Origin of the sequence: Blautia sp. TM10-2 (assembly GCF_003480845.1) — a bacterium.
Lineage (GTDB): Bacteria > Bacillota > Clostridia > Lachnospirales > Lachnospiraceae > Fusicatenibacter > Fusicatenibacter saccharivorans.
On record NZ_QUJZ01000014.1, the window covers coordinates 1 to 115343 of the forward strand.

94 protein-coding genes, 7 tRNA genes, 1 pseudogene and 1 riboswitch are annotated in these 115343 nt (G+C 46.3%); of the genes and pseudogenes, 77 read left to right on the forward strand and 25 right to left on the reverse strand.

What is annotated here, in order from left to right:
* Positions 1 to 109: 109 nt before the first annotated feature.
* From DXD92_RS14225 to trhA, 13 genes are all read left to right on the forward strand, one after another.
* A tRNA-Asp gene (locus tag DXD92_RS14225) sits at positions 110 to 183 on the forward strand.
* Between the two features lie 27 nt (positions 184 to 210).
* A tRNA-Val gene (locus tag DXD92_RS14230) sits at positions 211 to 283 on the forward strand.
* A 9-nt stretch (positions 284 to 292) separates the two neighbouring features.
* A tRNA-Tyr gene (locus DXD92_RS14235) sits at positions 293 to 374 on the forward strand.
* A 19-nt stretch (positions 375 to 393) separates the two neighbouring features.
* Positions 394 to 466: transfer RNA gene (locus DXD92_RS14240), tRNA-Thr, on the forward strand.
* Between the two features lie 33 nt (positions 467 to 499).
* Positions 500 to 573 (forward strand) — tRNA-Met (locus tag DXD92_RS14245).
* A gap of 6 nt (positions 574 to 579) precedes the next feature.
* Positions 580 to 652, forward strand: a tRNA-Phe gene (locus DXD92_RS14250).
* A gap of 8 nt (positions 653 to 660) precedes the next feature.
* Positions 661 to 733: transfer RNA gene (locus tag DXD92_RS14255), tRNA-Lys, on the forward strand.
* Positions 734 to 900: 167 nt separating this feature from the next.
* Entirely contained in the window at positions 901 to 1956 is a 1056-nt protein-coding gene (locus tag DXD92_RS14260; protein WP_117762164.1) for a D-alanyl-D-alanine carboxypeptidase family protein, read from the forward strand.
* A gap of 320 nt (positions 1957 to 2276) precedes the next feature.
* Complete coding sequence (locus DXD92_RS14265) at positions 2277 to 3230, forward strand: peptidoglycan DD-metalloendopeptidase family protein (protein WP_117762165.1); 954 nt, start codon at positions 2277 to 2279, stop codon at positions 3228 to 3230.
* Between the two features lie 342 nt (positions 3231 to 3572).
* Positions 3573 to 4508, forward strand: coding sequence for a mannose-6-phosphate isomerase, class I (manA, locus tag DXD92_RS14270; RefSeq protein ID WP_118595199.1), 936 nt, complete (start codon positions 3573 to 3575; stop codon positions 4506 to 4508).
* A 17-nt stretch (positions 4509 to 4525) separates the two neighbouring features.
* Positions 4526 to 5401, forward strand: a complete 876-nt coding sequence (locus DXD92_RS14275; protein WP_022461220.1) for an ROK family protein — start codon at positions 4526 to 4528, stop codon at positions 5399 to 5401.
* A complete protein-coding gene (locus DXD92_RS14280) occupies positions 5382 to 5660 on the forward strand; it encodes a GIY-YIG nuclease family protein (RefSeq protein WP_118640815.1) in 279 nt (92 codons plus the stop codon). The genes DXD92_RS14275 and DXD92_RS14280 overlap by 20 nt, the downstream gene beginning before the upstream one ends.
* A 224-nt stretch (positions 5661 to 5884) precedes the next feature.
* Positions 5885 to 6559, forward strand: a complete 675-nt coding sequence (gene trhA, locus DXD92_RS14285; RefSeq protein ID WP_118640817.1) for a PAQR family membrane homeostasis protein TrhA — start codon at positions 5885 to 5887, stop codon at positions 6557 to 6559.
* A gap of 134 nt (positions 6560 to 6693) precedes the next feature.
* Here the strand turns inward: trhA and DXD92_RS14290 are convergent, their stop codons facing one another.
* Positions 6694 to 7605 carry a 30S ribosomal protein S1 gene (locus tag DXD92_RS14290; protein WP_117813161.1) on the reverse strand — a complete coding sequence of 304 codons (912 nt, stop codon included), beginning with the start codon at positions 7603 to 7605 and terminating at the stop codon, positions 6694 to 6696.
* A 380-nt stretch (positions 7606 to 7985) separates the two neighbouring features.
* On the opposite strand from DXD92_RS14290, the gene DXD92_RS14295 reads away from it, so the two are divergent.
* From DXD92_RS14295 to DXD92_RS14410, 23 genes are all read left to right on the forward strand, one after another.
* Positions 7986 to 9641, forward strand: a complete 1656-nt coding sequence (locus DXD92_RS14295; RefSeq protein ID WP_117510673.1) for a putative manganese-dependent inorganic diphosphatase — start codon at positions 7986 to 7988, stop codon at positions 9639 to 9641.
* Between the two features lie 104 nt (positions 9642 to 9745).
* Positions 9746 to 10345 carry a flavin reductase family protein gene (locus tag DXD92_RS14300; RefSeq protein ID WP_117510675.1) on the forward strand — a complete coding sequence of 200 codons (600 nt, stop codon included), beginning with the start codon at positions 9746 to 9748 and terminating at the stop codon, positions 10343 to 10345.
* 349 nt (positions 10346 to 10694) lie between these two features.
* Entirely contained in the window at positions 10695 to 12029 is a 1335-nt protein-coding gene (gene gdhA, locus DXD92_RS14305) for an NADP-specific glutamate dehydrogenase (protein ID WP_055220308.1), read from the forward strand.
* A gap of 430 nt (positions 12030 to 12459) precedes the next feature.
* Positions 12460 to 12813: an Hpt domain-containing protein gene (locus DXD92_RS14310; protein ID WP_055220310.1), complete on the forward strand. Its 354-nt coding sequence runs from the start codon at positions 12460 to 12462 to the stop codon at positions 12811 to 12813.
* 288 nt (positions 12814 to 13101) lie between these two features.
* Positions 13102 to 14547: a uracil-xanthine permease family protein gene (locus tag DXD92_RS14315; RefSeq protein WP_117510677.1), complete on the forward strand. Its 1446-nt coding sequence runs from the start codon at positions 13102 to 13104 to the stop codon at positions 14545 to 14547.
* A gap of 537 nt (positions 14548 to 15084) precedes the next feature.
* Positions 15085 to 15546 carry a carbohydrate ABC transporter permease gene (locus tag DXD92_RS14325; protein ID WP_243104917.1) on the forward strand — a complete coding sequence of 154 codons (462 nt, stop codon included), beginning with the start codon at positions 15085 to 15087 and terminating at the stop codon, positions 15544 to 15546.
* Between the two features lie 142 nt (positions 15547 to 15688).
* The gene (locus tag DXD92_RS14330) at positions 15689 to 16708 is read left to right on the forward strand and encodes a sugar kinase (protein ID WP_118601687.1); all 1020 of its coding nucleotides are present in this window, start codon (positions 15689 to 15691) and stop codon (positions 16706 to 16708) included.
* A gap of 52 nt (positions 16709 to 16760) precedes the next feature.
* Positions 16761 to 17264: a shikimate kinase gene (locus DXD92_RS14335; RefSeq protein ID WP_117510688.1), complete on the forward strand. Its 504-nt coding sequence runs from the start codon at positions 16761 to 16763 to the stop codon at positions 17262 to 17264.
* Between the two features lie 337 nt (positions 17265 to 17601).
* Entirely contained in the window at positions 17602 to 18891 is a 1290-nt protein-coding gene (locus DXD92_RS14340) for a UDP-N-acetylglucosamine 1-carboxyvinyltransferase (protein WP_117510690.1), read from the forward strand.
* Positions 18892 to 19131: 240 nt separating this feature from the next.
* On the forward strand, positions 19132 to 21321 hold the full coding sequence (locus DXD92_RS14345; protein ID WP_118640821.1) for a glycoside hydrolase family 31 protein: 2190 nt from the start codon (positions 19132 to 19134) through the stop codon (positions 21319 to 21321).
* A 297-nt stretch (positions 21322 to 21618) separates the two neighbouring features.
* Complete coding sequence (locus DXD92_RS14350) at positions 21619 to 23781, forward strand: PTS transporter subunit IIABC (protein ID WP_055267260.1); 2163 nt, start codon at positions 21619 to 21621, stop codon at positions 23779 to 23781.
* Positions 23782 to 23808: 27 nt separating this feature from the next.
* Positions 23809 to 24645, forward strand: coding sequence for a PRD domain-containing protein (locus tag DXD92_RS14355; RefSeq protein WP_118640823.1), 837 nt, complete (start codon positions 23809 to 23811; stop codon positions 24643 to 24645).
* 4 nt (positions 24646 to 24649) lie between these two features.
* Positions 24650 to 24907: an HPr family phosphocarrier protein gene (locus DXD92_RS14360; RefSeq protein ID WP_055267256.1), complete on the forward strand. Its 258-nt coding sequence runs from the start codon at positions 24650 to 24652 to the stop codon at positions 24905 to 24907.
* A 23-nt stretch (positions 24908 to 24930) separates the two neighbouring features.
* Complete coding sequence (gene ptsP, locus DXD92_RS14365) at positions 24931 to 26559, forward strand: phosphoenolpyruvate--protein phosphotransferase (protein WP_117510698.1); 1629 nt, start codon at positions 24931 to 24933, stop codon at positions 26557 to 26559.
* Between the two features lie 222 nt (positions 26560 to 26781).
* Positions 26782 to 26893: riboswitch (SAM riboswitch) on the forward strand.
* A 127-nt stretch (positions 26894 to 27020) separates the two neighbouring features.
* Positions 27021 to 28208: a methionine adenosyltransferase gene (metK, locus tag DXD92_RS14370; RefSeq protein WP_055267252.1), complete on the forward strand. Its 1188-nt coding sequence runs from the start codon at positions 27021 to 27023 to the stop codon at positions 28206 to 28208.
* 198 nt (positions 28209 to 28406) lie between these two features.
* Entirely contained in the window at positions 28407 to 29900 is a 1494-nt protein-coding gene (locus tag DXD92_RS14375) for a sensor histidine kinase (RefSeq protein ID WP_118640891.1), read from the forward strand.
* Entirely contained in the window at positions 29897 to 30586 is a 690-nt protein-coding gene (locus DXD92_RS14380; RefSeq protein WP_117801792.1) for a response regulator transcription factor, read from the forward strand. The genes DXD92_RS14375 and DXD92_RS14380 overlap by 4 nt, the downstream gene beginning before the upstream one ends.
* A gap of 27 nt (positions 30587 to 30613) precedes the next feature.
* Positions 30614 to 31210: a guanylate kinase gene (locus DXD92_RS14385; protein WP_118640825.1), complete on the forward strand. Its 597-nt coding sequence runs from the start codon at positions 30614 to 30616 to the stop codon at positions 31208 to 31210.
* A gap of 54 nt (positions 31211 to 31264) precedes the next feature.
* Positions 31265 to 32254 (forward strand): DNA polymerase III subunit delta', encoded by a 990-nt coding sequence (gene holB / locus DXD92_RS14390; RefSeq protein ID WP_022461270.1) that lies wholly within the window; start codon positions 31265 to 31267, stop codon positions 32252 to 32254.
* A gap of 4 nt (positions 32255 to 32258) precedes the next feature.
* Positions 32259 to 33161 (forward strand): PSP1 domain-containing protein, encoded by a 903-nt coding sequence (locus DXD92_RS14395; protein ID WP_055226011.1) that lies wholly within the window; start codon positions 32259 to 32261, stop codon positions 33159 to 33161.
* Positions 33162 to 33330: 169 nt separating this feature from the next.
* Positions 33331 to 34014 carry a tRNA1(Val) (adenine(37)-N6)-methyltransferase gene (locus tag DXD92_RS14400; RefSeq protein ID WP_055226320.1) on the forward strand — a complete coding sequence of 228 codons (684 nt, stop codon included), beginning with the start codon at positions 33331 to 33333 and terminating at the stop codon, positions 34012 to 34014.
* Positions 34015 to 34018: 4 nt separating this feature from the next.
* Positions 34019 to 34864: a 16S rRNA (cytidine(1402)-2'-O)-methyltransferase gene (gene rsmI / locus DXD92_RS14405; RefSeq protein ID WP_118595208.1), complete on the forward strand. Its 846-nt coding sequence runs from the start codon at positions 34019 to 34021 to the stop codon at positions 34862 to 34864.
* A gap of 162 nt (positions 34865 to 35026) precedes the next feature.
* A complete protein-coding gene (locus tag DXD92_RS14410; protein WP_055220337.1) occupies positions 35027 to 36394 on the forward strand; it encodes an MATE family efflux transporter in 1368 nt (455 codons plus the stop codon).
* 114 nt (positions 36395 to 36508) lie between these two features.
* On the opposite strand, the gene DXD92_RS14415 is transcribed toward DXD92_RS14410, so the two are convergent.
* The 4 genes from DXD92_RS14415 to DXD92_RS14425 form a co-directional block, all read right to left on the reverse strand.
* Entirely contained in the window at positions 36509 to 37753 is a 1245-nt protein-coding gene (locus tag DXD92_RS14415; protein ID WP_117801896.1) for an aminopeptidase, read from the reverse strand.
* A gap of 25 nt (positions 37754 to 37778) precedes the next feature.
* Positions 37779 to 38495 carry a histidine phosphatase family protein gene (locus DXD92_RS14420; protein WP_055220339.1) on the reverse strand — a complete coding sequence of 239 codons (717 nt, stop codon included), beginning with the start codon at positions 38493 to 38495 and terminating at the stop codon, positions 37779 to 37781.
* A gap of 153 nt (positions 38496 to 38648) precedes the next feature.
* Complete coding sequence (locus tag DXD92_RS18375; RefSeq protein ID WP_055220341.1) at positions 38649 to 38843, reverse strand: hypothetical protein; 195 nt, start codon at positions 38841 to 38843, stop codon at positions 38649 to 38651.
* A 347-nt stretch (positions 38844 to 39190) separates the two neighbouring features.
* A complete protein-coding gene (locus DXD92_RS14425) occupies positions 39191 to 39643 on the reverse strand; it encodes a hypothetical protein (protein WP_147399306.1) in 453 nt (150 codons plus the stop codon).
* A 271-nt stretch (positions 39644 to 39914) separates the two neighbouring features.
* Here DXD92_RS14425 and DXD92_RS14430 point away from each other — a divergent pair, with 271 nt between their 5' ends.
* Positions 39915 to 41258: a hypothetical protein gene (locus DXD92_RS14430; RefSeq protein WP_147399307.1), complete on the forward strand. Its 1344-nt coding sequence runs from the start codon at positions 39915 to 39917 to the stop codon at positions 41256 to 41258.
* Between the two features lie 50 nt (positions 41259 to 41308).
* Here DXD92_RS14430 and DXD92_RS14435 read toward each other — a convergent pair whose 3' ends face one another.
* Together DXD92_RS14435 and DXD92_RS14440 are read right to left on the reverse strand one after the other, a co-directional pair.
* Positions 41309 to 43135: a hypothetical protein gene (locus tag DXD92_RS14435; RefSeq protein ID WP_118640831.1), complete on the reverse strand. Its 1827-nt coding sequence runs from the start codon at positions 43133 to 43135 to the stop codon at positions 41309 to 41311.
* A 104-nt stretch (positions 43136 to 43239) separates the two neighbouring features.
* Entirely contained in the window at positions 43240 to 43710 is a 471-nt protein-coding gene (locus DXD92_RS14440) for a hypothetical protein (protein ID WP_055220350.1), read from the reverse strand.
* A gap of 459 nt (positions 43711 to 44169) precedes the next feature.
* Here DXD92_RS14440 and DXD92_RS14445 point away from each other — a divergent pair, with 459 nt between their 5' ends.
* The 4 genes from DXD92_RS14445 (at position 44170) to DXD92_RS14460 (ending at position 51185) form a co-directional block, all read left to right on the forward strand.
* The gene (locus DXD92_RS14445; protein ID WP_118640893.1) at positions 44170 to 44778 is read left to right on the forward strand and encodes a nucleoside recognition domain-containing protein; all 609 of its coding nucleotides are present in this window, start codon (positions 44170 to 44172) and stop codon (positions 44776 to 44778) included.
* A gap of 133 nt (positions 44779 to 44911) precedes the next feature.
* Positions 44912 to 45616, forward strand: coding sequence for an ABC transporter ATP-binding protein (locus tag DXD92_RS14450; RefSeq protein ID WP_055220354.1), 705 nt, complete (start codon positions 44912 to 44914; stop codon positions 45614 to 45616).
* 7 nt (positions 45617 to 45623) lie between these two features.
* Complete coding sequence (locus DXD92_RS14455) at positions 45624 to 49889, forward strand: ABC transporter permease (protein WP_118640833.1); 4266 nt, start codon at positions 45624 to 45626, stop codon at positions 49887 to 49889.
* Between the two features lie 183 nt (positions 49890 to 50072).
* Entirely contained in the window at positions 50073 to 51185 is a 1113-nt protein-coding gene (locus tag DXD92_RS14460) for a Gfo/Idh/MocA family protein (protein ID WP_118640835.1), read from the forward strand.
* A 1-nt stretch (position 51186) separates the two neighbouring features.
* On the opposite strand, the gene DXD92_RS14465 is transcribed toward DXD92_RS14460, so the two are convergent.
* Positions 51187 to 52059, reverse strand: a complete 873-nt coding sequence (locus tag DXD92_RS14465; protein WP_055220360.1) for an AraC family transcriptional regulator — start codon at positions 52057 to 52059, stop codon at positions 51187 to 51189.
* A 245-nt stretch (positions 52060 to 52304) separates the two neighbouring features.
* Here DXD92_RS14465 and DXD92_RS14470 point away from each other — a divergent pair, with 245 nt between their 5' ends.
* Together DXD92_RS14470 and DXD92_RS14475 are read left to right on the forward strand one after the other, a co-directional pair.
* Positions 52305 to 54329, forward strand: a complete 2025-nt coding sequence (locus tag DXD92_RS14470) for a right-handed parallel beta-helix repeat-containing protein (protein WP_118640837.1) — start codon at positions 52305 to 52307, stop codon at positions 54327 to 54329.
* 125 nt (positions 54330 to 54454) lie between these two features.
* The gene (locus tag DXD92_RS14475; RefSeq protein ID WP_118640839.1) at positions 54455 to 56443 is read left to right on the forward strand and encodes a right-handed parallel beta-helix repeat-containing protein; all 1989 of its coding nucleotides are present in this window, start codon (positions 54455 to 54457) and stop codon (positions 56441 to 56443) included.
* 86 nt (positions 56444 to 56529) lie between these two features.
* On the opposite strand, the gene DXD92_RS14480 is transcribed toward DXD92_RS14475, so the two are convergent.
* Positions 56530 to 57726 (reverse strand): cation:proton antiporter, encoded by a 1197-nt coding sequence (locus DXD92_RS14480; protein WP_117510723.1) that lies wholly within the window; start codon positions 57724 to 57726, stop codon positions 56530 to 56532.
* 254 nt (positions 57727 to 57980) lie between these two features.
* Between DXD92_RS14480 and DXD92_RS14485 the strand changes: the two genes are divergently transcribed.
* The 6 genes from DXD92_RS14485 to DXD92_RS14515 all read left to right on the forward strand — a co-directional run bounded on the left by DXD92_RS14485 (position 57981) and on the right by DXD92_RS14515 (position 64991).
* Positions 57981 to 59819 carry a six-hairpin glycosidase gene (locus DXD92_RS14485; RefSeq protein ID WP_117510725.1) on the forward strand — a complete coding sequence of 613 codons (1839 nt, stop codon included), beginning with the start codon at positions 57981 to 57983 and terminating at the stop codon, positions 59817 to 59819.
* A gap of 435 nt (positions 59820 to 60254) precedes the next feature.
* Positions 60255 to 61184 carry a calcium/sodium antiporter gene (locus DXD92_RS14490; protein WP_022461243.1) on the forward strand — a complete coding sequence of 310 codons (930 nt, stop codon included), beginning with the start codon at positions 60255 to 60257 and terminating at the stop codon, positions 61182 to 61184.
* A gap of 372 nt (positions 61185 to 61556) precedes the next feature.
* The gene (locus DXD92_RS14500) at positions 61557 to 61922 is read left to right on the forward strand and encodes a BlaI/MecI/CopY family transcriptional regulator (RefSeq protein ID WP_022461242.1); all 366 of its coding nucleotides are present in this window, start codon (positions 61557 to 61559) and stop codon (positions 61920 to 61922) included.
* A gap of 29 nt (positions 61923 to 61951) precedes the next feature.
* Positions 61952 to 63166: a M56 family metallopeptidase gene (locus DXD92_RS14505; RefSeq protein ID WP_022461241.1), complete on the forward strand. Its 1215-nt coding sequence runs from the start codon at positions 61952 to 61954 to the stop codon at positions 63164 to 63166.
* Positions 63167 to 63275: 109 nt separating this feature from the next.
* Entirely contained in the window at positions 63276 to 63632 is a 357-nt protein-coding gene (locus DXD92_RS14510) for a hypothetical protein (RefSeq protein ID WP_118640841.1), read from the forward strand.
* Positions 63633 to 63722: 90 nt separating this feature from the next.
* On the forward strand, positions 63723 to 64991 hold the full coding sequence (locus tag DXD92_RS14515) for an extracellular solute-binding protein (protein WP_022461239.1): 1269 nt from the start codon (positions 63723 to 63725) through the stop codon (positions 64989 to 64991).
* A gap of 299 nt (positions 64992 to 65290) precedes the next feature.
* Here DXD92_RS14515 and DXD92_RS14520 read toward each other — a convergent pair whose 3' ends face one another.
* The 3 genes from DXD92_RS14520 to DXD92_RS14530 are packed head-to-tail and all read right to left on the reverse strand — an operon-like array spanning position 65291 to position 67836.
* Positions 65291 to 65989 (reverse strand): nucleotide exchange factor GrpE, encoded by a 699-nt coding sequence (locus DXD92_RS14520; RefSeq protein WP_022461003.1) that lies wholly within the window; start codon positions 65987 to 65989, stop codon positions 65291 to 65293.
* Between the two features lie 3 nt (positions 65990 to 65992).
* The gene (locus DXD92_RS14525) at positions 65993 to 66796 is read right to left on the reverse strand and encodes a hypothetical protein (protein WP_022461004.1); all 804 of its coding nucleotides are present in this window, start codon (positions 66794 to 66796) and stop codon (positions 65993 to 65995) included.
* Positions 66797 to 66849: 53 nt separating this feature from the next.
* Positions 66850 to 67836, reverse strand: a complete 987-nt coding sequence (locus tag DXD92_RS14530) for an aldo/keto reductase (RefSeq protein ID WP_117801808.1) — start codon at positions 67834 to 67836, stop codon at positions 66850 to 66852.
* A 336-nt stretch (positions 67837 to 68172) separates the two neighbouring features.
* Here DXD92_RS14530 and DXD92_RS14535 point away from each other — a divergent pair, with 336 nt between their 5' ends.
* From DXD92_RS14535 to DXD92_RS14545, 3 genes are all read left to right on the forward strand, one after another.
* Positions 68173 to 69966, forward strand: coding sequence for a family 43 glycosylhydrolase (locus DXD92_RS14535; RefSeq protein WP_118640895.1), 1794 nt, complete (start codon positions 68173 to 68175; stop codon positions 69964 to 69966).
* A gap of 91 nt (positions 69967 to 70057) precedes the next feature.
* Positions 70058 to 72211 (forward strand): glycoside hydrolase family 3 N-terminal domain-containing protein, encoded by a 2154-nt coding sequence (locus tag DXD92_RS14540; RefSeq protein WP_118595227.1) that lies wholly within the window; start codon positions 70058 to 70060, stop codon positions 72209 to 72211.
* A gap of 12 nt (positions 72212 to 72223) precedes the next feature.
* Positions 72224 to 73609 (forward strand): glycosyl hydrolase family 28 protein, encoded by a 1386-nt coding sequence (locus tag DXD92_RS14545; protein WP_118595228.1) that lies wholly within the window; start codon positions 72224 to 72226, stop codon positions 73607 to 73609.
* A 357-nt stretch (positions 73610 to 73966) separates the two neighbouring features.
* Here DXD92_RS14545 and DXD92_RS14550 read toward each other — a convergent pair whose 3' ends face one another.
* A complete protein-coding gene (locus tag DXD92_RS14550) occupies positions 73967 to 75424 on the reverse strand; it encodes an alpha-L-fucosidase (protein ID WP_118595229.1) in 1458 nt (485 codons plus the stop codon).
* Between the two features lie 435 nt (positions 75425 to 75859).
* Here DXD92_RS14550 and DXD92_RS14555 point away from each other — a divergent pair, with 435 nt between their 5' ends.
* The 3 genes from DXD92_RS14555 to DXD92_RS14565 all read left to right on the forward strand — a co-directional run bounded on the left by DXD92_RS14555 (position 75860) and on the right by DXD92_RS14565 (position 78496).
* A complete protein-coding gene (locus DXD92_RS14555) occupies positions 75860 to 76852 on the forward strand; it encodes an energy-coupling factor ABC transporter permease (RefSeq protein ID WP_118595230.1) in 993 nt (330 codons plus the stop codon).
* Between the two features lie 21 nt (positions 76853 to 76873).
* Positions 76874 to 77644, forward strand: a complete 771-nt coding sequence (gene cbiQ, locus DXD92_RS14560; RefSeq protein ID WP_117510011.1) for a cobalt ECF transporter T component CbiQ — start codon at positions 76874 to 76876, stop codon at positions 77642 to 77644.
* Positions 77645 to 77755: 111 nt separating this feature from the next.
* Positions 77756 to 78496, forward strand: a complete 741-nt coding sequence (locus tag DXD92_RS14565; RefSeq protein WP_117510012.1) for an energy-coupling factor ABC transporter ATP-binding protein — start codon at positions 77756 to 77758, stop codon at positions 78494 to 78496.
* Between the two features lie 210 nt (positions 78497 to 78706).
* On the opposite strand, the gene DXD92_RS14570 is transcribed toward DXD92_RS14565, so the two are convergent.
* Entirely contained in the window at positions 78707 to 80047 is a 1341-nt protein-coding gene (locus tag DXD92_RS14570) for an MATE family efflux transporter (RefSeq protein ID WP_118640843.1), read from the reverse strand.
* A 225-nt stretch (positions 80048 to 80272) separates the two neighbouring features.
* Here DXD92_RS14570 and DXD92_RS14575 point away from each other — a divergent pair, with 225 nt between their 5' ends.
* A complete protein-coding gene (locus DXD92_RS14575) occupies positions 80273 to 80695 on the forward strand; it encodes a MarR family winged helix-turn-helix transcriptional regulator (protein ID WP_055226165.1) in 423 nt (140 codons plus the stop codon).
* 140 nt (positions 80696 to 80835) lie between these two features.
* Complete coding sequence (locus tag DXD92_RS14580) at positions 80836 to 81597, forward strand: sulfite exporter TauE/SafE family protein (RefSeq protein ID WP_118595234.1); 762 nt, start codon at positions 80836 to 80838, stop codon at positions 81595 to 81597.
* Between the two features lie 287 nt (positions 81598 to 81884).
* On the opposite strand, the gene DXD92_RS14585 is transcribed toward DXD92_RS14580, so the two are convergent.
* Complete coding sequence (locus DXD92_RS14585; RefSeq protein ID WP_199696581.1) at positions 81885 to 82631, reverse strand: SDR family NAD(P)-dependent oxidoreductase; 747 nt, start codon at positions 82629 to 82631, stop codon at positions 81885 to 81887.
* Positions 82632 to 83106: 475 nt separating this feature from the next.
* Here DXD92_RS14585 and DXD92_RS14595 point away from each other — a divergent pair, with 475 nt between their 5' ends.
* Positions 83107 to 84144: a helix-turn-helix domain-containing protein gene (locus DXD92_RS14595; protein WP_158578805.1), complete on the forward strand. Its 1038-nt coding sequence runs from the start codon at positions 83107 to 83109 to the stop codon at positions 84142 to 84144.
* Between the two features lie 7 nt (positions 84145 to 84151).
* Here the strand turns inward: DXD92_RS14595 and DXD92_RS14600 are convergent, their stop codons facing one another.
* On the reverse strand, positions 84152 to 85297 hold the full coding sequence (locus DXD92_RS14600) for a substrate-binding domain-containing protein (RefSeq protein WP_118640847.1): 1146 nt from the start codon (positions 85295 to 85297) through the stop codon (positions 84152 to 84154).
* Positions 85298 to 85587: 290 nt separating this feature from the next.
* Here DXD92_RS14600 and DXD92_RS14605 point away from each other — a divergent pair, with 290 nt between their 5' ends.
* The 5 genes from DXD92_RS14605 (at position 85588) to DXD92_RS14625 (ending at position 93432) form a co-directional block, all read left to right on the forward strand.
* Positions 85588 to 88338: an alpha-mannosidase gene (locus DXD92_RS14605; RefSeq protein WP_118640849.1), complete on the forward strand. Its 2751-nt coding sequence runs from the start codon at positions 85588 to 85590 to the stop codon at positions 88336 to 88338.
* Positions 88339 to 88516: 178 nt separating this feature from the next.
* Complete coding sequence (locus tag DXD92_RS14610; protein WP_118640851.1) at positions 88517 to 90727, forward strand: glycoside hydrolase family 36 protein; 2211 nt, start codon at positions 88517 to 88519, stop codon at positions 90725 to 90727.
* Between the two features lie 76 nt (positions 90728 to 90803).
* Positions 90804 to 91328, forward strand: coding sequence for a spore maturation protein (locus DXD92_RS14615; RefSeq protein ID WP_117801829.1), 525 nt, complete (start codon positions 90804 to 90806; stop codon positions 91326 to 91328).
* A 140-nt stretch (positions 91329 to 91468) separates the two neighbouring features.
* Positions 91469 to 92401: a cysteine synthase A gene (gene cysK / locus DXD92_RS14620; RefSeq protein WP_117804466.1), complete on the forward strand. Its 933-nt coding sequence runs from the start codon at positions 91469 to 91471 to the stop codon at positions 92399 to 92401.
* 122 nt (positions 92402 to 92523) lie between these two features.
* Complete coding sequence (locus DXD92_RS14625) at positions 92524 to 93432, forward strand: LysR family transcriptional regulator (protein WP_117804465.1); 909 nt, start codon at positions 92524 to 92526, stop codon at positions 93430 to 93432.
* Between the two features lie 141 nt (positions 93433 to 93573).
* On the opposite strand, the gene DXD92_RS19720 is transcribed toward DXD92_RS14625, so the two are convergent.
* Complete coding sequence (locus DXD92_RS19720) at positions 93574 to 93675, reverse strand: DUF6783 domain-containing protein (protein ID WP_416388354.1); 102 nt, start codon at positions 93673 to 93675, stop codon at positions 93574 to 93576.
* A gap of 399 nt (positions 93676 to 94074) precedes the next feature.
* Here DXD92_RS19720 and DXD92_RS14630 point away from each other — a divergent pair, with 399 nt between their 5' ends.
* Entirely contained in the window at positions 94075 to 95382 is a 1308-nt protein-coding gene (locus tag DXD92_RS14630; RefSeq protein WP_118640853.1) for an O-acetylhomoserine aminocarboxypropyltransferase/cysteine synthase family protein, read from the forward strand.
* Between the two features lie 119 nt (positions 95383 to 95501).
* On the opposite strand, the pseudogene DXD92_RS19565 reads toward DXD92_RS14630, so the two are convergent.
* A pseudogene (locus DXD92_RS19565) lies at positions 95502 to 95756 on the reverse strand (beta-galactosidase); the annotation flags it as partial.
* 101 nt (positions 95757 to 95857) lie between these two features.
* Positions 95858 to 96757 (reverse strand): LysR family transcriptional regulator, encoded by a 900-nt coding sequence (locus DXD92_RS14640; RefSeq protein ID WP_158581791.1) that lies wholly within the window; start codon positions 96755 to 96757, stop codon positions 95858 to 95860.
* Between the two features lie 229 nt (positions 96758 to 96986).
* On the opposite strand from DXD92_RS14640, the gene DXD92_RS14645 reads away from it, so the two are divergent.
* From DXD92_RS14645 to DXD92_RS14670, 6 genes are all read left to right on the forward strand, one after another.
* A complete protein-coding gene (locus DXD92_RS14645) occupies positions 96987 to 98456 on the forward strand; it encodes a UbiD family decarboxylase (protein ID WP_118640857.1) in 1470 nt (489 codons plus the stop codon).
* Positions 98457 to 98530: 74 nt separating this feature from the next.
* On the forward strand, positions 98531 to 99931 hold the full coding sequence (locus DXD92_RS14650; protein WP_118640859.1) for a subtype B tannase: 1401 nt from the start codon (positions 98531 to 98533) through the stop codon (positions 99929 to 99931).
* 18 nt (positions 99932 to 99949) lie between these two features.
* Complete coding sequence (locus DXD92_RS14655; RefSeq protein ID WP_118640861.1) at positions 99950 to 100525, forward strand: UbiX family flavin prenyltransferase; 576 nt, start codon at positions 99950 to 99952, stop codon at positions 100523 to 100525.
* Positions 100519 to 100887 (forward strand): prenylated flavin chaperone LpdD, encoded by a 369-nt coding sequence (locus DXD92_RS14660; protein ID WP_243038225.1) that lies wholly within the window; start codon positions 100519 to 100521, stop codon positions 100885 to 100887. The genes DXD92_RS14655 and DXD92_RS14660 overlap by 7 nt, the downstream gene beginning before the upstream one ends.
* 147 nt (positions 100888 to 101034) lie before the next feature.
* Positions 101035 to 101466 carry an RrF2 family transcriptional regulator gene (locus DXD92_RS14665; RefSeq protein WP_055226207.1) on the forward strand — a complete coding sequence of 144 codons (432 nt, stop codon included), beginning with the start codon at positions 101035 to 101037 and terminating at the stop codon, positions 101464 to 101466.
* A 214-nt stretch (positions 101467 to 101680) separates the two neighbouring features.
* Positions 101681 to 102307 carry a GntR family transcriptional regulator gene (locus DXD92_RS14670; RefSeq protein WP_118640865.1) on the forward strand — a complete coding sequence of 209 codons (627 nt, stop codon included), beginning with the start codon at positions 101681 to 101683 and terminating at the stop codon, positions 102305 to 102307.
* 95 nt (positions 102308 to 102402) lie between these two features.
* On the opposite strand, the gene DXD92_RS14675 is transcribed toward DXD92_RS14670, so the two are convergent.
* On the reverse strand, positions 102403 to 103161 hold the full coding sequence (locus tag DXD92_RS14675; RefSeq protein ID WP_055226214.1) for a response regulator transcription factor: 759 nt from the start codon (positions 103159 to 103161) through the stop codon (positions 102403 to 102405).
* Positions 103162 to 103245: 84 nt separating this feature from the next.
* Positions 103246 to 104913 carry a sensor histidine kinase gene (locus DXD92_RS14680; RefSeq protein ID WP_158581792.1) on the reverse strand — a complete coding sequence of 556 codons (1668 nt, stop codon included), beginning with the start codon at positions 104911 to 104913 and terminating at the stop codon, positions 103246 to 103248.
* A 403-nt stretch (positions 104914 to 105316) separates the two neighbouring features.
* On the opposite strand from DXD92_RS14680, the gene DXD92_RS14685 reads away from it, so the two are divergent.
* From DXD92_RS14685 to DXD92_RS14700, 4 genes are all read left to right on the forward strand, one after another.
* Positions 105317 to 106273, forward strand: coding sequence for an ABC transporter permease (locus DXD92_RS14685; protein ID WP_055267163.1), 957 nt, complete (start codon positions 105317 to 105319; stop codon positions 106271 to 106273).
* Between the two features lie 11 nt (positions 106274 to 106284).
* A complete protein-coding gene (locus DXD92_RS14690) occupies positions 106285 to 107175 on the forward strand; it encodes a carbohydrate ABC transporter permease (protein WP_055226220.1) in 891 nt (296 codons plus the stop codon).
* 73 nt (positions 107176 to 107248) lie between these two features.
* Positions 107249 to 108949 carry an ABC transporter substrate-binding protein gene (locus DXD92_RS14695; protein WP_117801836.1) on the forward strand — a complete coding sequence of 567 codons (1701 nt, stop codon included), beginning with the start codon at positions 107249 to 107251 and terminating at the stop codon, positions 108947 to 108949.
* Positions 108950 to 109071: 122 nt separating this feature from the next.
* Positions 109072 to 110001 carry a nucleoside hydrolase gene (locus DXD92_RS14700; RefSeq protein ID WP_070103170.1) on the forward strand — a complete coding sequence of 310 codons (930 nt, stop codon included), beginning with the start codon at positions 109072 to 109074 and terminating at the stop codon, positions 109999 to 110001.
* Between the two features lie 9 nt (positions 110002 to 110010).
* Here the strand turns inward: DXD92_RS14700 and DXD92_RS19725 are convergent, their stop codons facing one another.
* Positions 110011 to 110130 carry a DUF6783 domain-containing protein gene (locus DXD92_RS19725; RefSeq protein ID WP_368250375.1) on the reverse strand — a complete coding sequence of 40 codons (120 nt, stop codon included), beginning with the start codon at positions 110128 to 110130 and terminating at the stop codon, positions 110011 to 110013.
* A 57-nt stretch (positions 110131 to 110187) separates the two neighbouring features.
* Positions 110188 to 111480, reverse strand: a complete 1293-nt coding sequence (locus tag DXD92_RS14705; RefSeq protein WP_055267159.1) for an L-cysteine desulfidase family protein — start codon at positions 111478 to 111480, stop codon at positions 110188 to 110190.
* Between the two features lie 199 nt (positions 111481 to 111679).
* Here DXD92_RS14705 and DXD92_RS14710 point away from each other — a divergent pair, with 199 nt between their 5' ends.
* From DXD92_RS14710 to DXD92_RS14720, 3 genes are all read left to right on the forward strand, one after another.
* Positions 111680 to 112075 (forward strand): BrnT family toxin, encoded by a 396-nt coding sequence (locus DXD92_RS14710; RefSeq protein WP_330427590.1) that lies wholly within the window; start codon positions 111680 to 111682, stop codon positions 112073 to 112075.
* Positions 112062 to 112256 (forward strand): hypothetical protein, encoded by a 195-nt coding sequence (locus DXD92_RS14715; RefSeq protein ID WP_055226225.1) that lies wholly within the window; start codon positions 112062 to 112064, stop codon positions 112254 to 112256. Before DXD92_RS14710 ends, DXD92_RS14715 begins: the two co-directional genes overlap by 14 nt.
* Positions 112257 to 112392: 136 nt before the next feature.
* Complete coding sequence (locus DXD92_RS14720) at positions 112393 to 113922, forward strand: alpha-N-arabinofuranosidase (RefSeq protein WP_118595249.1); 1530 nt, start codon at positions 112393 to 112395, stop codon at positions 113920 to 113922.
* A 60-nt stretch (positions 113923 to 113982) separates the two neighbouring features.
* On the opposite strand, the gene DXD92_RS14725 is transcribed toward DXD92_RS14720, so the two are convergent.
* Together DXD92_RS14725 and DXD92_RS14730 are read right to left on the reverse strand one after the other, a co-directional pair.
* Positions 113983 to 114285: an AzlD domain-containing protein gene (locus DXD92_RS14725; RefSeq protein WP_330427591.1), complete on the reverse strand. Its 303-nt coding sequence runs from the start codon at positions 114283 to 114285 to the stop codon at positions 113983 to 113985.
* Complete coding sequence (locus DXD92_RS14730; RefSeq protein WP_118640869.1) at positions 114275 to 115018, reverse strand: AzlC family ABC transporter permease; 744 nt, start codon at positions 115016 to 115018, stop codon at positions 114275 to 114277. Before DXD92_RS14730 ends, DXD92_RS14725 begins: the two co-directional genes overlap by 11 nt.
* Between the last annotated feature and the right edge of the window lie 325 nt (positions 115019 to 115343).

Below are 115343 nucleotides of genomic sequence, written 5' to 3' on the forward strand. Positions count from 1 at the left end.
AAGTTTTGCAGAAAATGGTTGTGTTCGGAAAGAAAGTATGGTATGATGTATAGGTGTTAAGTGTATGCGGTTTTGAAGGTATATCAAATATCTTCAAAATAGTTATTGTGGCCCGGTGGCTCAGCTGGTTAGAGCGCCGCCCTGTCACGGCGGAGGTCGTCGGTTCGATCCCGATCCGGGTCGCTTTTCATAACTAAATATCTGAAAAATGGGATCTTAGCTCAGCTGGGAGAGCATCTGCCTTACAAGCAGAGGGTCACAGGTTCGAGCCCTGTAGGTCCCATTCTTTTATGGGTGGTTTCCCGAGTGGCCAAAGGGGACAGACTGTAAATCTGCTGCAAATTGCTTCGGTGGTTCGAATCCACCACCACCCACTTGCCAATCAGGCAATCGGCCGATGTGGCTCAATTGGCAGAGCAGCTGATTTGTAATCAGCAGGTTATCGGTTCGAGTCCGATCATCGGCTTTACTTGAGAAATCAAGTACAAAAATAGGATATCGCGGGATGGAGCAGTCTGGAAGCTCGTCGGGCTCATAACCCGAAGGTCGTAGGTTCAAATCCTACTCCCGCAATTTTATGCCTAGTTAGCTCAGTTGGTAGAGCAGAGGACTGAAAATCCTCGTGTCTCTGGTTCGATTCCGGAACTAGGCATATTTTACGGAGCATTAGCTCAGTCGGTAGAGCACTTGACTTTTAATCAAGTTGTCCGGGGTTCGAATCCCCGATGCTTCACTATGTGGAACCCTTTCGAGGGTTCTTTTTTTTGTTCTGCATATCCCAAATTGGTCCGGTGGACCAATTTTGATTATGTTTATCTTAAGGTTACGGCGAAAATCTTGCAAAAGAGCAGGAAATGTACTATGCTTTGAAAGAATAAAAAAGAACGGAGGAATCTGTTTATGGCACAAAAAAAGAAAAACAAAAGACGAAGACGCCAGTTTCAGCAGAAAGTGATTTTAAGTGTTCTGCTTGTTATCATTATCGGATTGATTGGCGTGCTTGGATATCAGATGCAGAAGAACGAGAAAAAACAGACGGATGGAAACGCAAGTGCATCCTCTTCGGTTTCGTCATCCTCTCTTGCTGGGGACAGTTCAGAGCCGATATCGGATTCCAGCCCGGAGGAGGAGATTACACCGATGCCTGAGCCGGTACAGCAGATTTCGTCAGATGGTCTGAACAGTCAGCATGCCCTGCTGGTGCGGGAAAGCGATCTGGCTGAGATGATGAATCTGGGCGGAGATGAGAGAATTTATCCGGCGTCGATGACAAAGATTATGACAGCGCTGCTTACCATTGAAAATCTTCCGGATCTGAACGAGACGATTACGGTTCCGGAGGACATCTTCGAGGAACTGACGGCACAGGATGCGTCGGTAGCGGGATTTAATCCGTACGAACAGCCGACGGTTCGTGATCTTCTCTATGGTGTGCTGCTGCCATCCGGCGCAGATGCATGTGAGACATTGGCGAGAGCAGTCGGCGGATCGGAAGAAGGTTTTGTGGCCATGATGAACCAGAAAGCAGAAGAACTGGGACTTACCAATACGCATTTTGAGAACTGCACGGGACTACATAACGACAACCATTATTCTACCTGCCGTGATATTGCGGTGCTGATGAGTGAGTGTCTGAAGAGTGATACGTTTCGCGAGATCGTGACGAGGGAGGTTTACACAACGGAGGCTACCGCATCACACCCGGAGGGAATTACGCTGTATGATACGATGCTCCACCGGTTTACCAGCTATGAGATGAGTACGACACTGGAGAACGGGGCAGTCATTGAAGGCGGAAAGACCGGATTTACCGATGAGGCGGGTCAGTGCCTGGTCAGCTTTGCAGAATATGGAGGCGAAGAGTACATACTTGTTACGGCAGAGGCCATGACGGATTCGGGATCTGCGGTGGACAGCATCGCGGATGCGAGTACGGTGTATGGAAGATTACAGTAAATACAGGTGAAAGCGAGAGCTGGAAACGGGAGAAAATTCCCGGTTCCGGCTCTTTTTTTTACGTGAAGCAAGTCGAGAAAATAAGGTGTGGATAACATTGGGGATGTTTTGCACGGAATGCGCAGAAAAGAATTATGTTTTCCACAAAAGAAAGAAGCGCAGGGGAAAAATTGTGGATAACGGAAAGGAAAAATCCAGTTTTTGTGTATAGATCGCGCCGGATGGGAAATACTGCTTACTGTAGAAAAGCAGGAGGAGAGCGAGAAATCGAAAAACGCCTCTGAAATGCTTAAAAAGATATCAGCAGAGGTGGTAAGAATATGAAAAGAGACAAGTTGAGAATCGGCGTGATCACAGCGGCACTGGCAATGATGATTGCAGGCGGAGTGCTGACCTGGCAGCAGGATGCGAGAAACGGTAAGGCAGATCAGGCGAAACAGGGAGAGACGGCACAGCTTACAGAGGACGAAAGCACCGGAACTACAGAACAGCAGACGGAGGAGACGGCGGGAGATGCAGACGGAACGCGTGCCGTACAGGATCAGGCAGATGATGTGGAAAACAGTCTGGAACAGGTGCCGGAAATGGAAGCGGCGTGTGAAGAAGAGGCGGCGGGAAATCCAGAAGCAGATGCAGAGACGGCTCAGAATACACCGGAAGAATCAGATGGGAATACAGAAAGACAGGACGCGCAGGCGGTAAACGGAACAGCGGCGGATCAGAACGGAGAAACAGGATCAGGAGAAACAGCGGCGAATGAAGAAACGAGTGCAGCATCCGGAACTGTGGATTCTGCAGAAAATCAGGAAACGGCAGTTGAGACAGCAGGGGCTGCACAGGATCTGATGTTCAGCGAAGCGACAATCATGGAACTGCCGGTTACTGGAACAGTTCTGATTCCGTATAACATGGAAAATACCGTTTATTTCCCGACACTGGATCTTTACCAGTGCAATCCAGGCGTTGTTTTCTCGGCGGCAGAAGGAACTCCGGTTCTGGCGGCAGCGGACGGAGAAGTTGTGAGTGTGGAAAATGATGCAAGAACCGGCCTCACCGTCACCATGAATCTTGGAAATGGATACGAAGCCATCTACGGACAGCTCACAGACGTTTCCCTCGAGGCAGGCCAGAAAGTTCAGAAAGCAGCACGGATCGGAGCAGTTGCAGCACCGACGAAATATTATGTAAAAGAGGGAAGCAATCTTTTCTTTGAGATGAAAAAAGATGGAAAAGCCATTGATCCTATGGTATATCTCCCGGCAATTTCGGAATAAAAAAGAGGACCTGCACGAAATGGGATGCGGGAAAGTATTATAAAGTGTAGGATTCGCAATCGAATCTTTTTTACAGGTTTTGAATACAAAAAAGGCGGCGCAGACCGCGGATGGTAAAATACCGTTTTTCGATTGCTTTTTATAAAAAAGGCTGGCTGAAAACAGTCAGCTTTACATATAACAAACAGGATTGTTTTGATATAGAAAAAGGGCGGAATAAAAGGAAAGTAACCGGTTACAGAAAATGTGAAAGTTTGTCATTTTAGGGGTTTCGTTTTTGAATGTTATCGGTTAAAATAGATGTAGTGGACAGATCCTGAAAACAAGGAGGATTAGAAAAATATGGAGCTTTTATTTATGGACCCGGTGTTCAAAGAAGCAATCTGGGGTGGAACAAAGTTAAGAGACGTATTTGATTACGAAATTCCGAGCGATACAACCGGCGAGTGCTGGGCGATCAGCGGACATGCCAACGGAATGAGCCATGTGGCAGGCGGAAGATTTGATGGAAAAACATTAGGTGAGCTCTGGAAAGAGGAGCCGGAAATTTTCGGAAATTACCCGGGAAGCCAGGTTCCGCTGCTGATCAAGATCATTGATGCAAAAAATGATCTGAGCATCCAGGTTCATCCAGATGATGCTTATGCAGGAGAGCATGAGAATGGATCTCTTGGAAAGACCGAGTGCTGGTACGTGCTGGACTGCGAACCGGGTACAGAAATTGTTATCGGACACAATGCAAAAGACAAGGCAGAAGTGGAGAAAATGATCCGCAATCATGAGTGGAGCGATTTCATCCGCAAAGTGCCGGTACATAAGGGAGATTTCTTCCAGATCAATCCGGGATGCGTACATGCCATCAAAGGCGGCACACTGATTCTGGAGACACAGCAGAGCAGCGATATCACCTATCGTGTATACGATTATGACAGACTGCAGAACGGCAAACCGAGACAGCTTCATGTAGAGCAGAGTATCGATGTTATCGAGGCTCCGTTTAAACCGGCAGATATCGATACCTTTACAGAGGAAATCCCGGGCGCGGTACATACCCATTTTGTAACATGCAAGTTCTACTCTGTAGATAAATACGACATCGACGGTGTATTCACCTTAGATGCGAAAAAATATTATACTAATGTAAGTGTAATCGCCGGAGAGGGTACTGTAAACGGTATTCCGGTTAAGAAAGGTACTCACTTTATTATACCGGCTAATTTTAATGGATGCAGATTTGAAGGAAAACTTTCTGTAATCTGCTCAAATCCAGAAGCATAAGAGAGGAGAAAAACACAATGAGACTTGGAGCATTAGAAGCAGGCGGAACAAAGATGGTCTGCGCAATTGGAAACGCAAATGGAGAAATTTATGAGAGAATTTCTATCCCGACCGAGACACCGGAAATTACCGTTCCGAAAATGATTGAGTATTTCAAAGAGAAGGACATTCAGGCACTGGGAATCGGTTGCTTTGGACCGATCGACCTGAACAGAAAATCCGAAACATATGGTTACATTACCACAACTCCCAAATTAGCATGGAAGAACTACAACATCGTAGGCGCTTTCGCAGATGCACTGGACATCCCGGTTGGATTTGATACCGATGTAAACGGTTCTGCACTGGGTGAGGCTACCTGGGGAATCACAAAAGGTCTGGACAACAGCATTTACATCACCATCGGAACGGGCGTTGGAATGGGAATTATTTCCAATGGCAAGCTGTTGCACGGCATGCTTCATCCGGAAGGCGGACACGTTCTGCTGACCAGACATCCGAAAGATACTTACGGCGGAAAATGCCCGTATCACAGCAACTGCCTGGAAGGCCTTGCTGCAGGTCCTGCCATTGAAGCACGCTGGGGCAAAAAAGGTATTGAGCTGGCAGACAAAAAAGAGGTATGGGAGCTTGAGGCTTACTATATCGGACAGGCACTTGTAGACTGCATCATGCTGCTCTCCCCGCAGAGAATCGTTTTGGGCGGAGGCGTTATGCATCAGGAGCATATGATGCCGCTCGTAAGAGAAGAAGTAAAGAAACAGCTGAACGGATATCTTGTAACAAAAGAACTCGAGGATCTCGACAGCTACATTGTACTTCCAAGTCTGAACGACAATCAGGGTATCATGGGTGCGCTGAAACTGGCTGTAGATGAGCTGGCAATGCAGTAAGGTGCAGGAACATCCGAAAAATTTCACTTACATCGTGGAATGCAGCGATGGAACACTTTACACCGGCTGGACCAACAATCTTGAGCACCGCGTCGAGGCACACAATGTGGGAAAAGGTGCCAAATACACCAAAAGCCGGAGACCGGTAAAACTGGTGTATTTTGAAACGTATTCCTCCAAAGAAGAGGCGATGCGGCGGGAGTGGGAGATTAAACAGCTTTCGCGGACAGAGAAATGGAAGCTGATCAAGGCGAAATAAGAATCAAAAACAGACTTTTCGAACAGACACAACAATGTGTGGATGCGGAAAGTCTGTTTTTTTGTGAAAATGTGTCGAACGATTCCGGAAGAAACCAGATATTTTGACTTGCAAAATAATTTCATCCTGTTATAATAAAAGAAACGGCAACAAGTAGTAATAAAAACCATGTGATACAGTAATTGAAATAAAACAACGTTTCTGACAGGAAAGGAGTGGGCAGAATGAAGTATATCAGAAAAAATGGAATCAAGGATCCTGGCAGTGCGATTACACATGGGACTGCGCTGATCCTAGCGGTGGTGGGAACGCTGCCGTTGCTTTTGAAGGCGGCGCGGGAGCCGGATCATCTGCATGTGGTCGCAATGGCAGTGTTTATGCTGAGTATGATTTTGCTGTATCTGGCGAGCACCGTGTATCACACGTTTGATGTAAACGGGAAGGTGAACCGTCGACTGAAAAAGTTTGATCATATGATGATTTCAGTGCTGATTGCGGGAAGCTACACACCGATCTGCCTGATTGCACTGCATGGACGGACGGGAATTGCACTCTGTGCACTGGTGTGGGCGGCAGCGATTGGCGGGATTCTCGTCAAGGCATTCTGGATCAACTGTCCGAAGTGGTTTTCTTCGGTGCTGTATATCGCAATGGGCTGGCTGTGCGTTCTGGCGTTTCATCCGCTGTTTCTGGCCCTCTCGCGGCCGGCGTTTGGATGGCTGCTGGCCGGCGGAATTATTTATACAGTCGGCGGGGTGATTTACTCCTTAAAAATGCCGGTGTTTAATGCAAAACATAAAAAGTTCGGAACACATGAAATTTTTCATCTGTTTGTGATGGGTGGAAGCTTCTGTCATTTTATTGTGATGTACTATTTTGTGGCGGCGATGCCGGTATAAAATAACAGTGGCGGCTGTACCGGGAAAGAAAAATCCGGTACAGCCGCTGCTTTATGTTTACGTGTCATGGGGGTAAAATCTGTGATGCTGCAAAACCCCTGGAAAATGCTGTTATAACAACGTGAACAGTCACTTTAGTTCAGTTTAATATTTTTAAACAGCGATCCCAGTGTCGTTGTCACTTCCTCTGTCTCCGGGAGTTCGATGGTTTCTTCCTGAATTTCTTCGGCGGCAACATCGTCGAGTGCCTTCATGGAGAGACTGAGTTTGCCGTCTTTGATGGCAATGACTTTTACTTTGACTTTATCGCCGACTGCCAGGACTGCGGATGGATGTTTGATTCGTTTGGCGCAGATCTGGGAGATGTGGACGAGGCCGGAGAGGCCGTTTCCGAGGCTGATGAAGGCGCCGTATGGCTGCAGGCTCTCAACGGTTCCTTCGGTGACGAGGCCGACTTCTACGTTGGAGATTTTCTCTTTGCGCTCTTCGTCTGCTTTCTCGCGGAGAATTTCGCGGGCGGAGAGGATCAGGCGGTCTTTTTCTTTGTCGAGGTCAAAAACCTGTACCTGAATGTCTTTGTTTAAGTATTCATTCAGATCTTCCACGTAGTTCAGGGAGAGTTTGGAAGCCGGGATGAAGCCGCGGATTCCTTCGACGTAAGCGATAACACCGGCGTTTACGATTCCTTTGACTTTTACATCCAGTACGGTTTTCTCTTCTTTGTACTGTGCGAGTTTTTCCCATGCGAGGATATCGTTTGCCTCTGCGCGGGAGAGAAGAATGTTGCCGTGGCCGTCGTCTTTGCGGATCACGGTTGCGGTGATTTCGTCACCGACCTGAACAGCGTCTTTTAAGGAGAAGCCAGGCTCGTTGCTGAAGTCCTCGGCGCGGATGACGCCCTCTGCGTAGTATTTCAGATCGAGAATCACCTCTTTTTCATCTACGGAGATGACGGTTCCGGTGAGCATGTCGCCTTCCTCAATTTTTTTGAAGGAAGCTTCCAGCTCTGCGGAGAAGTCATCCATGGTTAATTTTTCTTCTGACATAATGAAACACCCCTTTTTCGTAAGAATAACAGGAAAACGAGAGGAAAATTGTGGATTTATGAAAAAATCGGGTTCAATTTTGCACGTTTTTCTATCTGCGTTTATCTTAACATAAAAGATTTTCTTTGACCAGATGAAAAAAGGATGGTAATATGTGTGTAGTCGTTACCAAAATTACTGAGACGCGCACTTGCTGCGCGGCTGCAGGAGAAAGTGATTCAGGTGGCCGCCCGGAACTTCGCGGAGCGAATTTGCATGTGCAGGGCGGCGGTTACTGGTCACGAAGTGAGCAGTAACTGTAGTCGTTACAAAAAAAGAAGTAAAACTACCGGGACGAACTTACTGTATACCACAAACATACAGAAGGGAGGAGTACTATTATGAAATCAAATTCAAGAGTTTATGTAATTGGACATAAAAATCCGGATACGGATTCGATCTGTTCGGCGATTGCCTATGCGGATATCAAAAACAGAACGGATAAAACAAAAACCTACGTGGCACGCCGTGCCGGTCAGATCAACGAGGAGACCGAGTATGTGCTGAAACGCTTTGGGGTGCGTGCGCCAGGCTACCTGCCGAATGCGGGAACGCAGGTAAAGGAAATTGAGATTCACGAGGTGCCGAGCGTACCGGGCACGATTTCCGTGAAGAAAGCGTATTCCATGATGAAAAACAACAACGTGGTCACACTGCCGATTACTTCGCCGGACAATGATCTGCAGGGCGTGATTACGGTCAGTGATATCGCAGAATCCTATATGGATTCTTATGACAGCCATGTCATGTCACTGGCAAGGACGCAATACCGCAGTATCGCGGATACGTTGGATGGTTCGGTTATTGTCGGAAATGAACATGGTTATTTTATCCGCGGAAAAGTCGTTGTCGGCGCATTCCATCCGGATACGATGGAGAACTACATCGAAAAAGATGACCTTGTCATTCTCGGAAACCGTGCGGAGGACCAGCTCTGTGCAATCGAGATGGATGCAAGCTGCATTATCGTCGGACTTGGCGCAAAGGTGACGAAAACGATTCAGAAATTTGCAGAGGAAAAATGCTGTGTGATCATCAGCAGTCCGCATGACACGTATACGATTGCGCGTCTGATTAACCAGAGTATTCCGGTCAAATATCTGATGCGCAGAAGCAATCTGATCACGTTCAACACCGAAGATTTCCTCGATGATATCAAAGAAGTTATGAAAAATCAGAGACACCGCGATTTCCCGATTCTGAACAAGAAAGGAAAATATGTGGGAACGATTTCCCGTCGGAACCTGATCGGAAATGCAGGAAAGAAACTGATTCTCGTCGATCACAATGAGGAATCACAGGCGGTCGATAACGTCAAAGAGGCGGAGATTCTCGAGATCATCGACCATCATCGTCTGGGATCACTTGAGACGATGGCGCCGGTTATGTTCCGCAATGAGCCGGTGGGCTGCACGGGAACGATTATGTATGAAATTTATAAGGAAAAAGAGCTGGAGATCGCGCCGAACATCGCAGGACTGCTCTGCGCAGCCATCATTTCCGATACGCTGATGTTCCGGTCGCCGACGTGTACGTTTCTTGACAAAGCGGCAGCAGAGGCACTGGCGGACATTGCAGGCATCAGCATTCCGGAGTTTGCATCCGAAATGTTCCGTGCAGGAAGCAACCTGAAAGATAAATCACCGGAAGAAATTTTCTACCAGGATTTCAAAAAATTCATCATGGGCGATGTTACGTTTGGTGTCGGCCAGATTACATCCCTCGATGCGGGCGAGCTGGAATCCATCAAGGAACAGCTTCTGCCGCAGATGGAAAGCGAGTGCGGAAAACACGGCATCGAGATGGTATTCTTTATGCTGACCAATATTATAGAAGAATCTACAGAGCTTCTGTATTATGGAAGCGGGGCAAAGGAAGTCATTGAAAAAGCTTTTGAAGATCTTCCGGTCAACGAGGTCAGCTGCGAGCTGAAGGGTGTTGTGTCGAGAAAGAAACAGCTGATTCCGGCATTTATGATGGCGCTGCAGAATCAGTAAAAACAGAAAAAATAAAAAAGCGTGGTTCCGGGCCTGAAAACAGATCCGGGGCACGCTTTTTTCGGTCATAAAAGGGTGAAAAAGAGGAAAGGAAAGAAATAAGAATGGGAAAACAGACATGGAAAGCGGGAAATATGCTGTATCCGCTGCCGGCGGTCATGGTGTCGGTGCGCGGAAAGAACGGGGAGGACAACATCATCACCGTTGCCTGGGCCGGCACGGTGTGTACGAATCCTCCGATGGTATCGATCTCGGTGCGGCCGGAACGCTACAGCTATCAGATGATCAAAGAGAGCGGTGCGTTCGTCATCAACCTGACGACGGAGGACCTCTGCTATGCGACCGACTACTGCGGCGTGCGCTCGGGAAGAGATGTGGATAAGTTCAAAGAGATGAAACTGACGAAAGTCGAGGCGGAGGAGATTTCCGCACCGATGATCGGGGAGTCGCCGGTTAATATCGAGTGTAAAGTGGAGCAGGTGCTCGAACTGGGCTCGCATCACATGTTTCTTGCAAAAGTTGTGGCTGTCCATGCGGATGAGGCATACATGGATGAGCGCGGCCGCTTCGATCTGAACCGCGCGAAACCGATTGTGTATTCCCACGGAGAGTACTTTGGAATCGGGAAAAAGCAGGGAACCTTTGGCTGGAGCGTGAAGAAAAAATCGAAAACACCTAATATAAAAACAAAAAACCGCAGCTAATCTTTATTTTCTAAAGAATCAGCACGCGAAATTTTATAGTACTTTCGGTAAAAATATACAAAATCGACAAAAATACTGGGTAAATATTAGAAAACGCTACAAAATCATGATTTATTAGGAATTTTTTGCGTGAAATATTGCAAAAACCGGATATTTTATGCTATAATATCAACCAATCGTTGACCTTATAAAATTAAGTGATCCGGAGGACGGGAGAATCCACCGGAGACGCGAGAGAGTGCGGAAATGATTTTCTCCACGCTTTAAGGCTGATGAGAACCGCAGATGGATCTTTTAAAGAAATCTTTCTGCACTACATTAAGGGAGAAATTTCAAGGAGGAAACTAACATGTCATACGTAGATGAGGTTATTGAGTCCGTAGTTGCAAAAAACCCAGCTGAGCCGGAATTCCATCAGGCAGTCAAAGAGGTTCTGGAATCTCTTCGCCCTGTTATTGAAGCAAACGAGGAAAAATACAGAAAAGTTGCTCTTCTGGAGAGAATGGTAGAGCCAGAGCGTCAGATCAAATTCCGTGTGCCGTGGGTAGACGATAAAGGACAGGCTCATGTAAACACCGGATATCGTGTACAGTTTAACAGTGCAATCGGACCTTACAAAGGAGGAATCCGTCTGCATCCTTCTGTAAATATTGGTATTATCAAATTCCTGGGATTCGAGCAGGTATTCAAAAACTCACTGACCAGCCTTCCGATCGGCGGAGGTAAAGGTGGTTCTGACTTCGATCCGAAAGGAAAATCTGACAGAGAGATCATGGCATTCTGCCAGAGCTTTATGACAGAGCTTTGCAAATATATCGGCGCAGACACCGACGTACCGGCTGGTGACATCGGAACAGGCGCAAGAGAGATCGGCTTCATGTTCGGACAGTACAAGAGAATCCGCGGCGTATACGAAGGCGTTCTGACTGGTAAAGGTTTAAGCTACGGCGGATCTTTAGCAAGAACAGAGGCTACCGGATACGGACTGCTGTACCTGACCCAGGAGCTGCTGAAACTGAACGGCATCGACATCGCAGGCAAGACCGCTTGTGTATCCGGTTCCGGAAACGTTGCAATCTATGCGATCGAGAAAGCTACTCAGCTTGGTGTGAAAGTTCTCACCTGCTCTGACTCCAACGGATGGGTTTACGATCCAGACGGAATCGATGTAGCTGCATTAAAAGAGATCAAAGAAGTAAACCGTGCCCGTCTGACCGAGTACAAGAAATATCGTCCAAACTCTGAGTACCACGAAGGACGCGGCGTATGGGTTGTAAAAGCAGACCTTGCTCTTCCTTGCGCAACTCAGAACGAGCTGCTGCTTGAGGATGCAAAAGCACTTGTTGAGAACGGATGCACTGCAGTATGCGAGGGCGCTAACATGCCTACTACTCTGGAAGCAACCAAATATCTGCAGGAGCACGGCGTAATCTTCGCACCTGGAAAAGCTGCAAATGCAGGTGGTGTTGCAACATCCGCACTCGAGATGTCCCAGAACTCCGAGCGTCTGTCCTGGACCTTCGATGAAGTTGATGCAAAACTGAAAAATATCATGATCAACATCACACACAACATGGTTGATGCTGCAAAACGTTACGGCCATGAGGGCGACTATGTTATGGGCGCTAACATCGCAGGCTTTGAGAAAGTAGCTGACGCTATGATGGCTCAGGGAATCTGCTAATCTGATTTTGAGAAATCCAAAGGGATCTCCGGTTAAGACCGAGGGTCCCTTTTTGCATAAAAGATAGAAGAAACACAGAAAAATAACGAAAATTACAGTGTACAAAAAACATTACATTTTGCAACGAGACTAGACAGAAGAAATAGACTTTCACGCGGTACCGTGTGAATAAAACGACAGAATATGCGAGTAAGTTGTATTATTATGCATGAATGCAATATACAGGTAAGATAAAAACGTAAGAAAAACGTAAGAAAAAAGATGTTTTATGTTCAGAAATAGAGCGTATAGTAAACAAAAATAATGCAAAAATAATGAAAAGCAGAAGTTGACAAGAGCTTGCGCGAGAAATATAATTATTTATGTATTGATAAAGAACTTGTTTGCATTAATATGTAATGAATTTGCATACAGGGAAGAGGAAGAGAAGATGACATTAAAAGATTGCTACATGCAGATGGGAGCAGATTACGAGGAAACCGTTCAGCGGCTTCGCAGTGAATCTCTGATTCAGCGGATCATTTTAAAATTTCCTCAGGATCCGAGCTATCAGGAGCTTTGCCAGGCACTGGCGGACGGAAATATTGAGGTTGCATTCCGTGCAGCTCATACATTAAAAGGCGTGTGCCAGAATCTTGGTTTTAAAAATCTGTACGAGCCAAGCGCCGAGCTGACCGAGCGGTTAAGACCGCTGCAGGAGACCGAGACGGATGATCTGATGCAGAAGGTGACGGAAGAATATAACCGCACCGTAAAAGCGATTGAGGATTTCCAAAACGCTTAAATTGAAGGAAGAAAACAAGGAGACATTGATCTGTGAGATGAGGAACACAGACCGGTGTCTCCTTTTTTATGGAATTCTGTACAAGATGCGGGTTGACGGGAAAAAAGAAACATGATAATCTTTTTACATAAAAGCACAGCTTATGAAGAAGAATTGCTTAAAAAGAAAAACTTATAAGTATCTATAAGAAGAAACAAGGACGCTTTGCCGGAAAAATTCCGGCTGTGCAGGGCATATTCCATACCGAAAGGCAAGGCAGCCCAAATCTACAAAAGCAGGAGAAAAGCAATGAAAAAAGAAAAAAGTTCAGCTATGGGAACCCCGTACACCTTTGAAGGACGGATTCCGCTGAAGCAGGCGATTCCGCTTGGATTGCAGCACGTAATGGCGATGTTCATAGGAAACCTTACCCCGCTTCTGATCATCATGGGAGCGTGCGGTCTGACGGCGGATGCGGGCTACGGTGCACTTCGTACGGCTCTTTTGCAGAATGCAATGACAGTAGCCGGTATTGTAACACTGGTACAGATGTTTTCGATTGGACCGATCGGCGGTAAAGTACCGATTGTTATGGGTACATCTTCTGGATTCCTCGGCGTATTCAAGAGCGTGACAGCCGTGCTGGGACAGGGCGCGCTGACGTACGGCGCTATCCTTGGTGCGACAATTGTCGGCGGTCTGTTTGAGGGCGTGCTTGGCGTCTGTTTAAAGCCGCTTCGTAAATTTTTCCCGTCGGTTGTTACCGGCTGCGTCGTTATGGCGATCGGTCTTTCGCTGATTCCGGTTGGAATCAATTATCTCTGCGGCGGTTCCGGAACGAACGATTACGGTTCCATACAGAACCTGTTCCTTGGCATGGTCGTTCTGATTGTAACGCTGGCACTGAAGCACTTTACAAATCCGAAGGGAATCTTAAGCACGGCTTCAATTCTGATCGGTATTTTAGTCGGCTACGTGGTAGCTATTATTATGACCATGGTTCTGCCGCATACCGGAACGGCGGTTCTTGAGGATGGAAGCACTGTTTCCTATACATATTCCTGGGTTGTCAATTTCCAGCAGGTAAAAGATGCGTCCTGGTTCGCACTCCCTGGTATTGCAGGCTTTGGAAAACTGGCTGAGGTAAAACCAGTCTTCCGTGTGGAGGCAATTCTCCCGGTAGCGATCATGTTCATCGTAACAACCGTTGAGACGGTCGGCGATATCTGCGCCTGCGTAGAGAGCGGTATGGACCGCGAGGCAACCGATTCTGAGCTTTCCGGCGGTATCATCTGCGACGGTCTCGGATCCAGCTTTGCAGCAGCACTCGGCGTTCTCCCGAATACTTCTTTTGCACAGAACGTCGGCATTATTTCGATGACAAAAATCGTAAACCGTATGGCACTTTCCTGCGGAGCCATTTTCCTGATCCTCTGCGGACTCTGCCCGAAGATTGCAGCATTTGTATCCATTATGCCGCAGTCCGTACTCGGCGGTGCAGCCGTTATGATGTTTGCGTCAATTCTGGTTTCCGGTATCCAGCTCATCACAAAAGAGCCGATTACGAGCCGTGAGATCACGATCGTTTCTGTTGCACTGGGTCTTGGCTACGGCCTTGGTTCCACAGCGGGAGCAACTTCTGAGCTTCCTTATTATATCCAGCTGATTTTCGGCGGCTCCGGTATTGTTCCGGCAGCTGTTGCGGCGATTGTACTGAATATTATTATTCCAAAAGAGAAGAAAAAAGCAGAATAAAGAACAAAAAAAGAAAAAGAACCTCTTATGTTTCCGGAAAGAAGTATTCCCGGGGAGAGATAAGAGGTTCTTTTTTATTGTGCTGCCCGGCATTCGGAGGGAACTGCCGGTAGAAGGCTCTGCAGGTAAAATGTCTGAAAATACGAGGAATATACAAAATGACGGAAAAAGCACAAAAAATCCGTCAATAGGTAAAAGAATAACGAAAAAGAAAAAGTCAAGATTGACTATAAATTTTAAAATAGTGTACAAAATCGACAATATGAATTAAAAAAACGAAATAAATTGTGAAAAATACATAAAAAATGCTTGTCAAAACGGGTGGAGAAGAGGTATAATCATTGCATAAAAAGTGTGACGAAAATGTGAAAGTTTTAGGCAAAACGTATGATCAAAAACAATGGATTCTTCGTAAGCCTGGACAAAAGCAACAACGGAGCACGCAAAAAGAACGTAAATCACAAGGAGGACACCAAATGAAAAAGAAAGTAATTTCTGCATTACTGGCAAGCACCATGATCGTAAGCCTGGTAGCATGTGGCAGCACTGGTTCTGGCTGGTTCTGTTCCGGTATTCAACGTACTCCTGATGATGAACTTCTTCCGCGGCATCCCGGGAGACCTCGAGGAGGCAGCCCGTGTAGACGGCGCCGGCCCGTGGCGTATCCTGTGGCAGATTGTAGTTCCGTGTTCCAAACCGGTTATCGCAACCATCGTCCTGTTTACATCCGTTGGTTACTGGAACGAGTATTTCCAGGGCCTGGTATTAATGAACAAAGAGACGAACTATCCGTTACAGACCTACATCCGTCAGATCTCCGTTCAGATCCCGGTAGGCGTAACCCTGACTGCAGAGCAGTATCAGCAGTTAGCACAGAACTCCAACAAATCACTGGAGGCAGCAAAGGTATTTATCGCCCTTGTTCCTATGCTGATTGTATATCCGTTCCTGCAGAAATACTTCGTAACCGGTATTACACTGGGAGCAGTAAAAGAATAAGAGAAAACGCAGAAAAAGCGGCTTCTGAATCGAAACAGGAAGCCGCTTTTTTGCGCTTTTTTTCTTGCGTCCGGGGAGAAAACAGCGTAAGATAAAAAGGTATTGAGGTGAAAAACAAAATGTTTCTGGAGGGGATTTTATCATGAAAATACTTACATTCGGAGAACTGATGCTGCGTTTAAAAACACCGGAGCATCTGAAAATACTGCAGGCAGATACCTTTGAAGCCAGTTACGGCGGCGCGGAGGCGAACGTCGCGGTTTCTCTGGCAACACTCGGGAACGATGTTTCCTACGTGACAAAAGTGCCGGAGCACCAGGTCGGACAGGCGGCCATCAATGAAATCCGCCGGTTCGGTGTGGATACGACCCGTGTTCTGCGGGGCGGCGGCCGCGTCGGTATTTACTATTTTGAAAAGGGAACCAACATCCGACCGACGAGCGTGGTTTATGACCGCGCCTACAGCGCGATCGCGATGGCAGAAGCGGAGGAGTTTGACTGGGAAAAACTGCTCGAGGGCGTGGATCTCTTTTATTTCTCCGGTATCACGCCGGCCATCAGCTGCGAGATCGAAAAGACGCTGGAGATCGCTCTTATGCTCTGCAAAGAGAAAAAAATTCAGGTGGTATGTGATCTCAACTACCGCGGAAAAATGTGGTCAGCAAAGGACGCACAGCGCGTCATGCGCCGTCTGATGTCTTACGTGGATGTCTGCATTGCAAATGATGAGGACTTTGAATCATCGCTTGGCATTCCGGCGTATGATGGAGATATGTCGCGCGGCATTGAACAGATCGAGTCTTACAAAGAGGGCATGCTGGAAATTCAGAAACAGTTCCCGAACTGTAAAGCAGTTGCGAGCGTGCTGCGCAATCTCTACACCGTGGAGGACGGCGACTGGATGGGAATTTACCTGAAAGACGGAAAATTCTATGAGAGCCCGGTTCACAAAGTACACAGCTTTGAGGCAGTCGGAGCCGGTGATGCGTTTGGTGCAGGACTGATTCACGCGATGGCGCATGATTTTGCGCCGCAGAGAATCATCGATTTTGCGATTTCTGCAAGCGTCTTAAAGCTGATGATTCAGCACGATGCCAACGTGGTCAGCGAAAAAGAGATTGAGCAGATTATGAAGCAGGGCGGAACAAATCTGCAGAGATAGAGGAAACAAAAAGATTCCGAGAGTACATACAGGACAGCAGGAGGAATAAAACTTGAAGAAACGGAATATTATATTAATAGGAATGCCGGGAGCCGGCAAAAGCAGCGTTGGCGTTATCCTTGCAAAGGCTTTGGGGTATGAGTTTATTGATACGGATCTTGTGATTCAGCATCGGGAGAAACGTCTTCTGCGCGAGATTATTGCAGATGAGGGAAATGAAGGCTTTCTTGCGATTGAGAATGAGGTCAATGCGACTCTGGAAGCCGATGAAAGCGTCATTGCACCGGGCGGCAGTGCCATTTACGGAAAAGAGGCGATGGAGCATTTTAAAGAAATTGGAACCATCGTTTACCTGAAGCTGTCGTATGAGGATCTGGCGAAACGTCTCGGAAACCTGAAGGGACGCGGCGTCGTGCTGAAAGAGGGCCAGACGCTGAAGGATCTCTACGATGAGAGAAGTAAATTATATGAGCAGTATGCCGAGATTACAGTTGACGAGAGCGGAAGGGATATCCAGGGTACGATCCTGGCGCTCCGCGAGCAGATCGGCATGTAAAACAGAATTGGTGGAATATTCAGGGAAATTTTGAAAACATACGATTATATCATAATAAGGGAAATGTTCTGATAGTTAGAAATTACATATAATGTTTCTCTGAATATTCCTGACCGGAAACGATGGAAAAAGACGGAAATAGCACAGAATGTATTAAAATTGATTTACAAAGTATTAGATTTGAGTTAAGATAAGGGGAGACTGAAAAATAACTGCGGGGAGCAGTGCGTTTCAGCGTATCTGGAGTGTGTAAAAAAACAGGAAAAAGACTTTGATTCGTTAGATATTGGATAAAACACACTCGTTAAGTATGAGAAAGAAAATTTGAGGTGAATATATGGAACAGTATGTCATCAGAGGTGGAAATCCTCTTGTGGGCGAAGTGGAAATCGGGGGAGCAAAAAACGCGGCGCTTGCAATTCTTACGGCAGCAACGATGACCGATGAGACGGTCCTGATCGAAAACCTGCCGGATGTCAGTGATATTAATGTACTTCTGGAAGCAATCGCAGAGATCGGAGCCACCGTGGACCGCATCGACCGCCATACCGTGCGGATCAATGCAGCAACCATCGGAGATCTGAGCGTTGATTATGAATATATCAAAAAAATCCGTGCGTCTTATTATCTTTTAGGCGCGTTGCTTGGAAAATACAAAAGAGCGGAAGTTCCGCTTCCGGGCGGATGTAACATTGGAAGCCGTCCGATCGACCAGCATTTAAAGGGATTCCGCGCACTCGGTGCTGAGGTAAGCATCCGTCATGGCGCAATCGTGGCAAGTGCGGCAGATCTGCATGGAAGCCACATTTTCCTGGATATGGTTTCCGTTGGAGCCACCATCAACATCATGATGGCAGCTTCGATGGCAAGAGGAAATACAACGATTGAGAATGCAGCGAAAGAGCCGCACGTTGTCGATGTGGCGAACTTCCTGAACAGCATGGGAGCAAACATCAAAGGAGCAGGAACCGATGTGATCCGGATCAAGGGTGTCGATACCCTGCACGGAACCAGCTATGCGGTCGTACCGGATATGATCGAGGCAGGTACGTATATGTTTGCAGCAGCAGCCACAAAGGGCGATGTGCTGATTAAAAACGTGATTCCAAAGCATCTGGAAGCAACAACCGCAAAGCTCGAGGAGATTGGCTGCGACGTAGAAGAGTTTGACGATTCCATCCGTGTGAGCGCAAGCAAACGTCTGGGCAGAACACACGTAAAGACACAGCCGTATCCGGGTTACCCGACCGATATGCAGCCGCAGATTGCGGTTACACTGGCACTGGCAAACGGTACGAGTATTGTAACAGAGAGTATTTTTGAAAATCGTTTTAAATATGCGGATGAGCTGGCACGTATGGGCGCCTGTATTAAAGTAGAAGGCAACACGGCGATCATTGACGGCGTAGAAAAATTTACCGGAGCAGAGGTTTCCGCACCGGATCTTCGCGCAGGTGCAGCACTTGTGATCGCAGGACTTGCAGCAGAGGGTGTTACCGTGGTGGATGATATTGTATACATTCTGCGCGGATACGAGGACTTCGACGGAAAGCTCCGTGGACTCGGCGCTGAAATTGAGCGTGTGAATAATGCAAAGGACATCCAGAAATTCCGGTTAAGAGCGTAAAAACAGTATAAAACAAATGTTGACAAAAAGGACGGTGCAATAAAAGGTACCGTTCTTTTATTTTACCTTATTGCGAAGAAATTGGCTTAAATTTTACTACTATTATTTTCAAAGCTGAGGCGGTCAGTATTGGTAAAAAAAGATATTTAAAAATATACAAATTTATGATATGTTGAATACGAAAACGTTACCGATTATACATTTTGACTAAAAATAATAAAAACCAGAGAGGGACAATATATGTCTAATAAAGCAGAAACACAATATAATCCACAATGTGGGGAGCGAAGAACAATTTTTTCAGATGAGTATGATTTTCTCACAAAAATTGAATCAGTGTGTGCCAAAGAAGATGGAATACATTTTTTGGTACGTACATGGAAAGACCGTATAGCCACAGTTCGTATTACATTTTTGACACCATCGGTATTCAGATTTGTGATGGTGCCGGAGATGACTGCAAAAAGCCACAGACAGACGGTAGTCGAAGATGTACCTGAATCGGAGTTTGAAACAAAAAATGCAGAATTTACAGAAAATGAAGATCTGTATATATATGAAACAAATCAGTTAAGTCTTCATTTTTCAAAAAACTACTGGGAAATGTCCATCTATCAGAATGGAAAATTATTGACGAAAGAACAGGCTTTTGACACTAATGTCGATAACCGGTGGAAACAGCTTCCAACAGGATTTAGAGTAGATGCATCTGGAAAAAGTATAGCCTCATTTGAGCAGTTTGTATTATTCTCCGATGAGCAATTTTGGGGATTTGGAGAGAAGTTTACACATTTTAATAAACGTGGACAAAGAATAGAGTGTTGGCAAAAAGATGCATTGTCTACTAATACGGAGGATTCATATAAAAGTCATCCGTATTTTACAAGCAGCCGGGGATATTCCGTATTGTTAAATACATTTACGCGTTCATCATTTGATATGGGTGCTTCATCATGGATCAGTTATCAGATGGGCAGTGACGATCCTATTCTGGATTATATTTTCCTGGCAGAAGAAAGCAAAGACTATAAGAAGCTATTGCAGCAGTATTTGCAGATTACAGGGCAGATACCTATGATTCCACAGTGGGCTTTTGGTTTCTGGATGTCAAAATGCTCTTATATGAGCCGTAAAGAAGTCGAGGATGTTGTTGCTGATGCTGAAAAATTTGGAATAGGTATCGATGTAATTCATATCGATGGCTGGCAGAGGCAGGATATGTCTGGTGTATGGGAATGGGATACAGAACGTTTCCCTGAACCGGAAGAAATGATTAAAGAATTAAATAAAAAGAACATACATTTAAGCCTTTGGAATTATCCGTACTTGCAGGAAGATTCGCCGGCATTTAAGGAACTGGCAGAACGTGGATTTTTTATAAAAAATAAAGAAGGGCATCCTGCAATGTTTAAAGCGACTGCAGATTCAGAGTTTTTGTGTGCCTGCTTTGATTTCACAAATCCGGAATTTCTGGCATGGTATGAGGAACGTGTGAAAAAAATCGTCAGAATGGGTGTATCAGTGATAAAAACAGATTTCTCTGAAGCAGTACCTGAAGATGTTGTATTTTACAATGGCATGAGCGGGCGAGAAGGACATAATCTTCTGACGTATCTGTATGCAAAAAATATTTACACATGGATGAAAGAAATTTGCGACGAACGTGGGGAATTGCCAATGCTTTGGGGACGCAGTGGGTATGTGGGTTCTCATACGATTCCGGCAGCATGGGCAGGAGATTCTTCCAGTGATAAAGCAAGTCACAGTGCAATTCTTCAGGCCGGACTTGGGATGGCTATGTCTGGTGTATCTTTCTGGGGTTATGATCTTGGCGGATTTTATAACACAGGTTATATCGGAAATGAGGAGCGTCCGAATATAGAAGATTACCTTTCCTCTGTGCAGATGGGATTGTGGATGCCATTATCCAGAGCGCACGGTAAAACACCGCGGGAACCATGGCAGTATGGAGATATGGCATTAAAAGAAGTAAAAAAATGGATTAACTTCAGACATCGACTTGTGCCATATCTTTATCACACAGCCTGCCAGAGTCATCAGTCTGGTATTCCAATGATTCGTCCGCTTGTGATGGAATATCCGAAAGATCCAATCGCAAAGACACAGAATCTGTCTTATATGCTTGGTGATGCATTGCTTATTTCACCCGGATTTGACAGAGATGAATATGAACTGTATCTTCCGGAAGGCCGGTGGCAGGATATTGAAAGTAAAGAAGTATATGAGGGAATGACATTTGTTCATATAGAAAACAAAGCTTTTGCTGATGGTGGTACATCTCTTCGGGTTTTCCAGAAAGAAGGAACAAGTATACCATTGTTTGCTCAAAAAGAAGTATTGCATGTGCCTGCACAACTATGGAAACAGGAAGATCTTGAATTTATGACATTTCAAAAAAAAAGATGTTGATTAGCTATTGTGCACAAAATAGATGCATAAGAATGTGAAAAATGGATAAAAAGAAAAAAGCTGAAATCATAAGAACTGACTTGACAAAAGAGATTTATCTGTGCTATATTCAACTACAGTTGTAGTGTGTAACTCGATTTTTGGAGGCATTAACTATACATAACAGGAATTGTTTATGTGGGTTAGTGTCTCTTTTTTGTGCTCTGTTTTAGAAAAAAGAGTACAGACCGGCTAAAAAGATGCAAAACCGCAGAAACTCTTCTTGTAAAAAGTATAAACTACACAAGGAGTAAAAAAATGAAGGACAAAATTTTTAGTGTTCTGCAGCGAGTGGGAAGAAGCTTTATGCTCCCGATCGCAATCCTTCCGGTAGCCGGACTTTTACTGGGAATCGGAAGCTCATTTACCAATGCAACCACGATTGAAACGTACGGTCTGACAAGCTTGCTCGGCAACGGCACAATTCTTCATGCACTGCTGGTGATCATGAACAAAGTAGGAAGTGCGGTGTTTGATAACCTGCCTCTGATTTTTGCGGTAGGTGTTGCAATTGGTATGGCAAAGAAGGAAAAAGAGGTTTCTGCCCTGTCAGCCGTTATTGCATATTTCGTTATGAATACAGCGATTAACGCAATGCTGACTATTACGGGTCAGATTCTGGAAAACGGAGAAATTGCAGAATCCGTTCTGGAAGGAACCATCACTTCTGTCTGCGGTATTCAGTCACTGCAGATGGGTGTGTTTGGCGGTATTATTGTCGGTCTTGGAGTTGCTGCACTTCATAATCGTTTTTACCGGATCCAGCTTCCGAATGCACTTTCTTTCTTTGGAGGTACTCGTTTTGTACCGATTATTTCTACGATCGTCTATATGTTTGTGGGAATTTTAATGTATTTTGTATGGCCGGTTGTACAGAACGGTATTTATGCGCTGGGTGGCCTGGTAACCGGCTCCGGTTATGTCGGAACGCTGATTTTCGGTCTGATTAAACGGGCACTGATTCCATTTGGTCTGCATCACGTATTCTATATGCCTTTCTGGCAGACAGCAGTCGGAGGTACCATGGAAGTGGCAGGACAGATGGTGCAGGGCGGACAGAATATTTTCTTCGCACAGCTTGCGGATTCTGCGAATGTTGCACATTTCAGTGCAGACGCAACGAGATATTTCTCCGGAGAATTTATTTTTATGATTTTCGGACTTCCGGGAGCAGCACTTGCCATGTACCATTGTGCGAAACCGGAGAAGAAAAAAGCGGCAGGCGGTCTGCTTCTTTCCGCAGCACTTGCGTGTATGGCAACCGGTATCACAGAACCGCTGGAATTCTCGTTCCTGTTTGTTGCGCCGGCGTTGTTTGTCGTGCAGGTTATTCTTGCGGGAACAGCTTATATGATCGCACACATCCTGAATATCGCAGTGGGTCTTACCTTTTCCGGCGGACTTCTGGACTTCTTCCTGTTCGGTATTTTGCAGGGAAATGAAAAGACAAGCTGGATGAGGGTGATTCCGGTCGGCATTCTTTATTTCTTCCTGTATTATTTTATCTTCAAATTCATGATTAAAAAGTTTGATTTTAAGACACCGGGCCGTGAGGATGATGATGTAGAAACCAAGCTTTATACGAAAGCAGATGTAAATGCCAGAAAAGAAGCGCAGAACGATGGGGTGGCATCGGAAGATGCCATGAGTGAAGCGATCACAAAAGGTCTTGGCGGAAAGAAAAATATTTCGGATGTGGACTGCTGTGCGACAAGACTGCGCTGTACTGTTCATGATGCAGCGAGAGTCAGCGATGGTATTTTAAAGGCGACAGGGGCATCTGGCGTTGTGCATAAAGGAAATGGTGTACAGGTTATTTACGGACCCAATGTAACTGTGATAAAATCAAATTTAGAGGATTATCTGGAAAAAGCTCCGAATACGTATGCGGAAGCAGAAAATACACCAACCCCAAAAGAGGCGGAACCGACGCAGGAAACAAAAGAACAGAAGGTTGTGGATACGATTACTGTCTGCAGCCCGATAAGCGGACTGGCAGCCGACCTTTCTACTGCGCCGGATGAAGCGTTTGCAGAAAAGATGATGGGAGACGGCGCTGTTGTGACACCGGAAGATCCTTATGTGCGTGCTCCGGAGGACGGAGAAGTCGCGTTTGTTTTTGACACAAAACATGCGATTGGATTTGTAACCGATTCCGGGGTCAGCCTTCTGATTCATGTCGGAATTGATACAGTAAAACTGAACGGAGAGGGATTTGAGGCACTGGTAGAAAGCGGTCAGACCGTGAAAAAAGGTGATCCGATGCTGAAACTGGATCTGGAATATCTGAAAACACATGCGCCGTCGGTTACGTCACCGGTTCTTTGCACAGAGCTGGAGGAGAACCAGAGAATCCGTCTTTTGGCAGACGGACCGGTAAAAGCAGGAGATCCTTTATTTGCGATTGAGATTCTCGCGTAAGCTGTGCCTTAAAAACGGGTGAGAAGAATGTACAGGATAGCAAAAACACTGAACCACAATTCATTTATTGGTGTGGAAGAAGAAAATAACCGGGAATATCTGGTCATGGGGAAAGGAATTGCATTTGGGAAAAAAACGGGACAGCGTGTACAGCCGGGAGACGATGCCCGCATTTATTCCCTGACAGAGATGACGGAGCGAGGAAATGCCAGAACCATTGTACAGGACGTTTCTCCGCTCAGCCTGGAGCTGGCGAGTGCCGTGCTTGACGAGGCAGAAAAGGAATTTGGAAAAATTGACCGTTCCATCGTCTTTCCAATGGCAGATCATCTGGATTTTGCTGTCCGGCGGATTCAGAACGGTGAGCAGATCAGCAATCCGCTCACCGACGATATCCGTGTGATGTTTTACAAAGAGTATAAAGTTGCTTCCTGTATCAGGGAGCTTTTAAAAGAACGGCTTCAGATCGAAATTGATGAACATGAAATCGGCTATCTTGCACTTCATGTTCATTCGGCAATTGTGGAGGAAAATGTTTCACAGGCCATGGAAGTAGCAAGAGCAGTCCGGGAGAGCATTTCTTTGGTGGAGCATATCACCGGGCATACCATCGATGTGATGTCGTTGTCGTATAACCGTATGATGAACCATATCCGCTATATGGTTGCAAGAGCGGTCAGTGGGGAAAAACTGAAAGTAAATATGAATGACTACATGTCCGTAAAGTTTCCGGAAGCCTTTCAGGCGGCGAAACGAATCTGTGAGGAGATGGAAAAGAGGCTGAAACTTCCGATGGAGGAGATCGAAATTGGATATCTCGCTATGCACATAGAACGGATTATGGACAGAGAAGAAGGAGAATAAAAGCATGAAAACATTTGAATATACCATTAAAGATGAACTGGGAATCCACGCAAGACCGGCAGGAATGCTGGTAAAGGAGGCAAAAAATTTTGCATCGGAATGCACCATCACAAAAGATGGAAAAACGAAAAAACTGACTCAGCTGATGATGCTGATGTCACTTGGTGTAAAGCAGGGAGATACCGTAACCGTTGCAGCAAACGGAGAGGACGAAGATGCAGCGATTGAGACGCTGAAAGCGTTTTTCGAAGCAAATCTGTAAAAAGTACGCTCGGAGGATAAAAAATGCAGTATTTTCAGGGGAAATCCGTATATAAAGGAATTGTTATGGGACCGGTTGCGGTTCTGAAGAAAAATGATTACCAGGTTAAAAGAGCCCGGATTGAAGATCCGGAAGCAGAAGTAAAACGTGTGAAAGAAGCCGTGGAGGTTTCGAAAAAACAGCTTGGCAGACTGTATGACAAGGCAGTCCGGGAAGTTGGAGAGGCAAGTGCGGCGATCTTTGAAGTCCATCAGATGATGCTGGAGGATGAGGACTATCTGGAATCAATGGAGAATATGATCCGGACAGAACTGGTAAATGCAGAATATGCAGCGGCAGCAACCGGCGATAATTTTGCAGAGATGTTTGCAGCTATGGATGATGAATATATGAAGGCTCGTTCCGCAGATGTAAAAGATATTTCCGAACGTCTGGTCCGCAATTTAAGCGGCGAGGGAGATAACGACCTGAGTTCTATGGAACCATCTGTTATAGTGGCAGACGATTTAAGTCCGAGTGAAACTGTACAGATGGACAAAGAAAAAATACTTGCGTTTGTGACTGTGCATGGATCTACCAATTCTCATACTGCGATTCTTGCGCGAATGATGAATATTCCGGCATTAATCGGCGTCCCGATGGATTTAAACGGTCTGAAAACAGGCATGACGGCCGTTGTAGACGGTTTTTCAGGTCAGGTTATCTTTGAGCCGGAGGAGGATGTGCGGAAGGAAACCGAAAAAAGAATGCAGGAAGAAGCAGAAAAACAGAAGCTTCTTGAGGAGTTAAAAGGAAAAGAAAATATTACGCCGGATGGCCGTAAGATCAACATCTATGCAAATATCGGCAGTGTTGGTGACCTTGGCTATGTGATGGAAAATGATGCCGGTGGAATTGGACTTTTCCGAAGCGAATTCCTCTATCTTGGAAGAAATGATTTCCCAACGGAGGAAGAACAGTTTCAGGCATATAAACAGGCCGTGCAGACCATGGCAGGCAAAAAAGTGATTATCCGTACGCTGGATATCGGGGCAGATAAGCAGGTAGAATACTTTAATCTTGGAAAAGAAGAAAATCCGGCGCTTGGGTACCGTGCAATCCGGATTTGTCTGAAACAGCCGGAAATTTTTAAAGCGCAGCTTCGCGCATTGTTCCGCGCAGCCGTTTACGGAAACCTTTCTGTCATGTATCCGATGATCACATCAACAGAAGAGGTAGAAAAAATCTACGCAATTGTTGCAGAGGTAGAGGAAGAGCTGAAAGCACAGGAAGTGCAGTATAAAATTCCGGAGCAGGGCATTATGATCGAGACACCGGCAGCCGTGATGATCAGCGACCGTCTGGCGGAAATGGTGGATTTCTTCAGCATCGGAACGAATGACCTGACGCAGTATACCCTGGCGATTGATCGTCAGAATGAGCAGCTGGATGATTTCTACAATCCACACCATGAAGCTGTTCTTCGGATGATTCGCATGGTGGTGGAAAATGCACACAAATGCGGAAAATGGGCAGGAATCTGCGGGGAGCTCGGTGCAGATCTGACATTGACGGAGCAGTTTGTACGAATGGGTGTGGATGAGCTTTCTGTTGCTCCGTCCATGATTCTGAAGCTGCGGAAGATTGTCCGTGAGATGAAAGCAGAAGAGTAGAAGAAAAGATACAGCAGATAAGAAAACTCTCTGTTTTGGAGAGTTTTCTTATCTGTTCACAAATAACAGAAGATACAGCCGAAAAATCAGAAAAAAAGAAAGGATGTTTGGGACAACAGTAAGAAAATGTCTCAAATCCTTTTATTTCCTCTTGACGAATGGCGTATTTTGCGATAGTGTATCAGAGTAACAAAAAACAAAATCAAAAATTGAGTTGCTTTTCTCTTATTCAGAGTGGTGGAGATACATAGGATCTGTGAAACCACGGCAACCCCCGGCAGATTGGTCTGCATGGGAAGGTGCCAGCCTGAGCGAAATTTTCGAACAATAAGGGGATTTGAACATTACTATTCAGGTCCGCTAAAAATTGCGGATCTTTTTTTACGAAAAAATGTTCAGGGAAAGCCAAAGCCCACGAACGAAAAGCAAAAGAGAAGAGAAGAAAAAAAAGGAGAAAAAGAATGGAAAAAAGACTGTTTACTTCTGAGTCTGTAACCGAAGGACATCCGGACAAAATCTGTGATGCCATTTCTGACGCGATTCTGGATGCGCTGCTTGAGCAGGATCCGATGAGCCGTGTAGCTTGCGAAACCTGTACTACAACAGGATACGTTATGGTAATGGGTGAGATTACATCCAACGCACACATTGATTTCCAGCAGGTTGTACGTGATACCGTTCGCGAAATCGGCTACGACCGTGCAAAATACGGATTTGACGCAGATACCTGCGCTGTTGTAACTGCAATTGACAAACAGTCCACCGATATCGCTATGGGTGTAGACAAAGCGCTCGAAGCAAAAGAGAACAATATGAGCGATGAGGAGATCGATGCCATTGGAGCAGGAGATCAGGGAATGATGTTCGGATTCGCAACCAACGAGACCGAAGAGTACATGCCATACCCGATCTACATGGCACACAAACTGGCTCGCCAGCTGACCAAAGTCCGCAAAGACGGTACTTTAACATACCTGCGTCCGGACGGAAAAACACAGGTAACCGTAGAGTACGATGAGAACGGCAAACCGTTCCGTCTTGATGCGGTTGTTCTTTCCACTCAGCATGATCCGGAAGTATCCCAGGAGCAGATTCATGAGGATATCAAAAAATACGTATTCGACGAAATCATTCCGGCAGACATGGTAGATGAGCACACCAAGTTCTTCATCAACCCGACCGGCCGTTTTGTAATCGGCGGACCTCACGGAGATTCCGGCCTCACCGGACGTAAGATCATCGTAGACACCTACGGCGGATACGCTCGTCACGGCGGCGGAGCTTTCTCCGGAAAAGACTGTACAAAGGTAGACCGTTCTGCAGCTTATGCAGCACGTTACGTAGCAAAGAATATCGTAGCAGCAGGTCTTGCCGACAAATGCGAGGTCCAGCTTTCCTACGCAATCGGTGTCGCTCATCCGACCTCTATCATGATCGACAGCTACGGCACAGGAAAACTCTCCGACAACAAACTGACCGATATCGTTCGTGAGAACTTCGACCTTCGTCCGGCTGGAATCATCAAAATGCTGGATCTGCGCCGTCCGATCTACAAACAGACTTCCGCTTACGGCCACTTCGGAAGAAACGATCTGGATCTGCCGTGGGAGAAACTGGACAAAGTAGAAGACCTGAAAAAATACCTTTAAAACACGGTTGTTCGTACGAACCTTGTGTTTATAGAAAGTTTAGAAAGATTCATCTAAGTTAATGAAAAATCCTCAGGCGTTGTGCTATAATAAATTTAGACTGCGTACTGAGGATTTTTTTCTGTCCTGCGGGCGCGGAAAATACGAAATATGTGTTGGAAAACAGGTGAATCTTATATGGAAAAAAAGAAAAAAAGCATGAAATTACGGACGAGAGTCATCATTTCTTTTTTCATCATCATACTGGTTCCGATTGTGATGTGCGCCTTGACGTTTTACTTTTTTGTAGGGTATAAGACGAAGAGCATTGGTGAAAAATATGGTCTCGCAAACGCAACGTACCGAACCATTTCGAACAATACGCTGCTTTTGAATGCGATGACAGCAGAAGAGTACGACGAGGTGGAGAAGACCGCAAAATCGGATACCTCGAGGCTGGAAGAAACGGATTATCTCGCCATTCTGAATGCGAGACTGAAGAAAAAACAGTCGTTTATTGCGGTGTGTGAAAACGGAACCATCATTTACAACGGATCGGCAGAGCTGTCGTCGGAGGAACTGGAAAATGAGCTGCCGAAATACGGCGATCCAGGCGCCAATTCCCAAGGCGGTGTTTATTTCCGAAATGAAAAACAGTGGATGGTCAAACAGGTGGACTATGAGAACGTGGACGGAAAAGAATGCAGTGCGTTTATCGTAACCAAGACAGATCAGATTGCGCCGCAGATTACGGGTATGGCAAGAGAACTTGCTGTTGTGACGGTTCTGATTCTGGTGTTCACCAGCCTTGGCCTGAGCCTTTGGATTTACCGCGGTGTGATCGGCCCGCTCGGACAGCTGAAGAAGGCGACGCAGAACATCAAAGACGGAAATCTTGACTTTACCGTGGAGCCGTGTGGTGTGGCAGAGATCAATGATCTCTGCGAGGACTTCGAGGAGATGCGCATCCGGCTGAAAGAGACGGCGGAGGAAAAGGTTGAGTTCGACAAAGAGAATAAAGAGCTGATCAGCAACATTTCGCATGACCTGAAAACGCCGATTACCGCGGTCAAAGGATATGTGGAGGGCATCATGGACGGTGTGGCGAATACGCCGGAGAAGATGGACCGTTACATCCGCACGATTTACAATAAGGCAAATGAGATGGATCGTCTGATTAATGAGCTGACATTTTATTCCAAGATTGACACGAACCGTATTCCGTATACGTTTTCAAAAATCCACATCGCAGATTACTTTGATGACTGCGTGGAGGAGCTGAATCTGGAACTTGACGCGCAGCATGTGGATCTGACATACTTTAACTATCTCGAGGACGACCCGGTCGTCATTGCGGATGCGGAGCAGATCAAGCGTGTCATCAATAATATTGTAAGCAATTCCATCAAATATATGGACAAGAGCCATAAGGTCATCAACATCCGTCTGCGCGATGTCGGAGATTTTGTGCAGGTGGAGATTGAGGATAACGGAAAGGGAATTGCGACGAAGGATCTGACGAAGATTTTCGATCGCTTTTATCGCACCGATGCGTCCCGCAACAGCACGAGGGGCGGCAGCGGCATCGGTCTTTCCATCGTGAAGAAGATTCTCGAAGACCACGGCGGAAAAGTGTGGGCCACCAGCAAAGAAGGCGTGGGCACCACGATGTACTTTGTATTAAGAAAATATCAGGAGGTACCTGTTTCATGAGTAAGATACTGATTGTTGAGGATGAGGAATCCATTGCAGATCTGGAGAAAGATTATCTGGAGCTTTCGGGCTTTGAGGTGGAGATTGAAAACCAGGGAGACACCGGTCTTGTACGGGCGATCAAGGAGGATTTTGATCTGCTGATCCTGGATCTGATGCTGCCGGAGGTGGATGGCTTTGAGATCTGCCGCGAAGTGCGTGAAAAGAAGGATATTCCGATTATCATGGTTTCTGCAAAAAAAGATGATATTGATAAAATCCGCGGACTGGGCCTTGGTGCGGATGACTATATGACAAAGCCGTTTTCCCCAAGTGAGCTGGTTGCGCGCGTGAAAGCACATCTGGCACGGTACGAACGTCTGGTCGGAAGCGGCAAGAAGGAAAATGATATCGTGGAGATCCGCGGCATCAAGATTGACAAGACGGCACGCCGCGTGTGGGTGAATGGCGAGGAGAAGCAGTTTACGACAAAAGAATTCGATTTGCTGACCTTCCTTGCGGAGAATCCGAACCGCGTCTTTACAAAAGAGGAGCTGTTCCGGGAGATCTGGGATATGGAGTCGATCGGAGATATTGCGACGGTTACGGTGCATATCAAGAAGATCCGTGAAAAGATTGAGTTTAATACGGCAAAGCCGCAGTATATCGAGACGATCTGGGGCGTTGGATATCGGTTTAAGGCATAAAGAATCTGTGTTTCGGGGAGAGATAAAATGGGAAAAATTTACTATCTGATGGGAAAAAGTGCGTCAGGGAAAGATCATATTTATGAGCATCTGATCCAGGAGACGGCGCTGGATTTAAAACCGTTTGTCCTGTATACAACACGGCCGATCCGGAGCGGGGAGCAGGACGGAAGAGAGTATTTCTTTGTGGATGAAAAACGGCTTTCGGAACTGCGGGAGGCCGGAAAGATTATCGAGGAGCGCATGTATTCGACGGTGCAGGGGCCGTGGTATTATTTTACGGCGGATGACGGGCAGATTGATCTTGTGAAGCATGATTATCTCGGAATCGGGACACTGGAATCGTATCTGAAATTAAAGGCATACTTCGGGGAGCAGGCGATGGTTCCGCTGTATGTCGAGGTGGACGACGGGCTGCGGCTTTCGCGGGCACTGGAACGGGAAAGAAAACAGACAGAGCCGAAATACGCGGAGATGTGCCGGAGATTCCTGGCGGACTGTGAGGATTTTACGGAGGAGAAAATTGCGGAAGCTGGAATTGTCCGCAGATTTTCCAATAATTCTACGCCGGAAGACTGTTTTTCCGAAATTCAGAATTTTGTGGAACAACAGAAAAAGTTGTGATATACTTAATGCAGTATTAGTAAGAAATACAAAAGAACTCCAGGGGGTGATTTTATGCAGGGTTTTCAGAAGGTTGTAGGACATCAGGAAATCATAACGCATTTACAGAATGCCATTTCGATGAATAAAGTATCTCATGCTTATCTTTTTGGCGGAGAGAGTGGATCGGGAAAGAAAATGATGGCTTCACTGTTTGCGATGACGCTTCAGTGCGAGAAGCACGGGGTCGAGCCCTGTATGGAATGCCCGTCCTGTAAAAAGGCACAGAGCCAGAATCATCCGGATATCATTTATGTGAAGCATGAAAAGCCGAACACCATCAGCATCGATGAAATCCGCGAGCAGCTCATTAACGATGTGATGATCAAGCCGTACAGCAGTCCGTACAAGATTTATATCATCGACGAGGCGCAGAAGCTGACACTTCAGGCGCAGAACGCGCTGCTGAAGACGATCGAGGAGCCGCCGGCCTACGCAGTTGTCATGCTTCTGGCAGACAACCCGGATGCGCTGCTTCCGACGATTTCGTCACGCTGCGTGCAGTTAAATTTAAAACCAGTGGGAGACCAGCTTGTGAAAGATTATCTGATGAACGAAATGCATGTGCCGGATTACCAGGCAGAGGTTGATGCGTCCCTGGCGCAGGGAAATATCGGAAAAGCAGAGCGGATTGCCCGTTCTCCGGAATACGAGGAGACGCTGGAAAGTGCACTCCGCATGGCAAAGTACGCCGACAGTATGCCGCTGTATGAAATCGTGGAGACGATCAAAAAACTGACGGCCGAAAAAGACAATATTGATGATTATTTCGATATCTTTTCTTTATGGTTCCGCGATGTTCTGCTCTTTAAGGCGACAAAAGAGGTCGATTCCCTTGTGTTCAAGCAGGAGCTGAATGGAATTCGTGAGAGAGCAAATAAGAGCTCATACGAAGGCCTGGAGAAGATTATAGAGGCGATTCAGAAGGCGAGAGCCCGCCTGAACGCGAATGTTAATTTTGATTTAACCATGGAGCTTATGTTCCTGACAATGAAGGAAAACTGATAACATGATAACAATTATAGGAGTACGTTTTCGAAACGTAGGAAAAGTATATTATTTCTCGCCGAGAGAGCTGGACATCTGCGTGGGCGACCACGTTATCGTTGAGACGGCGCGCGGCGTAGAGTATGGTTTCGTTGTGCTGGGGCCAAAAGAAGTTGACGATTCCAAGGTGATCCAGCCGTTGAAAGAAGTCATCCGCATTGCAACGCCGAAGGATGATGCGCGGGAGGAGAGCAACCGCAAGAAAGAAAAAGAAGCGTTTGAAATCTGCCAGAAGAAGATCCGGGCGCACAACCTGGAGATGAAGCTGATCGATGCAGAGTATACGTTTGACAATAACAAGATGCTGTTTTACTTTACCGCCGACGGAAGAATTGATTTCCGTGAGCTGGTAAAGGATCTGGCGGCTGTCTTTAAGACGAGAATCGAGCTTCGCCAGATCGGTGTCCGCGATGAGACAAAGATCCTCGGCGGAATCGGCATCTGCGGCAGACCGCTTTGCTGCCATACGTATCTGTCCGAGTTTGCACCGGTTTCGATCAAGATGGCAAAAGAGCAGAACCTGTCCCTGAACCCGACGAAGATTTCGGGTGTCTGCGGACGACTGATGTGCTGCCTGAAAAACGAGCAGGAAACCTATGAATACCTGAACCGCAAGCTGCCGGGTGTCGGCGATATCGTAACGCTGCCGGACGGCATGAAAGGTGAGGTTTCCGGTGTGAATGTGCTTCGTCAGCTCGTAAAAGTGCTGGTGGATGTGAACGATGAGAAGGAAATGCGGGAGTGCCCGGTGGAAGAGCTCAAGTTCAAGCCGAAGCATAAGAAGGAAAAAGGCAAAGAGAAGAAAAAAGACAGAAACAGCTCCGGGGAGCAGGCTTCTTCGGAAGAGGCAAAACAGCCGGAATAAGATTGATTTGGAATGCATTTTGAAAAAAGTAAGCGCCGGGTAAAACTGACGCTTCTTTTTGTGTGATGCGGCGCTGGGCGGTCAGCAGGAGGAGGGATTTTCATTGGATAGAAAAGAAGAATTTTTGAAGCCGGGTGAGCGGCTCGATGATCTGCAGAACGGTTACTGGATGATACAGAATCCATCCCTTTTCTGCTATGGCATTGACGCGGTGCTGCTGGCATCCTACGCGAAGGTGAAGCGCGGGGAGCGGGCGATGGATTTCTGCACGGGATCGGGAATTGTGCCGATTCTGCTGAAGGCGAAGACAAACGGCGAGCATTTTTCCGGGCTGGAAATTCAGGAGTACAGTGCCGAGATGGCACAGCGGAGTGTGCGGTACAATCATCTGGAAAATGATGTTGAGATTTTCCAGGGAGATGTGAAGACGGCATCGCAGCAGTTTGGAAAAGAAGTGTTTGATGTGGTAACGTGCAATCCGCCGTACATGACGGGGCAGCACGGGCTGACGAATGCGCTTGAGGCGAAGACGATTGCGCGGCATGAGGTGCTGTGCTCGTTTGATGATATTGCGAAAGAGGCATCGGCGGTTTTAAAGACGAAAGGACGGTTCTATCTGGTGCACCGGCCGTTCCGGCTGGCGGAGATTTTTTCGACGCTGAAAAAATATCATCTGGAACCAAAAAGGATGCAGCTCGTTTATCCGTTTGTGGACAAGGAGCCGAACATGGTGCTGATCGAGGCGATGAAAGGCGGGAATCCGAGAATTACCGTGGAGAAACCGCTGATTGTGTATGAGACGCCGGGCGTGTATACAAAGGACATCCGGGAATTATATGGAGACGGGAGATAAGAACATGGCAGGAAAATTATATTTGTGTGCAACACCAATTGGAAATCTGGAGGACATGACCTTCCGTGCAATCCGCATTCTGCAGGAGGTCGATCTGATCGCGGCGGAGGATACGAGAAACAGCATTAAGCTGCTGAACCATTTTGAGATTCATACGCCGATGACGAGTTACCATGAATACAACAAATACGACAAGGGCCGCGAGCTGGTGCAGAAGCTGCTGGCGGGAACGAACATTGCCCTTATCACCGATGCCGGAACACCGGGAATCTCAGACCCGGGGGAGGAGCTGGTGAAAATGGCATACGAAGCCGGAATCGAAGTGACGAGTCTGCCGGGGGCGTGTGCGTGTGTAACGGCACTGACGCTGTCGGGACTTTCGACGAGAAGATTTGTGTTTGAAGCGTTTCTTCCGCCGGATAAAAAAGAACATAAACTGGCGCTGGAGCGGCTGAAAAACGAGACACGAACCATGATCGTGTACGAGGCGCCGCATCATCTGCTGAAAACGCTGCGGGAGCTGCTGGAGACGCTTGGCAACCGGCGGCTGACACTCTGCCGGGAACTGACCAAGAAACACGAGACGGCATGGCAGACCACGCTTGAAGATGCCATCACTCGCTACGAACAGGAAGATCCGAAAGGCGAATGCGTTCTTGTCATCGAGGGCAGAAGCCAGAAAGAAATCGAGGACGAGGCGAAGGCTGCGTTTGAGGAAATTTCGATTGAGGAACATATGAAACGGTATGAAGACCAGGGGATTGCGCGGAAAGAGGCGATGAAGCTTGTGGCAAAAGACCGTGGCGTAACGAAGAGAGATATTTATCAGTATTTACTGGGAAAAGAATAACGACACGCTCTAAGAGAAGGAAAGAGAGGAAGAAGTATGAAAATCTGTAAAATTTTGTGTTATTGTATTTGTTTTACAGATTTGGAGATATTCCTTGTCCGGTAGCTACTCCCGTCTGTTATAATAGGAATAATGAAGTATTTTTGAGGGAGGAAATTTTTTATGTCACAGTCACAAACCCAGCGGAGTTCCCGGGTTGATCTGCTTCACGGCTCGATTCTGAAATCTCTGCTTCTTTTTGCACTTCCGATCATGGCATCCCGTGTATTTCAGCAGATTTACAACACGATGGACACACTGATTGTCGGCCATACACTCGGCGATTCGTCGATTGCAGCTATGGGTGCCTGCTCGTCGATCTATGAAATGATGACCGGATTTACGTTCGGCGTCGGAAACGGGCTCGCGATCGTCACGGCGCGATGCTTTGGAAGACAGGAGACGGAACGGATGAAAAAATCCGTTGCATCCTGTATCGTTATTGGTATTACCGTTACACTGGTGGTCACCGTTCTTGCAACGATTTTCATGCATCCGCTGTTGCGGCTGCTGAAAACACCGGCAGAAATCCTCGAAGAATCCTACAGCTACATTTCAATTCTATCCGTTTTTCTGTTTGTCATGTTTGCCTACAACCTGTGCTCCGGTCTGTTGGGAGCAATCGGAAACAGCTTTATGCCGCTTGTTTTCCTGATTATTTCATCGTTGGTAAACATTGTACTGGATTTGCTGTTTATCCGTTCTTTCGGCATGGGTGTTCGCGGTGCTGCAATTGCAACCGTGATTGCGCAGGGAATTTCCGTCGTGCTCTGCCTGATTTATATTGTTACCAAAGCAAAAATTCTGCTTCCGGAAAAACGTCATTTTGAACCGGATCGCGGACTGTACATGGAGCTTCTGGCACAGGGATTTTCGATGGGATTTATGAGCAGTATTATCTATGTCGGTTCGATTGTCCTGCAGCCGGGCATCAACAGCCTTGGCTATGAAACAATTGCGGGACACACGGCTGCGAGAAAGCTGTTTTCCTTCTCGATGATGCCGCTTTCCTCGATGGCACAGGCAGTCAACACGTATGTGGCACAGAACCGCGGCGCGGACAACTGGGAGCGCGTACGGAAAGGCATTCGCTATGCTTATATTTTCTGCTTCAGCGTGACCGCATGCCTGATTCTCCTTGTCACGCCGCTTGCACCGACGATGGTTCATCTGATCTCCGGCTCGTCCGACCCGACTGTCCTCGGAAACGGAGCCCGCTACCTCCGTGTAGCCATTCCGTTCTTCTTTGCGCTCGGCCTCGTCAACTGCAGCCGCCTTGCACTGCAGGCACTCGGAGAAAAGATTCTTCCGCTGCTGTCGAGTTTTATTGAGCTTTTCGGAAAAATTATTTTTGCGATGGTGTTTATCCCGCGCTACCACTACAGTGCCGTGATCTGGTGCGAACCGATCATCTGGTGCTTCATGGCAGCAGAACTTGTGATTTCGCTGTATCGAAATCCTTATATGAGAAAAGGGAAGTCTGGAAACTAATTTTTTTCAAAAACAGAACCCGGGGCAGTCTACAAAAAACGGTAGATTGCCCCGGGTCTGTTTTTTTGACTAAATAAAGGAAGTCCCCTGTTTCTATTGCGAAAAACAGCAGATTTACTCTGCCCAGGTACCATTTACAAAAATATCGGTTTCGCTTCCATCTTCGCGGATACCTACGATGTGCAGGTCATCCGATCCAACCATAAAGTCAACGTGGATCAGAGAATCATTCACACCTTTTTCCAGAATTTCCTCGTTGCTCATCTCCAGAAATCCATCGAGCACCTCAGGGAAACCGGCGCCAGCTGCAACGTGACAGCATGCGTTTTCATCGAAAAGGGTATTAAAGAACATCAGCCCGGACTGGTTAATCGGAGATTCTTTCGGAACGAGTGCAACCTCGCCGAGCATTGCAGCACCGGCGTCCATGGCGAACATTTTTTTCAAAACCTCTTCGCCCTGCTCTGCGTGGCAGTCAACGACTTTTCCATCCTTGAAATCGACGGTAAAGTTGTTGATGATCTGTCCCGACCAGCTTAAAGGTTTTGTGGAAACGAGACGGCCTTCACATTTTCCTCTCATCGGGCTGGTGAAGACTTCTTCGGTCGGCATGTTTGGAACATAGAAGGTGTTGTTCGTATGGTTGATATCACCGGCACCGCTCCATTTTGCGCCCGGAATCAGCTCAACGGTGAAATCCGTACCGTTTTTGCTGGTGTAATGCAGCTTGTGGAATGCCTGCTCATTTAGCCAGCTGGCTTTCTGGGTCATGAGGTCGCAGTGTGCCTGCCAGATCTTTTCTGCATCTTCGCCGTCTTTTAAGTAAACACAGTCGAAAATAGCATCCCACAGTTTTTCAACAGCAATATCCTCCGGCTCGCCCGGGAATACTTTTTCTGCCCATTTTGGAGAAGCGGCGGCAACGATCAGCCACTGATGCTTTCCATCAAGTTGGTCACGGTATTTTTTAATGACCTTTCCACGCATCTGACGAACGGTGGAGAGCAGGTCCGCAGGAATGCCAGCGAGCTCGTCCGGATCGGAGGAGTCGATGAAAATGCGAACCGGCAGATCAACCGTCATCTGTTTGAAACGCTCTTCTTCCCAGTGCGGAACCGCGCCAAGTGTTTCTGCGGTGGCATACTGATAATGCATTTTGTTGATCTCACCGCATTCCCAGATCACTTCCACATAGCTTGCGCCCGCCTGATAGCACTCCTCTGTCACCATCTGGGTAAGCAGAACCTGATCGACGCCGGCCTGGAGGCGGACACGCTGTCCTTTCTGTACATTTGCGCCGATTTTTACGATCAGCTTTGCATATTCTCTTAATTTTGCCTGAAATTTTGCTTCATTCATGATAAAAGACTCCTTTTTGTGATTTTTAAAACTGAAATGGATCATTAAAGGCTCCATAGTACGAAACCGGTTCGCCCGCGGAAAGCAGATGATGGACATCGCCGACGGTCTGGCAGCGGAAGTATACTTCGCCCAGCTTGCGTTCCTCGCTTCCGACGATTGTGACGGAAGTCGGTGCCAGGAACATGCCCTGCCAGAGCTGTACCGGCGTCATATTCAGCAGATGCGACAGTGCCACACAGGTGACGCCGAGATGGCAGAAGCAGACGATGACGGCTTCGCGGTTTGTTTCATCCGAAGCGTGATAGCGGTAACCGTCGCGTACATAGCCGTAGCGCGCAAGCAGTGCATCGAGTCCGTCGGTCACAAAATGGTAATTCTCGTCCATGTTTCCGGTCTGCATAATCGGATTTTTCGTCCAGAGATCCTGGTCATAGAGATCCCGGTTTGCATCGAGCACATCCGGCAGAAAATCCCATGGAATCCGGCGTTTTCCCGTTTCCGGGTCAATGACAGGTGCATCAAATTCCCGCAGCCATGGAAGAATTTCGGCTTCGCGGCCTGCATTTTTCAGTGTAAAAGAAGCCGTATCTTTCGCACGGCCAAGCGGAGAACAGTAAAAATCGGTGACATTCCATTTTGCTGTGCGTTTCGAAAGCAGCTCGGCCTCGCGCCAGCCTTTTTCGGTCAGAGAATCAATTTCATAATTTGGTTCGCCGTGGCGGATAAAAATAATTTTCATAACGTTCCTTTCTTCGTATGTCGAAAAAATGGTGGATTTCGACATAGAAAAGTAAAATTTCGTCCCGAAAGATCTGTGCCGGAGCATAAAAGAATTCAGAACTAAGAGCATTTCATTCAGTATATCATAAATAGTCAGATTTGTGTGAATTTCTTATCGGCCTCTCCCCCAGTTCAGCTCCCCGTTGGTAAACTCAGCCCAGTTGTACTGCGCCATGTATTCGCCATGGTATTGGTTGATCGCGGAAAGTTTTCCCTCGCACCAGTCAAAATAGTCACAGGAGACTTCTTCCGGGCAGATCCACAGGCTTCCTCTGGCGGACGCAACGAGCGTTTCACAATGATACACTTTTAACGAATAAAAATTCGTGAAGCGGAAGCTCCCTTTTTGATACGCTGCATCTTGAGAGAGTAGCTAGTAGCAGTCCTGTAGGTAGGTGCAAACAGGAGAAAAATATGCTATAGTAAAAACAGCGTAAGGGGAAACAAAAAGTAATGCAGCAAGAGGAAAGAGGATGATAAACTGTCGGTCATCATGGTCTGTCTGAACGCTCAAAAAGAAACCGATGATGTATTTCTTCAGATGATGAAGACACTACTTGGTGTTGAAATGCCGGAGAATGAATTTTTGAAATTGATGCATACGTAAAAAAAACAGGCACGATTCCCGAAAAAGGTGATTCGTGCCTGCTTTTTTTACTTTTCTACTTCTTCATACTGGTTGCCTTCCGGGTCACGCAGGTTATCATTTACATAAATTTTTCTTCCTTTGGTATCCAGTCTTTCTTTGTAGTCCATAGAGAAGGCACCTAGTGAAGCGGCCAGAAAGCTAAAAACAATCGTTGCTTTAGAAAGGTTCTGTAAAAATTTGAGGGCGCCATAAATAATCAGGTTTTTGTAATACTCCAGCCGCAGTCCTTTTTCAACACCCCGTGCAGTGAGGCGGCAGATAAGCAGAACAACGGCCAGCATAAATGCACCGATAACCAGAAGAAAAATTCCGGCTTCATGATATTTTCCAGGTAAATAGCAGGCGCCGATTACGATCATGATCGGGGCAATTAAGGACATGGTAAAAACCATTTCGGCACGAAAGGTAAAAAATCGATACATCAAAAAGATTAAGATTAGGATAGCGATGAAAAGCATATTAGTTTTCTCCTTCGTAATGTTATAAATGATATAAAGCTTTTTTGCAGAAAAAGCAGATGAATTTGTGTGAAAAATTTTGCATATTTTGGCTTTTTCCTGTATACTTAGATCAATGTCGACAGGAAAACAGCATTCTGCCCAAGCCATCGGATATTTGCTGTTGTCCGGAAAGGAACTTTGATACTACATGAGCGATTTTTCACAAAGGCTTGAAAAGGAAATAAAAAATACAGGAAAAACTTTATATTATCTGTCTGAGGCCAGTGGTATGCAGCTGGATTACATTTCTAAAATGAGTAAAGGAAAACGTATTCCAAAAGAAGAAGAGCGCCTGACCTGTCTTCTTGATGCGATGGAATGCACCGGAAATACAAGAGCAGATCTCCTGTTCCTTTATCGCCAGGAAAAAATGGGAAAGAGCCAGTGGCAATGTATGGAAGAACTGATCCGTATTATCCAGCAGGATGTGGTTGAATTTCCTCAAGTCTCTGTTTCTCCAAGTGTTTCAGGAATTCCGGATACGGATATGACGCTGGACAATATCTTTGCAATTTATGCGTGTATTCGAAAAGCAATGATAAATGCTTCCGATTCCACGATTTGCTTATGTACTCCGAAAATTTCACTGGAACATTTACGATATCTTGTTCAGATTATTCATGAAGTGCCCTATCGCAGATTAGAGCATCTTTTTCCTTTGCTGCAGAATCAGACAACGGAAAATACACTGGATAACCTTCGGAAAATATGCAGTCTGAAACCGGCAATGAACTATGAAAACTACAAACCATTTTATTATTACGTTTCTTCTGCTGAGTCCGAGGCGAAAAAAGCAGGCTTACTTCCCAACTGGCTGATCACAGACCATATTGCAATTGGAATCAATTTTCATACGGCGAAAGGAATTATTCTCAGAGATGCGCAACAAATACAATTACTGAAGAATTCCTTTATTCAGGAAAGAAAAATAGCAAAGGAAATGTTGTTTTGCTCTGATTTAAATGCTTATGTAAAAGATGTCAATGTTATGATGAATGAAGGTTATGTAACGCATAACTATTATATTGAATATTCACCATGTCTTCTGCATCTGATTCCGTTAAATGTACTGAAACAGCAGATCATCCTGGATGGAGTGGAAAAAGAACAGCTCTTATCTTCTCTCTTTCAGCGGATCCGGCACATGGAAACGGAAAGTATGGTACATATTTTCTGCATATCTGGCTTACGACAATTAATGGAGCAGGGACGCATTGCAGGCTATCCGGATATGCTTTATAAGCCTCTTGATCCTGCGATGCGCCTGTGGCTGTTGAAAAGTTATTATCAATATATGCTGCACACACCTCATTCCTGCATTTGTGTAAAAGAAAATTTCGTCCAGCTGCCGAAACATATCTCCATTGTATGTAGCTCTAATGTTCATAATGGAATTGCATTTTGGAACAATACAAGTCATGGATTGCAATATTACATTTTAAAAGAATCCGGCTTCTCACAAAAACTATATGAATTTTGCCAGTTTCTGGAGAATGGAAACATGGCATGGTCACAGGAGGAGACGCTGGATATTATTCGAAACATGATTGTGGAATATGGAGGCACCTTATAAACCGCGCTTCCAGGAAAATAAAGGATTCTTTCGGGACAGCTTTTCTCCTGCTATCTCTGGAAGAGCCGGGAGAAAAGCCCCTTCTTTTTTGCCGGGCGGGATGCAGCAGGTACATTTTGATTGATATATTGCTGAAACATGTTTTTTGAATCCTGAATGAGACCATTTAATTGCGCATTCTGACCAGCAGAAAACAGATCACACAATACAACTCCTTTTTGGGCATAGTACAATGCATTTTCCTTTCGCTCCAGTCTCATATTTGCAATTTGGAGCGTTTGATAGATAGGGATTTGATAGACCGGCATTTCTTCCGGAAGCAAAAGATCGCTGTAATGATACAGAAGTAATGAGATTTCTTCCGCTGCTTCCTGGATCTGCTCGGGATTTATATGTTCTTCCTGTACATTCTGAAGATACATAGATCCACATCCGATACAAATGCGGATGAATGCTTTGGACACAGTTTCTCTGATTTGTGGATTTAGAATTTCTGCATTCCATATATATTCGATACTTTCTGCCAGACGCCAGCTCTTCTCGGCCAATTCGGTGCATTTGTGTCCCTGTATTTTTTCTGCTGTTACGACGGAAATGCATGCCAGCATACATTTCAGTTCATTCATCAATAAAATTTCAGCAGTTTTTTCTTTTGGGATTTTTAACTGCATTTCCTGTTCCAGCTTTTCTTGCTGGTGTTCTGTAAAATCCTGTAATTCTTTGATGCTCTCCGGATCGCTGAACTGAGATTCCTCCAAAGTTATTTTGCAGATCATTACCCGGAGCAGATTCTGATAGGTTTCTTTCCAGATTCCCGGTTCTTCTGATTGATTACTGATGGCCATGCATCTTCTGAAAAGATCTGTTTTATCAAAGGCCGACAGATATGGATTGTTGGAAAATTGCAGAATCTGAAAGGCTGTACAATGAAAATTTTCTTTTGCAGCTGCCTGCATCAGGAGCTCGGGATATTTTCGGGCATTCATAGACGCAACAGAAAATTCCTCTGCCTGTTTTTGAGCAGAAAGCAGCATTTTCTTTGGGGCTTTCTGTAGCAAAAATCCATTTTCCGGAAAGAGATTTCCAAAGATATTTTTAAAAATAGCTTGTTGTACTGCTGCTTTCAGTGTCATTGCATGAGAATGCATCTGCGGGCAATCCAAATTTCCGGCGACTGCTGTAATTTCATATTTTTCTTTGAGTGAAAGCAGCGCCGGAACAAGCAGATATTCTGTGTCTGTCAGAATTTCCAGACGATGATAGACATCATGGTACGGCGCACCCGCGAGATCTCCCTTGGAAAACAGGAGCTTCGGGAAAAAATTCCAGCAGATACCTTCTAAGGTATGGTCTGTTACCTTTGCCTGCGCCAGCTCATAGATAGAATCATATCCTTCCTGATTGCTTTTTACTGTAACATGGGTATCGGATTGCACAGAATATAATTGACGTTCATAATAATTGGACAGAAAAATTCTGTCGTCCAAGTGATCCCAGGAATACATATAGTCCATATAGGATTCATACACATGATTTCCAAACATACTTGTCGTTGGTCCGACAAACAGAGAGTTCCACGATTCGTAAGTATCAAGTTTTTGATTAAAAGCATTTACCATTTTTGCCTGTTCTTCTTTTGTATATTTGGAAATTTCCGTTTGTTCATTTGTCTTTTGCACAGAAGCTCCGACTTTGCGGCGTCCGTGCTCAACCAGGAGAAGAAAGATGATTTCTTCTTTTTCCAGAAATTCTATTTCAAAAGAAATATCCCATGATTTTTCATCACAATAGGTTCTGTAATTACTACCTGAATTTATCGCTTTTTGTAATATTTCGGGATCAAGAGTTTCCCATGGAATCGAAACAGGAAAGTCCATATTTTATTTCCTCCAGGTGTCTGCTGATAAAATGATGTTGGAGGCAAAAAATATTTTGCCTCCCTTGTCATCCGATTGCTTTGCATGATATGCTTTGGCAATTCTTATTTTAATACTTTGATAGATACTTTTCCGCCAATTCCGGCCTGACACTGAACTTTTAAGATATCTCCGTCTTTTAAATCCAGATCCAGGTAACCATCACCCGTTTTAAACATGGCACCGGCTAAGAATTTTCCTATTTCGCCGATGGATATTTGTTCTGCGAGGCCGCTGCCTGCAGAAAATCCAATGATGGACCCCATCAGATTGACATTCCCTTTTTTGCTGTCTTTTGCCGGATCTATCATAGAAATACGATGAACGCCAGGAGTTAAGCTGATTTCATATGGAGTCTTAGATGCCTCATATAAAGTTCCTTCTTTTTCGTCATCAATAAAGATGCCTATTTTTGCTTTGGAATTCATCATTTTATTGTACTTGAGTGGATGAAACATTTTGTCCATGATGCTCATGGAAAGACCTTTTGCCATTTGATTGGAATCTTTTACTGTTAATACTAATTTTGCACTCATATTTTCCCTCCTGAAGTCAAGCGTTTCAAGTGATGCGCTTTTGTATTTTGGGCATCGGATTGTTGTTTTGGTATGGAATAGAATGATCCGATTCCGGCTAAAATTTGTGTTTATTATACTATTATTTGAAAAACTATATGAAATAGGCATAAAAATTAGACAAAAAATCAGATGAAAACATAAATTAAACTTTTAATGATTCCTATGATCCGATTTTTTTAAAAGAAAATTGATTTTATGGGAAAACAAAACTTATTTTGGAATGGAGAGAAGCGCAGGAGGCTGTGAACGACAGAACAAAAGAAAGAAATGACAGAAAACAGATACCGCGGTGGCAAAGCTGTTCACAAAGCTGGCGGGCGTGACAACGGCGTCTTATCTGTGGGTTGAAACAAAATATCATGAAAAACAGAAAAGAAGCATATCGTATAAAGATAACGGATGAACGCAGGTGAATCCATGAACAGACTCTGGAGCGGTATGCTTCTTCTTGGCATTGCCTACGGTGCTTTTTGCGGAAAACTGCCGGAGGTGACAGACGGTGCGCTGTGCGCTTCAAAAGAGGCAGTTGTGCTGGCAATTTCTCTTCTGGGTGTGACGGGCCTTTGGAGCGGGCTGATGGAGATTGCAAGGAAAGCGGGAATGATCGACAGCCTGGTAAAAAAGATGGGACCGGTCATGCGCTTTTTGTTTCCAAAGGTACCATCGGATCACCCGGCGATCCAGTCAGCCGCCACAAATATGATCTGTAATGTGTTCGGCCTTGGCGCAGCGGCAACGCCGCCGGGACTCCTTGCCATGGAGCAGTTCGAAGAGCTGGAAGAGGAACGGCGGAAAAACAAAAACCCGGCTGCTGTTCCGAAAGGAACTGCAAACCGGGAAATGTGCACCTTTCTGATTTTAAATATTTCTTCCCTGCAGCTGATACCGGTCAACGTGATTGCATACCGCAGCCAGTATGGCAGCGTGCATCCAACGGCCATTGTCGGACCGGCACTGGCAGCGACGGCAGCAAGCACGGTAGCGGCTGTTTTATTCTGCAAATGTATGGAAAAATGCAAAAGCTGAGAATGCGGTCTGCCCAGGAATATTTATAAAAAAACAGTAAATTCGCCTTCTTAGGACTAGCCGCCGCGGCAACGGCTTGGTACAATAAAAGAAATGAGGGATATTGAATTTTACATAGGAGGAACACAAGAGCATGGCAGGATATGTGAGTCTTCAGGATGTAACCAAGACATACAAAATGGGTGAAGTCACCATCAAGGCCGCGGATGGAATCAGTTTTGATGTGGAAAAAGGTGAGTTTGTGATCGTTGTCGGCCCGAGCGGCGCGGGAAAGACGACCGTTCTGAATATCTTAGGAGGCATGGACACGGCGACTTCCGGAAAGGTGCTGGTGGACGGCGCGGAAATCAGCAAGTACCGCGGCAAGAAGCTGATCCAGTACCGGCGGGAGGATATTGGATTTGTTTTTCAGTTTTATAATCTGATGCAGAACCTGACGGCGCTCGAGAATGTGGAGCTGGCGATGCAGATTTGTAAGCATCCGCTGGATGCGTCGGAGGTGCTTGCGGAGGTTGGGCTGGAAGAGAGAATGAATAACTTCCCGGCGCAGCTTTCGGGCGGAGAGCAGCAGCGTGTGGCGATTGCGCGTGCGCTGGCAAAGAATCCGAAACTGCTGCTCTGCGATGAGCCGACCGGCGCGCTCGATTATGTGACGGGAAAAGCGATCTTAAAGCTGCTGCAGGATACCTGCCGGGAGAAGGGGATGACGGTCATTGTCATCACTCACAACTCGGCGCTGACACCGATGGCGGACCGCGTGATTAAAATCCGAAACGGAAAAGTGGCGGGAATGAAAACAAATGAGAACCCGACGCCGGTGGAAGAGATAGAATGGTAGGTGGACGATGAGAGCATTTCGAAAAGACTTTATCCGGGAAATCACAAAGAACAAGGGGCGGTTTCTGTCAGTCTTTTTCATCGTGCTTCTTGGCGCGGCGTTTTTCTCGGGCATCCGGTCGGCGGAAGGAGATATGAAGGTTTCGGCGGACCGGTATTATGATGAAGTAAATTATATGGATTTGAAAGTTCTTGGAACGCTGGGGCTGACGGACGATGATCTGGCGGATATCGCGAAGACGGATGGCGTGAAAGCGGTCTACGGCGGAAAAACGGTGGAAGTGCTGCATGACATCGGCGAGAGCGAGCAGGTTGTGAAGCTGATTGCGCTGACGGACGGTGTGAATGAGCCGCGCGTGGTCGAGGGACGGATGCCGGAGAAAGAGGATGAAATTCTTGTTGATACGCAGTTTCTAAAAAGTTCCGGCTGTGAGATCGGAGATCAGGTAACGTTCACTTCCGGAACGGAGGATCCGCTCTCAGATTCGCTGACCGGGGACACGTTTACGATTGTTGGTTCGGCGACACTCCCTTATTATATGGATCTGAACCGGGGAACGGGCTCGATTGGAAACGGAAGCATCAACAGTTTTGCACTGCTGCTTCCGGAGACATTTACCTCGGATCTCTATACAGAGATTTACGTCCAGGCGGATGGCGCACAGGAAGAGGCGAGCTACAGCGATGCGTATGATGAGACGGTGAAGGCTGTACAGACGAAGATTGAAGCGCTCGAGGATGCGGCGTGCGACCGGCGGTATACGGCAGTCAAAACCGAAGGACAGGAAAAGATTGATGATGCAAAACAGCAGGTCGCTGATGCAGAGCAGAAATTAGCGGACGCAAAAACAGAGCTGGATGACGGTGCACAGCAGCTTGCCGACGCGAAAGTGACGATTGCGGACAAAGAGCAGGAACTTCTCGACGGCGAACAGACGTTAAAGGACAAAGAACAGGAGCTTCTTGACGGAAAGCAGACGATTGCTGAGAAAGAACAGGAACTCCTTGACGGAAAACAGACCATTGCAGACAAAGAGCAGGAACTTCTCAGTGCGAAAGCAACCATCGCCGATAAAGAGCAGGAGCTGGCATCCGGCAAGGCAACGCTGAAAGATAAAGAGGCGGAACTTGCGAGCGGAAAAGCGACGCTGGAAGCAAAGGCGGCAGAGCTGGAAAGCGGAAAAGCGGAGCTGAATCAGAAAGCCGATGAACTTGCAAGTGGAAAAACCACACTTGAGGCAAAAGCGAAAGAACTTTCCGACGGAAAAGCACAGATTGCAGAGAAAGAAACAGAACTGGCATCCGGCAAAAAAGAGTTAGAGGAAAAAATGACGCAGCTTTCGGCGGCAAAAACCGAACTGACTCGGAAGCAGACGGAGCTGAATACTGCAAAAGAGCAGCTTTCCGAAAAAGAAACGGAATTGAATATTGCAAAGGAGCAGCTTTCCGCTGCACGCGAGGAACTGGACAACAAGAAAGCAGAAACCGCTGCAGGACGCACACAGTATGAAGCGCAGAAGGCAGCGTATGAAGAACAGAAGAGTCAGTATGAGACAGCCAAGGATCAGTTAGCCCAGATTTCCAGGCAGCTTCCGATGGTGGAGGCTGCGCAGACAGAAGTGACTGGTCAGATCGAGGTGATTGAGGCTCAGCTTGACGGACTGACAGAGGAAGATGAAGCATATGTATCCCTGTTGGAACAGAAAACTGCGCTGGAAGCAAAGCAGACAGAGTTAGCACAGCAGCTTTTCACGATGCAGGAGCAGAAAACATTTCTGGAACAAAACATCGCAGCGTTTGAAGCAGCAAGCGCTGATGCGGAAGCCCGGCTTGCGGCTGCAGAAGCTCAGATTACCGACGCAGAAAGTCAGCTTGCCGCTGCAGATGCACAATTAACAGAAAAAGAGCAGGAATGCGCCGCAGGCGAGGCACAGATTGCTTCTGCAAAAGAAGAACTGGAAAGCGGCGAAGCTCAGATTACAGAGGCTCTTGCCCAGCTTCAGGATGGAGAAGCACAGGCAGAAGCTTATCAGAAACAGATTGAGAATGGCGAAGCCCAGCTTGCATCCGCCAAAGCAGCGATTGCCGACGGAGAAGCTCAGATTGAGACGAACCGCAGTAAATTAAAAGACGGAGAAACTCAGCTTGCGGCTGCCAGAGCCCAGCTTGCTGATGGGGAACAGCAGATTGCATCGTACCGACAGACGATTCAGTCGGGTGAGGCCCAGCTTGCCGCTGCAAAGCAGACAATTTCCAGTGGAGAAAGTCAGCTCGCCGAAGCGAAACAGACGATCGCCGACGGCGAAACCCAGTTAGCCGAAGCCAAGCAGACGATCGCCGATGGAGAAACTCAGCTCGCCGAAGCCAAGCAGACGATTGCCGACGGAGAAACCCAGCTTGCCGACGCGAAACAGGAAATCGCCGACGGAAAAATCTCCCTTGCGGATGCGAAACAGGAAATTGCCGATAAAGAAAAGGAACTTGAGGACGGCAAAGCCGAATACGAAAAAGCAAAAGCCGACGCCGAACCAGAAATCGCGGATGCGAAGCAGGAAATTGCGGACGGTGAGAAAACACTCGCAGACCTGAAAAAACCAACGTGGTACGTCTGGGGACGGAATAAGGTAACGTCAACTGAGAGCTTCGGTCAGGATGCCGGCCGTATCTCGAATATCGGAAAATTCTTCCCGGTTATCTTCTTCCTCGTGGCTGCTCTCGTCAGCCTGACGACGATGACACGAATGATCGAGGAACAGCGTCAGCAGATCGGAACGTTAAAAGCCCTCGGCTATTCCGACGGCGTGATCGCCTTTAAATATTTCGCATACGCGATGCTCTCCACCGTATCCGGCGCTCTCGCGGGCGTGGTGGTTGGAGAAAAAATCCTGCCCTGGGTTATTATGAATGCCTACGGCATGCTGTATACCGGACTCCCGTATTACATGACCCCGCTGAACTGGGAGCAGGGAGGCCTTGCGATTCTGGCGAGTGCAGCCTGCACCGGCGTGGCGACGATCGCGGCATGCTACAAAGAACTCGCCGCAGGTCCGGCAGAGCTGATGCGGCCGGAAGCACCGAAAAACGGCAAACGGATTTTCCTGGAACGCATCGGCGTACTCTGGAAACATCTGAACTTTACGCAGAAATCAACCGTGCGGAATCTGGTGCGGTATAAAAAACGATTCTTCATGACCGTTATCGGAATCGGCGGATGCATGGGTCTGATCCTCGTCGGTTTCGGCCTTCAGGATTCCATCACCGCGATTGCGAAAAACCAGTTCGTCAGCCTCTTCACCTATCAGGCGAATGCTGTGCTGAATTCAGATGTGGATGAATCCGAAAAAGAAGCATTGCAGACCGATCTGGAAAACTACAGCGGCATCGATGAGCTGCTGGAAATGTACTGCCAGAACATCGAACTGCAGACCGACAAAAAGACCGTGGATGCAGTGCTTGAAGTGCCGAAAGAACTGACGAATTTCAATGACTTCTATGCCTTCCGAGACCGGAAAAGCGGAGAAGTTTACGAATTCCCGACCGACGGCGGCGCAGCCATCAGCGAAAAGACAGCAACGATGCTCGGCGTAAAAGCAGGCGACACGGTTCAGCTGAAAAAAGGCGATGATATTGTGGACGTAAAGATTTCGATCATCGTCGAAAACTACGTGCGCCATTACCTGTATCTGGCCCCGGATCTCTACGAGGAGCTGTTCGGCGGAGCGCCGGACTACAACCAGCTTCTGATGAAATATCAGGACATGTCGGGCAATTATGAGACAGCACTCGGAGAAAAAATCATGACGTACGACGGTGTAGCGGCAATCTCGTTCACATCCGACCTGATTGATCAGATTGACAACATGCTTCGTTCCCTCGACATCGTCATCGTGGTGCTGATCGTATCGGCGGGCCTGTTGGCGTTTGTGGTGCTGTACAACCTGAACAACATCAACATCACCGAACGACAGAGAGAGCTGGCAACGCTGAAAGTGCTCGGCTTCTTCGACGGCGAGGTGGCATCGTACGTGTACCGGGAAAACATGGTGCTGACACTGTTCGGCGTTATCGCGGGCATGGGAATTGGAACGTTTTTACATCATTGCGTAATTCAGACCGTCGAGGTCGATATGATGATGTTCGGACGAAACGTGTTCCCGCGGAGCTACGGCTGGAGCGCCCTGATTACCCTGGCGTTTGCTCTGTTCGTCAATTTTATGATGTTCTACCGGTTAAGAAAAATTGATATGATTGAATCGCTGAAAAGCGTGGAGTAAACAACAGAAAAAGGCCGTCCGCGGTGATGCAGAGAATCTGCAGAAACCGTGGGCGGTTTTTTCATTTTGAAAGTGAAATATGAGCCGGAATGCTTGTTTTTTCAGACATTTCGTTGTATAAAAAAAATAAGGGTTTTTATCAGAACAGAATCAAAAAACAAAGAGTAAAGGGGATTTTTACAAATGGGAACAACAGAAACGAAAAAAATGAGAGTCGGCGTTGTCGGCTGCGGAGCGATCAGTGATATTTATCTGACGAACATGATTCATAACTTTGAGAATCTTGAGGTAGCAGCATGCTGCGCAGGCCATCTTGAACATGCGAAAAAGAAAGCAGAGCAGTATGGCATCAAGGGCTGTACCTACGAGGAAATTCTGGCAGATCCGTCGATTGAAATGGTAGTCATTCTGACACCGGCACCGACCCACGAGGGGCTGATCCGTCAGGCACTGGAAGCCGGAAAACACGTTTACACTGAAAAAACAATGACCCTCGCACCGGAAACGGCAGCGAAACTGATCGAGCTGGCAGAGGAGAAACATCTCTATCTCGGTTCCGCACCGGACACCTTCCTTGGATCGGCACTGCAGACCGCAAGAAAAGCGATCGACGACGGGCTGATCGGCGAGGTGACATCTTTCGAAGCATGCGCAAACCGCGATCTTGATTTGCTGGCGAGCATCTTCCGTTTTCTGCGGATGCCGGGCGGCGGAATCTGCTATGATTTCGGTGTTTATTATCTGACGGCAATTGTGAGTCTTTTTGGTCCGGTGGATCGCGTTGTATCGTCCGTGCGAAACCTTGCGGCGAAGCGTGTGAACATCATTCCGGGCAGCCCGGAATACGGACAGGAATTTGACTATACAAACGAAAGTCAGGTCTTTACCATTCTGGAAATGAAAAACGGTGTGACCGGTACATTCTGCGTCAATGGTGACAGCGTCATCAATGATCAGGCGGTATTCACCATTTACGGTAAAAAAGGTATCTTAAAGCTTGTTGATCCGAACAATTTCGGCGGCGATGTTGTCTATATTCCGGGTGTAAAAGACTGGACACAGCAGGCTGTTCCGGAAGTTTTACATTATGGTTTTGATTACAGCGAAAACAGCCGTGGTCTTGGTCCGTCTGAGATGGCAGAAGCAATTGCCGAGGGCAGACCGAACCGTGCGAACACAAAAATGGCATATCACGTGCTCGACACGATCGATCAGATTATGAAGAGTGCGGAAACGGGTGCATTTGAGAAGGTTCCATCCACCTGCGAAAGACCGGAGGTCATGCCGAATTCATAGTCTATTTCTGATAGGATTGCAGGTACATCTGACGGAAGTCGGTAGGGCTTACATTTTTTGATTTCAAAAAGACTCTGTTAAACGTAGAAATACTGTTAAAACCGGATTCGAGCGACACTTCGGTGATCGTGAGATCCGGTTTTTTTAACAGGTTTTCGGCGATATGGAGCCGTTCCCTGGTGACGAAATCCGTGAAGGAGAGGCCGGTGTATGCGCGGAACAGCTTGGAAAAATGGCAGCGGGAGAATCCGGCGACCTTTGATGCTTCTTCCAGAGAAACCGGTTCGGTGCAGTGACTCGAGATCCAGGTACATGCAGCAATCATCTGGCGGTGTACCTGTGCGGAATGGCCTGTTTTTTGCGGTGCGGCAGTTTCGGTCGGCACGGAGAGATTTTCGCCGAGCAGAATAAAAAACTGATACAGCAGAACGCATCCGCGCAGCTCGGAAAAACTGATACCGGAGAGGGATAGCCTGCGCAGCTCTGTCAGAAATCCGCGGAGTTTTTCGATTTCCGGGAAGTTGTTCTGATTCAGAAGACGGATCTGATAAAAAAGATAAGCAACAGACTGGAAATCCACGCGTTTTTCCAGAAAATCTGCATCGAGCTGAAGCATGATCAGGCGATGTTCTCTGTTGGTTGTGGAAACAGCGTGCAGCTCGCCGGGCCAGATAAAAAGAAGATCACCGGGCTTCAGCGGAAAGGTTTCTCCATTTACTTCATAGATAATGCCGTCATCCTGTGCAAGCACAATTTCGATATAGTGATGCCAGTGCAGACCGAAATAGGCGGGGACATGCGAAATAGAGATATCGTAAACATAGCTGTTAGCAAAATGATTGTTTTCGAAAAAAGAAGTCGAATCGTTTTTCATGGCAAAAGAATCCTCCGTATCTGATAAACGGTATTATACAACAGAAGAGAGAAAAAATATAGAAAAAATCGAAACATCTGGGCAATGATCGGCAATATATAAGTAGTGTTTTACGAGGATCTGTATTATGGTTAAGATATGAAAATTGTGAAGAACGGCAGAAATCGGAAAAAGAGTGATGTGATTTTGGCGAAAATTCACAATAAAAGTTTATGAAAAGTGAAGAAGTGGGAGGTAAGCGAAAAATGCAGATTTATGTAGATGGAAATGCTGTGCGAAGCGGAAATGGGCAGAAGGAATATCCATTTCAGACGATTTCCGAGGCGGCAAAAATTGCAAGGCCCGGCGACGAGGTGCTTGTAGCGCCTGGCGTATACCGGGAATATGTAGATCCGGCGAATGCGGGATGTGAGGATGCAAGAATTGTGTACCGTTCTGTGGAACCGGGAAAAGCTGTGATTACCGGTGCGGAAATTGTGGATAACTGGGAGCATTTGGAAGGTGATGTGTGGACAGCGCGCGTTTCGAACGGATTGTTTGGGGATTACAATCCATATACGACACTGGTCAGCGGCGACTGGTTTATCGCATCCTACACGGCGCACACCGGAGAAGTGTATCTGAATGGAAAATCCATGTATGAGGTGACAAGTCTGGATCAGGTGAAAAAGCCGGAGATCTATAAAAAATCCTGGGATCAGGCATTTACGGTTTACACCTGGTATGTGGAGCAGGATGAAGAGAAGAATGAGACCGTTTTCTATGTGAATTTCCAGGGGAAAAACCCGAATGAGGAAACGGTGGAAATTAATGTGCGCGAGAATTGCTTTTATCCATCGAAGGAGGGCATCGGTTATATCACGCTGTCCGGCTTTGTTGTAAAACAGGCGGCAACCCAGTGGGCTCCGCCGACGGCATATCAGGAAGGAATGGTCGGCCCGCACTGGTCAAAGGGATGGATCATCGAGGATTGTGAGATTTCAGATTCGAAGTGCTCGGGCATTTCACTTGGAAAATACAGACAGCCGAACAATGACAATAAATGGCTCAAATGGAAATTCAAAGATGGCACACAGACGGAGCGTGACTGTATCTGCCAGGCGCAGCGGGAGGGATGGACAAAGGAAAACATCGGAAGCCACATCATCCGCCGGTGCAACATCCATGACTGTGGACAGACGGGTATTGTAGGCCACTTAGGTGGTGTGTTCTCGATCATTGAGGATAACCACATTCACCATATCAATAATAAACAGAACCTTGCGGGTGCGGAGATCGGCGGCATCAAGATGCATGCAGCAATCGATGTGATCATTCGAAGAAACCATTTCCATCACTGTACGAGAGGCCTCTGGCTCGACTGGCAGGCACAGGGCACACGTGTTACGCAGAACCTGTTCCATGACAATACGCTGCCGAACGAGGAAAATGCAAATCCAGAAGGTATGGACGGTATCGGCGAGGATATCTTTATTGAAATTTCCCACGGACCGACGCTGGTGGACAATAACGTACTGCTTTCGGACCGCGCGATGAAGCTGGCAACGCAGGGTGTTGCGGTAGTACATAACCTGATCGCGGGATCGTTTACTGCTGTCGGCCGAGGTGTCAACAATGGCTCCGAAAAGCTGCCATCGCCACGCTACACACCGTACCATGTGCCGCATCGCACGGAGATCAACGGATTTATGACGGTTCTTCACGGTGACTGCCGGTTCTACAATAATATCTTCATCCAGAAGCCGGTTCGTGCGGGAATGGAAGAAATCCGTAAACTGACCGGAGATAATGAGTGGGATGACGGAAATCTGACAGCAGGAACCGCACCGTACAGCGGATATCCGACATTGGAGGAGTACGTGGCAAGATTTGAGGGCTATTGCGGAATGGGCTCCGGAAAGTCACCGGATCTGTATTACGAGAAGCTGCCGGTATGGCTTGGCGGCAACGTTTACTTCAATGGGGCGAAGCCGGCAGAGCAGGAACAGGACGCTGTAGTGGATACCGAGCATGAAATCACCATCGGTGTAAAAGAAGAGAACGGAAAATGGAAACTGGAGACCAATGTTTACGATTATCTGCCGCAGAATGCCTGTGCAGTGATCTCAACGGAGACGCTTGGCATGGCATTTGAGCCGGAACAGAAATATGAGAATCCGGATGGAACGCCGATCGTGTTCCGATATGACTACTTCGGAAACCGTCAGGGCATTCATCCGCTGCCGGGCCCGTTTGCATCAAAAGAGGCTGCGGAAGAAGCATTATCGTAAAGAAATTCTATAGACCCGCAAAAAAATAGCGTAAAAAATTCAGCGCCGCAGAGAGTGAATGATTGCGTCACAGCCTTTTTTGCAGTGTTTTCGGGTTTTACTATAACAAAAAGGAGTATAGAGAAATGATTTACTATGTCAATAATTCCGCTCCGAAGAATGGAAACGGAACAAAAGAGATGCCGTTCAAGTTCATCAACGATGCGGCAAAAATTGCAAAGGCAGGAGATGAAGTTCTGGTTGCACCTGGTATTTACCATGAATATGTTGATCCGGTCAACGGCGGAACCGAGGATGCGAGAATCGTCTATAAGAGTGAGAAGCCGCTCGGCGCAAAGATCACCGGTGCGGAAACGATGAATGACTGGGAGCATTACAAAGATAATGTGTGGGTATGCCGTGTAGACAACGGAGTTTTTGGCAATTATAACCCATACACGACAATGGTCGGCGGTGACTGGTATTTTGCACCGGTGGTACGCCATACCGGCGCGGTTTATCTGAATGACCGCCAGTTATACGAGACAGAGACGCTCGAGGAGTGTATCAAGGGCGAGGTTTATGCGCCGTCCTGGGAGCCGGAGTGGTCGGTTTACAAATGGTATACCGAGCAGGACAAAGAGAAAAATCAGACGGTCATCTACGCAAACTTCCAGGGTAAAAACCCGACGGAGGAAAAAGTAGAAATCAACGTGCGCCGGAACTGCTTTATGCCGTCGAAAACAGGCGTAAATTACATTACGTTCAGTGGATTTGATGTCAGCAAGGCGGCAACGACATGGGCGCCGCCGGCTGCTTATCAGGATGGTATGATCGGTCCGCACTGGTCGAAGGGATGGATTATTGAGGACTGTGAGGTCAGCAACAGCAAGTGCTGCGGTATTTCGCTCGGAAAATATTACGATCCGGAGAACGACCATTACTTTACCAGAAAACACGTAAAAAGCCCGACCCAGATGGAGCGTGATGCTGTGTGCCGCGGCCAGTATCACGGCTGGACGAAGGAGAACATCGGAAGCCATATCATCCGCCGCTGCCACATCCATCACTGTGAGCAGACCGGTATTGTCGGACGGATGGGCGGTGTGTTCAGTATCATTGAGGACAACCACATTCACAACATCAACAATATGCAGCAGCTTGGCGGAGCCGAGATTTCCGGTATCAAGATGCATGCAGCGATCGATGTTGTGATGAGAAGAAATCATATTCATCATTGTACGATGGGCATCTGGTGCGACTGGGAGGCACAGGGAACACGCCTGACCCAGAACCTGCTGCACGACAACTGCCCGCCGGAGGGAACACCAAAGGCAGAGGGCGCCATGATGAGTCAGGATATTTTCATCGAGGTTGGCCATGGTCCGACCCTGATCGATAACAATATTATGCTCTCACCGGTCAGCGTTCGTATGGCGACCGATGGTATTGCCTGCGTACACAATCTGATGCTTGGCTCATTAACTGCAGTTGGCGGCGGAACAGGAGACCGTTACACGCCGTATCACATCCGTCACCGTACCGAGGTTGCCGGATTCATGACATTCCTGCATGGCGATGACCGGTTCTACAACAACATCTTTATCCAGAATTACCCGGTTGAGGAAACAGAAACGGTTGAGGACATGGGCTTCAAGATGGAGGATAACCAGGAGGTCGGAACGCATGTGTTCGACGAGTATCCGACCTATGACGAGTGGATCAGCCACTTTGAGCTGGATAAACCGGCCGACATGAGCAAGCTGGAGCCGTATCACAACAAGTGCCATCTGCCGGTTTGGGTAAACGGAAACGCTTACTTTAACGGAGCAAAGGCGTGTGTGAATGAAAAAGAGAATCTTATGGATAACGAGAACCAGGTTAAGGTGGAACTTGTGGAAAAAGACGGCCACTATTCCATCAAGACGAACGTGTATGAGTTCCTGAAGGATTTCCGGACGGGAATTATCAACAGTGATATTTTAGGATACGCCTTCGAGCCGGAGCAGAGATTCGAAGATCCGGACGGAAGCACGATTATCTTCGATCAGGACTATCTTGGCGAGCACCGCGGCGTGGCAGCAATGCCGGGACCGTTTGCGGATGGAGCTGAGGCAGAGAAGATTCTGTGGTAGAAAAAATCAGAACTTACCGGTTGATATGAAAAAAACAGGGCGCTGTGCAGGAAATGGCACAGCGCCCTGTTTTGGTAAAAGGAAAGTCAGGATGCCTTTGCAGAATCTTTTGCCGTCGGCATTTTCTCGTATAAGATTTTCAGCATAATCGGTGTTGCAATACTCGAGAAGAGAATCAGCAGAATCACGGCACTGAAGAAATCGCCGGATAAAAAGCCTGCATTCAGACCCTTTTGCGCGACGATCAGACAGACTTCACCGCGGGTCATCATACCGACACCGATTTTCAGGCTGTCGCCCCAGGTAAAGCCGCATCCCTTTGACATCAGGCCACAGCCGATGATTTTTGCGACAAGGCCGACGATGACGAAACAGATGGCAAAGAGTACGAATTTCTCGTTCATGCCGCTGAGCGTTGTTTTAAGACCGATACTTGCAAAGAAAATCGGTCCGAAAATCATATAGGAGCTGATATCCATTTTTTCTTCGATGTAATCGGAAGAATCGAGGGAACACAGGATAACGCCCGCAACGTATGCACCAGTAATATCGGCGATGCCGAAGTATTTTTCGGAAATGTAGGACAGTCCGAAGCAGAGTGCAAGACCCAGAATCGGGAGACGGCGGGTGTGCGGAAATACGGAGTTCATGCGGTTGAACAGCTTAAAGCAGAGAAAACCGAGCACAATCGCAAGGGCAAAAAACAGAATGGTGGAGGCTGCTACTTTCAGCGGATTGGATGTCGGATCTTTAAAACCGATGACAACAGTCAGCACAATGATACCAATGACATCATCAATGATAGCTGCGTTTAAGACGGTTGTTCCAACCTCTGTTTTCAGTTTGCCGAGTTCTTTTAAGGCCTGTACGGTGATGCTGACCGATGTTGCAGTCAGAATAACACCGATAAAAACAGCGTGGTAAAATTCTTCCGTTCCGACAGCAGAGAAGCCATAAAAGCTCATGTATAAGACGGCTCCAAGAACCAGAGGAACAAAAACACCGGCACAGGCGATCAGCAGGGATTTCACTCCGGTGCGGAGCAGATCCTTCAGGCTGGTGCCAAGACCTGCGGAGAACATCAGCAAAATGACACCGATCTCCGCCATTTGTGCGAGAAAGTCAGATTGCTGAACGAGTCCCAGCACACTGGGTCCAAGGACAATACCGGCAATCAGTTCGCCCACAACCTGCGGAGCCTTGCATTTTCTGGCAAGAATACCAAACAATTTTGCGAATACGATAATGATTGCCAGGTCTTTTAAAATGACATACGTATCCATGAAAAAGATACCCCCTTTTATGAAGTTTATGTATGTGTCGGCAGCTTGAAAGAGCAATGCCGGAGTTTGATACGCATACATTTTCAGTATAGCAAAAATTGAGAAAAAATACTATCGGCAAGAAAGAAAAAATAAAGTAAAACGGAAAAAGAGATATAGAAAAGAGCATGTAGATATAGTATGATCAAAGCAGCAAATAAATTTTACATGGAGTTCAAAAAGCGGGATCAAAAAAACGAAAGGGGAAATAAAAAATGAGAGTTGGGAACGTGAAAGAAATTGTATTTTCCAAAGATCCAAAACAGATGAACTGGCTGCGGGAGGATTTCCCATACGCCGAGGTAAAATGCCCGCCGGAGTTTTCGGCTGAGGTGCAGAATGAAAAAGACGGAGATGTGCTGACAACGAAGATTGTGGTTTCTTACAACGGTGCGCATCCGTATTTTACAAATGCCGGAAGTATTGGGGTTTCATTTCCGTTGCAGGACCGCTACACGGACAGTGTGACCTGCCGTGACTATCGGTGCCATGCACATGTTTTCTGTGGGGAGAATACCAGTTATATTATGGCGCTCCGCATGGGTGGTGCGGCTCCGCATCTGGGAATGGTGCTCACAAAAGGCAGTCTTTCTGCTTACAGTATTGAGCGCGATCTGAAACTGCAGAGCAATGACAGAGGCTGCTTCTGGCTGCATCCGTCTGCACAGGAGTTTGCGCCGGGAGACACGATGACGCTGGAGTGGAAAGTATTTCCGCATCAGGGACGCGAAGATTTCCGGGAGAAATTAAGAGCATTTTCCCAGGTGATTCTGGTGGATGCTGAGCAGTATGTGATTTATCCGGGAGAGACGAGTAAGGTAACCATTGAGCCGACATTTCCAGCGGAAAAAGTGACGATAAACGGAGCACCGCTGGAAAAGACGGAAAATGGTGTTTATGAATATCTGTTTGAAAATGAAAAAACAGGGGAGTATGTACTTTCAATTTGTGCCGACGAGGTGAAAACCACCTGCCGTCTTCTCGTGCAGGAGCGGCCGGAAACACTGGCTGCAAAACGGTGTGCGTTTATTGTTGATCACCAGCAGTATCATGGAAAGATCAAAGAACTGCAGGGTGCCTATCTGCCGTATGATAACGAAGAAAAAATTCTCGTCTGCACGCCGGAAAACGATTTCAATGCCGGACGGGAGCGTACCGGTATGGGTGTGCTGATTGCACGGGCACTGCAGCAGAATCTTTTAAAAGACCGGGAAAAAGCGGAACAGAGTCTTCGTGAGTACCATGCATTCTATCTTCGCGAGCTGGTAAATGCATCAACTGGACTTGTATGCAACTGCTCAGGAAAAGACAACAGCTATTTTCGGCTTTACAACTACCCATGGGCAGTGACATTCTTTCTTGAATGCTGGAAGCTGTGGGGAGAAAAAGAAGATCTGAAGACAGCAGTTCATATCACAGAGAAATTTTATGAACAGGATGGATTCCGTTTTTATCCGATTGAAATGCCGATTGTGATGCTCTGTCATGAGTTGGAAAAAGCAGGAGAACAGAAGGATCTGAAAACAGTAAAAGATCTGTTTCGATGTCATGCTGATCAACTGATTGAGATTGGAACGGCTTATCCGGCTTCGGAAGTAAATTACGAGCAATCGATCGTACAGCCGGCGGCCGAAGTCATTCTTCAGGTTTACGAAGTGACAGGGGAAGAAAAATACCTGCGCGGAGCGGAGCAGCAGATCGCCGTCCTCGAACTCTTCGACGGCCAGCAGCCGGACTACCATCTGCATGAAACTGCAATCCGCCACTGGGACGGCTACTGGTTCGGAAAACGCAGAGTCTTCGGAGACACTTTCCCGCACTACTGGAGTGCAGAAAACGGTCGAACCTTCAAGCACTACGCTCGCCTGACCGGAAACGAAGAATATAATATTCGCGGTGAGCATTCCCTGCGTGGCGTGCTGTCCATGTTCTTTGAGGATGGAACAGCGACCTGTGCGTACCTGTATCCGTATTCCGTCAACGGCCAGAAAACCGATTTTGCTGATCCGTATGCCAATGACCAGGATTGGGGATTGTGCATGAATCTGGAATAAAGAATGACCAGAACCTTCAAACTGAAATCATACAGAGTGATTCAGTTTGGAGGTTTTTTGGATTTGCAGAAGATGGATTCCGGCATGGTGTAAGAATAATGATATGATTTTCCTCAATGATGATGTAATAAAACCAGAACCAGACAAAGGATTTGTGAAAATCAAAAGGGTATGGAAACAATCCATACTCTATTTTTTCTTTTAAAAAGAGAAATAAAAAACGTTGACGAAAAAAAAGAAATTTGATAAACTGGAAAAATAAAAGGGAGTAGCTAGCCAACCGTGTTCACTTCTTCGTCAGTACAGCTATTGATATTCAATAACTCGGAAAGTGATTAAATAGCGAGACTTTTACTGTAGATGCAGTAGGAGTCTCTTTTTTTATGCCTATAACACCTGCTGCAAAGAATGCAAAAGAAAGAGAGGAAGATACGTATGATGTTACAGGCAGGGATTTTGATAGTGGGTTTCCTTTTTCTGGTAAAAGGAGCAGACTGGTTTGTGGAAGGGTCTGCAAGCATAGCAAGAAAGTTTGGAATTCCCCAGCTGATTATCGGACTTACCATTGTTGCAATGGGAACGAGTATGCCGGAGGCTGCTGTAAGTATTACCGCAGCGATGCAGCAGAACGCAGGAATTACGATAGGAAATGTGGTTGGAAGCAATATTTTGAATATTTTTATTATTCTCGGACTTACGGCATTAATAACAAATGTGGCAATACAAAGGTCTACCTTGTTTTATGAAATACCGTTTATGATGTTTGTTACGGTAGTTTTAATGATATGCGGAATGACAGGAGGAAAAGTAACGTTTGCCGAGGGCATAGTCTTATGGGTACTGTTTCTTGTATATCTTGGCTATTTGTTTGTAATGTCGAAAAAAGGGGAAAATCCGGAAGAGGAGGAAGCGAAAAATTATCCTGTCTGGAAATGTCTTCTTTTGATGGTGGCAGGCGGCGTCCTGGTTGTAAAAGGAAGTGATTTTGCCGTCAGCGGGGCAACCGAGATTGCCCGATACTTTGGAATGAGTGAGCGTTTTATCGGATTGACGATAGTTGCTCTCGGAACATCTCTTCCAGAGCTGGTAACATCTGTGACAGCGGCAAAAAGAGGAAATGCAGGGATTGCAATCGGAAATATTGTCGGAAGCAATATTTTTAATATTTTATTTGTAATTGGAACAGCCGCACTGATCTGTCCTGTGCCATTTGAAACTAAATTTATTGTAGACACAGGAATCGCAATTCTGGCAGGTCTGGTTTTATGGATTGGGACGTACAAGAACAGGGAATTACGGAAAACGTGTGGTGTCGTTATGCTTTTATGCTATGCAGGATATTTTGCATATTTATGTGTGGTATAGGATGAACCATTTTTGATGAAACCATTATTTAAGCACCGACCATTTGGCCGGTGCTTTTGAAGTGCATTCAAAGCTATGCGAAACGGAAGAAAAAATCAAGAATCATGCTAGAATCTAGTACATCGTTTTGTAAATAACTATACCAATCACGCAGGATGCAGATTCGAGTGTGCAGGTATAAAAATGTAGGCGTAGCGGGCTACGCCGAGGCTTTTATGCCTGTGCAATCAGATTTGCAGACAAGTGAGTGGTATAGTTATTTCGAAAACGATGTACTAGCTTCGGAAGGCGGAAAACAGTCCCAAAAAGTGCAACAATTTTCTGGAAAATATGCTATAATCTGATCAAAGTAGAGAAAAGCGGAGAGTAGAAATGAAAAAATTACCAGAATCAGAACAGGAAATTATGATGATTATATGGGAATATGAGGAACCTGTCAGTCGATTTCAAGTTGAAGAAAAGTTGAATGTAGAGAAAAATGTTGCACCGAGTACCATTTTAACATTGCTTACTCGTTTGGAAAAAAAAGGATTTATTCAAAAAGTGAGGAACGGGAAATCAAATCTTTATGTACCATTAGTAGAAAAAGAAAATTATATAGGCACGGTTGGAAAAAACATGTTAGATAAAATGTTTCAAGGGTCATTAGCAAAATTCGCATCGGCACTGTATGATGGAGAAAAACTTAGCTCAAAAGAGGTTAAGCAATTGCAGGAATTTATTGACAGACAAAAATAGAAAAAGTGGTGTAGAGGATATAGTTACAGATGGCATTTATCATAAAGTGGAATCTTTCAATAGGCATAGTCGCATTTATGGCATATGTTGTACAAAAAATAATGGGGAAAAGGCTCGGTCATTACTGGAGAAAGATAGTCTGGATACTTCTGACACTTAAAATGTGCTTTCCATTTTGGAGTGTGACAGAGAAATTTCGGCAACATCCTTTTATGATTTCTATGCCGGCATATTATATCGGGGAACAAAATCAAAAGACCGCGATCATGACGAAAATGGGAAACGTTTCAATTCGAAGGTGGATGTCAGGCGAAAAATTTTTGCTGTATATATGGATTGCAGGGATGATTTTATGTCTTTTGTTTCACGCAATACAATATAGAATATGGAAAAAAAGAATATTTGCAGAATGTAAAAAGATGCAAAAAAATTCCGTATTAGAAGCTCTAAAAAAAGCAAGCGAAGTTTGTAAAATAAAAAAAACAGAAATATGGGTCTGTGAAAATCAAGATTTTTATTCTCCTATGTTGTTTGGTGTACGAAATACAAAAGTATTGATTCCACAAGAAATGCTGGAAACGGAAAATTACTCCTATGAAGAATGGTATTTGATTTTTTTACATGAATTGACACATCAGAAAAAACACGATTTATGGTATAAAAGGTTTCTTCAAATTATAAGGGATGTTTATTGGTTTTGTATCCCAATGCTGTGGGTGCAAAAAATGGCAAATATAGATATCGAATGTGTCTGTGATGAGACTGTTACAAAACATATGAATCTGACGCAACGGAAAGATTATTGCAATGTTATTTTAAAAGTGGCTTCAAAACAAACGAAAAAAGAATTGTCTGGAGTTGTTTCAATGGTATCAGAAACAGAGATACTGAAAGAACGATTTTACAATGTGTTTTTAGCAAGAAAAAAACTTCGAATATACGTCACTGTTTTTCTTTTTGGAATAATTATTTTGAGTTTTTCGGAAATGCAAATAGCGCGACAAATATGGTCATCATCGCATATAGAAAATTGTCCCAAATGCAAAGCTGCGGTACAAGGAGAAGTGGTTTGGAATGCATGGGAAAATGAAAAAAATGTAGTATGTACACATCAATATGCATGGGGAGATGACTTACAGAAAGCCAGATATGGAGTAGAAAAAATCAGGTGTAATGAATGTGGAAATTTTTTTGAGATAAAGATCAGGCAAGAAAAAATAGTCTGCCATGGGTATAATGATTAATTAGACAAATGTAGAAAAAAGATTGACAAAAAGTAGGAAGTATGGTATTTTTGTTATACAAATGTAGAACGTACGTTGACAGGTATAATAAATTTTTAAGGAGAAAAGTATGAAAGCGGTAAAGAAAAAAATTTCCATTTTTCTAATGACCTTAATGTTGGCCAGTACATTTTCTGCCAATGTAACAAAAGCGGATGTTATCGAAAGTAAGAATATTTTTGCGTATGAAGAAATTATGCCGTATGCTGCAGTTTGCCCGAGATGTGGAGGAAGAATAACATCGTCAACCGTATGGGGAAGCTGGATAAGCAGTGATACAGTTACATGTACTCATGGTCACGCATGGGGAACTGATTTGAAGCAGTATAGAACAGGAATAAAAACTACAAAATGTTTAAATTGTAACGCAGGAAATACTGCTAATGTGAAAGAAACAAGAACAATTTGTCACGGATATGATAATTAATGGTTAAAACACAAGGCTGTTGTATGATATGTAAAAAAACAGAAGTCATGCAATAGCCTTGTGCTATATAGAAACATAGGGGGTAGCATAATGATGGGAAAAAGGTTGAAAGAAATTTTTGGTTTGATTCTGATTAACATCACATTAGTCAGTGGGAGCTTAAATGCAGAAACGGTATATGCAGATACACAAGCCAAGATTGAAATTGAGAAAACGGAAATGCCATTAAAAATTTGTGTTGATGAAGAAAATAAAAAAACGGTACTTCAAATAGTGGCAGCCTGGAAGAAAATATATAAAAATAATGGAGTGGAACTAATGGTAATCCCATCAGGGCAACAGGCTTCGGAAGAAAAAGTACAGGAGATCCAGAATGAAATTACGACAGGAGAAGGGCCGGATGTATTTTTGGCAGAAGGGCCGAATCCGACCTGGAGTGAGCAAAGAGCAGTTGTTTTTGAGGACCCCAAAAAAGAAATGTATCAGGGAACCTTTCTTTCGTTGAAACCATACATGAAATATTTTGATATAGATATTTTAGAAGAGAAGATTTTGTCTGCAGGTATGGCTAATGAGGAACAAATACTGATTCCTATGACATACGATTATTTTCTATATGCATTTACAACACAGGATTTACCGGAAAATACAGAAATATCAAGAAATTGGCTGGAATTAGCCAGACAAAAAGAAAAAGCAATTCAACAGATTGTAGGGCAAAGAAGTGGGGTTCAATTTTTTGATACATTTAGTGAGGTAGTTGATTATAAGAAAAAAACACTTCTATATTCGGAAGAGCAGATAAAAAAAGTTTTGGATGAAACAGTAGCATTAAAAACAAGATCATTAGCTTTAAACTGGAAAATAAAAGATACAGGAGTAGTAAGTCTAAATGATTTGGAAGAACTTGGAGGTGAAAAAACAGTTCATACGGTATTTGCAATGCCGAATCAGGAAGGCGGATTCACTGCAAATGTTACACTTTATGCAGGAATTAATAAGAACACAAAGCAACCTTTAAAAGCAGTCTCCTTTTTACAAATGCTATACAGTGAAGAAGTTTTATCAGGAAAAGGAATAGAGTTAGAAGATAGAAGAGAGGCAAGCAATATAAGATTTCCGCAAGGGGTTTCTATTTACAAAAAGGAACTAGAAAAACGAATGCGGAGTCTTTCGAGACAAGATCAAAAACAAATCAAAACGATACAGGAAGAAGTAAACACCGTTCGATTTTATTCGGTATGGGACAGGGAACTTAATTCCTTATTATCTAAGTATGAGGCACAGGAAGATGAAAAGCAAAAAGAGCATGTCTTCATAAAAACAATACAGAAATGGAAGGGAAAAATACAGAAATGACATAAAAAATCAGCCCTGTGGAGTGAGAGTTGCAAGAAACAGATTTTCCGGAGTACTGTGGAACAGTCTGTAAAGCTAAAGCGGATATTCGCAATCCGCTTCGTTACTTGCTCATAACTGAATAGCTGCTTCACCGCTTATCAGGACTTGGTTGATTCGGTTAAATTCTTTTAGGGTTTGTCAAGGGTGATGAGGAGCTTTAAAAACAGGCTCCTCTTCACCCTTAATTTATATATCGGTTAATGATCTGTGCGTTTGAGAAATTGATTCGTATATATCAAGACACATATGACAGAGCATTACTTTTGACAGGAATTTTTAGAAACAATAACCTTTGTCGGTCGATACAGTTTTTCTCCGAAGAAGTAGCCTTTCTGTATTTCCTCGACAACTCTGTCTTCTTCCACCCGGTCGGTTTCTTCGATGTGCACTGCATCATGGATATGAGGATCAAATATTGTACCATTTGCTTCCATCGGTAAGACATTCAGCTGATATAAATTCTGCGCCAAAGCTGTACGGAAATCCATCATAAGAAGCTTTTCATCCATATAGGCCCAGCGATTCGTCGTTCGTTCCGAACTGACAATTCCATATTCGAGATTGTCTTTTACAGCCAGCAGCTTTTCAATCCATGTGCTGACTCGGATATTTGTATCTCCGTCATGACAGTCTGCAAATACTTCTTGTGTCTGTCTGGCGATCATCTGGATTCTCTTTCCAATTGCAGAAGCCTTCGTTGTGGGGTTCAGATTTTCCGCCCCCAGGCAAAACTCTTTTCCGGCCTGAAGTACATTTGCGAGAAGCTGTTCCGGTACGAAAACGGTATTTATCGGGAAGCGTTTCGGCTTTTCTTCTGTGAATTGACTCAAATCTATCTTTGCAAGATTCTCTCCTGATTGCAGTATCAGGGTAAAATCGCCGCATTCCATTCCAACCTCGATCCATGCTTTCAGCCGGCTTGCATCCTTTGGAAATTCAGGACAGATCTCCTCCATTTTCTAGGTTCTGACTTTCCTTTTAGAATCCTTTGATTTCAGATACAGGTTCAGACCTTTTCCTTTGATTCCGGAATCCAGCAAAATGTCGAAACCATCTGTTCGCATGGGAATCATGTGTCGTTCTTCGTTAAGCCAGGTTAATGGAATGCATTCCTTTCCCCATTGGATGGTTGAAATTTCAATTCCGGCGGTCCATGGGAAAAGTACAAGCATGGTAATAGGCTTCGCGGTAGGATTGGTAAGTCTGGCTCCCTGGGCTGCAGTTCTATCCGCGGCCACAACGGAAAGATCCTCGTATCCGATTGTTTCCTGACCCAGTGTTTCTCTCGATTTCGTATCACTTAGATAATAGTACGTCATATTTGGAATCATTTCTGGAGTATTCTCTCCGATGGTATATTCCAATCCTTCCAGCATATTAGTTTGATCTGTCCATGCTGAAAATTCTGCCAGCAGATTTTGCTTTTTACAATTTGAAATCACACGAACCCCAAATTGCTGGTCATGTTTCATATCTTGTGCTTTTGAAAGGGCACAAGCATCTGTCGCAGTCATAACCCTTATTACATGAAAGCCTGCTTTTTCCATGGCGGTCCGTACATTTTTCTGCGTTATAATTTCCGGTATAGAAAGGGCAAGCACACAATCGCTTATCTGTGCAAATGCAGTTTTTTGAAGCTCCATTTTCAATTCCTTCATCAGAGCAATACAATATCGAATCGAACAAGGCTCCAGGGTAGAAGAAACTGCGCTTTCTGCTTCCTGCATAAAGTCTTCTTCGTCTGTGTTTCTCTCGTGAAGCATCCGTAATATCCGCCTGACTCATAACGGTGAAGATACGGAGCAGTTACTTTTTATCAAGGGTTCTCGCGCATTACGCCGACCAGTGCATGCGGGACATATGGCTCTTCGAGATAAGCAGTCTCATCCGGTGTCAGCTGTACACCGATGGCTTTGACGCCCTCTTCAATATGCGATACCTTTGTCGCCCCGACAACCGGAGCAGTTACTTTTGTGAGCAGCCATCCGAGCGAAATCTGGATTCTCGTCAGCCCCTTCTTCTTTGCAAGTTCACCGACGCGGTCGATAATGATGGCGTCTTTTTCTTTCGTCGCATCATACTTTCCTTTTGCGTACGTATCTTCCTGCAGCCGTTTGGAAAGCTCCGACGGTTTTTTTGCCAGGCGGCCGGAAGCCAGCGGGCTGTACGGTGTCAGTGCAATATTCTGATCCTTGCAGAACGGAACCATCTCGCGTTCCTCCTCGCGGAATAGCAGATTGTAATGTCCCTGAATCGAAACAAATTTGGCCCAGCCGTTCTTATCCGCAATATAATTTGCTTTTGCCAGCTGCCATGCGAAGCAGTTAGAAATACCGATGGCGCGTACCTTTCCTGCAACGACAGCTGAATTTAATGCCTCCATCATTTCTTCTACCGGTGTGTGATAGTCCCACATATGGCAGATATAAAGGTCAACATAGTCCATGCCAAGATTCGTAAGGCTGCGATCGAGAAGACCTAAAATATGATCTTTTCCGCTCACCCCGTCTGCAATTTCCTGCGGGCTGCGCGGGAAAAATTTTGTTGCGACAACGACTTCATCACGTTTTGCAAAATCGTTCAGCGCGCGTCCCAGATACTGCTCGCTGGTGCCGCTCTGATAACCGGCAGCGGTATCAAAAAAGTTTACACCAAGTTCCAGACCGCGTTTTAAAATCGCGCGGGAATGCTCCTCGTCCAGTGTCCAGGAATGTATGCCGCTTTTTGCATTTCCAAATCCCATACATCCCATACAGATTCTCGATACCTTTAAATCCGAATTTCCAAGTTTTGTGTATTCCATGAAAAAATCTCCCTGTGCGATGATGTACTCCCAGAGTACATGATTTCGTGCTTTTCTAAGATACTTCCATTGTAAAATCGGAATACAGATTTGTCCAATACTTGATGCAAAAAGAAGGGTATGTTCAAAAAGCATGAAGAACGAGAGAAAGAACAGGAAAAACATGTGAAGGAACATATACAAAATCAAGTGAAAGTCAGTTTTCTAAAAGTAAAAAGTCAAATCAGAACATTTTTTTTCATCCCGGAGTATGCTAAAATTTTTTTATAAGACAAAGACAGGATGTGCGAAAGCATGTTGCAGGGGTTTTTACGCACAATCCGGAAAAGAGGAAACATGAAGAAACAGTATTACTGCAATCCATTAAACATGGACTACCGTTACCAGTTTATCGAGGATATGAGAAGCGGCGAGGACAAGATTTCCCGCGAGGCCGCCGATCCGTCGATGATTTTATTTCAGGGAAAATATTATATTTTTGCATCCATGACTTTGAGCGTCTGGGTTTCGGAGGATATGGTTCACTGGGAGAGCCACCGTCTGCCGGACAGCCTGCCGCTGTATGACTATGCGCCGGATGTGCGCGTGGTCGGCGATTACGTGTATTTCAGCGCATCCCGTCGTGGCACGATCTGCGATTTTTACCGCACGAAAGATATCTTAAACGGTCCGTTTGAGCGTATTCCGGGAACCTTCGATTTCTGGGATCCGAACCTGTTTCTTGATGATGACGGAAAGCTCTATTTTTACTGGGGATGCAATAACGTGACTCCGATCTGGGGTGTGGAGCTTGAACCGGAGACGATGGTTCCAAAGACCGAGAGAAAAGAACTGATCTACGGTCAGCCGGAAAAAATCGGATACGAGCGCGTCGGAGAAAATCATTCCAAAATGCCGCTGAGTGAAGAAGAAGCTGTTGAAAAATTCAAAGAATTTCTGAAAGCACAGGGAAAAGATGCGGATCATCTGACGGAGGAGCAGATCGGGTTTGCCAAAATTATGTTCAGTCAGAGACCGTTCATCGAGGGCGCATGGATGACGAAGCATGACGGAACCTATTACCTCCAGTATGCCGGCCCGGGAACGGAATACAACGTTTACGGTGACGGTGTTTACGAGAGTGATTCCCCGCTTGGCCCGTTCCGTCTGGCAAAGAACAATCCATATTCCTATAAACCGGGTGGATTCCTGCGCGGTGCAGGCCACGGTTCGACGATGGAAGACCGCTATGGAAACTGGTGGCATACCGCGACAATGCAGATCAGCAAAAACCACGATATGGAGCGTCGCGTCGGCATCTGGCGGGCAGGTTTCGACAAAGATGGTGTCCTGTTCTGTAATCAGCAGTTCGGCGACTGGCCGATGGCGGTGGAGCAGGCAAAAGAAGACCCATGGGCAAAACCGGAGTGGTATCTCTTAAGCTATCAGAAAGCAATGACGGCATCGTCCTCGGAAGAAGGCAGAGAACCGTCGTTTGCGACAGATGAAAATATCCAGACCTGGTGGCGCGCAGCCGGAAATCAGCCGGGTGAGTGGATTTCGATGGATCTTGGTGAGGTAAAAGATGTCCGCGCCGTACAGATCAATTTTGCAGATGACAAAATCGATGCACCTCTGCCGGGCGAGCGTCAGGGCGAACGATATATCGACCCGAGCCAGCATAAGACCAGATGGCTGCTTGAGGCATCCGCCGATGGAACAAACTATTTTGTTCTGGCAGATAAATCAGACGCAGAAACCAATTTGCCGCACGATTTCATCGTAAAAGAAGAGGGTGTACAGATCCGTTATCTGAAACTCACTGTTTTTGAAGTGCCGTACAACCAGAATCCATGCATCTCCGGTCTTCGTGTTTTCGGCCTCGGCAACGGCGAAAAACCATCCGCACCGCAGTACCAGGCAGAGCGGACCGGAACTATGGATATGCGCATCACCATCGAGCCACAGACAGACGCTGTCGGATACAACGTCCTCTGGGGTTTTGCACCGGACAAGCTGTATCACAGCTGCATGACCTTTATGCCGGAGCAAAATATTGGAGCGCTGGTAGAAGGCGAAACGGTGTATGTGAGAGTCGATGCGTTTAATGAAAATGGAATTACGGAAGGAACCGTAAGGCCGCTTGCATGATACAATTATATTGAAAAAGCAGAAAAACAGCTCAGGTGCTCTTTGGAGAAATGAACATTAGAAATAAACGGATTGAACATAAGGAGTATTTATGGAAATACATGAATTACAGCAATTGCTGTCAGAAATGTCATTACAGGAAAAAATAGGACAGATGGTGCAGCTCACCGGTGTATACTTCGATAAAGAGGCAGTACTCACCGGTGTTGTTGGCGAACAGTTACCACCGGAATGGATCATTCAATATGCCGGTTCAGTGCTTGGAGTGATCGGTAAAGATAAAATTTATGATATTCAGAGCAGATATATGGAACAGCATCCCCATCATATTCCGCTTCTTTTTATGGCAGATGTTATCCATGGATGTCGGACGATTTTTCCGATTCCGTTGGGGCAGGCGTGTTCATTTCATCCGGAACTGGTGTCTGAGGCGGCTTCTATAGCTGCCTTGGAGGCATCTTCAGAAGGGCTCAGAGCAACATTTTCTCCTATGATTGATGTTTCAAGAGATCCCAGATGGGGAAGGATGATGGAATCCTTTGGAGAAGATCCATATGTAAATGGGATCATGGGAAAAGCAATGGTAGATGGCTATCAGCAGAAAGATGATGCCGGAATAGCGGCATGCCTGAAGCATTTTGCGGGTTATGGGGCAGTGAATGCAGGAAGGGAATATAATGATGTTGAAATATCCCAGCGGACATTTCTGGAACAGTATGTAAAACCTTTCCGTATGGCATTAAAAGCAAAGCCTGCTATGGTCATGACAGCTTTTAATGCTATTGACCGTAAACCGATAAGCGGAAATAAGGAACTTCTTAAAGGGCTTCTGCGGGATAAGGAAGGATTTGAGGGAACTGTAATTTCAGATTGGGGCTCCATAGGTCAGCTGGAAGAACAGGGAGTGGCAGCTGATATGGAAGAAGCAGCAATTCAGGCTTCCGAAGCCGGTGTAGACATTGATATGATGAGTCCTGCTTATATGCTGTGTCTGGAAAAACTGGTAGAAAGCGGAAAAATCCCGAAAGCGTTTGTTGATGAAAGTGCATTCCGGGTCCTGATGATGAAAAATCAGCTGGGGCTTTTTGAAAATCCGTTTGCCGGTCTTGGAAAGAGTGGAAAACTGACTCTGCATAACCGGGAAAAGGCATATCAGCTGGCGGGCGAAAGCTGTGTCCTTTTGAAAAATGAAAAGCTGCTGCCATTAAGCAGGAAGAAGAAAGTTATCTGGGCAGGTCCTTATACAGCGTCAAGAGAATTTTTAAGCCGCTGGTCAATTTTTGGAGAACATGAGGCAGTTGAAACAATAGAAGATATTTTACAAAAAAAGCAGATAGAAGCAGAATGTATTACAGGATGCAATATTCTTTCTGATGAAGAGTGTAAGGTATGGCAGGTGGAACAGGAATTGTCTGACAAGCCAAGGGATGAGCAGTGGCTGGAAACGATAACCCATGAAGATACGGTTGTATGTGTACTGGGTGAACATGAGTCCCAGTCAGGAGAGACTGCCAGCAGGGCATTTCTGACTTTGCCGGAAGAACAGCAGGTGTTATTTGAAAAAATAGCAGAACGTACAAGTAATATTGTGACTGTGGTAATTACAGGAAGACCATTGGACCTGCGGAGGATATCAGAAAGATCCAAGGCTGTCATTATGGCATGGAGACCCGGCACTATGGGAGCTGAAGCAATCATAGATCTTGTGTATGGCAGAATAAACCCTTCCGGCAAATTATCTGTGAGTATTCCATGGTGTGTGGGACAGGTGCCCATAAGCTACTGGGATGTAAAAACCGGACATATACTTACAGAAGATAATTCAGAAAATCGTTTTGCCAGCAGATATATGGATATCCCAAATACGCCGTTATATCCATTTGGCTATGGATTGTCCTATACAGAGTTTGATATTTCGGACATTGATGTGCAGACAGGACAGGATAAAAAAGTACATATACATTGTAATGTGTGCAATACAGGGAATGTTGCGGGAGCAGAAGTAGTCCAGTGTTATTATGAAACATTATATGCATCTGTAGTACGTCCAAAGAAAGAACTTGTCCGTTTCCGAAAGGTTTTCCTGGAGCCGGGGGAAAAGAAGGATGTAGATTTCTTTATTGACCAGGAAGAATTCTCATATTATGGCAAAAACATGGAAACCGTCAGCAGCGGAATGAAACTGCGTATCAGTATTGGAAACAGTAGTGACCACCTTGTTTCTGAGAACATTATACAAGTATAGGAAAAAAGAGACATGAAGGATTTTGAAAATGATTTGATTTATTATCCTAATCCGGACCCGGTCAAGGAACCGAGATTTATTTTAAATTCTGTAGATGAATTGGAAAAATCAGCAAAATACAGTGTTACCTGCAATGGAACAGAGCGAGTGGTATACCATACAGATTCGTTTGACTATGTTGTTGTAGTAGATAACGAAGCGTATGATCTGGAGATTTCAATCCATGCATCATATGAAAAACTTGAAATCCGTCCGTCCAGCTTTGGCATAGTTCCTTCTGTAAAAGGAGAAACAATCCATATCCATCTTGATGAACCGAGAAAGTTTACTGTAGAGACAGATGGTGGTCTTCATGATGCATTGTTTGTACTTTGCTCGCACAGGATTGAGAAACCGGCAGATACCACCATCTGCTTTGAAAAGGGCAAGGTATATAATGTAGGAGTTCTTACCTTAAAGTCCAATGATACGGTTTATATTGAGGAAGGTGCGGTTGTATCAGGGTGTGTATATGCAGACCACTGTGACAATATTTCCATTGTAGGAAACGGAATTATCAACGGAGCCTGCTGGCATCTGCCGGACAGTAATGCACACCGTTTCTTTATCTATGCCAAGTGGTGTAATAATGTACTCTTAAAAGGCTTTACGGCTGTAGACGGACCTTCCTGGCATGTAGTTCCTGCGGCGTGTGACCATGTTGTGATTGATAATATGAATATTATGTCGAGGATTGTAACGGGAGACGGTATTGATATTACGAGCAGCCAGGATGTAGAGGTAAAAAATTGCTTTATCCGTTCCACAGACGACAGTATCTGCATCAAATCCCAAAGATTGTTTGAAGATCCGTCAACGGTACGTGATGTAACAAAAGTGCGTGTTCACAATAACGTAATCTGGAATGCAGAACCCGGTAATGCCATAGAGCTTGGTTATGCCCTCCAGAGCGAAATCCACGACCTGGTATTTGAAGACTGTGACATCATACACTGCCAGTATGAAGGAAACATGGGTGGTGCGGCGATTTCCATACATCAGGCAGATGGAGGTCATGTTCATGATATACATTATAAAAACATCAGAGTAGAGCAGGCAGAACAGAAACTGTTCGATATTAAGGTTCTGCTTTGCAAATATACGGAACAGCTTGCCAAAGGAGAGATTAATGATATCTATTTTGATAATATCCAGGTGCTGAACGGAGATATCCCGGTTTCCGTGATCCGGGGGTACCAGACACCGACAGAAGAAGTACGTGTTCATGATGTCCATTTTGATAACATTACTTTTATGGGGAACAAGTGTGAAACCTGGCAGGATATGCGGCTAGTCACAGAACTGGCAAATGATATTTACGTCAACGGTGTCAGAACATGCAGACAGATGAAATTCTGAGAATATTACCATATAGGGAAGATTCAACAAATAATGGCAAGGATTCTCCCACCTCGATAGGTGGTGAGATGAATTGCAAATAAGAAAATTAACGGCAGTGGAGGGCGGAGAGAAATCGGTATCCCTACTGACATGAGGCAAACCACAGTCAGCATTCTGCTGACAAGTCAGACTCTGTGAAATTACCGACTGTGGATTGAAACAACTTCTTAAATGAATATAGTTTTTTCAATTATATTGACAAAGCAGAAAAACAGTTCAGGTGCAGAAATGCACTTGAACTGTTTTGACGTTAGGCGTATCAATGACTAATCCAGCCGACCTGAATGGATCAAGGAAAATTTTACACTTGTTGATTTACCGTTCTTTCTTCATCTCAAACACCAGCGCAATCGGTGCGGAGCCTCGTCTGTATCCTGCCGGGACAGTTATGCAAAGGCCGCCTTCGACTTCTTTGAATGCAACCTTTTCTCCGTTTTCCACCATACAGATCTCCGAAATCTTCGTCTCGGTATACGGTACGAAAATTTCTGCCTCTACCGATTCCTGTACCGTCGGATATAACCGGAATACATAGACAGAATCACCTTTCTGTGTGAACGAAAGGGTTCCGCTCTGGTACGGCGCGCAGACGCGGGTTCCGTAGATAGCATCGCCGAAGGTTTTCATCCACTGGCCAAAACCGTTCAGGCTGTCCCAGGCATCGACCGGGATGCGGCCGTCTGGCTGTGGGCTGACGTTCAGTGCCATGTTGCCGCCTTTGGCAACGATGTTGACAAGCATGCCGACAAGCTCACGCGGAGATTTATAATGATCGCCGTATTCGTACGTAAAGTCAACGCCGAGGGTAAGGCAGCTTTCCCATGGAACGTTCAGCGGTTCTTCCGGAATGCAGAGCTCCGGTGTCACGTAGTTTTCGTAAGCGCCGCCGATTGTACGGTCAACGGAGAGAATCCACGGCTGAATCTTACGTGCTTCCTCAACGATCTCTCCAAGCTCAATATCCTGGCCGTTGCTCTCAGAGACCCAGCCCGCGTCGAACCAGAGAATATCCAGCTTACCGTAATTCTCACAGAGCTCCAGAACCTGATTTTTTGTATATTCTTTAAAACGGTTCCACACGTTGGGATATTCCTTCGGATCGTAGGAAGGTCCGCGGGATGTCAGACCATCTTTTCTCAGATCTTCATTCCAGTAGTCCGGGCAGTGCCAGTCGGCTTTGGAAAAATAAGCACCGATGCCGATGCCTTTTGCACGGAATGCATCAAACATGGATTTTACGATATCCGCATTTTTATGTTCATGGAACGGGCAGTCCTCTGCAGTTGTTTTATAATCTGTATATTTGGTGTCCCAGAGGCAGAATCCGTCGTGATGCTTTGTGGTCAGAAGAAGATAACGGAATCCGCAGTCCTCTGCCATCTGCGCCCATTCCTCCGGCTGAAAGCGGACCGGATTAAACGAACGATTCAGGCCGAAATACTGTTTTTTAAAGGTTTCGCCGTCCGTCCAGTTTACCTGGTGGCGGGACCAGTCTGAATCCTTGTCGCTTAATGCCCAGGAGGCAACCATGCCGGGCTGGCAGTACAATCCAAAATGCATCATCAGCGCAAGCTTCTGATCCCGGAACCATTCGAGCTGCTGCAGAACAGCCGGATCGGTCGGACACACATACGTTTCAGCGGCGCTGTAGTTGTGGACACCCTGGGAAACAATTTCCTGTTCTGGATCAGAGGGCGCTTCATTGCCCAGGATATCGATGATCGGTTCCGTTGTTCTGTTTTGATCTTCGTGTTCTAAGTTCTCTGTGCTCATAAGAGAGTCTCCTTCTCGTCAAGATGAAATTCACACCAATACTCGAAAATACAGCCAGAACCCGTTAAAGAGCCGGTTTTGGCACTAAAATAAGAAAGAATCCTGCCCGGAGGGCTTTTTTCTGTAGAAAAAACCGCGGCGACCCGATGACGTGCAGGCGGCCGCGGATCGGACAGGAATCCTGTCCTCGAGATAGTGTGTGTACGGACTCCCGACACCGGGATATCCGTCTGTGTTGTCTATAGAATACCATATAAATGTTAAAAAGTCACCCTTTAAATTTAAACAAAATGTTCATAAAAAATCGGTAAAAGTGAACAAAAAGGATCATAAAAAAATCTAAAAAAATAACCCCTACGGGGGCTTGCAGGACGAATTTTAGCGTAGTAAAGTAAAAAAAAGAAAAAAACAGAAAACAAAAAGGAGGAGAATATTATGCATATGGCTGATGCGTTGGTTGCGCCTGCAGTGGCTGCAACAATGTATGTCTGTTCCGGCGGAGCAGCTGGTTTTTCTGTAAAAAAAGTACGCCTGGAGAGCGACCCGAAAAAGATCCCAGTGATGGGAGTGATGGGTGCGTTTGTCTTTGCGGCGCAGATGATTAACTTTACAATTCCGGGCACAGGATCGAGTGGTCATCTCTGCGGAGGGATGATGCTGACTGCATTACTCGGACCGTACGCCGCATTTTTAACAATGATCGGTGTGCTGCTGATCCAGTGTCTGCTGTTTGCGGACGGCGGTCTTCTGGCGCTTGGGTGCAACATCTGGAATATGGCGTTTTATGGGTGCTTTCTCGGCTATTTCCTGTTCTGGTGTCCGATGATGAAAAAGGGAATGTCGCGCGGAAAGATTGTAGGTGCTTCCATCCTTGGGTGCGTGGTGACGCTGCAGCTTGGTGCTTTCAGTGTGGCGCTGGAAACACTTGCATCCGGTATTACGGATCTGCCGTTTTCTGTATTTGTGGCAACAATGCAGCCGATTCATCTCGCGATTGGTCTTGTAGAAGGCCTGATTACAGCGGCCGTTCTGCTGTTCGTCTATGAAGCGCGTCCGGAGATGCTTTCGTGCAGCGAAGAAAGGGCAAAGAGCCGCTTTTCTTTCAAGAAGACAATTGCGATTTTAGACATCGCAGCACTGGTGATCGGCGGAGCTGTTTCTCTTGCGGCATCCTCCAATCCGGATGGACTTGAGTGGTCCATGGAGCGTCTGACTGGCTCGACGGAACTGGAAAACGACGGAACCGGCGCACATGCAACGGCGGAAGAAATTCAGGAAAAAACGGCACTTCTGCCGGACTATGGATTTAAAAATTCCGATTCCACATTTGGAACCAGCTTTTCCGGAATTGCGGGATCCGCAGTCGTTCTTGTTGTCTGTGTCGGTGCATGCTATGCATTCCGCTTCTTTAAAAAGAAAAAGTCATAAGCTGCACGGAACAGGAGAAAAATGAATAAACTTGGCAATGCATTATATGAAATTCATCATATGGACATGCTTGCGGCGAAAGACCAGTGGGTGAACAAAATTCATCCACTGGTTAAACTCGTTTTGACGATTGTTTTTCTGACCGTAACGATGTCCTTTCCAAAGTACGATCTGACCGGCCTGCTGCGCATGGGAATTTATCCGATTGTGCTCTTTATTGTCGGCGAAATTTCGTTAAGCGACAGCATCCGGCGGCTTCGGATTGTTCTGCCGCTCGTCTGTTTTGTGGGGCTGTTCAATCCGATCTTTGACCGTCAGGTAATCGGGCATATTGGTACTGCTCCGCTGACAGCAGGGATGCTTTCCATGGTGACGCTGATGATCAAAGGTATTTACAGCGTACTGGCGGCGTATCTTCTGATTGCGACAACATCCATCGAGAAAATCTGTTATGCACTGCGTCTGGTTCATATCCCTGCCATTCTGGTGACACAGGTGCTGCTGACGTACCGCTATGTCACGGTGCTTCTTGAAGAGGCAAACCGTATGACCCAGGCGTACAGTCTGCGCGCGCCGAATCAGAAGGGTGTTCATTTCAAGGTATGGGGAACACTGGCCGGCCAGCTGCTTCTGCGCAGCATGGACCGCGCAAATGAGGTGTATGAAAGCATGACTTTGCGTGGCTATCAGGGAGAATTTTACTATACAGCGAAGGAGCCGTGCAAAGCGAAGGACTGGCTGTATATGGGTGTGTGGCTTGTACTTTTTGCCGTACTGAAAGTAACGGGATGAAGCGCTGCGTGGGAAGACATCTATTTGCAACAAGTCGGAAGAAGTAGAAAAGCAACCTGGTGCAGTTGCCTGCACGCGGGAAGAGAAAAGAATTGTCGGGAGATATCAAAAATGAGCCATATTCACATCAATTTTGAACATGTTAATTATTCTTACGAAAAATCAGTCCCGATTCTGCAGGACATCACGTTTACTGCACACGAAAATGACAGCATCGGACTGATCGGCGCGAACGGTGTTGGAAAATCGACGCTGCTGAAACTTCTGGTGGGACTGAATCTGGACTACGAAGGCAGCATCCGTGTGGAGGAAATGCCGGTTGTAAAAGAGATGCTTCCCAAAGTGCGCGAAAAAATCGGCTATGTCTTCCAGGATTCCGACAGCCAGCTTTTCATGTCGACGGTATTTGAGGATGTTGCATTTGCTCCGCGAAATTACGGGCTGCCGGAGGAAGAGGTGGAAAAACGTGTAAACCATGCACTGAAACAGATTCACATCGAGCATCTGCGGGACAAACAAATTTACAAAATGTCGGGCGGAGAAAAAAAGATGGCATCGATCGCGACGATTCTCGCTATGACACCGGATATTATCCTGATGGACGAGCCATCGATTGCACTCGATCCCAGAAACCGCAGATCACTGATCCACATTCTGAACGATTTTGAACATCTGAAAATCATCGCATCGCACGATCTCGACATGATTCTGGAAACGTGCAGTCGCGTGATTCTGATGTCCGGCGGGTGCATTGTCTGCGATGGAGATGCAAAAGAAATTTTGACGAACCAGGAACTTCTCGAGGAAAATGGACTGGAACTGCCGTTCTGCCTGCAGAAGCCGGTGTGGTAGAAAAGGCCGAAAAAAACAAAAGAAAACAACACCCGGGGATATCTGAAATCAAAAAATCAGATATTCCCGGTTGTTGTTTTTAAAAAGAATCCGAAGGTCGAATCGGGATTCGGATTTCTGTTACAAATTTTTCTGGATCGCTTGTCATTCCGTTGTCAATTAAGGTGATTTCCTGCGATCGTCTGTCATAAAGATATCTCCAAAGAAAATTTATACAGCAGTACGAATCGGTTTCTTCTTTAAGTACCGAAACACCAGCAGGCAGATGATAATAGAGGTCAGAGATCCGCATGCCGTTGCAATGCCCATCGGGAACAGCGTGTCCGGGAACCAGATGGAAGTCAGATACACACCGGGGATTCTAACAAGCAGAATGGCAATGATATTGTGCAGGAAGGAAAATTCCGACCGTCCGCAGGCACAGAAATAGCCGCTGAAGGTGAAGTGGACTCCAGCAAAAATGCAGTCCCAGATATAACCGCGGATATACTGACCGCCGAGGCGTGCAACCTCCGCATCTGTTGTGAAAAGACCGACCACAGGAACGGAAATAAACTGAATCGTAATAGCGACGATCAGTCCGAAAACGACAGCAATCAGTGCAGCACACCACATGGTCTGTTCGGCACGCTTCTGCTTTCCAGCACCGATGTTCTGCGCGCCGAGCGCCGAAACAGTGGAAAGCATGGAAGATGGAATCAGGAACAGGAAGCTGATGATTTTCTCTACAATACCGACTGCAGCCGCTGCTTCCAGACCGCGCCGGTTAGCGATGATGGTAATGATGATAAAGGCGATCTGAATAAAACCATCCTGTAGGGCGATCGGAACACCGATTTTAAGAATCTGTCCCATTACAGCTGTCTGAGGGGAGAGATCCGACCGGGTAAGACGGATGCCGGTATCATGTTTGCGGATCGCAATCAGTGCCAGAATGACGCTGAGTGTCTGGGAAAGCGTGGTTCCAAGCGCGGCACCGGATGGACCAAGATGCAGGGCGCCCATAAAGAGATAGTCGAGTGCGATATTGGCCGCACATGCGACTGCGATGAAGTACATCGGGCTTTTCGAATCACCAAGTCCACGGAAGATGGAACTGATGATATTATACGCGGTGATGAATGGAATACCAATGAAACAGATCGTCAGATAAGCGACGGTGCCGGAAACGGCTTCGGATGGTGTGGACATCACAAGTACGATCGGCTTTACCAGAAGAAGCAGGATTACCATCAGCACGACGGAAACACCGAGAAATAAAGTGATGGTATTTCCTGTGCAGCGTGATGCCTGCTTTTTATCTTTTGCGCCGACGGCCTGCGCGATGCTGACAGTCGTTCCCATGGAAAGTCCCACGATGATAACGGTAATCATATGCATAACCTGACTGCCGATGGAAACGGCTGTTGTACCGGCCGCACCGTCAAACTGACCGATGATGAAAAGATCTGCCATGCCGTAGAGCGTCTGCAGAAAATACGATAAGAGATAAGGCAGCGAAAAATAGAAAATATTTTTCCAGATACTGCCGGTTGTTAAGTTTCGTTCCATGATAGGGAAACCTCCTGTTGTAGAATATTACGATTATAGTAAACCCTACAATAATTATAGAGTCAAGAATATAATTTTCTGCACTTTATAAAAATACTTTAGATTTATAAGTTCGAACGTTTTCCGTGTGCACTCCTTGACAAATGTTCAAAAAAGAACTATTATACAAAAAAGTTCAAAATAGAACAAATAAGAATATCAAGTTAAAAAAGAAGGTGAAAAAGTATGTTTGATGAACAATGGCAATTTGCAGTGGAGGTAGAACGAAAATACAACCAGTACCGAAAAAAGGTCATGGTGCGTTATGATCTGTCAGCTGCGGAAGTGGATGTTCTGCTGTTTCTTGCGAATAACAGCCAGTTTGATCTTGCAGTGGATATTGTGCGTGTGCGGAAAATGCAGAAATCGCATGTTTCACTGGCAGTGAACAAGCTGTGTGAAAAAGGATACATTCAAAAAGAAACAGATGCGGCGGATCGCAAGAAAGTGCATTTGAAGCTAGAAGAAAGTGCATCAGAAATTATCCGCTTTGGACAGGATTGCCAGAGAGCGTTTGGAGAATCGTTGTTTTCCGGAATTTCCAGAGAAGACAGGGAAGAATTTCTCAGATTATGCGAGCTGATTCGGAGGAACGTGACGGAAAAATAAAAACGCTGAAAGCCAGAGAGAAGAACATAATAGAAAAATAAGACAAAACAAAAACAGAAAGAGGAGGAAAACAGTCATCTGCCCCTAAATGGCAAAGTACAGGAAAAGTGCAACGGATCTAAGCGGATGACAGAAAAACTATGACAATAACACAACTTATCGTATGTATTGTGGCTGGTCTTGGCGCCGGCCTTGGCACGGGACTTGCGGGACTCTCCGCAGCGGCCGTTGTTTCACCGATGCTGATTACCTTTTTACACATGCCGGCTTATCAGGCGATTGGCATTGCGCTGGCATCGGATGTGCTGGCATCAGGAGTAAGTGCCTGGACTTATAAAAAGAATAAAAACATTGATATCCGCCATGGCGTGATTATGCTGATATCTGTTCTGATTTTTACACTGGTCGGCAGCTTCGTATCTTCGCTGGTGCCAAATGGAACCATGGGCGGATTTTCGAAAGTGATGACACTGTTTGTCGGACTGAAATTTATCATCCGTCCGATTATGACAACGAAAGAAGTACAGGCAAATAAATCAGAAAAACAGAAAATCCAGCAGTCGATTCTCTGCGGTGTTGTGATTGGATTTATCTGTGGATTTGTCGGAGCAGGCGGTGGCATGATGCTGCTTCTGGTGCTGACAAGCGTGCTCGGATATGAGCTGAAAACAGCAGTTGGAACGAGCGTCTTTATTATGGCCTTTACAGCTCTGACCGGTGCAATCTCTCATTTTTATATCGGCGGCGCGCCGGACATTCCAATTCTGATTGCCTGTGTCATCAGTACCCTGGTCTTTGCACAGATTGGAGCGAAATGGGCCAACGGGGCAAATGTGAAAATGTTGAACCGCGTGACGGGAATTTTGCTCTGTGCGCTGGGAGTGGTGATGCTGTTTTTCTAACTACGTCGACTGACACTTTAGAAGTTTTCAAATATGATTTAACCAAATCAAGGAAGTCCCTTGCTTCCATGGTGAAAAACAATAAGCAGCGAATCGGATTGAGAATATCTGCTGCTATATAGGAAAAAATCCTGTGGGACATGAACTGCCTCCCAATCTTCAAAATGGAAAGCGGAAGATTGAGAGATAGTTTAACGTCTTGCAGGATTTTTTCTATCATAAAACTATAGATTTTACGCAGATAACCTCAAAATCAGAAAATGGTGTACAACTGGATGAAAAATAAATCAGGATCTCATCGCACCATCCACGGAAAGAATTTCTCCGGTTACATACGAAGCCATATCGCTTGCCAGGAAGAGGAATGCGTTTGCAATGTCTTCTGCCTCACCAATTCTTCGAAGAGGAATGCGGTTGATGAGTGGATCAATCATTTCTTTTGGAAGTGCGGCAACCATATCGGTACGGGTGATGCCAGGTGCAACCGCGTTTACACGGATATGGAAAGGACCAAGTTCCCGTGCGAGGGACCAGGTCAGACCGTTGACCGCATATTTACTGGATGGATAGGCAACGCCGCCCGGCTGGCCGCAGATGCTGACCATTGAGCTGGTATTTAAAATACAGCCGCCGCCCTGTTCTTTCATAATAGCAACGGTTGGAAGGATGCCGTTCATCATGGCGTTGACATTTAGATCCATGACACTGGCAAAGCGCTCTGCGGTATACTTGTCAATTGGTGTACTGTCTGAGACACCGGCGTTGTTCACAAGAATATCGATTTTGCCGTATTTTTCTTTGACTTTGTTGATCTCATCTACCATGGCAGCTGCATCGGTCAGCTTTGGCCATGCACCGGAAACTTCCCAGTCCGGGTTTTCTTCTTTTAAAGATGCAACCGCTTTTACAACGGTCTCTTCCCGGGATCCGAACAGGACGACTTTCGCGCCGTTCTGCAGAAATTTGTGCACAATGGCATAGCCGATTCCTCTGGTTCCGCCGGTAACAATTGCAACTTTATCTTTTAACATCATACCATTCACCCGATCCCGTTTTTTTATATCAATGAAAACTGATTATGCAGGCTGTAGTTTTTATTTTTTTAACGATTCGGAGAAAAATGAATTTTGCATGAAAAATCATTTGACTTTGAATGACGATTCGTTTTGGAGAATACAAAAAACGGGATATTTCCTTTCTCTTAAATTTTGTTGCAAATCTTTTCCTTTATTATACGGGATATCGTTGGTGGACAGTCAATGCAAATTTTTTCAGAAATAAACAGCATTCTTTTCTCAAAAGCAGAAGATTTCTATGGAAAAAGAGAATTGTTACGTGGCTTTTTGAGGGAAAACAGGATATAATAGGAAACAAAAGTATACACCAGGTGTATGCTTTTATAAAATCAAAACGAAAAAAGCGGAAAAACAGAAAGAAAAAGAGTGAAAAAAAGAGAAACAGTCAGAATGCGGGGGAATGACTGGACAAAAGGAAAAACGGGGTGCAACAATGAGAATTCAGGAAGTAATCAAAAAAACAGGATTGTCCAGGAGGACGGTTTATTATTATATCGATCAGAAGATGATCTCGCCTGTTGTTGATGAACATAACGGTTACCATGATTTTTCAGAAGCAGATATTCAAAAACTTTTTATCATCCGCAAGTTGCGCGAGGCAGGACTTTCACTGGCGGATATCCGCGCGATTCTTCACAAGCCGCGCACAACACCATTTTATCTGCATAAACAGCTGAATGCACTCCAGTCGCAGATGCTTACCATTCAGCAGACGATCAGCGAAATGGATCGTCTGAGCGGACAGCTTCCTGTGTGCCAGTCGCTTGAACAGCTTGCGGGGATGCTTGCAGATACCGATTTTTGCCCGGAAGATCCTACCCGGAATCAGATGGAATCCCGGGATGCCCGGCTGCTGGCACAGTATTTGTGGATGGCATATCTGGATACGCCGGTTACGGAATATCAGCAGTTTTTGTGGCAGAAAATCACACAGCATACGATTGAGCACGCAGGTACGGATTTGAAAATGATGTCCCGTTATTTACAGTACATTTCTCCGGAGCAGATTGATGCGACGAATATCAACCAGTATCTGCGCAATCAGAAAATTATCTCTCTGACGGAGGAAGATTATCCGGGTTTTATGGAAGAGCTGAAAGTTTCTTTGCTTGCGTTTGCGGCAGATCCAGTACAGCAGGAAAAATGGCGTCTTCTTTATCAGCCGGTGATCCATCCGACGGCGTTGTTCTGTGTATCCGTGAGCGGATGGATGCGGGAATTTCATCCGGCATACCGCCGCTATTATGAAAACACGCACACCTGCTGCCGGATGCTGAAAGATTTTATGGACAGTGATGAGGGAGCAGCGCTGAATGCGACACTGCGGGAGGCATTCCAGGGAAATTGTGATGTGCGTACAGGATATTACGGAGAACTGGAAGTGGCGGCAACATTCCATAAAAGTATTTATGCATTGCTGCCGCCAGAGAAGATCCGAAAATTTCTGGAAGAAAATTCAGATGAAAAATGATCTGGTTTTAGGATTCTGTTTTTATCATTCGAAGCGAGGATGCCCGGGGAACAAGTGTCACCGGCAGTACAATTTTTTCCGGTTCCGCCGCAGGGTTTTCCAGTGCGGAAAGGAGAATCCGGCTGGCTTCCCGTCCGATGCTTTCAAAGTCCTGATGAATAGAGGTAATTTCAAGACTTCGGCTGAGACTCGTGTCATCAAAACCACAGAGGCAGAGATCTTCCGGAATCCTAAGGCCAATGGTACGGCAGGCGAGAAAGATGAGTTCGGCAACCTGGTCATTTTCTGCGAGAAGTGCAGTAATTCCATTTTGCCGCAGGGTAAGGAGCTGCTGTTGAAAAGGTGTGATTTCTGTTGAAAGGGCATCTTCTGTAGAAAGTGCATGTGGCCAGGTGATAAGCTGCCGGGAATCGGGCATGATTCCGACGGCTTTTATTTCGTGCAAAAATCCGCCGAAACGATCACGGACCGACGAGGTTTCGGAAAGGGGAGCTGTTGTGAAAAAGGCGATGTTGCGATGCCCTTGTTCCAGAAGGTGACGGGTGAGCTGCCGTCCGCCATCGTAATTGTCGCAGACAACATTGTTTAAATACGGACAGTCGGTCTGCTTGTCGATGATGACAACCGGGCGGTTTGCAAACAGGAAATCGTTTAACTGTTCCAGGTGGATATTGTCACGCTTGGGATAGTAGACAAGTCCGGCGATATTCTGAGAACGGAGCAGTTCCAGTGTGGCACGTTCCTTCGGAGAGGAAGAGCCGGTGATATGAATGCTTAAAAAGTATCCTTTTTCCGCCAGTGCGGCACTTAAGGAACCAATCGTTTCCGAAATGTTTCCCTGTGTTGTGGCAAAGGGAAGCAGCAGGGAAACCATTTTTGATTTGCTGTCGGTTTCTGATGCGGAGGAGGAAACCGGTGGGATTTTCTGCGAGACAAAGCTTCCAACGCCGCGTTTTCGATACAGGATTCCCTGCTGTTCCAGATCTTCAATCGCCCGCTTTGCTGTGATGCGGCTTACCTCATATTGCTCCGAGAGCATTTTTTCCGTGCAGAACACGGCATCGGAAGAAAACTGTCCGGTGCGGATGCGCTCTAAAAGAGCTTCTTTGATGATTTCATATTTGGGTTTCGTTATTCTTTTATTTCTATCCATGTCTGTAAAATTCCTCAAATAGTATGATTGGTGACAACTGTATTTGTAAAAGTGTGATATCGACTTGCTTTGTATTATAATCTCGGGAAAAAGATAAGTCAAACTAAAAATAATATATCAAATAAAAAGAAAATGATATAAAATCATGGAAAAACGTAGAAATACTTGACAGAAGCATTGCGTTTTTTTATGATATGATATATCAAATCAACACGGCAATACAGGAACAAGACTTAAATAGAAAGAGTTTTAAGTTTGAAAATCATTTTTATAACAGGAGGAAACACATCATGAAAACAACTGTTCATATTATTTCCCATTCCCACTGGGACAGAGAGTGGTATCAGTCTTTTGAAAAACACAGAATGAAACTGATTGAGCTGGTAGACAATATTTTGGAAAAAGCAGAGAACGATCCGGAATTTGGCGGATTTTTCCTGGATGGACAGACGATTGCCCTGGACGATTACCTGGAAGTGCGCCCGGAAAAACGCGAGCAGGTGAAAAAATGCGTCCGTGAAGGAAAAATCCAGACTGGCCCGTGGTACATTCTGCAGGATGAGTTTCTGACCAGCGGTGAGGCATGTGTCCGCAATCTTCAGGTCGGCATGCAGGAAGCAGCGCGTTACGGAGCGATCGGAAATGTCGGTTATTTCCCGGATGCATTCGGAAATGCGGGACAGATGCCGCAGGTGCTGAAGCAGGCGGGCATGGATGCGGTTGTGTTCGGACGCGGCGTAAAACCGATCGGACCGAATAATGAGGTAACCGGAGGACAGTATGAGTCCACGTATTCCGAAATGATGTGGGCATCCCCGGACGGAACGAAACTGCCGGGTATTTTGTTTGCAAACTGGTATAACAACGGAGTGGAGATTCCGGTGGATGAGGCAGAAGCAAAAGTTTACTGGGACAAAAAACTGGCCGATGCGAGAAGATTTGCGGCAACACATCAGCTTCTGATGATGAACGGATGCGACCATCAGCCATTGCAGAAGGACATTACCGAGGCAATCCGTGTCGCACGGAAACTGTACCCGGACATTGAATTTATTCATTCGGATTTCAAAACCTATGTAAAGGCAATGGAAAAAGAAATTTCCGAGAATTTCTCTACGGTAAAAGGCGAGCTGACAAGCCAGGAAACAGACGGAAGATGGACACTGGCAAACACCGCTTCCTCCTGGATGGGACTGAAAGTGGACAACCGTGCCGGCGAAACAGCGCTGGAGCGGAAAGCAGAACCGGCGGCAGCCATGGCAGAGGTGCTTGGCAAAGCATACCCGGAAGACCAGATGATTTACAGCTGGAAAAAGCTGATGCAGAATCATCCGCATGACAGCATCTGCGGCTGCAGCGTCGATGAAGTAAATGAAGAAATGAAAACCCGCTTTGCGAAGAGCAGACAGGTGGCAGATGCGATTTACGATGAGAGTGTAGAATACCTGACCGATCAGGTGAATACCGCGGCACTTCCTGGAAACAGTGAAAAGATTCCATTCGTTGTATGGAATACTTCCGGGAATGCGAAAAAACAGGTCATTGCAAAAGAACTGCACCTGTTCCGCGATTACAATCTGTTTGTATGGGATGGTTATGAGGCGGCCGAGGCGGTAGAAATGCCAAATCTGGTGCTTCGCGATGCAAACGGAAATGCAGTTCCGGCAAAAATCGAAAATGCAGGAATTTCCTTCGGATACGATCTGCCGGATGACCGGTTCCGTCAGCCATATATGGCAAAGAAGGTGCTGGTAACGTTTGAGGCAGAAGTTCCGGCGATGGGATATGCAACATATTATCTGGAGCAGGCAGAGCCGGATCAGAACCAGGAAACCTCTGCAGATTTTGCGAATGAGCGCGTTCTGGAAAATGAAAACCTGAAAGTTACGGTCAATGAGGACGGTTCCTACCAGATTCTGAATAAGGAAACCGGAAGAACGTATGAAAATCTGGGATTCTATGAAGATACCGGAGATATGGGAAATGAATATATTTATATTCAGGACTCTGGAAAACAGACAATCACAACGAAAGGCATGAAAGCTGAGATTCGCTGTGTGGAGAAAAATGCATTCCGCACGGTAGTTGAGATCTGTCACGAAATGATGATTCCGTCTGGTATGGGAGAGGAACTGCAGAGACAGCGTGAGATGTGTATTGACCCATATACGCGTGTGGCAAACCGTTCGAAGGAACTGGTTCCGATGGAAGTAAAGACGGTTCTGACACTGGAAAAATCGGGAAAAGGCCTGCACGTTGCAACGACAATCTGCAATCAGGCAAAGGATCACAGAGTCCGCGTTGTAATGCCGACGGGTCTGAATACGTCTACGCATCTGGCAGATTCTGCCTTTGAGGTTGTAAAGAGAAATAACCGTCATAATGATACCTGGACGAATCCCTGCGGATGTGAAAGACAGCAGTGTTTTGCTGCAATGGAAGATGAGACAAATGGTCTTCTTGTGGCAAACCGCGGATTGTATGAATATGAGGTTCTGGCGGATGAGGAGAATGCGATTGCGGTAACGCTGCTTCGCTCCGTTGCGGAGATGGGTGACTGGGGTTATTTCCCGACGCCAAAGGCGCAGCAGATCGGAACGTTTACCCTGGAGTTTGAAGTTGTGCCGTATGCAGCCGGTAAGACGGGCGAGGCATTTACCGAGGGTTACGCATTCCAGCAGGATCTGACAGCAGCACAGGCCGGTCTTTCGAAAGCATGGCTCAGAAAGCCGGGTCAGGTAAAACCGGAACTCGTATCGGGCGAGATGCCGCTGGAAATGAGCTTCCTCCGCTTTGAAGGGGAAGGAATTCATCTGACGGCGTTTAAGAAGGGACTTGAGAAGAACGATCTGTTTGTGCGGTTTGTGAACAATATGCCGCAGGATGAGGTACTTTCCTTCCGAAAGGAGAGCTGGATGAAAGAGGTTTACCGCAGTAATGTAGTGGAAGAGAAGGGTGAGGTACTTTGCCCGGATGAGAACGGGGTGTATCATGTGACACTCCGGGAGTTTGAGATTGCGACGTTTGGGGTTGTGAAATAACGGCTGGCGCGTGAGCTGGGAGTGAGAACGGGAGGAAAGTCTGGATCCGCCTGAAGGGCGGATCGGCGCAAGATGGTTGAAAAGAATAGGATGGAAAAAGCAAGAATGTGCTGGACTTTAAAGGGGACAAGTTATATGCTGGAAATATGAGAAAAATTTCCAAAGGAGGGTTTTTAAGATGCAGAAATGGACGAGCAGGATTGAGACCCCGATCAAGGCAGAGCTGATTTGTTATGATGTGAATGGAATTCATATTGTGTTTGGGGTGACGGAAGAGAATCAGCTGAAGCTGTTTCATTTTTCACATGCACCGTTTGACGCGGAGAATCTTTGCCGGAAGCCGGATGGAGTGTGGATGATGGAAGGAATGCGGGAAGCTCAGATTAAGGAGAGCTTCCAGCTGGTGCAGGTGAATTTTTCGGGGTATAACCGGCCGTATGAGAAGCATGGAAATAAGTATATTGTGACGGCTCCGGGATTTATGTTGAAGTTTGATTCCATTTCCGAGGAGAGAAATGGGAAGGGTGATGTGCTTCGGATTGTGCAGTCGGATGATGTGACGGGCGCGAAGGTGGAGTCTGTGATGCAGTTTTTTGATGGGATTCCGGTTGCGAGAATGTACAATACAGTGACGAACGAAGGAAAGGAAGACCAGACACTGGAGTACATTTCGAGTTTTAGTTACTGGGGTATTGAGAAGGAACAGAAAGAGGGAATTCCAGAGCTTGTCAGCTCGGATGACAAGATGTCGATGGTTGTGGTTCACAATGGATGGCAGAAGGAGCTGACGGTGAAGAAGTACCGGTTTGCAGATCTTGGCATGGCGCAGACGCAGCCGCATAATTATCAGAGAACTTCGAAGACGATTGAGATTACGAATACGGGCAACTGGTCGGCGAAGGAATATGTGCCGATGGGATATATTGGAAACAGTGCGGCAGATTCGAGTCTGTTTTTTGAGATTGACCACAGTGGTTCCTGGCATTATGAGATCGGAGATCAGAACTGCCATTTTTATCTGGCGGTGAGCGGTCCGACAGAGATTCAGTCACACTGGTCGAAGAACCTGAAGCCGGGAGATTCCTTTACAACGGTTCCGGTGGCTGTCGGCGTAGGTCCTGATGATTTCGAGGAAGCGATTGGTACTTTGACGAAGTACCGCAGAAAGATCCGCCGTCCGAACAAAGATAATGAAAATCTGCCGGTTATTTTCAATGATTATATGAATTGTCTGTTTGGAGATCCGACCACAGAAAAAGAGTTCCCGCTGGTGGATGCGGCAGAGAAGGCCGGATGTGAGTATTTTGTCATTGATGCCGGCTGGTATGCGGACGGCAACTGGTGGGACAGTGTCGGTGAGTGGCAGGAGAGTAAAAAGCGCTTTCCGAATGGAGTGCGTGAGGTGACGGATTATATTCGTTCGAAGGGCATGATTCCTGGTGTCTGGCTGGAGCTGGAGGTTATGGGTATCAACTGTAAGAAGGCTTCCATTCTGCCGGATGAGTGCTTCTTCCTGCGCCACGGCAAGCGTGTGTATGACAGAAGCCGTTATCAGCTGGATTTCCGTCATCCGCTTGTGATTGAGCATGTGACCGAAGTCATCGACCGTGTGGTACGGGACTACGGTGTCGGCTATATCAAGATGGACTACAATATTGAGCCTGGTATTGGTACGGAAGTGGATGCAGACAGTTTTGGAGACGGTCTTCTGGAGCATGAGAGAGCGTATCTGGCATGGCTGGATGGCATCTACAAAAAGTATCCGGATCTTGTCATTGAGAACTGCTCGAGCGGCGGTCTTCGGATGGACTATGCGATGCTGGCGCGAAACAGCATTCAGTCGACCAGCGATCAGGAGGATTACCGCAATTATGCGACGATTTCGGCGAATGCAGCCATCGGCGTGACGCCGGAGCAGGCGGCAATTTGGTCATATCCGCTGCGGGACGGCACAAAAGAGGAAGTTATTTTCAATATGGTCAATGCGCTGCTGCTTCGTATTCACCAAAGCGGCCATCTCGCAGAAATTTCGCCGGAGCGGTTTGAACTTGTAAAAGAGGGAATTGACTGCTACAAAGAGATCCGCAGCGGCATCAAGGACGGCGTTCCGTTCTGGCCGATGGGATGGGCAGACAATGAAGAAAAACACCTCGCAGCCGGAATCCGTGTGCCGGGAGATGTAATTTATCTTGGTGTGTGGAGACGCGGCGGAGAGGCCGGTTTTGAGGTTCCGCTTGACCGTGCATTCCCGGGAAAAGAGCTGGAAGTAAGCTGCATTTACCCGAAGGCCTGCGGCGATGTGTTCCATTACGATGACTACAGCAAGACGCTGCAGATTCACTTCCCGGAGACGTATATGGCGCGTCTGTTTCAGATTAAAGTGAAATAAAGTTACATAAATCCCCGCCCGCGGAATAAATTGTATCGGAGTGTATCTGATAGGATTTTTCTGGGGAGGGGATTTTTTGCGTTTTCTTTCGGCGCTTTCAGATCTGATGGTTCCCGTGCTGATTTTTTATGTGGTCGGACTGGGGCTTTTGATGAAACAGGATGTGTTCGGCGATTTTCTGAACGGGGCGAAGGACGGCATGCGGACGGTGATCGGAATTGTGCCGACCTTAATCGGGCTGATGGCGGCGGTCGGCGTGCTGCGGTCATCGGGATTTCTGGAGGAATTTGGAAAACTGCTTGGAACCGTGCTGGAACCGGCGGGAATCCCGTCTGCGCTGGTACCGCTCGGTGTTGTGCGTCTCTTTTCCAACAGCGCGGCGGTGGGTCTTCTGCTGGATCTCTACAAAGAGGCGGGCTGTGACTCCTTTGCCGGACGGGCGGCATCGATTATGATGTCGTGCACGGAGACGGTTTTTTATACCATGGCAGTCTATTTTGGCGCGGTGCAGATCAAAAAAACACGGTACACATTGGCGGGCGCCTTGTTCTCTTCTCTTGTCGGAATGGCGGTCAGTATTGCCCTGGCAAAGGGAGTGTAAGGATCTTTTCTAATCATACCAGTGAAATGTGTTGACATTTCCATCCAATTGGAATAAGATGGAACCAACTTAAAACATACAAACTCAATAGGAAATAAGGAAATAGAGAAAAGAGCGCAAAAGTAAGGAGGAAATCAACGATGGCAAAGGTATATGACAGCATTCTGGATCTTGTGGGAAAGACACCGCTGGTAGAGTTGAAAAGAATTGAAGAAAAAGAAGGACTGCAGGCGAAACTGATCGCAAAGGTAGAATCCTTTAACCCGGCAGGTAGCGTAAAAGACCGTATTGCAAAAGCGATGATCGAGGACGCTGAGGCAAAAGGTCTCTTAAAAGAAGGCTCGGTTATCATTGAGCCGACCTCCGGAAACACTGGAATCGGACTGGCAGCGGCAGCAACCGTAAAAGGCTATCGCATGATCCTTACCATGCCGGAGACAATGAGTGTGGAGCGCCGCAATATTGTAAAAGCATACGGCGCAGAAGTTGTTCTGACCGATGGAACGAAGGGAATGAAGGGTGCAATCGAGAAAGCCGATGAGCTTGCCAAAGAGATTCCGAACAGCTTTATCGCAGGCCAGTTTGTGAACCCGGCAAACCCGGCAACCCACAAAAAGACAACAGGACCGGAGATCTGGGAAGACACCGACGGAGAGGTTGATATCTTTGTTGCAGGTGTCGGCACCGGCGGAACCATCACCGGAACGGGTGAATATTTAAAAGAGAAAAAACCGGAAGTAAAAATCGTAGCAGTAGAACCGGCATCCTCCCCGGTACTGTCCGACGGCGTTTCCGGACCGCACAAAATCCAGGGAATTGGCGCAGGCTTTGTGCCGGATACCCTGAACACCAGCATTTACGATGAAATCATCAAAGTAGAAAATGAGGACGCTTTCGAGACCGGAAGATATCTGGCAGCCGAGGAAGCGATTCTCGCAGGAATTTCCTCCGGAGCAGCTCTGTATGCGGCGATCCAGCTCGCAAAACGAGAGGAAAATAAAGGCAAAACCATCGTTGTGCTCCTGCCGGATAACGGAGACAGATACTATTCCACAGCCCTATTTGCCAAATAAAAGGGAACAGCTTCAGATTTTAAAATAATAGATATCAGCGAACACTGCCATCCGCGGCATTTTCTCTCCACCGCGAATGGCAGTTTCGCATATTAATTTATACCAGAAAGGGAACTTTACTTATGACATTACAACAGCTTCGCTACGTAATTCGGGCCGCAGATTCCAGATCCATGAATGAGGCGGCAAAGGCACTCTATATTTCACAGCCGAGTCTCTCCGGAGCAATCAAGGAGCTGGAAAAAGAGATTGGAATTGAGCTGTTCAAGCGCAGCAGCCACGGAACAGTACTGACCCCGGAGGGCGAGGAGTTTCTGGGTTACGCACGTCAGGTCACAGACCAGTATCAGCTTCTCGAGAACCGCTATATTTATCGCACCAAGGGAAAGAAAAAATTCAGCGTGTCGATGCAGCATTACAGTTTTGCCGTAAAGGCGTTTGTGGAGCTGGTGAAGCAGTTTGGTATGGATGAGTACGAGTTTGCGGTTTATGAGACGAGAACGTACGATGTGCTGATGGATGTAAAAAACTTCAAGAGTGAGCTTGGGATTTTGTATCGGAATGACTTTAATGCGAAGGTGCTGAACAAGCTGCTGAAGGATAATAACCTCGAGTTTCACGACCTGTTTTCCTGCGGAACGTACGTCTATCTATGGAAAGATCATCCGCTTGCGGATCAGGCGGAGATCACCATGGAGGAGCTGAAGGAATATCCATGCCTGTCATTTGATCAGGGAAGCAACAATTCGTTCTTCCTGGCAGAGGAAGTGCTTTCGACGTATGAATATAAGAGAATCATTAAGGCAAATGACCGTGCGACCATGCTGAATCTGATGGTCGGACTGAATGGTTATACGCTTTGCTCCGGCATTATCTGTGAGGAATTAAACGGCAGTGACTACCGCGCTGTGCCGCTTCACGCGGAGGAAAACATGATGATCGGTTATATTTCCAGGAAGGGTATGTCGATCAGCGCACTGGGACAGCAGTATTTGGAAGAAATTCGGAAATATAAGGAGCTTGTGCTGTAAAAAAGGAGAAACAAGAAGACTTTAACCGAATCAAGTAAGTCCCCTGCTTCCATTGCGAAAAGCAATAAGCAGTGGGTGGGGACTTGCTTGTATCAGGAGTGGTACAAGCCACTCCTGATAAGCTGCGAAGCAGCTATTCGGTTATGAGCAAGTAGCGAAGCGGATTGCGAATATCCGCTTTGACTCTCTGGAGTGTGTTTGAAAAAGGCTTTTCGCAAGCTGCGAGTCCCATCTTGTGGAGATGAATGGCGTTTGTTATCTTGTTTTATGTAGCATGATTGGATATAGAAATTTCAGAAGAAAAAATATTGGCGATAAAGAATAGCTATAGGAAAACCCTATAACCAGCCATCAATTTTCTATATTGGACAAAGCAGAAGACTGTCGCTATAATAATCCTTGTAAACAGATAGGAAATATCACCAAAACGAGAGGAAGCGAAGTGAATGAGAGCAGTTTTCGCAGAGAATCGAATTGTGATCTATGATGTCATGTGTTGCAGTGTAAGCAGATAAAACCGAAAGAAAACGGAGCCGCATTGCAGCATGGACAAAACAAGATGGCAACCGGTTCCGATAAATAATAGAAAATCGAACATGAAAAGAAATAGAAAAACGAAAAACAGAACAGGAGAATACAATCATGAGCAAAAAAACAAGAGCAGAAAGAAATCTTAAATTTGAAACCTTACAGCTTCACGTAGGACAGGAAAATCCGGATCCGGCAACCGGAGCAAGAGCAGTGCCGATCTATCAGACCTCTTCTTTTGTATTCAACAACTCCGATCACGCAGCAGCAAGATTCGGACTCCAGGATGCAGGAAACATCTACGGCCGTCTGACCAACCCGACCGAGGACGTTTTCGAGCAGAGAATGGCAGCACTGGAGGGCGGCGTTGCGGCACTTGCAGTAGCTTCCGGAGCAGCAGCTATCAACTACACCATCATCAACCTGGCACAGAAAGGCGACCATATCGTATCTGCAAAGAACATTTACGGTGGTTCCTACAACCTTCTGGCACACACCCTTCCACAGTACGGCATCAGCACCACATTTGTTGATGTATTCGATCTGGATGAGGTTCGCGCAGCCGTTCAGGAGAACACAAAAGCAATCTACATCGAGACGCTTGGAAACCCGAACTCCGATGTGGTAGATATCGAAGCACTCGCAAAAATCGCACATGAGAATAAAATCCCGCTGGTTGTAGACAACACCTTCGCAACTCCGTATCTGGTTCGCCCGATCGAGTACGGCGCAGATATCGTTGTACATTCCGCAACCAAATTTATCGGCGGTCACGGAACTACCCTTGGCGGTGTGATCGTAGACAGCGGTAAATTCGACTGGGAAGGATCCGGCAAATTCGCATCCCTGACCGAGCCAAACCCGAGCTACCACGGCATCAGCTTTACAAAAGCAGTTGGACCTGCTGCATTCGTTACAAAAGTACGTGCGATCCTTCTGCGTGATACAGGAGCAACTCTTTCTCCGTTCAACTCTTTCCTGCTTCTGCAGGGACTTGAGACACTGTCTCTCCGTGTAGAGCGTCATGTAGAGAACGCGCTGAAGGTTGTAAAATATCTGGAGAGCCAGCCACAGGTAGAAAAAGTACATCATCCGTCTGTATCCGAAGATCCAAAGCAGCAGGCACTGTACGCAAAATACTTCCCGAACGGCGGCGGTTCCATCTTCACCTTTGAAATCAAAGGTGATGCACAGAAAGCAAAAGATTTCATCGACAATCTGGAGCTGTTCTCCCTGCTGGCTAACGTTGCCGACGTAAAATCTCTGGTGATCCATCCGGCAACCACTACACACAGCCAGTGCACCGAGGAAGAACTGCTGGATCAGGGAATCAAACCAAACACCATCCGTCTTTCCATCGGTACCGAGAACATCGACGATATCATCGAGGATCTGGATGAGGCATTTGAGGCAGTTCAGTAAAAAGGATACAAAGCAAAAGAGAATATAAAAAAGCATACAAAAAAAAGAAGCGTGTTGGAAAAAAACAAACATGCTTCTTTTTTGGACTTAGATAAACCGCATGGGAAATTATGATGCCAGAGCGTATTATGAATCGAATGCCAGTGCCAGTACATGACGCTGTTTGCACCGGAGGCAAGATGGCTGTAAGCCTGCTGGCGGAGCTGGCCCTTGTATGGCGTCCATCCTGGAAATCCCTGTGCCTCGGTTTCCATAACAAGATAGTTGTCGTTTTTCAGAGAACGAATCATATCACCGCCAAACGCGATTTCCGCACCGGTCAGATCGTCCTGGATCGGATGGTAAATATCGGTTCCGGCGATCGTCAGACATTTTACCAGCTATTTTTGTTTTTGCCTGCTATTAACCATAGGTCTGTCTCATGCTGCGTCAGCGTTACGCCGCTGGCATGTTTGAAAGCACCAGAAGCGTGTTTTTATACGGGATTTTGAATAAAAAAGACAAATGATTTCAGCGTCTGTGCAGAGATATTTCCCGGCTTTTTTGATGCTTTCATTTTGAGCGGATACGCGGCACCGATCACAAGAGGCGGTGCGTCGCGCAGAGGAACGGCGGTGACGTTTGGGTGGTGGAACAATGCAAAGTTACTCCCGGCAAACAGGCTTAAGGCTTCGCCGACTTCCACGGAGCTTATTATGGATTCCAGGCGGGCAGTGCGCAGGATGTGCGGTTTTTGGTCTGCCTTTTCAAATAGTTGCATACAGAGCTGATAAATCGAGGTATAGGGATGCATAAGAATCAGAGGTTCTCTGGCAATGTCAGCGATTGTCAGGGAAGATTTTTCTGCAAGCGGATGATCGATGGGGAGCATCACACAGAGACGATCCTTTGCGAGAGGTACAAAGTGATATTTCTGCGGTGAGATCATGGAATCCCGTGCAATGACAAGATCAAAACGACCGGACTGCAGACCGTCCATCAGCTCGTTTTCTTCACACTCTTCCAGCATCAGTTCAACCTCCGGATGCGTATGTGCGAAAGCGCGGATGCGGGAGGTGAGATGATACTGCGTCAGAAACGGAAGAGAGCCGACGCGGAGCGGCTGGCATTCCGACTCTTTAAAGTGGCGCATTTTCTGCAGCATCTGATGATACTGGCGGGAGAGCTCTGAGGCTTCCTGGCAGAACAGCTCGCCTGCCGGAGTCAGAACCGCCTGGCGGCGGGTGCGGTCGAAGAGGGTGAGATTCAGTTCGGATTCCAGCTTCTGGATCTGCTTCGAGAGCGTGGACTGTGCGATATGAAGATTTTCTGCAGCTTCTAAAAAAGTGTCGCATCGGACGGTCATCAGAAAAAAGTCGATCTGTTCCATGGTCATAAGAGAGAACCTCCTTTTGAAAATCATTCTATTTCATTCATTCCATTCTGGAAACAATTGTACCACAGATCGAATTGATTCCACAAAGGTTTTTTTTTAAAATAAAAAAGGATAAAACATGCAGCAGGGAAAGTGGATGGAGAGGATCCGATGGATTTGCTGGCTGAATGGAGTACAAAAAAGAACATTCTATGAGACAGTTTTGATTTGGGGAATAAGGAGAATGATTATGGCTGAAAAAGTAAGAGATCTGCGCAGTGCGCTGGAACGATTGAAAAATATGCCGGGACAGCTTGCCGAGACGGATGTTGCAGTTGATCCGATGGCGGAGCTTGCCGGAGTTTACCGCTATGTCGGCGCGGGCGGAACGGTAAAACGTCCGACGAAAGAAGGACCGGCAATGATTTTCCGCAATATCAAAGGCCACCCGGACGCAAGTGTTGCGATCGGTGTCTTGGCGAGCCGGAAGCGTGTGGCTGCACTTCTGGACTGTGAGCCGGAGAATCTTGGGAAAATGCTGTATCACAGCGTGGAAAAGCCGGTTGCACCGGTGGAATTTCAGGGTGCGCCGCCGTGTCAGGAGGTTGTGCATCTGGCGACGGATCCCGATTTTGATCTGAACCGCCTCGTCCCGGCACCGACCAACACGCCGGATGACGCAGGCCCGTACATCACGCTTGGCATATGTTACGCTTCCCACCCGGATACCGGGCTGCACGATGTGACGATTCACCGTCTCTGTATTCAGGGAAAAGACGAACTTTCGATTTTCTTCACGCCGGGTGCACGCCATATCGGCGCGATGGCAGACCGTGCGGAGGAGCTTGGCCAGAAACTGCCGATTTCCATCAGCATCGGCGTCGATCCTGCGATTGAGATCGGTTCCTGCTTTGAGCCGCCGACAACACCGCTTGGTTACGATGAGCTTTCGGTTGCAGGTGCGCTGCGGAAAGAGCCGGTGGAACTGTGCCATTGCGTTTCGGTAAATGAGATGGCAATTGCGAATGCAGAGTATGTGATCGAGGGCGAGGTTATCCCGGGCGTGCGTGTGCAGGAAGATCAGAACAGCCACACCGGTTACGCCATGCCGGAATTTCCGGGTTATACCGGGCCGGCGAGCGATCAGTGCCGCCTGATTAAAGTAAAAGCGGTAACACACCGGCGAAATCCGATCATGCAGACCTGCATCGGACCAAGCGAGGAACATGTTTCCATGGCGGGCATTCCGACGGAAGCAAGTATCTACGGCATGGTAGAAAAAGCAATGCCGGGACGACTCCAGAATGTGTACTGTGGTTCTGCGGGCGGCGGAAAATATATGGCTGTTCTTCAGTTTAAAAAGCTTGGTCCAAGTGATGAGGGAAGACAGCGTCAGGCGGCGCTGCTGGCTTTTTCTGCATTCAGTGAACTGAAACATGTATTTCTCGTGGATGAGGACGTGGACTGCTTCGATATGAACGATGTTCTTTGGGCAATGAACACACGGTTCCAGGGCGATGCGGATATCATCACGATCCCAGGTGTCCGGTGTCATCCGCTCGATCCGTCAAACGATCCGACGTGTTCGCCATCGATCCGCGATCACGGAATTGCATGCAAGACAATTTTTGACTGTACCGTGCCGTATGATCAGAAGAAAAGATTTGTGCGGGCGAGGTTTCTGGAAGTTGATCCGAAACACTGGCTGGACGAGGAATAAAAGCATGTTTTGCAAAAAAATGTTATATTGTGTTCTAAAAAGTATATTTTGTCAAAAAAGGAGAGTAGCCTGGTATGCTGAAATTTGAGAAAAATCATTATACCATAGAAGAAGTAACACTGTGTGGGGAGACGGTCCGGTTTCGGGCGTTCCGTGACCTGGTTTATGTGGAAAAACCGGTCAATGTGGAGTTTCAGAAAATGAATCTCTTTGTGCCGGAGAGTTATTATGAGGGAACGTCCATCAACGGTTACGATTTACTGAGCGCGCCGGTTTTCATGCCGAATACTGTTGGCGGCTATATGCCGGGTCCGGCGGACGAGCCGGGAGCGAATCCGTTTTTACAGGGAAAACCGAATACGATTTTCCGCGCCTTACAGCACGGCTATGTCGTAGCATCTCCAGCGATCCGCGGCAGAGTGCAGAAGGGTGAGGACGGTCATTATAATGGAAAAGCACCTGCGTGCGTAGTGGATTATAAAGCGGCTGTGCGGTATCTTCACTTTTTGGCGGATGAGCTGCCTGGCGATGAAAATAAAATCATCACCAACGGAACGAGTGCCGGCGGCGCACTGTCATCCCTGATGGGAAGCACGGGAAACCACCCTGACTACGAGCCGTATCTGCAGGCGCTCGGCGCAGCGGATGCTGGGGATGATGTGTTTGCGGCCTCCTGTTACTGCCCGATCATCAATCTGGAGCACGCGGACATGGCGTATGAGTGGGAGTTCTGCGGTGTGAACGATTTCCACCGCGCCAACATGAAAATGGACGAGGGCGGCCGCCCGGTTTTCACACCGGTGGACGGCGAGATGACGGAAGAGCAGATTCGCGTATCTGTTGAGGAAAAAGCCCTGTTTCCGGCGTATGTGAACAGCCTTGGATTAAAAGACGAAAACGGAGCTCCGCTGACGCTCGATGCGGACGGCGAAGGTTCTTTGAAAGAGTATGTCAAACACATTGTGATGGAATCCGCACAGAGAGCGCTTGACGGCGGCGTGAATTTAGCGGATAAAACGTGGCTGACCATCGAAAACGGCAAAGTGCAGAGCATGGATTTTGCGGCGTATGTCAAAGACATCACCCGCATGAAAACCGCACCGGCCTTCGATGCGCTGGATCTGGAAAGCCCGGAGAATGATCTGTTTGGAAATGAGATGACGAACTGCCGTCATTTCACGGAATACAGTGCGGCCAACACCAAAGTGCAGGGTGAGCGCGCAGAAAAAAAGATCGTGAAAATGCTGAATCCAATGGAATATGTCATGGATGAAATGGCGCAAAAGGCACACCATTTCCGCATCCGCCACGGCGAGTGCGACCGCGACACCTCTCTGGTGATTTCGGCAATGCTGACGGCAAAACTGCGCGAGGCGGGCTGTGAGGTTGATTATCATTCCCCATGGAATACACCGCATGCGGGCGACTACGATCTCGACGAGTTATTCGCATGGATCGATGGAATCTGTGGATAAAAGGAAGGAACGAGACGGATGGCTGTGGAAAAACGGATTGTAGTTGGCGCTTCCGGGGCGAGTGGAATGCCGCTGCTGATGAAGTGCCTTGAAATTCTGCGGGATAGTGAGGAATACCGTTCCCTTCTGGTGATGAGCCGCAGTGCAAAGCTGACGCTGGAACAGGAGACAGACTGGAGTGTTTCGCAGGTGGAAGCGCTGGCAGATGAAGTGCTCGAGCAGGACAACATCGGTGCAGGCCCGGCGAGCGGGTCGTACCGGACAGAAGGCATGGTGATTGTGCCGTGCAGCATGAAAACAGCGGCAGGAATTGTAAGCGGATACACCGACAATCTGCTGCTGCGTGCGGCGGATGTGACGATCAAGGAGAAACGCCCGCTTGTACTGGCAGCACGGGAGACACCGATGAGTGAAATTCATCTGCGGAATCTGTACGAACTGTCGAGATTGTCAAATGTATGGATTGTTCCGCCGATGATGACCTTTTATCAGAAACCGGAGTCCATCGACGATATGGTGACACATCTTGCGGCCAAACTGCTTTCGCCGTTCGGCGTGGAAGTAAAGGAGTACCGGAGATGGAAAGAATGCTGACAAAAAAGGCAACAGCCGCAGGATGCACGATGGAAGTGACGGTAATGAAGCTCGGTGAGGACTTTCAGATCTGTCTCGCCGGAGGAGAAAAGCCGCATATCGGCTGTGTGGTGCAGGCCGTACCACGAGAATCGCTGACCGGAGACGGGAGCTGGAGTGCGACTTCCTCGGTGTGGAACCGCACCGGACATAAAGATGAGGTACTGTGCCGGATGCTGGCGGAAAAAATCTGTTGTGCCTGCCGTACCGTGACCGTCTGCACCGGTGGCGTGCATATCGATGAAATTACCGGAGAGCAGATCCGGGAGATTGTGGATGCGGTAGAGAAGATGGGAGAAGAGATTGCGCAGGATTTGAGATGATAAGTAAGCATGGAAAGCGGATAAAAAGTCATTGCATTTTTCGGACATGCTTTGGGTTTGTGTTATATTTCCTATTGAATATGTAGAGAATATGGAATAAAATAAAAGAAGGTATTTTTATCATGACATATATTCGGAGGAAATAAAATGAAAGTTTCGACAAGAGGACGGTATGCGCTTCGTCTGATGCTGGATCTGGCACTCAACAATACCGGCGAACCGGTGCGTTTGAAAGATGTGGCAAAGCGGCAGGAGATTTCGGAAAAATATCTGGAACAGATCATCTCGATTTTGAATAAAGCTGGTTTCGTAAAAAGTGTGCGCGGCCCGGCGGGCGGTTATTCCCTGAAACGAAAGCCGGAAGAATATACCGTGGGCATGATCCTGCGTCTGACCGAGGGCAGCCTTGCGCCGGTGGACTGTGTAGAAGACGGCGCCGACTGCGGCAGGGAAGATCAGTGCGTTACGGTGATGCTCTGGAAAAAACTGAACGATGCCATCAACAGTGTGGTGGACAATATTACGCTGGCAGATCTGGTGGAATGGCAGATGCAGAAGTCGAATGAGTATGTAATCTGACGGCAGACAGAATAAGCGATAACGTCCAATGAGGGAACAGAAGAGGGAAAATGGTGAAAACATCATTTTCCTTTTTTTTACCGGTAAAAATCTGGGAGCACGGCATTTACAAGCAAAAAAAAATTTGTTAAGATAAAAAATAGGGCGCATTTGGAGAAGAAAAAAATCAGGATGCGTAAAAGTGAAGAAAATAAAAGATAAGGAGTTTCCCCTTATGAAAAAACAACAGGAAAGCCTTAAAAATATGGTATATCAGGCCATTTTGAACGGCATTTTTACCGATGAATATAAACCCAATCAAATTATCAACGAGCAGGAGCTGGTACAGAAATTCGGCTGCAGCAAGACACCGATCCGTGAAGCCCTTGTGACGCTCTGCAATGAGGGAATCCTCCGCAGCTTCCCGCGCTTCGGCTACCAGGTTGTCAGCGTGTCCCGCGAAGAGGCGCAGAATATTCTGGATTTCCGCCTTGTTCTCGAGGGCGGATATCTTCGTCAGTTGATCGGACATATCACCGAAGAAAATCTGGCGGAGCTTGCCGAGATTGATGAGAGATGCAAACAGAGCACCGACAGCGTATGGGATCACTGGGAGGCAAATACAGCATTCCATCTGAAGCTGATTTCCTTCTCCGGCAACGCTTACGCATATCAGGAGCTTGAACGCACCATGAACGTCTTAAAACGCGCTTACGCCCAGTTTTACTGGCAGACCTGGTCCAACGTAAACCCGGCACTGGACATTGCGCATCATAACGATATTATGCAGAGTATCCGGGAGAAAGATCTGGAGAAGACGCAGAACTATCTGAAAGAGGATCTGGCGGATTTTTGTGGGTAAGAAATGAGACAGAGTGTATGGAAACGAAGAATTCCAATACACTCTGTTTTTTTGTGCGCTGGAGACCTTTTCCAGGCACGCTCCAGGGCTCGTGATTATCCATGAAAATGCTTCTCCCGATACTGCTGCGGTGTCACTCCACTGCTTTTCTTGAACTGCCGGTAAAAGTAGGAAACGTTTGCGATTCCGATCTGGTCACAGATTTGCTGGGGGGAGAAGCTGGTGGTGGCAAGCAGACGTTTTGCGGTTGTCATACGTTCGTCCATGATGTAGCTACTGAGCGACGCTCCTGTTTTCGTACTGAAAATGTGGGACAGGTAGTCCGGGTTCATGTGGATTTTCTCGGCGATGGAGGTGCGGCCCAGTTCAGGATCGGAAAGATGCGAACGGATATAGTCCTTGATGACGCTGATCGGGTCCGAGGCATCGGTGGAGAGGTGCTCTTCCATATTCAGCCGCTCTTTCTCATACCATGCATTTTTTTTCACCTCCTGCACAGCCGCCGCCAGCTTTTCCATAAGCTGATCCGGGTCGATTGGTTTTAACAGGTAGGAGAAAATATGTAAATTCAGCGCTTCCTGCGCATAATCAAATCGCTGATGGCCGGTCAGAACGAGTACGATGGGATGAAAATTGTTCTCATGCAGCCATTCCACTAACTGCAGACCGGTTTCGCGCGGCATTTCAATGTCAGTCAAAAGAATATCAATATCCTGGGAACCCTCAAAAATTCGTTTTGCCTGGCTGGCACTGTAGGCAGGAAACGCCTGCTCAATCCCGAGCGCCGACCAGTCTGTCGTTTCGATAATGTTTTTCACAATATAATATTCATCATCCACTACTAAAATGTTCATTGTAAAAGCCCTGTTCCTTTCTTCCGTTTCGCATGGATTTGAATCGTTACAAAAAGCAAGCCGAAAGCCTTTTTCAAACAAGCTTTAGCTCTCGTTTCTTTTGCCGGGGACCTGAGGTGTGTCGGAAGCATGTGAAAAAAGAGGTTCCGATGTTTCAATTTTGCTTTCCGGCGGATTGCCATCCTCCCGGTATGGAATGTATGGAATCGTAACCTCTGATCTTGCACCCCATCCGGGTTCGTTGGAAAAATGCGCATGGGCTTTTTCTCCATAAACAAGATAAAGCCGTTTGAGCAGATTGTAGGTTCCGATTTTTTTTCCATCAAAGTCATGAACCTGCTGGGAAACTGGCCGGTTCAGGTATTCCAGATCCTCTTCAAAATAACCACTGCCGGAGTCGAGATGAGTGAGAACCACATATTTTTCACCATTGCGCTCCACAAGGCTGCCGGTGATACGGACACGGAGCTCTTCGCCCATGATCATGTTGTGCTTGATGGTATTTTCTGTAAACATCAGCAGAATGATCGGAAAAACAGAAGCATTCCTGCATTTCTCATCCACATGGATTTCCCAGTTCAGACAGCCTGGAAACCGCAGTTCTGTCATCTCCAGAAAATTTTCTACGTATTTCAGTTCTTCTTTCAAAGGAACGGCTGTCTTATCCTGCAGGGTGTACCGCAAATGATTCGAAAGTGTGCGGACGAATTCATTTGTGAGCCGCCTTCCTTCTTCCGTGAATGGCATTGATGCGATTGCGGAGAGACAGTTGATCAGAGAGTGCGGCGCTACCTGGGATTTCAGATACTGAATCTCCAGTGCCTTCAGATTTAATTTATCCTCATAAACATTGATTTTTAACTTCTCAATTCGATTCATCAGCTTATTCAGTGTTTCACCGATTTCCAGAACCTCCTCACACCGCTCATTGGAAAGATCCGGGTGCGGCACCTGTTGTTCCTCTTTGACCTGTGATGCCATTTTCCGGATCAGATCAAGAGGCTTTGAAATCAGGTGTTCATAGGAAACGGTCCATAAAAGAGAAACCACGAAAATCAGCAGAGCACCCCCGAGCAGAAGCTTGAGCATATTGTAAATAGGAGTGTTGACTTCTTCGGAGGGGATGAGTGCATTTAAGGAGCAGGTAGAAGAAGGAAGCTTTTCAGCGACCTGTAAATATTGTATACCGTCCTTTCCGCGGATCCGATGAGGTTTCTGGGTAGAAAAGTCGGTAGACAGTTTAAAATCGGACCAGCTTTCGTTGTCGTATGGAATACCATTTTCATCAGCAAACAGAAAAATGGTATTTGAATCATCAAATGGAGCATTCAGTTCATCCAGACGGATCCAGGCACCAAGATAGCCATGGAGATCATTGATAATTCGGATCAGATAGGTATGGCGTTCCAGCTCTATATAATACCAACTCTTGAAGTTGAGAGCGGAGGCGTCCTCTCCCGACTGACGTAAAAGCTTTTTCATGTAGGAACTACAGTCATTGGAGCCCCCATTTTTATAGCGGCAGACAAAATGGTCGTTTGCTTTTCCATAAACAAACATACCGTCAATGTCTGTCATGTAACTTAAAGTATTATCCAAAAGCCTGGAGGCTTTAATCTGGGAAATCACTGCGTTTGGGTTGTTTTTGGAAGTGATCGTATCGACAACATCAGTATTGTTATTAGCGAATTCCCAGAGACAGTTTTCAGCAGTTTCCATACTCTTATTTAACTGCTGGACATAAAGATCCATTGTCTGATGAATTCCCTGGTAGGTTTCATGCTGAAGCTGTTTGGAAATATAAAAAATTAAAAACAGCAATAAAATACTGAACATTATTAAAATACGCATCCAATACCAAAATGCTTTTTTCTTTAGGGAATATATTTTGTGTTTGTGCATAGTGTGGTCAAAAAAATTGAAGTTTAGTGAAAAAGTACGATGTTTTGATGAATTCAAGAAGGATGCCTCCGTAATTATATATAATTTGCACATAGATTCTAAGAAAAGTGCAATAAAACCTAAGCAATGTGAATTGCTAAAAAGTTTATTAAAATTATATAATAACAACAGTTGATAGTCAAAGCAATTTTGTTCGAACATACTTGCAACGACAAAAAAACGAGAAAACAAAGAGGAAACGAGGAGGAAAAACATGGCATCTTTAAAAAAAGCCCATGCATCATCCGGGAGCAGCCACAGCAAAGCAGCAAAATTCAAACGATACCTTCCGCTGTATCTGATGTTCCTTCCAGGCGCGATCTATCTGCTCATTAACAATTATATTCCGATGGCAGGCATTATCGTAGCATTTAAGAAGTACAATGCCCGTTTGGGAATCTGGAAGAGCCCGTTCTGCGGACTGGCGAACTTTGAATTTCTGTTTGCATCATCGGATGCATGGACTATTACAAGAAATACGTTACTTTACAATCTGGCGTTTATTGTTCTGAACACGGTAGTCGGAATTATTTTTGCAATCTTTATCTGCGATACGTTTAATAAAAAATTAAAGAAAATTTATCAGAGTGCAATCTTGTTTCCATATCTGATGTCGGCTGTTATTCTTGGCTACATTGTATATGCATTTTTAAGTCAGAGTACAGGTATTGTAAACAATTCGATTTTAAGTGCACTTGGAAAAGATGCTGTGAACTGGTATGCAGAACCGAAATACTGGCCGTTCATTCTGATTTTTGTAAATACCTGGAAGGGTGTAGGATATGGATGTCTGATATACATATCTACCATCAATGGCATTGATCCGTCTCTGTATGAGGCAGCTTCTCTGGATGGCGCAACCAAATGGCAGCAGATCAAAAACATTACGCTTCCATTCCTGAAACCAACCGTAATCACCCTGACATTGATGAGTGTCGGCCGTATCTTCTATTCCGATTTCGGTCTGTTCTATCAGGTACCACGTGATTCAGGACTTCTGTACTCGGCAACCAATGTTATTGATACCTACGTATACCGCGGCCTGATGAAATCCGGAAATGTCGGAATGTCTGCAGCAGCCGGCTTCTATCAGTCCATCATCGGATTTATCATTGTCCTTACCGCAAACGGAATCGTACGTAAAGTCAGCAAAGAAAACGCAATGTTCTAAGGAGATCACGTATGAAAGAAAAACCATTTTCCAAATATCAGATTTTAGCAAACGCTGTCATGATTATCTGGACGCTTGCCATTATCTTACCGTTTATTCTGTTATTTATGTCTTCTATTACAGATGAAAACACACTGGTAGCGAATGGATACTCCTTCTTTCCGAAGAAGTTCTCCCTCGCGTCCTATTCCTACATCATCAAATCCGGAGGTCAGATTTTGAAGGCCTATGGAGTAAGTATTGGTGTCACGGTAGTCGGAACTCTGTTGAATGTCCTTCTGTCTGCTCTGATGGCCTATCCTTTGTCAGTAAAAAATCTTCCGGGCAGAAATGTGATGATGTTCTTCGTGTTCTTTACCATGCTGTTCAACGGCGGTATCGTTCCATCTTACATTATGTGGACAGGTACCTTCCATATCAAAGATACGATTTTTGCACAGCTGCTTCCAAACTTCCTGCTTTCTGCATGGAATGTTATGATGATTCGAACTTATTTTACCACAAGCATTCCGGATGGATTATACGAGGCGGCAGAGATTGACGGTGCAAGCCAGTTTACCATCTTCTGGAAAATCGTACTTCCGCTTGGAAAACCGATCTTGGTAACAATGGGCACCTTTGCAGGCCTTGCTTACTGGAATGACTGGACCAATGGTCTGTACTATATCGTTAAGAATACAGGTCTGTACAACGTACAGAACCTTCTGAACCAGATGGTACAGAATATTCAGTTCCTGACACAGAGCTCCAACTCGAATGTGACAGCAGCTGCATCGACCATTCCGGCAACGGGAATCCAGATGGCAATTGCATTCGTAGCAATTCTGCCGATTATGCTGATTTTCCCGTCTTTCCAGAAATATTATGCAAAAGGTATCGCTCTTGGCGCAGTCAAAGGCTGATACAGATGGAATGAATCATTAGCAGCGAAAAGGGCTGCTTCGTGATAAACTTATTTTAAGGAGGAATTTTCATATGAAAAGAAAAATGCTTGCTGCTTTTCTGGCAGCGACAATGGTGGGCGGCCTGCTTGTCGGCTGCGGAAACAGTGGAGACACTTCCGGCTCATCCAAGAGCTCTTCTGGAACAACATCAACAGCATCGGCATCTGGCGAGGTAGATGCTTCCGTAACAAAAACAGAGCTTGGTGAGTACACGGAAGAAAATCCTTATCATCTCGTGTTTGCCTTCGTCGAGTTCTACGAGCAGGATGACGCAGCACGTACCGCAGTGCAGGATGCATTGAATGAATACATGATTCCGAAATATCATATTGAAGTGGAATTTCTTCCATTGCAGTATGCAGAATATCAGCAGACGATTCAGCTGATGATTTCCGGTGGTGATGAGCTGGATGTTATGCCAATTTATTACAGCAATGCTTCCAGTTGGATTGCAATGAATGGTATTGTCGATATGAACCAGTATATGGATACTCCGGAGGGACAGGCTATTAAAGATGTGCTTGGTGAAGCAAATGCAACGGTAGGTTCCATGAATGGTATTCTGTTCGGTTTTCCGGCACAGAAGGAATCGGTTGAACTTGGTGGTCTGACTATGAGAGCAGATATCTGTGATGAACTTGGTATCGCAGAGGAATACGGACTGGAGCTGAATCAGGATGAATACACCGGAAAAGTGTATGACTGGTCTGTTGCAACTGAAATTTTCAAGAAAGTAAAAGAAGCACATCCGGAAATGACACCTCTGTATCTGCAGGGAAGTGCAAGCCCGATGAGACGTCTTGCATTTTTCGACGAGTTAGCGGATCAGTTCGGTGTTCTGGATTGGGAGGCTGATCATGACTCCACAACCGTAGTGAACGAGTTTGAAACCGATACTTACAAAGAAGCAGTAACCCAGCTGGCGGAATGGTTTGATGCAGGATACATTTATCCGGATGCGTTGACGGATACACAGGGAGCTGCAGTTATGATGAAGGCTGGAAATACGTTCTCTTATATGTCAGCAATTAAGCCGGGCTATCTTGTTGAGGCAAAGGCATCTACAGGAACAGACTGCTATGCAATGTATTTTGGACAGGATGTAGAAGGTGGATATTCAACTACAAACGTAAGTTTTTATGATACTGGCATCGCAACCAACAGTGCGGATCCGGAAATGGCCTTTAAGTTTATCTCCGCGCTGTATACAGATCCGGAGGTTATGAATCTGTGGCAGAATGGTATTCAGGATGTAAACTATAAAGTTTTGGATGATGGTACTGCTTATTATGTAGATGGTGAAGATGCTTCTAACTTTAAATATCATCAGAATACAGGATGGTTTATGGGCAATCAGTTTAACACATACGTATGGAATGATGGTTCCAAGGATGCAAATTACTGGGATAAACTGCAGCACCATAACGACTGGGCACAGTATTCACCGGCATACGGATTTATGTGGGATTCTTCTGAATACTCTACACAGATCACAGCTCTGCAGAATGCACTGAATACGTATCGTCCAGCACTTGAGACAGGCTCTGTCGGAGTTGCTGGTGTAGAAGAAACACTCCAGAAACTGAATGATGCGCTGTATGCAGCCGGACTGCAGACTGTTATGGATGCAAAACAGGAGCAGCTGGATAAATGGCTGGATGAAAACGGAGGAGCTACAGAAACTCCGCAGTCTAACCTTGATACGATTGCAGCAGCAAAAGAAGCAAACTAACGAAAGATCAACATTAGGTATAATTAGATCTAAGGCAAATACGCCCGGAAACCGTAAAGCTGTGCGGTCTTCGGGCGGATTGCTTTGTATGTTTTTGGCTTTTACAGCAGAAAGGATTTACTATGAAAAAAATGAATTACACATTTTCCGTGCCGGACAACAAACGCGTGCGTATGATTGTCAGCACAGACTGCAAAAATGAGGCGGACGACCAGTTCGCACTGGCACATCACCTGATGACACCGATGTTTATTCTGAAAGGCATCGTTCCGTGTCACTTCAACATGTTCTCCCGCGATTACGGCGATGGCCACACAGCACAGGCGAGCATGGACGAGGTCAATAAAGTGCTGGATCTGATGGATCGGCAGGGCGTATGCCCGGTCTGCAAAGGATCGGAATTTCCGATGAAGGACGAGCAGACTCCGGCCGTGTCGGATGGCGCAAAGCTGATCGCCGAAGAAGCCATGAAAGATGATCCGCATCCGCTGTTCATCGCCTGCCAGGGAGCACTGACCGACGTTGCCTCCGCACTTCTGATGAAACCGGAAATCGCAGACCGCATGACCGCCATCTGGATCGGCGGAGCACCGTATCCGGAAGGGGGAGAAGAGTTCAACCTCCGCCAGGATATCGCAGCTGCAAACGTTGTGATGAAATCCGGCATGAAGGTATGGCAGGTTCCGTCTACCGTATACAAGAAAGTAACAGTTTCTCTTGCCGAGCTGCAGCTTAATGTTCAGCCATGTGGAGAAATTGGAAATTATCTGTATCAGCAGATGGTAGACTTTAACAACACCTTCTATCAGTTCCAGGAATGGCCGCACGGCGAAATCTGGGGTCTCGGCGATTCTCCGACAGTTGGGTTGCTGCTGGCAGAGGTACAGCGTACCGACCTCTATGAAATGGTAGAAGCGCCGGAAATCAGCTATGAGGACATGAGCTATCACTTCACCGGAAAGAACCGCAAAATTCGCGTTTACCATGATCCGAATGCGGAGCTGACGTTGAGAGACTTTTTTGCGAAACTGAAATTGAATTATGGGATGTGACAGGGACTGCTAATCAAAATCAGAGCCTGTTTGAAAAAAGCTTTCCACAAGATGTGTGTCACAATTTATCGGAAATTTTGTTCGACAGAGGGCGTCGCAGCGGGTTTTTGTATGGACAGAAAGAGCAATATAAAAACAGCCATCTGTGCAAGTTTGTCCAGATGGCTGTCTATCGTAATACTTTCGTTATTTACACACTTCGTCAATATCCACACGGTCGATCATAATATTCAGGATCTCCGTATCGGTATCTTTCATGCCGACTCTTCCGATGTATCCCATACTCTTGATCGTATCCTCGACATCTTCCCGCACGATACCTTCGCCCGGCTGGAAACTTCTGTGATGCTGGCCCATGTAGTGGGCGAGAATAGCAGCGTCAACAGCGGATGCAATTTTCGCCGCACAGGAGGATTTTGCGCCGTCGCAGACAATACCGCCGACGTTTCCAATGGTGTTGACGATCGTCAGACTGACATCTTCATAAGTTCCGCCAGAAAGATAGGTAATGGCGGCACCGGCTCCACAGCCTGCGCTGACGGCGCCGCAGTAAGCGGAAAGACTTCCAATATATTTTTTCTGATGAACCGCAATCAGGTTGCTGACAACGAGTGCGCGGTACAGTTTTTCCTGGGAAACGTTCCATTCTTTTGCAAACTCAATGACAGGAAGGGAAACGGTCATGCCCTGGTTTCCGCTGCCGGAATTGATGACGACCGGAAGAGAGCAGCCGCTCATACGCGCATCGGAGCCTGCCGCTGCACGGGCGCGGGCGCGGATTTTTACGTCATTGCCGTATTCGTTCAGCAGCGTGCGGCCAACCTGTGCACCGTATGGATGACGGAGACCTTCATCGGAAATGGCAGAGTTCATGGTGATCTGACGGTCAAGAATTTCTTTGATGTCTTCGATCTTCACAGTATCGGCAAATTCAAGAATATCCTTGACGTTCAGCACACTTTTATCAACGTATTCAGGGGAATCCTCATGCGCCGCAATCTGATAAAGTATCTCACCATCTTTTACGATGCGTGAAATCAGAGTATGACGGTTTACAATTGTTACTTCTGCACTGTGCTCTCCGGCAATGACTTTTGCAACAATGTAGAGATTTTCTACGCCTTCTTTTAAAGTACAGGTACAGAATCCCTGCTGTACCAGCTTTTTTGTATTTTCAATATCTGCTTCGGTCACATCTTCAAGTACTTCAAGTTCACGTTCGGCACAGCCTCCGACGACGCCAAGCGTTGCCGCAACATCAATTCCCTTCAGGCCATTGGAGTTTGGAACTTTAACACCCTTTACGTTTTTGATGATGTTTCCACTGCAGCAAAGCTCGATCGATTCCGGCATCTGTCCGAGTACTTCGCGTGCTTTTGCTGCCGCATATGCAATGGCAATCGGCTCTGTACAGCCAAGCGCCGGAACAAGCTCGTTTTTTAAAATCTTTACATAACTGTCATATAATTTCTGATCCATGAAAATTCTCCTGTATAGTTTTTTATGCGTTATCAACTGGTAAATCTTGCATTTCTTTCTGATTATACTATTGATATATCACTGATAATATCAGATGTCAAGTAAAGAATTGCAATTTGTGAATTAACATCATGCATTGACGCAGAAAAGAAAAGATGATACGATAAAAACAGTAAAATACTGAAATCGGAGGTAATCATTGGAGAATAGCAAAACTGTAACATTTTCACTTGGTGGAATGATTTTCGAATATGATGAGAAAAAGAATAAAATTAATATAGAAAAACATGGAATTTCATTTAAAAGTGCTGCCCGTGTATTTTTTGATTATGATCGAATAGAATATTATGATGAGGAAAATAGTAATGTTGAAGATCGATATGATATCATAGGTGATTTATCTGCAGGGACAGCGCAAATAGAGCGTGATACAGAGATTATGATCGGAAATATAAAAAGTGATGATGTTTTGTTTGTAGTGTATACGGAAAGAATACGGAAAAATGAAAATGGGGCAGAAATAGATGTGACAAGATTAATCTCCGCAAGATATGCAACCAATTTTGAAAGGGGGCTTTATTATGGTAAATACTAAAGAAATGACAGAAAGCCTGATAAAAGAACTCGCTTTTTCAGAAGAAGAATTAAGGGAACTAAAAGCAGCAAAAGAAAAACCTATTGTATTTGATGAAGATTGTCCGGAAACGACTCCAGAACGGGCGCTAAAATTTCGACGGGTAAATCCGCCGAGGGGAGCAGGCAAAAAAAGAGCATAAAAATTTGTGATCTCCGTAAAACCAGAAAATCCTAGTTTTACGGAGATCTTTTCAGAATAAATTGTATTTTCCTTTAAAGTGTCCTATACTGAAAAGGAGCAAAAATACACACCACCCTTTCATTTGGAGGATTTTTATGCAGAAGATTACGTTTCGAAAATTAGCTGGAGAAAAATATATTTACCCGGAACTGCAGGGACACTTTATCGAGTTTCTTGGCTCCTGTATTTATGATGGAATCTGGGTTGGAGAGGATTCGGAGATTCCGAATTATCATGGAATCCGAAAAGACCTTGTTGATGCATTTCAGAAGCTGCACCCGCCGGTGATCCGCTGGCCTGGCGGATGTTTTGCGGATGTATATCACTGGCGGAACGGCATAGGTCCGCGGGAGCAGCGGCCGGTTACATACAATGAAAACTTCGGTACTTTCGAGACGGATCCCAATCAGTTCGGTATGCACGAGATGATGGAATTTTGCGAGATGATCGGCGCGAAGCCATGGTTTAATATCAATATGATGACCGGCTCTCCATCCGAGATGCGAGAGTGGATGGAGTACTGTAACCGCAAAGAGCCGACGGCACTTTCGCAGGAACGAAAAACAAACGGCCATGAAAAACCGTTCGAGATTGAATACTGGGGTATCGGAAATGAAGTATGGGACGGCGGCGGAAAAATGACGCCGCAGATGTATGCGAACGAATACCGGAAATTCAGTTCCTCCTGTCCGTCGTTTGGAGGCGGCGATCAGACATTTTCCATGAAATGCATCGCCAGCGGCCCGGATGGAAATAAGCCGAAAGAACGTGCTGCGTGGACAAAAGATTTCTTTAAGGAAATGGGAAAATACCGGATGCCGTCTCTCTATGGCTACGATCTCCATTTTTACAACTGGAATCTGAAGCAGCTTCAGACCGAGAAGAAATTTGATGAGAAACAGTGGTATGATGTGATCAATGGATGCAAAGAGCTGGAAAATGTCATTCACGAGCAGCGCCGCCTGATAGACGCTGGTCTTGAGGCACTTCCGAAACCGGAGGGTCCGTTCCAGGCGGCACCGAGAAAATGTGAACTGATTGTCGGTGAGTGGGGCAACTGGCACAGCAGTGCATTTAATGCGCGCCCGGCGCTGTATCAGCAGTGTACGATGCGCGATGCCGTTACAACTGCACTGACGCTCGACATCTTCCACCGCAATACCGGGGATGTGCGCATGGCATGTGTGGCACAGTCTGTCAATGTCCTGAATTCCCTGTTCCTGACGGATGGTGAGCATTGTATTCTGACACCAAACTACGATGTGTTCGATATGTATCAGGTGCATCAGGGTGCGTATACGCTTGGCTTTGAGGAAAAGAACAAAGATCCTGAGGTCTGCATCTTTGCTTCGATCAAAAATGATGATATCTACGTCAACCTCGTAAATACAAGCTACAGCGAATCAAAGAAAATCGAATTGAAATTCAAACAGTGTCCGGAATTTGTTGAGGCCAAAACACTGTACTCCAAAGATCCGCAGAACTACAACGATGCGAAACATCCGAACCGAGTCCGCTGCAAAGAAGGAAAAGCACCTGCACGGGAAAAAGACTCCTTCCAGATTGCACTGCCGGCGGCTTCGGTCAGCGTTTATCATTTCAGAAAAACAGAAACAGAAAAGTAATACATACAAAACGGGCCGCCCCGGGGAAAAGGATTGTTCCCACAGGGCGGCTCATTTCTATTACAAAAATAATTCAATCACAAACACCACGGCACAGCATGCCACCGAAACCTGAAACAGGCTTGCACCGAACCATGCGGCTGCGATGCCGACGACAAGCGCGAGTGCGCCGGAAACAGGGCTCTGTGTTGCATGGACAATCGCCGGGAAGGTCATGACTGACAGCGTCACGTATGGAACGTAGTACAGAAACGACTGAATAAACTGATTTTTAATCGGCTTCCGAATCAGCGTCAGCGGCAGAATCCGGATTGTGTAGGAAAACAGAGCCATGACGGCGATATAGATATAATTATTGTACATCAGCATTTTCCTCCTCTGTCTTTACCGGGAACAGGATAGCTCCGGCGCAGGAAATCAGAACGGTGAGCAGAATCGTTCTGGTTCCGTCGGAGAGAGTGGAGATGCCCGGGAGATAGTTGCAGATAAAGCTTAAGAAAAAGCTGACGGCAACAAGACCCGCTACCACACGGCTCTTTCGCGCCGGGGGAATGATGATTGCAAGGAACATGCCGTACAGCGCCACGCTTAAGGCACTGACAGCGCGCAGCGGCAGCAGATTTCCGGCAATAATACCAAGAGCCGTGCCGATCGACCACGCGGGAGCAGCGACGAGAATGGCACCGTATGTATAATACGGATTCAGCCAGCCCGGGCGCGCGATTGTGATGCCAAACAGTTCATCCGTTACATCGTAACCAATGAGAAAACGGTGGAAAAACGGCGTGTCCGGCGAAAAGCGCTGGGCAAGCGCACAGCTCATCAGAAGATACCGCGCATTGGCGATGAGCGTAATGATAGCGACCTGCAGATAGCCTGCGTTGGCGGCAATCAGTGTAAAGGCAGCGTATTCTCCGGCGGAAGCATTGTTGAAAAGACTGGCGAGAAAGCCCTGAAAAGGACTAAGACCTGCCTTACGCGCTGCAATGCCGAGCGAAAACGAGACCGCAAAATAGCCAAGCCCGATCGGAATGCCATCGCGGATTCCGTTGACCAGAACCTGGCGGGAAAATGAATAAGATCTTTGTGAACTCATAAAAAGCTACTTCCTTTTCCTTCGCAGAAGCTAGAGCATGTCTGAAAAATCATTTCCGTAATCTGAGATTCGCAGCTTACGGAAATGATTTTTCAGACATGCTCTGGCATCTGGCAAAAATGTTGGGGTCAAGAGATCAAAAATCCTCTTGCAAGCGAGCTTGCACCGGCTTTTTGATCTTTTGCCCTGATATCTGATGAAAATTATAGCAAGTTTCGACAGGTTCGTAAACTCTTATTTTGTTCTCGTTCGTTTCACGCAGCCACTGCTTACACCTGCGTTTCTAAGTCTGTTGAACTGAATTGTATAAAATTATGTACAAAAA

Coding starts and splice junctions, on each gene's coding strand:
- DXD92_RS14260 (WP_117762164.1), top strand. CDS start 901: ATGGCACAAAAAAAGAAAAACAAAAGACGAAGACGCCAGTTTCAGCAG.
- DXD92_RS14265 (WP_117762165.1), top strand. CDS start 2,277: ATGAAAAGAGACAAGTTGAGAATCGGCGTGATCACAGCGGCACTGGCA.
- manA (WP_118595199.1), top strand. CDS start 3,573: ATGGAGCTTTTATTTATGGACCCGGTGTTCAAAGAAGCAATCTGGGGT.
- DXD92_RS14275 (WP_022461220.1), top strand. CDS start 4,526: ATGAGACTTGGAGCATTAGAAGCAGGCGGAACAAAGATGGTCTGCGCA.
- DXD92_RS14280 (WP_118640815.1), top strand. CDS start 5,382: ATGAGCTGGCAATGCAGTAAGGTGCAGGAACATCCGAAAAATTTCACT.
- trhA (WP_118640817.1), top strand. CDS start 5,885: ATGAAGTATATCAGAAAAAATGGAATCAAGGATCCTGGCAGTGCGATT.
- DXD92_RS14290 (WP_117813161.1), bottom strand. CDS start 7,605: ATGTCAGAAGAAAAATTAACCATGGATGACTTCTCCGCAGAGCTGGAA.
- DXD92_RS14295 (WP_117510673.1), top strand. CDS start 7,986: ATGAAATCAAATTCAAGAGTTTATGTAATTGGACATAAAAATCCGGAT.
- DXD92_RS14300 (WP_117510675.1), top strand. CDS start 9,746: ATGGGAAAACAGACATGGAAAGCGGGAAATATGCTGTATCCGCTGCCG.
- gdhA (WP_055220308.1), top strand. CDS start 10,695: ATGTCATACGTAGATGAGGTTATTGAGTCCGTAGTTGCAAAAAACCCA.
- DXD92_RS14310 (WP_055220310.1), top strand. CDS start 12,460: ATGACATTAAAAGATTGCTACATGCAGATGGGAGCAGATTACGAGGAA.
- DXD92_RS14315 (WP_117510677.1), top strand. CDS start 13,102: ATGAAAAAAGAAAAAAGTTCAGCTATGGGAACCCCGTACACCTTTGAA.
- DXD92_RS14330 (WP_118601687.1), top strand. CDS start 15,689: ATGAAAATACTTACATTCGGAGAACTGATGCTGCGTTTAAAAACACCG.
- DXD92_RS14340 (WP_117510690.1), top strand. CDS start 17,602: ATGGAACAGTATGTCATCAGAGGTGGAAATCCTCTTGTGGGCGAAGTG.
- DXD92_RS14345 (WP_118640821.1), top strand. CDS start 19,132: ATGTCTAATAAAGCAGAAACACAATATAATCCACAATGTGGGGAGCGA.
- DXD92_RS14350 (WP_055267260.1), top strand. CDS start 21,619: ATGAAGGACAAAATTTTTAGTGTTCTGCAGCGAGTGGGAAGAAGCTTT.
- DXD92_RS14355 (WP_118640823.1), top strand. CDS start 23,809: ATGTACAGGATAGCAAAAACACTGAACCACAATTCATTTATTGGTGTG.
- DXD92_RS14360 (WP_055267256.1), top strand. CDS start 24,650: ATGAAAACATTTGAATATACCATTAAAGATGAACTGGGAATCCACGCA.
- ptsP (WP_117510698.1), top strand. CDS start 24,931: ATGCAGTATTTTCAGGGGAAATCCGTATATAAAGGAATTGTTATGGGA.
- metK (WP_055267252.1), top strand. CDS start 27,021: ATGGAAAAAAGACTGTTTACTTCTGAGTCTGTAACCGAAGGACATCCG.
- DXD92_RS14375 (WP_118640891.1), top strand. CDS start 28,407: ATGAAATTACGGACGAGAGTCATCATTTCTTTTTTCATCATCATACTG.
- DXD92_RS14380 (WP_117801792.1), top strand. CDS start 29,897: ATGAGTAAGATACTGATTGTTGAGGATGAGGAATCCATTGCAGATCTG.
- DXD92_RS14385 (WP_118640825.1), top strand. CDS start 30,614: ATGGGAAAAATTTACTATCTGATGGGAAAAAGTGCGTCAGGGAAAGAT.
- holB (WP_022461270.1), top strand. CDS start 31,265: ATGCAGGGTTTTCAGAAGGTTGTAGGACATCAGGAAATCATAACGCAT.
- DXD92_RS14395 (WP_055226011.1), top strand. CDS start 32,259: ATGATAACAATTATAGGAGTACGTTTTCGAAACGTAGGAAAAGTATAT.
- DXD92_RS14400 (WP_055226320.1), top strand. CDS start 33,331: ATGATACAGAATCCATCCCTTTTCTGCTATGGCATTGACGCGGTGCTG.
- rsmI (WP_118595208.1), top strand. CDS start 34,019: ATGGCAGGAAAATTATATTTGTGTGCAACACCAATTGGAAATCTGGAG.
- DXD92_RS14410 (WP_055220337.1), top strand. CDS start 35,027: ATGTCACAGTCACAAACCCAGCGGAGTTCCCGGGTTGATCTGCTTCAC.
- DXD92_RS14415 (WP_117801896.1), bottom strand. CDS start 37,753: ATGAATGAAGCAAAATTTCAGGCAAAATTAAGAGAATATGCAAAGCTG.
- DXD92_RS14420 (WP_055220339.1), bottom strand. CDS start 38,495: ATGAAAATTATTTTTATCCGCCACGGCGAACCAAATTATGAAATTGAT.
- DXD92_RS14425 (WP_147399306.1), bottom strand. CDS start 39,643: ATGCTTTTCATCGCTATCCTAATCTTAATCTTTTTGATGTATCGATTT.
- DXD92_RS14430 (WP_147399307.1), top strand. CDS start 39,915: ATGCAGCTGGATTACATTTCTAAAATGAGTAAAGGAAAACGTATTCCA.
- DXD92_RS14435 (WP_118640831.1), bottom strand. CDS start 43,135: ATGGACTTTCCTGTTTCGATTCCATGGGAAACTCTTGATCCCGAAATA.
- DXD92_RS14440 (WP_055220350.1), bottom strand. CDS start 43,710: ATGAGTGCAAAATTAGTATTAACAGTAAAAGATTCCAATCAAATGGCA.
- DXD92_RS14445 (WP_118640893.1), top strand. CDS start 44,170: ATGAACAGACTCTGGAGCGGTATGCTTCTTCTTGGCATTGCCTACGGT.
- DXD92_RS14450 (WP_055220354.1), top strand. CDS start 44,912: ATGGCAGGATATGTGAGTCTTCAGGATGTAACCAAGACATACAAAATG.
- DXD92_RS14455 (WP_118640833.1), top strand. CDS start 45,624: ATGAGAGCATTTCGAAAAGACTTTATCCGGGAAATCACAAAGAACAAG.
- DXD92_RS14460 (WP_118640835.1), top strand. CDS start 50,073: ATGGGAACAACAGAAACGAAAAAAATGAGAGTCGGCGTTGTCGGCTGC.
- DXD92_RS14465 (WP_055220360.1), bottom strand. CDS start 52,059: ATGAAAAACGATTCGACTTCTTTTTTCGAAAACAATCATTTTGCTAAC.
- DXD92_RS14470 (WP_118640837.1), top strand. CDS start 52,305: ATGCAGATTTATGTAGATGGAAATGCTGTGCGAAGCGGAAATGGGCAG.
- DXD92_RS14475 (WP_118640839.1), top strand. CDS start 54,455: ATGATTTACTATGTCAATAATTCCGCTCCGAAGAATGGAAACGGAACA.
- DXD92_RS14480 (WP_117510723.1), bottom strand. CDS start 57,726: ATGGATACGTATGTCATTTTAAAAGACCTGGCAATCATTATCGTATTC.
- DXD92_RS14485 (WP_117510725.1), top strand. CDS start 57,981: ATGAGAGTTGGGAACGTGAAAGAAATTGTATTTTCCAAAGATCCAAAA.
- DXD92_RS14490 (WP_022461243.1), top strand. CDS start 60,255: ATGATGTTACAGGCAGGGATTTTGATAGTGGGTTTCCTTTTTCTGGTA.
- DXD92_RS14500 (WP_022461242.1), top strand. CDS start 61,557: ATGAAAAAATTACCAGAATCAGAACAGGAAATTATGATGATTATATGG.
- DXD92_RS14505 (WP_022461241.1), top strand. CDS start 61,952: ATGGCATTTATCATAAAGTGGAATCTTTCAATAGGCATAGTCGCATTT.
- DXD92_RS14510 (WP_118640841.1), top strand. CDS start 63,276: ATGAAAGCGGTAAAGAAAAAAATTTCCATTTTTCTAATGACCTTAATG.
- DXD92_RS14515 (WP_022461239.1), top strand. CDS start 63,723: ATGATGGGAAAAAGGTTGAAAGAAATTTTTGGTTTGATTCTGATTAAC.
- DXD92_RS14520 (WP_022461003.1), bottom strand. CDS start 65,989: ATGGAGGAGATCTGTCCTGAATTTCCAAAGGATGCAAGCCGGCTGAAA.
- DXD92_RS14525 (WP_022461004.1), bottom strand. CDS start 66,796: ATGCTTCACGAGAGAAACACAGACGAAGAAGACTTTATGCAGGAAGCA.
- DXD92_RS14530 (WP_117801808.1), bottom strand. CDS start 67,836: ATGGAATACACAAAACTTGGAAATTCGGATTTAAAGGTATCGAGAATC.
- DXD92_RS14535 (WP_118640895.1), top strand. CDS start 68,173: ATGAAGAAACAGTATTACTGCAATCCATTAAACATGGACTACCGTTAC.
- DXD92_RS14540 (WP_118595227.1), top strand. CDS start 70,058: ATGGAAATACATGAATTACAGCAATTGCTGTCAGAAATGTCATTACAG.
- DXD92_RS14545 (WP_118595228.1), top strand. CDS start 72,224: ATGAAGGATTTTGAAAATGATTTGATTTATTATCCTAATCCGGACCCG.
- DXD92_RS14550 (WP_118595229.1), bottom strand. CDS start 75,424: ATGAGCACAGAGAACTTAGAACACGAAGATCAAAACAGAACAACGGAA.
- DXD92_RS14555 (WP_118595230.1), top strand. CDS start 75,860: ATGCATATGGCTGATGCGTTGGTTGCGCCTGCAGTGGCTGCAACAATG.
- cbiQ (WP_117510011.1), top strand. CDS start 76,874: ATGAATAAACTTGGCAATGCATTATATGAAATTCATCATATGGACATG.
- DXD92_RS14565 (WP_117510012.1), top strand. CDS start 77,756: ATGAGCCATATTCACATCAATTTTGAACATGTTAATTATTCTTACGAA.
- DXD92_RS14570 (WP_118640843.1), bottom strand. CDS start 80,047: ATGGAACGAAACTTAACAACCGGCAGTATCTGGAAAAATATTTTCTAT.
- DXD92_RS14575 (WP_055226165.1), top strand. CDS start 80,273: ATGTTTGATGAACAATGGCAATTTGCAGTGGAGGTAGAACGAAAATAC.
- DXD92_RS14580 (WP_118595234.1), top strand. CDS start 80,836: ATGACAATAACACAACTTATCGTATGTATTGTGGCTGGTCTTGGCGCC.
- DXD92_RS14585 (WP_199696581.1), bottom strand. CDS start 82,631: ATGATGTTAAAAGATAAAGTTGCAATTGTTACCGGCGGAACCAGAGGA.
- DXD92_RS14595 (WP_158578805.1), top strand. CDS start 83,107: ATGAGAATTCAGGAAGTAATCAAAAAAACAGGATTGTCCAGGAGGACG.
- DXD92_RS14600 (WP_118640847.1), bottom strand. CDS start 85,297: ATGGATAGAAATAAAAGAATAACGAAACCCAAATATGAAATCATCAAA.
- DXD92_RS14605 (WP_118640849.1), top strand. CDS start 85,588: ATGAAAACAACTGTTCATATTATTTCCCATTCCCACTGGGACAGAGAG.
- DXD92_RS14610 (WP_118640851.1), top strand. CDS start 88,517: ATGCAGAAATGGACGAGCAGGATTGAGACCCCGATCAAGGCAGAGCTG.
- cysK (WP_117804466.1), top strand. CDS start 91,469: ATGGCAAAGGTATATGACAGCATTCTGGATCTTGTGGGAAAGACACCG.
- DXD92_RS14625 (WP_117804465.1), top strand. CDS start 92,524: ATGACATTACAACAGCTTCGCTACGTAATTCGGGCCGCAGATTCCAGA.
- DXD92_RS14630 (WP_118640853.1), top strand. CDS start 94,075: ATGAGCAAAAAAACAAGAGCAGAAAGAAATCTTAAATTTGAAACCTTA.
- DXD92_RS14640 (WP_158581791.1), bottom strand. CDS start 96,757: ATGACCATGGAACAGATCGACTTTTTTCTGATGACCGTCCGATGCGAC.
- DXD92_RS14645 (WP_118640857.1), top strand. CDS start 96,987: ATGGCTGAAAAAGTAAGAGATCTGCGCAGTGCGCTGGAACGATTGAAA.
- DXD92_RS14650 (WP_118640859.1), top strand. CDS start 98,531: ATGCTGAAATTTGAGAAAAATCATTATACCATAGAAGAAGTAACACTG.
- DXD92_RS14655 (WP_118640861.1), top strand. CDS start 99,950: ATGGCTGTGGAAAAACGGATTGTAGTTGGCGCTTCCGGGGCGAGTGGA.
- DXD92_RS14660 (WP_243038225.1), top strand. CDS start 100,519: ATGCTGACAAAAAAGGCAACAGCCGCAGGATGCACGATGGAAGTGACG.
- DXD92_RS14665 (WP_055226207.1), top strand. CDS start 101,035: ATGAAAGTTTCGACAAGAGGACGGTATGCGCTTCGTCTGATGCTGGAT.
- DXD92_RS14670 (WP_118640865.1), top strand. CDS start 101,681: ATGAAAAAACAACAGGAAAGCCTTAAAAATATGGTATATCAGGCCATT.
- DXD92_RS14675 (WP_055226214.1), bottom strand. CDS start 103,161: ATGAACATTTTAGTAGTGGATGATGAATATTATATTGTGAAAAACATT.
- DXD92_RS14680 (WP_158581792.1), bottom strand. CDS start 104,913: ATGGATCTTTATGTCCAGCAGTTAAATAAGAGTATGGAAACTGCTGAA.
- DXD92_RS14685 (WP_055267163.1), top strand. CDS start 105,317: ATGGCATCTTTAAAAAAAGCCCATGCATCATCCGGGAGCAGCCACAGC.
- DXD92_RS14690 (WP_055226220.1), top strand. CDS start 106,285: ATGAAAGAAAAACCATTTTCCAAATATCAGATTTTAGCAAACGCTGTC.
- DXD92_RS14695 (WP_117801836.1), top strand. CDS start 107,249: ATGAAAAGAAAAATGCTTGCTGCTTTTCTGGCAGCGACAATGGTGGGC.
- DXD92_RS14700 (WP_070103170.1), top strand. CDS start 109,072: ATGAAAAAAATGAATTACACATTTTCCGTGCCGGACAACAAACGCGTG.
- DXD92_RS14705 (WP_055267159.1), bottom strand. CDS start 111,480: ATGGATCAGAAATTATATGACAGTTATGTAAAGATTTTAAAAAACGAG.
- DXD92_RS14715 (WP_055226225.1), top strand. CDS start 112,062: ATGGTAAATACTAAAGAAATGACAGAAAGCCTGATAAAAGAACTCGCT.
- DXD92_RS14720 (WP_118595249.1), top strand. CDS start 112,393: ATGCAGAAGATTACGTTTCGAAAATTAGCTGGAGAAAAATATATTTAC.
- DXD92_RS14725 (WP_330427591.1), bottom strand. CDS start 114,285: ATGTACAATAATTATATCTATATCGCCGTCATGGCTCTGTTTTCCTAC.
- DXD92_RS14730 (WP_118640869.1), bottom strand. CDS start 115,018: ATGAGTTCACAAAGATCTTATTCATTTTCCCGCCAGGTTCTGGTCAAC.